The sequence below is a fragment of the Nocardioides nanhaiensis genome (assembly GCF_039542785.1).
In the GTDB taxonomy this organism is placed as follows: Bacteria; Actinomycetota; Actinomycetes; order Propionibacteriales; family Nocardioidaceae; genus Nocardioides; species Nocardioides nanhaiensis.
Genome location: NZ_BAABIM010000005.1, coordinates 330066 through 425659 on the forward strand (window position 1 = coordinate 330066; position 95594 = coordinate 425659).

The 95594-nt window shown below is 73.5% G+C and carries 93 protein-coding genes, 4 tRNA genes and 1 riboswitch (1 of these 98 only partly in view); of the genes, 72 read left to right on the plus strand and 25 right to left on the minus strand.

All coding sequences use genetic code 11. The features are described from left to right. From ABD948_RS21235 to ABD948_RS21250, 4 genes are all read right to left on the minus strand, one after another. Positions 1-480, minus strand: partial view of a phosphoadenylyl-sulfate reductase gene (locus ABD948_RS21235; protein WP_345272137.1) — the 5' portion only. Its footprint begins 267 nt before the window's first position; the window shows 480 of its 747 coding nt (coding positions 1-480); the start codon lies at positions 478-480; its stop codon lies beyond the left edge, outside the window. Continuing rightward, entirely contained in the window at positions 477-665 is a 189-nt protein-coding gene (locus ABD948_RS21240) for a hypothetical protein (protein ID WP_345272141.1), read from the minus strand. The genes ABD948_RS21235 and ABD948_RS21240 overlap by 4 nt, the downstream gene beginning before the upstream one ends. Beyond that, positions 662-2377, minus strand: coding sequence for a nitrite/sulfite reductase (locus ABD948_RS21245; RefSeq protein ID WP_345272146.1), 1716 nt, complete (start codon positions 2375-2377; stop codon positions 662-664). The genes ABD948_RS21240 and ABD948_RS21245 overlap by 4 nt, the downstream gene beginning before the upstream one ends. A 312-nt stretch (positions 2378-2689) precedes the next feature. Then, positions 2690-3346: a dihydrofolate reductase family protein gene (locus ABD948_RS21250; protein ID WP_345272152.1), complete on the minus strand. Its 657-nt coding sequence runs from the start codon at positions 3344-3346 to the stop codon at positions 2690-2692. Positions 3347-3468: 122 nt separating this feature from the next. Here ABD948_RS21250 and ABD948_RS21255 point away from each other — a divergent pair, with 122 nt between their 5' ends. Beyond that, positions 3469-4911: a glycine hydroxymethyltransferase gene (locus ABD948_RS21255; RefSeq protein WP_345272156.1), complete on the plus strand. Its 1443-nt coding sequence runs from the start codon at positions 3469-3471 to the stop codon at positions 4909-4911. 30 nt (positions 4912-4941) lie between these two features. On the opposite strand, the gene ABD948_RS21260 is transcribed toward ABD948_RS21255, so the two are convergent. After that, the gene (locus tag ABD948_RS21260) at positions 4942-5628 is read right to left on the minus strand and encodes a response regulator (protein WP_345272160.1); all 687 of its coding nucleotides are present in this window, start codon (positions 5626-5628) and stop codon (positions 4942-4944) included. After that, positions 5625-7322 carry a sensor histidine kinase gene (locus ABD948_RS21265; protein WP_345272169.1) on the minus strand — a complete coding sequence of 566 codons (1698 nt, stop codon included), beginning with the start codon at positions 7320-7322 and terminating at the stop codon, positions 5625-5627. Before ABD948_RS21265 ends, ABD948_RS21260 begins: the two co-directional genes overlap by 4 nt. 147 nt (positions 7323-7469) lie before the next feature. On the opposite strand from ABD948_RS21265, the gene ABD948_RS21270 reads away from it, so the two are divergent. Beyond that, entirely contained in the window at positions 7470-8888 is a 1419-nt protein-coding gene (locus ABD948_RS21270; protein ID WP_345272179.1) for a cation:dicarboxylate symporter family transporter, read from the plus strand. A gap of 3 nt (positions 8889-8891) precedes the next feature. Here the strand turns inward: ABD948_RS21270 and ABD948_RS21275 are convergent, their stop codons facing one another. Then, a complete protein-coding gene (locus tag ABD948_RS21275; RefSeq protein ID WP_345272183.1) occupies positions 8892-9614 on the minus strand; it encodes a VOC family protein in 723 nt (240 codons plus the stop codon). 76 nt (positions 9615-9690) lie between these two features. On the opposite strand from ABD948_RS21275, the gene ABD948_RS21280 reads away from it, so the two are divergent. The 5 genes from ABD948_RS21280 to ABD948_RS21300 all read left to right on the plus strand — a co-directional run bounded on the left by ABD948_RS21280 (position 9691) and on the right by ABD948_RS21300 (position 13253). Then, complete coding sequence (locus ABD948_RS21280) at positions 9691-10704, plus strand: YihY/virulence factor BrkB family protein (protein ID WP_345272189.1); 1014 nt, start codon at positions 9691-9693, stop codon at positions 10702-10704. Then, a complete protein-coding gene (locus ABD948_RS21285) occupies positions 10701-11783 on the plus strand; it encodes a potassium channel family protein (RefSeq protein ID WP_345272193.1) in 1083 nt (360 codons plus the stop codon). Before ABD948_RS21280 ends, ABD948_RS21285 begins: the two co-directional genes overlap by 4 nt. Positions 11784-11834: 51 nt before the next feature. Then, positions 11835-12164: a hypothetical protein gene (locus ABD948_RS21290; protein ID WP_345272196.1), complete on the plus strand. Its 330-nt coding sequence runs from the start codon at positions 11835-11837 to the stop codon at positions 12162-12164. Positions 12165-12435: 271 nt separating this feature from the next. After that, positions 12436-12831, plus strand: a complete 396-nt coding sequence (locus ABD948_RS21295) for a low affinity iron permease family protein (RefSeq protein ID WP_345272200.1) — start codon at positions 12436-12438, stop codon at positions 12829-12831. Between the two features lie 173 nt (positions 12832-13004). Further along, positions 13005-13253, plus strand: coding sequence for a hypothetical protein (locus ABD948_RS21300; RefSeq protein ID WP_345272207.1), 249 nt, complete (start codon positions 13005-13007; stop codon positions 13251-13253). Positions 13254-13292: 39 nt separating this feature from the next. Here ABD948_RS21300 and ABD948_RS21305 read toward each other — a convergent pair whose 3' ends face one another. The 5 genes from ABD948_RS21305 to ABD948_RS21325 form a co-directional block, all read right to left on the minus strand. After that, complete coding sequence (locus tag ABD948_RS21305; protein ID WP_345272209.1) at positions 13293-13571, minus strand: hypothetical protein; 279 nt, start codon at positions 13569-13571, stop codon at positions 13293-13295. 192 nt (positions 13572-13763) lie between these two features. Further along, positions 13764-14588, minus strand: coding sequence for a PASTA domain-containing protein (locus ABD948_RS21310; RefSeq protein WP_345272214.1), 825 nt, complete (start codon positions 14586-14588; stop codon positions 13764-13766). 128 nt (positions 14589-14716) lie between these two features. Then, a tRNA-Val gene (locus tag ABD948_RS21315) sits at positions 14717-14791 on the minus strand. A 19-nt stretch (positions 14792-14810) separates the two neighbouring features. Further along, a tRNA-Cys gene (locus ABD948_RS21320) sits at positions 14811-14881 on the minus strand. Positions 14882-14914: 33 nt separating this feature from the next. Next, positions 14915-14987, minus strand: a tRNA-Gly gene (locus ABD948_RS21325). A gap of 148 nt (positions 14988-15135) precedes the next feature. Between ABD948_RS21325 and ABD948_RS21330 the strand changes: the two genes are divergently transcribed. Next, positions 15136-15960 (plus strand): aminotransferase class IV, encoded by an 825-nt coding sequence (locus tag ABD948_RS21330; RefSeq protein ID WP_345272218.1) that lies wholly within the window; start codon positions 15136-15138, stop codon positions 15958-15960. A gap of 12 nt (positions 15961-15972) precedes the next feature. Here the strand turns inward: ABD948_RS21330 and ABD948_RS21335 are convergent, their stop codons facing one another. After that, complete coding sequence (locus ABD948_RS21335; RefSeq protein ID WP_345272221.1) at positions 15973-16395, minus strand: SsgA family sporulation/cell division regulator; 423 nt, start codon at positions 16393-16395, stop codon at positions 15973-15975. 216 nt (positions 16396-16611) lie between these two features. Between ABD948_RS21335 and ABD948_RS21340 the strand changes: the two genes are divergently transcribed. From ABD948_RS21340 to ABD948_RS21360, 5 genes are all read left to right on the plus strand, one after another. Next, positions 16612-16683 (plus strand) — tRNA-Val (locus ABD948_RS21340). Between the two features lie 95 nt (positions 16684-16778). Beyond that, positions 16779-17018 carry a hypothetical protein gene (locus ABD948_RS21345; protein WP_345272224.1) on the plus strand — a complete coding sequence of 80 codons (240 nt, stop codon included), beginning with the start codon at positions 16779-16781 and terminating at the stop codon, positions 17016-17018. Positions 17019-17151: 133 nt separating this feature from the next. Then, positions 17152-18666 carry a LamG domain-containing protein gene (locus tag ABD948_RS21350; protein ID WP_345272227.1) on the plus strand — a complete coding sequence of 505 codons (1515 nt, stop codon included), beginning with the start codon at positions 17152-17154 and terminating at the stop codon, positions 18664-18666. A gap of 113 nt (positions 18667-18779) precedes the next feature. Next, complete coding sequence (gene thrS, locus ABD948_RS21355; protein WP_425576664.1) at positions 18780-20780, plus strand: threonine--tRNA ligase; 2001 nt, start codon at positions 18780-18782, stop codon at positions 20778-20780. A 53-nt stretch (positions 20781-20833) separates the two neighbouring features. Beyond that, entirely contained in the window at positions 20834-21298 is a 465-nt protein-coding gene (locus ABD948_RS21360) for a PPOX class F420-dependent oxidoreductase (protein WP_345272231.1), read from the plus strand. Between the two features lie 134 nt (positions 21299-21432). Here the strand turns inward: ABD948_RS21360 and ABD948_RS21365 are convergent, their stop codons facing one another. Next, positions 21433-21837, minus strand: a complete 405-nt coding sequence (locus ABD948_RS21365) for an MmcQ/YjbR family DNA-binding protein (RefSeq protein WP_345272235.1) — start codon at positions 21835-21837, stop codon at positions 21433-21435. 177 nt (positions 21838-22014) lie between these two features. Between ABD948_RS21365 and ABD948_RS21370 the strand changes: the two genes are divergently transcribed. From ABD948_RS21370 to ABD948_RS21500, 27 genes are all read left to right on the plus strand, one after another. Beyond that, positions 22015-23046, plus strand: coding sequence for an AurF N-oxygenase family protein (locus ABD948_RS21370; RefSeq protein WP_345272239.1), 1032 nt, complete (start codon positions 22015-22017; stop codon positions 23044-23046). A 29-nt stretch (positions 23047-23075) separates the two neighbouring features. Continuing rightward, positions 23076-24776 carry an FAD-dependent oxidoreductase gene (locus ABD948_RS21375; RefSeq protein ID WP_345272243.1) on the plus strand — a complete coding sequence of 567 codons (1701 nt, stop codon included), beginning with the start codon at positions 23076-23078 and terminating at the stop codon, positions 24774-24776. A gap of 60 nt (positions 24777-24836) precedes the next feature. Further along, entirely contained in the window at positions 24837-25553 is a 717-nt protein-coding gene (locus ABD948_RS21380) for a TetR/AcrR family transcriptional regulator (RefSeq protein ID WP_345272248.1), read from the plus strand. Then, positions 25550-26104: an HIT family protein gene (locus ABD948_RS21385; RefSeq protein ID WP_345272252.1), complete on the plus strand. Its 555-nt coding sequence runs from the start codon at positions 25550-25552 to the stop codon at positions 26102-26104. The genes ABD948_RS21380 and ABD948_RS21385 overlap by 4 nt, the downstream gene beginning before the upstream one ends. Positions 26105-26178: 74 nt before the next feature. After that, positions 26179-26823 (plus strand): phosphatidylinositol phosphate synthase, encoded by a 645-nt coding sequence (pgsA, locus tag ABD948_RS21390; RefSeq protein ID WP_345272260.1) that lies wholly within the window; start codon positions 26179-26181, stop codon positions 26821-26823. A gap of 31 nt (positions 26824-26854) precedes the next feature. Further along, complete coding sequence (gene pdxS / locus ABD948_RS21395; protein WP_345272273.1) at positions 26855-27757, plus strand: pyridoxal 5'-phosphate synthase lyase subunit PdxS; 903 nt, start codon at positions 26855-26857, stop codon at positions 27755-27757. Between the two features lie 8 nt (positions 27758-27765). Next, complete coding sequence (locus tag ABD948_RS21400; protein ID WP_345272277.1) at positions 27766-29370, plus strand: carboxylesterase/lipase family protein; 1605 nt, start codon at positions 27766-27768, stop codon at positions 29368-29370. Positions 29371-29413: 43 nt separating this feature from the next. After that, positions 29414-30427 carry an NADPH:quinone reductase gene (locus ABD948_RS21405; protein ID WP_345272280.1) on the plus strand — a complete coding sequence of 338 codons (1014 nt, stop codon included), beginning with the start codon at positions 29414-29416 and terminating at the stop codon, positions 30425-30427. A gap of 92 nt (positions 30428-30519) precedes the next feature. Further along, the gene (gene pyrR / locus ABD948_RS21410) at positions 30520-31131 is read left to right on the plus strand and encodes a bifunctional pyr operon transcriptional regulator/uracil phosphoribosyltransferase PyrR (protein WP_345272285.1); all 612 of its coding nucleotides are present in this window, start codon (positions 30520-30522) and stop codon (positions 31129-31131) included. Continuing rightward, positions 31128-32111, plus strand: coding sequence for an aspartate carbamoyltransferase catalytic subunit (locus tag ABD948_RS21415; protein ID WP_345272290.1), 984 nt, complete (start codon positions 31128-31130; stop codon positions 32109-32111). The genes pyrR and ABD948_RS21415 overlap by 4 nt, the downstream gene beginning before the upstream one ends. After that, positions 32108-33394, plus strand: coding sequence for a dihydroorotase (locus tag ABD948_RS21420; protein ID WP_345272295.1), 1287 nt, complete (start codon positions 32108-32110; stop codon positions 33392-33394). The genes ABD948_RS21415 and ABD948_RS21420 overlap by 4 nt, the downstream gene beginning before the upstream one ends. Positions 33395-33415: 21 nt before the next feature. Beyond that, positions 33416-35953: an ATP-dependent helicase HrpB gene (hrpB, locus tag ABD948_RS21425; RefSeq protein ID WP_345272298.1), complete on the plus strand. Its 2538-nt coding sequence runs from the start codon at positions 33416-33418 to the stop codon at positions 35951-35953. 434 nt (positions 35954-36387) lie between these two features. Next, positions 36388-37554 (plus strand): glutamine-hydrolyzing carbamoyl-phosphate synthase small subunit, encoded by a 1167-nt coding sequence (gene carA / locus ABD948_RS21430; protein ID WP_345272308.1) that lies wholly within the window; start codon positions 36388-36390, stop codon positions 37552-37554. Next, a complete protein-coding gene (gene carB, locus ABD948_RS21435) occupies positions 37554-40901 on the plus strand; it encodes a carbamoyl-phosphate synthase large subunit (protein ID WP_345272322.1) in 3348 nt (1115 codons plus the stop codon). The genes carA and carB overlap by 1 nt, the downstream gene beginning before the upstream one ends. Then, entirely contained in the window at positions 40901-41944 is a 1044-nt protein-coding gene (locus ABD948_RS21440; protein WP_345272330.1) for a quinone-dependent dihydroorotate dehydrogenase, read from the plus strand. Before carB ends, ABD948_RS21440 begins: the two co-directional genes overlap by 1 nt. Next, the gene (pyrF, locus tag ABD948_RS21445) at positions 41941-42762 is read left to right on the plus strand and encodes an orotidine-5'-phosphate decarboxylase (protein ID WP_345272333.1); all 822 of its coding nucleotides are present in this window, start codon (positions 41941-41943) and stop codon (positions 42760-42762) included. Before ABD948_RS21440 ends, pyrF begins: the two co-directional genes overlap by 4 nt. 61 nt (positions 42763-42823) lie before the next feature. Continuing rightward, complete coding sequence (locus ABD948_RS21450) at positions 42824-43255, plus strand: hypothetical protein (RefSeq protein WP_345272336.1); 432 nt, start codon at positions 42824-42826, stop codon at positions 43253-43255. Positions 43256-43395: 140 nt separating this feature from the next. Then, positions 43396-43719, plus strand: coding sequence for an integration host factor, actinobacterial type (gene mihF / locus ABD948_RS21455; RefSeq protein ID WP_345272342.1), 324 nt, complete (start codon positions 43396-43398; stop codon positions 43717-43719). Positions 43720-43771: 52 nt separating this feature from the next. Further along, positions 43772-44323 carry a guanylate kinase gene (gene gmk, locus ABD948_RS21460; RefSeq protein WP_425576671.1) on the plus strand — a complete coding sequence of 184 codons (552 nt, stop codon included), beginning with the start codon at positions 43772-43774 and terminating at the stop codon, positions 44321-44323. 102 nt (positions 44324-44425) lie between these two features. Further along, on the plus strand, positions 44426-44758 hold the full coding sequence (gene rpoZ, locus ABD948_RS21465; protein WP_345272353.1) for a DNA-directed RNA polymerase subunit omega: 333 nt from the start codon (positions 44426-44428) through the stop codon (positions 44756-44758). Positions 44759-44765: 7 nt separating this feature from the next. Further along, the gene (gene coaBC / locus ABD948_RS21470) at positions 44766-46040 is read left to right on the plus strand and encodes a bifunctional phosphopantothenoylcysteine decarboxylase/phosphopantothenate--cysteine ligase CoaBC (RefSeq protein ID WP_345272610.1); all 1275 of its coding nucleotides are present in this window, start codon (positions 44766-44768) and stop codon (positions 46038-46040) included. Between the two features lie 106 nt (positions 46041-46146). Beyond that, entirely contained in the window at positions 46147-47349 is a 1203-nt protein-coding gene (metK, locus tag ABD948_RS21475) for a methionine adenosyltransferase (protein WP_345272358.1), read from the plus strand. 120 nt (positions 47350-47469) lie between these two features. Continuing rightward, positions 47470-49524: a primosomal protein N' gene (locus ABD948_RS21480; RefSeq protein WP_345272361.1), complete on the plus strand. Its 2055-nt coding sequence runs from the start codon at positions 47470-47472 to the stop codon at positions 49522-49524. 126 nt (positions 49525-49650) lie between these two features. Then, on the plus strand, positions 49651-50220 hold the full coding sequence (gene def, locus ABD948_RS21485) for a peptide deformylase (RefSeq protein WP_345272366.1): 570 nt from the start codon (positions 49651-49653) through the stop codon (positions 50218-50220). After that, entirely contained in the window at positions 50217-51176 is a 960-nt protein-coding gene (gene fmt / locus ABD948_RS21490; RefSeq protein ID WP_345272370.1) for a methionyl-tRNA formyltransferase, read from the plus strand. The genes def and fmt overlap by 4 nt, the downstream gene beginning before the upstream one ends. A 49-nt stretch (positions 51177-51225) precedes the next feature. Further along, positions 51226-52578 carry an RsmB/NOP family class I SAM-dependent RNA methyltransferase gene (locus ABD948_RS21495; RefSeq protein WP_345272377.1) on the plus strand — a complete coding sequence of 451 codons (1353 nt, stop codon included), beginning with the start codon at positions 51226-51228 and terminating at the stop codon, positions 52576-52578. A 75-nt stretch (positions 52579-52653) separates the two neighbouring features. Further along, positions 52654-54093 (plus strand): hypothetical protein, encoded by a 1440-nt coding sequence (locus ABD948_RS21500; RefSeq protein ID WP_345272380.1) that lies wholly within the window; start codon positions 52654-52656, stop codon positions 54091-54093. A gap of 13 nt (positions 54094-54106) precedes the next feature. On the opposite strand, the gene ABD948_RS21505 is transcribed toward ABD948_RS21500, so the two are convergent. Then, entirely contained in the window at positions 54107-54811 is a 705-nt protein-coding gene (locus tag ABD948_RS21505) for an AAA family ATPase (RefSeq protein ID WP_345272384.1), read from the minus strand. A gap of 47 nt (positions 54812-54858) precedes the next feature. On the opposite strand from ABD948_RS21505, the gene ligD reads away from it, so the two are divergent. The 5 genes from ligD to ABD948_RS21530 are packed head-to-tail and all read left to right on the plus strand — an operon-like array spanning position 54859 to position 60304. Then, complete coding sequence (gene ligD / locus ABD948_RS21510) at positions 54859-55830, plus strand: non-homologous end-joining DNA ligase (protein WP_345272388.1); 972 nt, start codon at positions 54859-54861, stop codon at positions 55828-55830. Next, positions 55827-56249: a TY-Chap domain-containing protein gene (locus tag ABD948_RS21515; RefSeq protein WP_345272393.1), complete on the plus strand. Its 423-nt coding sequence runs from the start codon at positions 55827-55829 to the stop codon at positions 56247-56249. Before ligD ends, ABD948_RS21515 begins: the two co-directional genes overlap by 4 nt. Then, positions 56246-56764 (plus strand): AAA family ATPase, encoded by a 519-nt coding sequence (locus ABD948_RS21520; protein WP_345272396.1) that lies wholly within the window; start codon positions 56246-56248, stop codon positions 56762-56764. The genes ABD948_RS21515 and ABD948_RS21520 overlap by 4 nt, the downstream gene beginning before the upstream one ends. 44 nt (positions 56765-56808) lie before the next feature. Further along, positions 56809-57489: a ribulose-phosphate 3-epimerase gene (gene rpe / locus ABD948_RS21525; RefSeq protein WP_345272401.1), complete on the plus strand. Its 681-nt coding sequence runs from the start codon at positions 56809-56811 to the stop codon at positions 57487-57489. A 28-nt stretch (positions 57490-57517) separates the two neighbouring features. Then, positions 57518-60304, plus strand: coding sequence for a DEAD/DEAH box helicase family protein (locus ABD948_RS21530; protein ID WP_345272405.1), 2787 nt, complete (start codon positions 57518-57520; stop codon positions 60302-60304). 15 nt (positions 60305-60319) lie between these two features. On the opposite strand, the gene ABD948_RS21535 is transcribed toward ABD948_RS21530, so the two are convergent. Then, the gene (locus tag ABD948_RS21535; protein ID WP_345272411.1) at positions 60320-60592 is read right to left on the minus strand and encodes a DUF2470 domain-containing protein; all 273 of its coding nucleotides are present in this window, start codon (positions 60590-60592) and stop codon (positions 60320-60322) included. Between the two features lie 138 nt (positions 60593-60730). Then, positions 60731-60860: riboswitch (FMN riboswitch) on the plus strand. 125 nt (positions 60861-60985) lie between these two features. On the opposite strand from ABD948_RS21535, the gene ribD reads away from it, so the two are divergent. From ribD to ABD948_RS21570, 7 genes are read left to right on the plus strand one after another with little or no spacing between them, the layout of a single operon-like run. After that, positions 60986-62017, plus strand: a complete 1032-nt coding sequence (gene ribD / locus ABD948_RS21540; RefSeq protein WP_425576672.1) for a bifunctional diaminohydroxyphosphoribosylaminopyrimidine deaminase/5-amino-6-(5-phosphoribosylamino)uracil reductase RibD — start codon at positions 60986-60988, stop codon at positions 62015-62017. Then, positions 62017-62631 (plus strand): riboflavin synthase, encoded by a 615-nt coding sequence (locus ABD948_RS21545; RefSeq protein WP_345272419.1) that lies wholly within the window; start codon positions 62017-62019, stop codon positions 62629-62631. Before ribD ends, ABD948_RS21545 begins: the two co-directional genes overlap by 1 nt. Further along, on the plus strand, positions 62628-63938 hold the full coding sequence (locus tag ABD948_RS21550; RefSeq protein ID WP_345272422.1) for a bifunctional 3,4-dihydroxy-2-butanone-4-phosphate synthase/GTP cyclohydrolase II: 1311 nt from the start codon (positions 62628-62630) through the stop codon (positions 63936-63938). The genes ABD948_RS21545 and ABD948_RS21550 overlap by 4 nt, the downstream gene beginning before the upstream one ends. Next, complete coding sequence (ribH, locus tag ABD948_RS21555) at positions 63935-64408, plus strand: 6,7-dimethyl-8-ribityllumazine synthase (RefSeq protein ID WP_345272427.1); 474 nt, start codon at positions 63935-63937, stop codon at positions 64406-64408. Before ABD948_RS21550 ends, ribH begins: the two co-directional genes overlap by 4 nt. 6 nt (positions 64409-64414) lie before the next feature. Then, positions 64415-64678 carry a phosphoribosyl-ATP diphosphatase gene (locus tag ABD948_RS21560; RefSeq protein ID WP_345272430.1) on the plus strand — a complete coding sequence of 88 codons (264 nt, stop codon included), beginning with the start codon at positions 64415-64417 and terminating at the stop codon, positions 64676-64678. A gap of 53 nt (positions 64679-64731) precedes the next feature. Continuing rightward, entirely contained in the window at positions 64732-65598 is an 867-nt protein-coding gene (hisG, locus tag ABD948_RS21565) for an ATP phosphoribosyltransferase (RefSeq protein WP_345272435.1), read from the plus strand. Continuing rightward, positions 65582-66046, plus strand: coding sequence for a PH domain-containing protein (locus tag ABD948_RS21570; protein WP_345272440.1), 465 nt, complete (start codon positions 65582-65584; stop codon positions 66044-66046). Before hisG ends, ABD948_RS21570 begins: the two co-directional genes overlap by 17 nt. A 240-nt stretch (positions 66047-66286) precedes the next feature. On the opposite strand, the gene ABD948_RS21575 is transcribed toward ABD948_RS21570, so the two are convergent. From ABD948_RS21575 to ABD948_RS21605, 7 genes are read right to left on the minus strand one after another with little or no spacing between them, the layout of a single operon-like run. Continuing rightward, on the minus strand, positions 66287-66892 hold the full coding sequence (locus tag ABD948_RS21575; RefSeq protein WP_345272444.1) for a uridine kinase family protein: 606 nt from the start codon (positions 66890-66892) through the stop codon (positions 66287-66289). Further along, on the minus strand, positions 66876-68132 hold the full coding sequence (locus tag ABD948_RS21580) for an amino acid deaminase/aldolase (protein ID WP_345272447.1): 1257 nt from the start codon (positions 68130-68132) through the stop codon (positions 66876-66878). Before ABD948_RS21580 ends, ABD948_RS21575 begins: the two co-directional genes overlap by 17 nt. Continuing rightward, the gene (locus ABD948_RS21585; protein ID WP_345272450.1) at positions 68132-68551 is read right to left on the minus strand and encodes a hypothetical protein; all 420 of its coding nucleotides are present in this window, start codon (positions 68549-68551) and stop codon (positions 68132-68134) included. Before ABD948_RS21585 ends, ABD948_RS21580 begins: the two co-directional genes overlap by 1 nt. Further along, positions 68494-69780 carry an LLM class flavin-dependent oxidoreductase gene (locus tag ABD948_RS21590; RefSeq protein ID WP_345272452.1) on the minus strand — a complete coding sequence of 429 codons (1287 nt, stop codon included), beginning with the start codon at positions 69778-69780 and terminating at the stop codon, positions 68494-68496. Before ABD948_RS21590 ends, ABD948_RS21585 begins: the two co-directional genes overlap by 58 nt. Then, positions 69777-70829 (minus strand): ABC transporter substrate-binding protein, encoded by a 1053-nt coding sequence (locus ABD948_RS21595; protein ID WP_345272454.1) that lies wholly within the window; start codon positions 70827-70829, stop codon positions 69777-69779. Before ABD948_RS21595 ends, ABD948_RS21590 begins: the two co-directional genes overlap by 4 nt. Continuing rightward, the gene (locus ABD948_RS21600; protein ID WP_345272457.1) at positions 70829-71632 is read right to left on the minus strand and encodes an ABC transporter ATP-binding protein; all 804 of its coding nucleotides are present in this window, start codon (positions 71630-71632) and stop codon (positions 70829-70831) included. Before ABD948_RS21600 ends, ABD948_RS21595 begins: the two co-directional genes overlap by 1 nt. After that, positions 71620-72456 carry an ABC transporter permease gene (locus ABD948_RS21605; protein WP_345272462.1) on the minus strand — a complete coding sequence of 279 codons (837 nt, stop codon included), beginning with the start codon at positions 72454-72456 and terminating at the stop codon, positions 71620-71622. The genes ABD948_RS21600 and ABD948_RS21605 overlap by 13 nt, the downstream gene beginning before the upstream one ends. 135 nt (positions 72457-72591) lie before the next feature. Here ABD948_RS21605 and ABD948_RS21610 point away from each other — a divergent pair, with 135 nt between their 5' ends. The 7 genes from ABD948_RS21610 (at position 72592) to ABD948_RS21640 (ending at position 77935) form a co-directional block, all read left to right on the plus strand. Then, on the plus strand, positions 72592-73164 hold the full coding sequence (locus ABD948_RS21610) for an SseB family protein (RefSeq protein ID WP_345272465.1): 573 nt from the start codon (positions 72592-72594) through the stop codon (positions 73162-73164). 299 nt (positions 73165-73463) lie between these two features. Next, positions 73464-74096, plus strand: a complete 633-nt coding sequence (gene infC, locus ABD948_RS21615) for a translation initiation factor IF-3 (RefSeq protein WP_425576668.1) — start codon at positions 73464-73466, stop codon at positions 74094-74096. 85 nt (positions 74097-74181) lie between these two features. Beyond that, on the plus strand, positions 74182-74376 hold the full coding sequence (rpmI, locus tag ABD948_RS21620; RefSeq protein ID WP_345272469.1) for a 50S ribosomal protein L35: 195 nt from the start codon (positions 74182-74184) through the stop codon (positions 74374-74376). An 80-nt stretch (positions 74377-74456) separates the two neighbouring features. Further along, complete coding sequence (gene rplT / locus ABD948_RS21625; RefSeq protein ID WP_345272474.1) at positions 74457-74849, plus strand: 50S ribosomal protein L20; 393 nt, start codon at positions 74457-74459, stop codon at positions 74847-74849. Continuing rightward, positions 74846-75619, plus strand: coding sequence for a TrmH family RNA methyltransferase (locus ABD948_RS21630; protein ID WP_425576673.1), 774 nt, complete (start codon positions 74846-74848; stop codon positions 75617-75619). The genes rplT and ABD948_RS21630 overlap by 4 nt, the downstream gene beginning before the upstream one ends. Before the next feature lie 49 nt (positions 75620-75668). Next, positions 75669-76892, plus strand: coding sequence for a hypothetical protein (locus ABD948_RS21635; protein WP_345272484.1), 1224 nt, complete (start codon positions 75669-75671; stop codon positions 76890-76892). Further along, complete coding sequence (locus ABD948_RS21640; protein WP_345272488.1) at positions 76889-77935, plus strand: hypothetical protein; 1047 nt, start codon at positions 76889-76891, stop codon at positions 77933-77935. Before ABD948_RS21635 ends, ABD948_RS21640 begins: the two co-directional genes overlap by 4 nt. On the opposite strand, the gene ABD948_RS21645 is transcribed toward ABD948_RS21640, so the two are convergent. Further along, entirely contained in the window at positions 77905-79566 is a 1662-nt protein-coding gene (locus ABD948_RS21645; protein ID WP_345272492.1) for a hypothetical protein, read from the minus strand. The genes ABD948_RS21640 and ABD948_RS21645 overlap by 31 nt on opposite strands. Before the next feature lie 97 nt (positions 79567-79663). Here ABD948_RS21645 and ABD948_RS21650 point away from each other — a divergent pair, with 97 nt between their 5' ends. The 3 genes from ABD948_RS21650 to pheT are packed head-to-tail and all read left to right on the plus strand — an operon-like array spanning position 79664 to position 84393. Beyond that, positions 79664-80725 (plus strand): sensor histidine kinase, encoded by a 1062-nt coding sequence (locus tag ABD948_RS21650; RefSeq protein WP_345272495.1) that lies wholly within the window; start codon positions 79664-79666, stop codon positions 80723-80725. Between the two features lie 50 nt (positions 80726-80775). Next, positions 80776-81879: a phenylalanine--tRNA ligase subunit alpha gene (gene pheS, locus ABD948_RS21655; RefSeq protein WP_345272499.1), complete on the plus strand. Its 1104-nt coding sequence runs from the start codon at positions 80776-80778 to the stop codon at positions 81877-81879. 6 nt (positions 81880-81885) lie between these two features. Next, the gene (pheT, locus tag ABD948_RS21660) at positions 81886-84393 is read left to right on the plus strand and encodes a phenylalanine--tRNA ligase subunit beta (protein WP_345272505.1); all 2508 of its coding nucleotides are present in this window, start codon (positions 81886-81888) and stop codon (positions 84391-84393) included. 63 nt (positions 84394-84456) lie between these two features. On the opposite strand, the gene ABD948_RS21665 is transcribed toward pheT, so the two are convergent. Next, positions 84457-85266 carry a maleylpyruvate isomerase N-terminal domain-containing protein gene (locus ABD948_RS21665; RefSeq protein ID WP_345272509.1) on the minus strand — a complete coding sequence of 270 codons (810 nt, stop codon included), beginning with the start codon at positions 85264-85266 and terminating at the stop codon, positions 84457-84459. Positions 85267-85363: 97 nt separating this feature from the next. Between ABD948_RS21665 and argC the strand changes: the two genes are divergently transcribed. The 10 genes from argC (at position 85364) to ABD948_RS21715 (ending at position 95275) form a co-directional block, all read left to right on the plus strand. Further along, positions 85364-86395 carry an N-acetyl-gamma-glutamyl-phosphate reductase gene (gene argC / locus ABD948_RS21670; RefSeq protein ID WP_345272512.1) on the plus strand — a complete coding sequence of 344 codons (1032 nt, stop codon included), beginning with the start codon at positions 85364-85366 and terminating at the stop codon, positions 86393-86395. Then, on the plus strand, positions 86395-87546 hold the full coding sequence (argJ, locus tag ABD948_RS21675; RefSeq protein WP_345272515.1) for a bifunctional glutamate N-acetyltransferase/amino-acid acetyltransferase ArgJ: 1152 nt from the start codon (positions 86395-86397) through the stop codon (positions 87544-87546). The genes argC and argJ overlap by 1 nt, the downstream gene beginning before the upstream one ends. Positions 87547-87608: 62 nt before the next feature. Continuing rightward, complete coding sequence (gene argB / locus ABD948_RS21680; RefSeq protein WP_345272520.1) at positions 87609-88550, plus strand: acetylglutamate kinase; 942 nt, start codon at positions 87609-87611, stop codon at positions 88548-88550. Beyond that, positions 88547-89755, plus strand: a complete 1209-nt coding sequence (locus ABD948_RS21685) for an acetylornithine transaminase (RefSeq protein WP_345272525.1) — start codon at positions 88547-88549, stop codon at positions 89753-89755. Before argB ends, ABD948_RS21685 begins: the two co-directional genes overlap by 4 nt. Further along, entirely contained in the window at positions 89752-90717 is a 966-nt protein-coding gene (gene argF / locus ABD948_RS21690) for an ornithine carbamoyltransferase (RefSeq protein ID WP_345272530.1), read from the plus strand. The genes ABD948_RS21685 and argF overlap by 4 nt, the downstream gene beginning before the upstream one ends. Continuing rightward, on the plus strand, positions 90714-91274 hold the full coding sequence (locus tag ABD948_RS21695) for an arginine repressor (protein ID WP_345272536.1): 561 nt from the start codon (positions 90714-90716) through the stop codon (positions 91272-91274). Before argF ends, ABD948_RS21695 begins: the two co-directional genes overlap by 4 nt. Beyond that, on the plus strand, positions 91271-92704 hold the full coding sequence (gene argG / locus ABD948_RS21700; RefSeq protein ID WP_345272541.1) for an argininosuccinate synthase: 1434 nt from the start codon (positions 91271-91273) through the stop codon (positions 92702-92704). Before ABD948_RS21695 ends, argG begins: the two co-directional genes overlap by 4 nt. Then, positions 92704-93216, plus strand: a complete 513-nt coding sequence (locus ABD948_RS21705; RefSeq protein WP_345272546.1) for an NUDIX hydrolase — start codon at positions 92704-92706, stop codon at positions 93214-93216. The genes argG and ABD948_RS21705 overlap by 1 nt, the downstream gene beginning before the upstream one ends. Then, positions 93213-94649, plus strand: a complete 1437-nt coding sequence (argH, locus tag ABD948_RS21710; protein ID WP_345272550.1) for an argininosuccinate lyase — start codon at positions 93213-93215, stop codon at positions 94647-94649. The genes ABD948_RS21705 and argH overlap by 4 nt, the downstream gene beginning before the upstream one ends. 26 nt (positions 94650-94675) lie before the next feature. Continuing rightward, complete coding sequence (locus tag ABD948_RS21715; RefSeq protein ID WP_345272553.1) at positions 94676-95275, plus strand: DNA-3-methyladenine glycosylase; 600 nt, start codon at positions 94676-94678, stop codon at positions 95273-95275. Positions 95276-95594 lie beyond the last annotated feature (319 nt).

The window sequence follows — 95594 nt, forward strand, 5'->3', positions numbered from 1 at the left end:
GCGGCGCAGGCCGGTGGCCCAGGCGTCGTAGTCGGCCAGCGCGTCGCGCAGCGGCGCGACCTTGCGCAGCGCGCAGCACTTGTCGGGGTCGGTCTTGTAGAGGTCCTTGCCGTGCTCGGCGTCCTGCTCGGCCACCGACTGGACCGGGGTGATGGTCAGCAGGTTGACGTCGAGGGTGGCCTCGACGGCGTCACGGGTGCCGAGCGTCTCGACGAAGTGGTAGCCGGTGTCGAGGAAGACGACGTCGATGCCCGGCACGACCTTCGAGGCCAGGTGTGCGAGGACGGCGTCACCCATCGACGAGGTGACGCAGAACCGCTCCCCGAAGGTGGCGGCTGCCCACTCGATGATGTCCTCGGCAGGCGCGAGCTCCAGCTCGGCGCCCCAGTGCGAGACCAGCTCGCGCAGCTCCTCGGGGGAGCGGCCCTCGGTCAGCGTGCCGCGGTTGGCCCGCGCGGAGGCGGTGATGGCGGTCGTCATCGGGCCACCTCCTCGTGCTGGGTGCCGGCATGGGCGCCGGTGGGGCGCACCAGGCCGAGCATCTTCACGGTGAAGGCGCGCAGGCACGCGCGGCACTCCCACGACCCGTGGGCGCCCTCGTGGGGCCACAGATCCTCGTCACCGCAGTAGGGGCAGTGGAAGGGAACGGCGCGCTCGGTGCTCATGAGGTCGTCAACGCCTTGTCGCCCCGCAGTAGTCCCTCGTCGGCGCGGGCGACCCAGGTGGCGAAGCGCTCCTCGGGCTCGCGGTCGGCCAGGAAGTTGCCGACGACGGTGGTGATGTAGTCGTCGAGCCCGGCGCTGGTGACCTTGTGGGCGCGCAGCTTGCGGCCGAAGTTCGCGCCCAGGCCGGTGGCGCCGCCCAGGTGCACCTGGAAGCCCTCGACCTGCTCGCCGTCGGCCATCACCAGCTGGCCCTTGAGTCCGATGTCGGCGACCTGGGTGCGGGCGCAGGCGTTGGGGCAGCCGTTGACGTTGACGGTGATGGGGGTGTCGAGGTCGGGGAAGCGCTTCTCGAGCTCGCCGACCAGCGCGCGGGCGCGCTCCTTGGTGTCGACGATCGCGAGCTTGCAGAACTCGATGCCGGTGCACGCCATGGTGTTGCGGCGCCACTGCGAGGGGCGACCGGAGAGCCCGATGGCGTCGAGGCGGTCGAGCACCTGGTCGACGACGTCGGTCTCGACGCCGATCAGCACGATCTTCTGGTAGGGCGTCAGACGAGCGCCGGCGATGCCGAACTCCTCGATCAGGTCGGCCAGCTGCACCAGCAGCGTGCCGGAGACGCGCCCGGCCGTGGGGGCGACGCCGATGTAGCGCTTGCCGTCCTTCTGCTCGTGGACGCCGATGTGGTCGCGGTGACCCACGGGCGAGGCAGGGGAGGGGCAGGAGACCAGCTCGCGGCCCAGGTACTCCTTCTCCAGGACCTCGCGGAACTTCTCGATGCCCCAGTCGGCCACCAGGAACTTCAGCCGTGCGCGCGAGCGGAGCCGGCGGTAGCCGTAGTCGCGGAAGATCGAGGCGACGCCGGCCCAGGTGTCGGCGACCTCGTCGAGCGGGATCCACACGCCCATCCGCTGCGCGAGCATGGGGTTGGTGGAGAGGCCGCCGCCCACCCAGAGGTCGAAGCCGGGACCGTGCTCGGGGTGCACCGTCCCCACGAAGGAGATGTCGTTGGTCTCGGGGCAGACGTCGTGGCTGGGGTGGCCGGTCAGCGCGGTCTTGAACTTGCGCGGCAGGTTCGAGAAGGCCGGGTCGCCGATGTAGCGGTCGAAGATCTCCTCGAGCGCGCGGGTGCCGTCGATGATCTCGTCCTTGGCGACGCCGGCGACCGGTGAGCCGAGGAACGGGCGGGGCGAGTCGCCGCACGCCTCGAGGCTGGAGAGACCGGCGTCGTCGAGGCGCTGCCAGATGTCGGGCACGTCCTCGATCCGGATCCAGTGGTACTGGATGTTCTCGCGGTCGGTGACGTCGGCGGTGTCGCGCGCGAAGTCGACGCCGATCTGCCCGAGGGCGCGCACGGCGCGGTGGTCGAGCAGGCGACCGTCGGAGCGCACCCGCAGCATGAAGTACTCGTCGTCGAGCTCCTCCTCCTCGAGCATCGCGGTCTTGCCGCCGTCGAAGCCGGGCGCCCGCTGCGTGTAGAGGCCCATCCAGCGGAAGCGGCCGCGCAGGTCGGCCGGGTCGATCGAGGCGAAGCCGCGCTTGGAGTAGGTGTAGAGGATCCGGTCGCGAACGTTGAGCGGGTCGTCGTCCTTCTTGGACTGCTCGTTCTTGTTGAGCGGCTCGGTGTAGCCCAGCGACCACTGGCCCTCGGCGCGCTTGGCGCGGGGGATCTCGGTGTGCTGCGGCGGCGAGGAGGAGAAGCGCAGGTCAGGCATGGGGGACGACGTCCTTCGTGGAGGCCGCGCGCGACGGTGGGCGCGGGGTCGGGCGGCTGGGACTCGGGCTGCTGGGACTGAGAGGCTCGGGACTGGCAGCTACGGCCGACACATCATGCTGCCGATGCGCATGAGGTCCACGTGGCGGCGAACCACCAGGTGGGCATGCGTCGCGGCACTGATCATGTCAAGGAGTCTCACGTGGCGGACGGGTCCGCCACAACAGCGAATCCCGTGATGTGAGACGGATGTCCATCATGCGAGACGACGACTGCGTGGACACGGGGGATTCGCGCCGGCGTGCGAGCCAGGTCACACGCCGTGGACGGCCCCCACGTCGTGGCGCACGTCGTAGCGCACGTGGGTCGCGTGGGGTGAGTGCCCGACCTCGACCACGGTGAGTGAGGGGGTGGCGCTCCCGTCGAAGATCCGCTCACCGGCACCGAGCAGCACCGGAGCGATGTCGAGCGCGAGGGAGTCGACGACGCCTGCCGCGAGCGCCTGGCGCACGGTCGCCGCACCACCGGCCACGTGCACGTCGCCGTCGCCGAGCTCGCGGGCCAGCGCGAGGCCGGCGTCGAACCCGCCGGTCGCGAAGTGGAAGGTGGTACCGCCCGCCATCTCGAGCGGAGCGCGCTCGTGGTGGGTCAGCACGACGACGGGCGCGTGGTACGGCGGCTCCTCGCCCCACCAGCCGCGCCACGGGCCGTGCTCGGCCTCCCACTCGGCCCAGCTGCCGCGCACGGGGCCGAACATGTGGCGCCCCATCAGGTAGGCGCCGCGCGGTCGCTGCAGCGACTCGCTCCAGGCGCGGTCGACGGTGCGGCCGCCCTGGCCGGCGTCGAGGTGCCAGCGGTGCAGCGCCGGCCCACCGGTGCCGAGCGGGGCGGCGAGGCTCTGGTCGGGCCCGGCGACGAAGCCGTCGAGGGAGATGCTCACGTGCACGGTGGTGAAGGTCGAGGAGCTCATGGGTGCACGGACCGGGCGAGGACCGCCGACTCATCGGTGCCGGGACCAGGCGGGCGCTACCAGGCCGTCCCGCGCCGGTCGGCGATGCGCCGCCGCGCGGCGGACCTCGATATCCTGGCTGCATGGCCGACACGAACGCCCTCACCAGCTCCGCGTACTCGCAGGCCCTCGAGGTGATCGCCTCGGTCGAGCCCCGCATCGCGGAGGCCACGCGCCAGGAGCTCGCCGACCAGCGCGGCTCGCTCAAGCTGATCGCCAGCGAGAACTACGCCTCGCCCGCGGTGCTGCTCACGATGGGCACCTGGTTCTCCGACAAGTACGCCGAGGGCACGGTCGGCCACCGCTTCTACGCCGGCTGCCAGAACGTCGACACCGTCGAGTCGCTGGCCGCCGAGCACGCTCGCGAGCTCTTCGGCGCCGAGTACGCCTACGTGCAGCCGCACTCCGGCATCGACGCCAACCTGGTGGCGTTCTGGTCGATCCTCGCCCACCGGGTCGAGGGCCCCTGGCTGGAGAAGGCCGAGAAGAAGAACGTCAACGAGCTCACCGACGCCGACTGGGAGTCCCTGCGCCGCGAGCTCGGCAACCAGCGGCTGCTAGGCATGAGCCTGGACGCCGGCGGCCACCTCACCCACGGCTTCCGCCCCAACATCAGCGGCAAGATGTTCCACCAGCAGCAGTACGGCACCGACCCCGAGACCGGGCTGCTCGACTACGACGCGCTGCGCGCCAAGGCCCGGGAGTTCAAGCCGCTCGTGCTGGTGGCCGGCTACTCCGCCTACCCGCGACGGGTGAACTTCGCGACGATGCGCGAGATCGCCGACGAGGTGGGCGCCACCCTGATGGTCGACATGGCGCACTTCGCGGGCCTGGTGGCCGGCAAGGTGTTCACCGGCGACGAGGACCCCGTGCCGCACGCCCACATCGTCACCAGCACCACGCACAAGTCGCTGCGCGGCCCGCGCGGGGGCATCGTGCTGGCCACCGAGGAGTACGCACCCAGCGTCGACCGGGGCTGCCCGATGGTGCTCGGCGGCCCGCTCTCGCACGTGATGGCCGCCAAGGCCGTGGCCTTCGCCGAGGCCCGCCAGCCCAGCTTCCAGACCTACGCCCAGCAGGTGGCCGACAACGCCCAGTCGCTGGCCGAGGGCTTCACCAAGCGCGGCGCCACCCTGGTCACGGGCGGCACCGACAACCACCTCGTGCTCGTCGACGTCAGCAGCTACGGCCTCACCGGGCGCCAGGCCGAGACGGCACTCCTCGAGGCCGGCGTCGTCACCAACCGCAACTCCGTGCCGGCCGACCCCAACGGCGCCTGGTACACCTCCGGCATCCGGCTCGGCACCCCGGCGCTGACCACCCGCGGGTTCGGCCACGACGAGTTCGACGCCGTCGCCGAGCTGATCGTGCAGGTGCTCAGCAACACCGAGCCCGGCACCACCAAGGCCGGTGGCCCCTCCAAGGCCTCCTACGTGCTGGCCGAGGGCGTGGCCCAGAAGGTCAAGGACGCGTCTGCCGAGATGCTCGACCGCCACCCGCTCTACCCGGGTCTCGACCTGGCCTGACCGACCCGCCGCATCGCCCGGCAGGCGGGGTCAACCCCGCCAGCGGTACTCCACCTCGGGCCGCCCGCTGCCGCCGTAGCGCGGGCGGCGCTCGAGGTTGCCGGCGTCGGCGAGGTGCTCGAGGTAGCGCCGCACCGTCACCCGCGAGGCGCCGACCACCTCGGCCGCCTCGCTGGCCGAGAGCCCGGCTCCGCGCGCACCGGCGTCCCGGACGGCGTCGGTGACCTGGCGCAGCGTCTCGCCGCTCATGCCCTTGGGCAGCGCCGCCGCGGAGGTGCGCAGCGACCCGAAGGCCCGGTCCAGCTCGTCCTGGGCCACCTCGCCCTCACGGTCGGCCAGCTCGGCGCGGTAGGCCGCGTACTGCTCCAGCTTGGCGCGGAAGGTCGCGAACGTGAACGGCTTGAGCAGGTAGAGCACCACGCCCTGCGCCACCGCGTGGCGCACCACGTCGGCGTCGCGCGCGGCAGTGACGGCGACGACGTCGACCAGGTGCCCGGCGGCGCGCAACTTCTGCACGAGGCCGAGCCCGTGGCCGTCGGGCAGGTTGAAGTCCAGCAGCACCAGGTCGACCGGATTCGCGGTGAGGAAGCGGGCGGCCTCGCCGGCGGAGCGGGCCACCCCGGCGAGCTCGAAGCCCGGCATCCGCGCCACGTAGGCGGCGTGTGCCTCGGCGGCGAGCTGCTCGTCCTCCACGACGAGCACGCGGATCGCGCTCACGGTGCCTCCACCGGTGCCGGGGTGCCCACCGTCGCCCGGCGGAGGGTGACGGCGAACCGCGCACCGCCCAGCGGTGAGCGGTCGATCTCGACGGCACCGTCGTGGCGCCGCGCCACCTGCGCCACCAGGGCCAGCCCGACGCCGCGACCGCCGCCGGGCACGGTGGCGTTGGAGGCCTTGGTGCTCCAGCCCCGGTCGAGCGCGTGCGTGGCGTCGGCGTCCGAGAGACCCGGCCCGCTGTCGCCGACCACGACGCGGGTGGTGCCCTCGCGCACCGACGCCTGCAGGCGCACCCGCTTCTCGGACCGACCCGTGACGGCGTCGAAGGCGTTGTCGAGCAGGTTGCCGAGCACGGTCACCAGCTCGCGCGAGGCGACGCCGGAGCCGGTCAGGTCGCCGGTCACCTCCAGCTCGATGCCGCGCTCGGTGGCCTCGGTCGTCTTGCCGAGGAGGAGCGCCGCCACGACCGGGTCGCCGACGGCCTCGACCACCGAGTCGGCCAGGCGCTGGGCCACCTCCAGCTCCTCGGTCGCGAAGGCGACCGCTTCCTCGGCGCGGCCCATCTCTATCAGGGACACCACGGTGTGCAGGCGGTTGGAGGCCTCGTGGGTCTGGGCGCGGAGCGACTCGGTGAGCCCGCGCACGACGTCGAGCTCGCCGGTGACCGAGCGCAGCTCGGTGTGGTCGCGCAGCGTGACGACGGCGCCCACCTCCCGGCCCGCCCATCGTGCGGGCGCAGCGCTCACGACCAGCGCGCGCTCGCCCGCCAGGTACACGTCGTCGTCGGAGGCCTGGCCGTCGCGCGCCGCGGCCACCAGGGCGGGAGCGAGCCCGAGCTGCTCCAGCGGCCGCCCGACGACGTCGTCGGGCAGGTCGAGCAGCCGGCGGGCCTCGTCGTTGACCAGCTGCACCCGGCCCTCGCCGTCGACCAGCAGCAGGCCCTCGCGCACCGCGTGCAGCACCGCGGAGTAGTACTCGTACATCCGGGTGATCTCCTGCTCGCCCAGGCCGTGGGTCTGGCGGCGCAGGCGTCTGCTGACCAGCCAGGCGCCGGCCAGTCCGACGCCGAGCACCACCGCGGCGGCCAGCCCGATCAGGCCGAGGTCGTCACGCAGCTGCCGGTCGATGGCCTGCACCGTGATCCCGACGGCGACCATCGCCACGACGGGCCGCTCGGTGCCGGCGCCCGCCCGCACCGGCACCACCGCGCGCATGGAGGGGCCCAGGGTGCCGGTGAACTCCTGGGTGAAGACCCGGCCCTGCGGGGCCTGGCCGACGTCGCCGACGAAGCGGCGTCCGATGTTGGCGGGGTCGGGGTGGGAGAAGCGGATCCGCTCCAGGTCCATCACGACCACGAAGTCGACCCCGGTGTCGACGCGCACCTGCTCGGCGTAGGGCTGGATGCGCGCGGCGGGGTCGCCGAGCGAGACCGCGTCGACGACGGCGGGGGAGTCGGCCACGGCACGTGCGACCGCGACGGCCCGCTCGGTGGCGGCGGCCCGCGCGTCGCGGCGCGCGTCGAGGCCGGCCAGGGCGACGGCGCCCACGACGAGCACGACGACGACGGCGACCTGCAGCAGCAGGATCTGGCGGGCCACCGGGCTGTCGCGCAGCGGCGCGCGCAACCGCTGCAGGACCCCGGGTGCTCGGCGGCGTGGCGCGTCGTCGCTCGCCGTCCCGTCCTGGTGCTGCATGGCGGCGATTGTGCCGCAGGGTCCCCGACCGTCCAGCCCGCGACGCGTGACCGCGACCACAACGACCAGAACGGTGACCGCGCTCACAGCCGCGCCGAGAGTGTGCGTGTGCCGGGCGTCACCCCGGCCCCGAACCAGGAGGCATCCATGAGCAGCACCCGATCCGCGGAGGCGACCGGCCCGCGGGCCCCGCAGGCGCACCGCAACAGGTCGCACTACCTCTACCTCGCGGTGATCGTCGCCGTCGCGCTCGGCATCGCCGTCGGCCTGATCTGGCCCAGCTTCGCCGTCGAGCTCAAGCCGCTCGGCCAGGCCTTCGTCGGGCTGATCAAGATGATGATCCAGCCGGTCATCTTCTGCACGATCGTGCTGGGCGTGGGCTCGGTGGCCAGCGCCGCCCGCGTCGGCAAGGTCGGCGGCCTCGCGCTGCTGTACTTCATCACGATGTCGACCTTCGCCCTGGCCATCGGCCTGGTCGTCGGGAACGTCCTGCACCCCGGTGAGGGGCTGCGGATCACCGAGGGCATGGCCAGCGCGGGCCAGGAGCAGGCCTCCGGCGCGCACAGCAGCACCACCGAGTTCCTGCTCGGCCTGATCCCGACCTCCCTGGTCAGCTCGCTCACCTCGGGCGAGGTGCTCGAGACCCTGCTCGCCGCCCTGCTGGTCGGCTTCGCGCTGCAGCAGATGGGGCGCGCCGGCAAGCCGGTGCTCACCGGCCTCGGCCACGTGCAGAAGGTCGTCTTCCGGGTGCTCGCGATGATCATGTGGGCCGCCCCGATCGGCGCCTTCGGCGCCATCGCCGGCGTCGTGGGCGAAACCGGCGTGGACGCGCTGAAGAGCCTCGCGGTGCTGATGGTCGGCTTCTACATCACCTGCGCGCTGTTCGTCTTCCTCGTGCTCGGGGTGCTGCTCAAGGTCACCACCGGCGTCAACGTCTTCTCGCTGCTGCGCTACCTGGGCCGCGAGTTCCTGCTGATCGTCGGCACCTCCTCCTCCGAGTCGGCGCTGCCGCGCTTGATCGCCAAGATGGAGCACGCCGGCATCGACAAGCCGACCGTCGGCGTGGTCGTGCCCACGGGGTACTCGTTCAACCTCGACGGCACCGCGATCTACCTGACGATGGCCTCGCTGTTCATCGCCGAGGCGCTGGGCACCCCGCTGTCGATCGGCGAGCAGATCTCGCTGCTGGTCTTCATGATGATCGCCTCCAAGGGCGCGGCCGGCGTGACCGGCGCCGGCATGGCCACCCTGGCCGGCGGGCTCTCCTCGCACCGCCCCGAGCTGGTCGACGGCGTCGGCCTGATCGTCGGCATCGACCGGTTCATGTCCGAGGCCCGCGCGGTCACCAACTTCGCCGGCAACGCCATCGCCACCGTGATCATCGGCCACTGGACCGGCGGCCTGGACCGGGCGCAGCTGGACCGGACGCTGGCCGGTGAGGACCCCTTCGACGAGACCACGATGCTCGACGACCACGGCCTGGACGACGCGGACGACCAGCCGAGGCTCGCTGCAGGTGAGCTCGACGACCCGGTGCGCCAGCCGGAGGTGCTCAGCCGCAGGTAGGTCTCACGCGAGGGCCAGGCCCTCGCGCTCGAAGACGCAGAACTCGTTGCCCTCGGGGTCCGCGAGCGTCGTCCACCGTGGGTGTTCCCACAGCCGGACGGCGCCGTGGGCCTCGAGGGCCTTCGTCGTCCCGGGAGCGCCCTCGACGTCCCAGTGCAGCCGGTTCTTCGTGGTCTTGGGCTCCGGCACGTCCTGGAAGTCAAGGGTCAGCACGGGGTCGGGCGTGGTGTGCTCGAGGGTGAACCAGCCGTCCTCGGGCACGACCCGACGCCCGTACACCTCGCCCCACCACGCGGCCAGGGTCGCGGCGTCCGCGCAGTCGACGGCGATGCCGTGCAGCAGGCGCGGTGGCAGCCGGTCGCGCAGCATCACGCAGAACTCACCGCCCTCGGGGTCGGCCATGACCGTCCACCCGAGGCCGGTCTCCTCGGCCGGGGCCAGCACGCGCGCGCCGAGGGCCTCGACGTCGGCGACCGAGCGCGCGTAGACGTCGAGGTGCACGCGGTGCTTGACCGTCTTGGGCTCCGGCACGGGGCACAGGGCGATCCGCTGCCAGGGCTCCTCGCCGACGACGTCGGCCAGACCGCCCTCCGCCAGGGGCTCCAAGCGCAGCCCCAGGAGCGCGGCCCAGAACTCGCCGAGGGCGTTGCCCTCGGCGAGCCGCTCCGGCCGGTCGGGGTTCGAGGTGGTGTCGAGGCAGAGCTCGTAGAAGCGGGCCAGGGTCATGCGGGCGACGCTACGCGCGTGCGCCGACAGCCCGGCCTCCCCGGAGCGGAGCCCGCGCGCGACTACCGTGGGCGCCATGACGGCGGAGACCCAGGCACCGCCGCCGCTCCACCACCGAGCAGCCCACCTGCTGTGGCGCCTGGTGGTCTCGACCGTGGGCTCGTGCCTGCGCTACCGGGTGGCCGGGCTGGCCGCGGAGGCCGCGTTCTTCGCCGTGCTCTCGGTACCGCCGCTGGTCTTCGCCCTCGCCGGCGCGGTCGGCTACGTCTCGGAGCGGTTCTCGGCCGCCCAGGTGGAGGAGGTGCGGCTGGCGGTGCTCGACATCTCCGGTCAGTTCCTCACCCAGAGCGCCGTCGAGAGCGTGATCGAGCCGACCATCCAGGAGGTGTTGCGCGGTGGCCGCTTCGACGTCATCTCGCTGGGCTTCGTGCTCGCGCTCTGGTCCGGCTCGCGCGCCCTGAACGTGTTCGTCGACACCATCACGATCATGCACGGGCTGGGCGGGCACCGCGGGATCCTCAAGACCCGCGCGCTCTCGTTCGGCCTCTACATCCTGGCGATGATCACCGGTGCGATCAGCCTGCCCCTGGTGGTGGCCGGACCCCGCCTGGTGAGCGCGGCACTCCCCGAGCGCCTCGACTTCCTGATGGGCTTCTACTGGCCGACCGTGGTCGCCGTCTGCATCTGCTTCCTCGCCACGCTCTACCACGTCTCGGTCCCGGTGCGCACCAACTGGAGCTACAACCTCCCGGGCGCCACCTTCTCGCTGGTCGCCTGGATCCTGGGCTCCTTCCTGCTGCGCTGGATCCTGACCGTGACCGCCGCCGACTCCCGCTCCATCTACGGCCCGCTCGCCGCACCCATCGCGGTGCTGCTGTGGCTCTACCTGCTGGCGATCGCGGTGCTGATCGGGGCCGCCGTCAACGCCGCCTTCGACACCGTCTTCCCGCAGGAGGTCACCACCCGTGCCCGCTCGGAGCTGATGACGCGCCTGCGCCAGCGCGTCGAGACGGTGGGTACGCGGCTGCCGGGCCGCGCGTCGTCACCGACCCCCGACGCACTAGATTCGCCCCGTGAACAGGCGGGGTGACTGACGTGGCCCGCGTCGAGCAGCGGGGGCAGGTCAGCCTCCCCGAGCGGGCCCGCTCGCCCTGGTGGGAGCTCGGGCGCCGGCTGCTGCTGGCGCTGGCCATCCTCTCCGGCACCGTGCTGCTGGTCTGGTTCGACCGGCACGGCTACGCCGACAACAGCGACGGCAGCGTCGACTTCCTCGACGCGATCTACTACACGACCGTCACGCTGAGCACGACCGGCTACGGCGACATCGCCCCGGTCAGCGACCAGGCGCGGATGGTCAACGCCTTCGTCATCACCCCCGCCCGCATCGCGTTCCTGGTCCTGCTGATCGGCACCACGCTCGAGGTGCTCGCCTCGCAGGGGCGCGAGATGCTGCGCATCGCCCAATGGAGGAAGCACATGCAGAACCACGTGGTGGTCGTCGGCTACGGCACCAAGGGGCGCAGCGCCGTCGAGACGCTGGTCAGCAACGGCACCGCCCGGGAGTCCGTGGTCGTCGTCGACCCGAGCCCCGAGGCGCTGGCCGACGCGCACGCCGACGGGCTCGCCGTCGTCACCGGTGATGCGACGCGTCGCGGTGTGCTGCGCCGCGCGGGCGTGGCGGAGGCCGAGCAGGTCATCATCACCACCGACCGTGACGACTCCAACGTGCTCGCGACCCTGACCGTGCGCCAGCTCAACCCCGACGCCTGGATCGTCGCGGCCGTGCGGGAGCAGGAGAACGCGCCACTGATGAAGCAGTCCGGCGCGGACTCCGTGATCACCTCCTCCGAGGCGGTGGGGCGCCTGCTCGGGCTCTCCTCGCTCTCGCCCACGCTGGGCTCGGTGATGGAGGACCTGCTGACCTACGGCGACGGGCTGGAGGTGGCCGAGCGCGACCTGCTGGTCACCGAGGTGGGCAAGCAGCCGCAGTCGCTGCCCGACCAGGTGATCAGCGTCGTGCGCGACGAGAAGGTCTACCGCTACTTCGACCCGGTCGTCTCGCTGCTGGCACGTGGTGACCGGCTGATCGTCGTCCGGCCCGCGCGGGAGCTGCCGTGGGCGCCGCGTCCGGGCACCCACAACGAGGAGCTGGCGGTCGACGAGGACTGACCGGTCCGGTCATCGTCGAACATGTGTTCGAGAATGTGCGATCCTGGGGCGATGGGCGGTGGCTGGGGCAAGCAGGGGAGCGGGGTGCCGCTCGCCCAGCGCCCGCGCGGGGGGCACGAGGCGGTCGACCGGCTGGGCGACCTCCCACCGCAGGGGGAGGACGAGCCGCCGGCGCTGCCCGCCGCCGAGCAGTGCCCGGCCCGGCACTGCTGGGTGGCGGACGCCGACCGGCACGGCGTCAAGCGCCCCGGCCTGCTGGTGGAGTGGCGTGCCGGGGCGGGCGGCTGGGAGGGCCGCGTGGTCTACGCAGCGAGCCTGCGGCCCGGCGCGTGGTGCCTGGTGGAGGAGTGGTTGCCGTCCTCGCGGCTCACGCCGTTGTGAGAGCGGGGGAGTCGCGAGGCGCGGCCCCGTCGGTGGACCGAAGGTCTGGCCCGGAAGGACTAGCCGGACTGGTCCGCCCGGGTGATTTCGACGGTGTTTCGTCGTTTCGCCTTGGGTGGCGACCGGGAGACCGCTAACGTTCCACTTGTTGAACCGCTGGTGACCCGAGACGCCAGCGGTTCAACTCATTTCAGGGCAGGTCGAGATCGCTCTCGGCGGCGCCCGGCGGGTCGCGACCCCGGCGTGGTTCAGACCGCCCTACTCTCCGCTCATGAGCAGTGACTCCGAGGGTGCGCAGGCCCGCGAGGGCGACGACCGCACCGCCTTCGAGCGCTTCGTCGAGGCCGCCTACCTGCGGGTCAGCCAGGCGCCGTTCTTCTTCCTCTGCCTGGCCGTGGTGGTGGCGTGGTTGGTGAGCCTGCCGCTCTGGGTCGACCTCAAGGCCTGGCAGGTCGCCATCCACACCGTCTCCAGCGTGTTCTCGCTGCTCCTGCTGGTGCTCCTCGAGAACGCCAGCCGCCGCGCGGAGGAGGCCGCGCAGGAGAAGCTCAACGTGATCGCCGAGGCGCTCGCGGAGCTGATGGACTCCCAGGCGCGGCACGACCCCGAGCTGGGCGAGGCCGTCGACAAGCTGCGCGGCGCCGTCGGCCTCGAGGACCGGCACTGAGCTGAGTCCCTCCCTCCCGCCCCAGGAGTGAACTCTGCTCACTCCTTCGGCGGAAGCCCGACGACGAGGCGAGCGCGGGCGGTATACCTACGCCCAGGAGCCCTCGCCGCGGTGTCCCCATGGCGGCGGGGGCTCCGCCCGCTCCCGCTGGTGCCAGATGGGATGCTGGAGGGGTGAGTGAGCCCCTGAGCCCGTCGCTGCACAAGGCCCTGCGCGTCAGCCGCAACCTCCAGATGGTCATGGTGGTCGTCTGGCCGGTCCTGCTGGTCGCGGTGGTGGCAGGGCTCGTGGCCGGGCGCTTCGAGGACGCGCCGATCACCGGCGTCGTCATGGCGGCCGCCATCGCCGGCCTGGCCTGGTTCTCGGTGCTGCGCCTGCGCAACCTCAACCGGCGGCTCGCCGAGAGTCCGGTCGAGGAGTAGCCGGTCGGGGCGTGCGACCCCAGGGGCCCGGGGAGCGGCTCAGGCCGAGCGGCCCGTGCCGCTGACGTCGATCGCCGAGAGCGAGACGCTCAACCACGAGGGCGGCCCGCCGGCGTCGAAGTTGGCGGTCACGACGTGGGCCGACGAGACCCACAGCAGGCTGCGGCCGCCGCCCTCGTCGTCGACGGTCAGCCAGGCTCCGGCGTCGCCACGGGAGAACCGGATCGCGAGCTCGCGCACGAGCAGGCCGAGCGCCTCGTCACCGGCGGTCGGCACCAGTCGGTCGACGCCGTCGCCGACGACCCTGAGCACTGCCATCTGATCCTCCCCCCTGTAATTCCAGGAGGTAGGTTAGCGGGGAATTGTTTCCGGCAGCCATTCGCCACGGGCGGAGTGTTCCGTGGCGTGCGTGTGGCCCTGGGCGGAGCAGGACACCGTGCTGAGATGAGCTGGCTGAGGCTAGCGCAGATAGGTGGCGTGCCACCTATCTGGACCGGGTGAGAGTCGCGATCAGCTCTCGCAGGCGACGCCGTCGCCTTCGCTGTCGAGCTCGTAGGGATCTGAACCGGAGACGTAGATCGGTCCCTGGGCGTACTCGGGTCCGTCGCCCGATCCCCCCGCGCAGTCGTAGTCCGAGGCGGGACTGAGGCAGGGGCGGTAGCCGGGAGTGCAGTTCTCGGCCGGCGGGGGTGCGACGGGCCGTACCACCTGCGCGACGACGACGGTGATGCTCGTCCCGGCCTTCGTCCGCGTCAGGGGGGCGGGCACCTGCCGCAGGACCATCCCGTCCTTGCCGGAGGGCACCGTCCGGGTGACGAGGTCGACGCGGTAGCCGGCCCGCTGCAGTGCGGTGGTCGCTGTCCGGGCCGACGTCTGCAGCACGCGCGGGACCCGAGGGTGAGGGACGGCGGTCACCAGCGCCACCGCGGAGCCGGCCGTGACCGACGTGCCGGAGGCGACGCTCTGACGCAGCACGGTGCCGCGCGGCTCGAACGAGGGGACTTTCCTCGTCGCGCGTAGACGCAGACCAGCCGCACGCAGCGCCTGCGCCGCCTCGGATCTGGGCAGGCCCGCCACGGCAGGAACGGTCACCGGAGGAGGCGGCGTCGGCGTCGCCGGCTCGCCGACGGGGCTGGCCGGCGTCGAGCTCCCGGGGGACGGCTCTGTGTCAGGTGGCTGGGATGCCTCCGCACTCTCGCCGCGCGAGGCCACCGAGGCGTCGTCGATGCTGCATCCTGCGATCAGCAGTGCCAGCACCACGGCCACCAGTGCGCCACGTGCCTGACCCGCTCGGCGCCACCCTGCGGGCCACCGTCGCCCTGTCTCGTCGTCCATCCTTGCCTCCGACGACCAGAGGTATCAGGACGATGCCTCCGACGTACGCGGAACGGCGATACTCGCAAACCAGTCCACCCGTGGACGACAACAGGCCGGCCCCATCGGGACCGGCCTGTGCATCACGCTGGTGGGCGATACTGGGTTTGAACCAGTGACCTCTTCCGTGTCAAGGAAGCGCGCTACCGCTGCGCCAATCGCCCTCGTGTGGAGTTGTAACAGAGGTGGGTACGGGATTTGAACCCGTGTACACGGATTTGCAGTCCGTTGCCTCGCCTCTCGGCCAACCCACCGCGGAGGCCCGACCGTGGACACTGACCTCTCCGAGCGGACAACGAGACTCGAACTCGCGACCTCAACCTTGGCAAGGTTGCGCTCTACCAACTGAGCTATGTCCGCCTGCATCCCGTCGGCCCGAGGGCTTCCGTGGAGTGCGTGAGAACAGTAGCCGATGCGCTGGGGCGTGCCAAAACCGGGTGTCGCGGGGGTGTCGTGCGCGTGTCGGCGGCGTGCGGACAGGCGCCGACACGCTCCTAGAGTGAGCGCCATGGTGCACGCGTGGATGGCCGGACGGCTGCTGGAAGACCCCGCCGGACCGGCGATCGCGGTGGCCGACCACGGCTTCACGGTCGGCGACGGTGTCTTCGAGGCCCTCAAGGTCGTCGACGGCGCCCCGTTCGCGCTGCAACGCCACCTCGACCGGCTGGCCCGCTCGGCGCGCGGCCTCGGGCTGCCCGACGTCGACCTCGAGGCGGTGCGCGCCGGCGTCGAGGCGGTGCTGGGTGCCGAGCACCTGCCGCTGGGCCGGATCCGGATCACCGTCACCGGCGGACCGGCGCCGCTGGGCTCGGGGCGAGGCGACCACCCGCCGACGGTCGTCGTCGTCGCGGCACCACTGCAGCCTGGCCCGGCGACCACGAGCGTCGTCACCGTGCCGTGGCCGCGCAACGAGCGGGGCGCGCTCGCCGGGCTGAAGACCACCTCCTACGCCGAGAACGTCGTGGCCCTGGCGCATGCCCAGGAGCGCGGCGCCACCGAGGCCATCTTCGCCAACCTGGCGGGTCACCTGTGCGAGGGCACCGGCTCCAACGTCTTCTACGTGCTCGACGGCGAGCTGCGCACGCCCACGCTGGCCAGCGGCTGCCTGGCCGGCGTCACCCGCGACCTGGTGGTGGAGTGGTGCGGGGCGCGCGAGGTCGACGAGCCGATCGAGGTCGTGCACGAGGCGTCGGAGGTCTTCCTGACCTCCACGACCCGCGACGTGCAGGGCGTGCACCGGTTGGACGACCGCGTGCTCGACGCGCCGGGGCCGGTGACGCGTGACGCGCTCGCGACCTGGCGTGCGCGCGAGCCCGAGCTTCTGGGCGAGTAGCGAGGAACGGCGTCAGCCGCGCAACCGCTCGACCAGATCGTCGACGTCGACCCGCGAGGCCTCGCTGCCCGGTGGCACGGCTCGCCACGTGCTGCTGAGGAACGCGAACAGGTCGGCGGTGCGTGCCTCGGTGACCAGACGACCCTCGGGGGAGTGGAAGTCCATCCGGACGACGGCATGCCCGTCCTCGTCGACAGCCGGAGCCAGGCGGATGTCGCCCTCGCCTGCAGGCTGGGTGAGTCCGCGCAGCAGCAGCGTGCGTGCCATCGCCCACTCGATCTCGCCGGCGGGCACGTGGAAGGTCAGCCACACGGCATACGGGTCGCCGGCGTCGTACCCGAAGGAGGCGATGAAGCTCATCGGGCGGCCGAGCTCGTCGAGGCAGTGCAGGGCGATGTCCTGCGAGACCGTGGGGGAGACGGGCTGAGCGGTCATAGGTGGTGTCCCTTGTCGTCCAGAGGGCAGGGTCGGGCCGATCGAGCAGTCCCGACACCTCCTCTGACGCGGCAGGTACCCAATTGGTTGCCTGTCATACGTCATCAATTGGAGAACGTTTGCCGCGGCGCGACGTCACGGTCGACCGGCGGCCGGGGAGGGTGCCCCCGCGTTGCGGTGGGAGGCGGGGCATGCACTACAGTCTCCGAACGCAGCGGGCGATTGGCGCAGTGGTAGCGCGCTTCGTTCACACCGAAGAGGTCACTGGTTCGAACCCAGTATCGCCCACCGTCGAGACCGCAGGTCATCCATGATCTGCGGTCTCGTTGCATCTCGGCCCCTCTGTGCAGGAGCGATCCGTGTACGCGACCCCGACCCGTGCTATGACCCAGACGGAGCTCGACCTGGTCTGCCGGGTCTGGGCGGACGCCGGCAGCGACGACCCGACCGATCGCTGGCTGCTGCTCTGGGACGGCGGCGACGCCGACGACCATCCCCAGGAGCGGGACGCGATCATCGCGGTCGCGACCGCGTGCGGGCTGCAGACGCAGATGGTCACCGGGGTGCTCCACGTGCAGAAGACCCAGCAGCTTCACGACGAGATCGGTGCCAGCTGGATCTGAGTCGACCGGTCTCCCGGCCGGGGGAGCCGATCGGGTCGCCGGGGACCACTCGGCCGGGTGGTCCGCACCGCCGAACGGCCACGGTTGCCTCGAAGCCGCTCGCGCGCCATCGAGTCCTGCCTACGGTCCGCGTATGCGTCGTCGCCCCACCCACCCTGTCCGCGCGCTGGCCCCGCTCGTCACCACCGCACTCCTGGCGGCGGCCGTGCCCGCCCTGGCGGCGCATCCCGGGAGTGGAGGTGACGACGCCGCACGCGGCTCGCATGCCTCGGCGGCACCCGCCGCCCAGGCCACCCGCGGCCGGATCACGCTCACCCCGCGCGCCTACATCGCGGGGGAGACACTCACCATCCGGGGCACGGTGGGCGCGCGCGGCTCGCGGCCGATCATGCTGCAGCGCTACATGCGCGACCGCTACCTCGACGCCGAGCGGGGCCGCACCACGCAGGCCGGCCGCTTCGGGTTCCGGATCCCCGGACCCGGTATGGCCACGCCCTACAGCGTGCAGCTGCCCGGCACCGGACTGCGCACACCGAACGCGCCGGTGACGCCGGTCGAGCAGACGTTCTCCTTCGCGACGACGCCGAGCGCCCCCCGGGCCGGGCAGGCGGTGACGCTGCGGGTGACCTCGGCCCCCGCGCGCCCGGGCCGACCGCTCACGCTGCTGCGCCGCACCAGTCCGTCGTCCTGGGCGAAGGTCGCGACCGCATCCGCCGACGCCCAGGGAGCGGCGACCTTCGGCGTCACCGCCGCGGCAGGCGACGCCGTCTACCGGGTGATGGCGGGCGCCATGCCCGGGCGCGGCATCTCGGAGTACCCCAGCTACCCCTTCTACCTGCGCTCGCGCGGGAGCGAGCGAGCCGGCGTCGCGAACGCGGGTGCGGTGCCCGTCACCCCGGGTGCGGCGCGAGCGCCCTACACCCAGCCGGGCCCCGTCAACGCCGGCAACACCTTCGACTGGGGCCGCGCCACCGAGTCGCACGAGTGGGAGTACGGCGAGCCGCTGGGGGCCTGGCGCGAGTACGGCACCGGGTCCGGACGCGTGGCCCCGGCGTACGCGATGCTCACCGTCGAGAGCGGCCCGGGCTTCTACGGCGCCGACGACCTGGGCACCACCCGCGCGACGCTGAGCGGCCGCGGCAGCGCCTACGGGCGCTGGGAGATCCGCATGCGCGCCCCGCACTGGCAGGACGGGCCGGACTACCGGGTCAAGGCCGAGCTGGTGCCCGCCGGCACCGCGCCCGGCGCGTGCAGCCCGCACACCGTCACGTTCGCCGACTTCACCGGCTACGGGAACAGCGTCGACCTGGGCGTCAGCAACGGCAGCCGCGCGTGGGCGCACAGCGAGCGCGGCGTCGTCACGAATCGCGACAACTGGCACACCTACGCCGTGGAGGTCACGCGCAACCGCATCACCTGGTTCGTGGACGCGAAGGTCACGGCCACGCTCCCGGGTCGCGCCGCCGTCAGCGGCAAGGCGCTGGTGCCGCGGATCTCGCTCATCGCCCCCGACGACACCACCCAGATGCGGCACACGCGCATCGGCATGGACTGGCTGCGCTCCTGGGGGCTCGAGCGCCCGGGCAGCGCCGCCGCCGGTCAGCGCCGGGCGCCGCAGCCGAAGGCCGGGCGCGACCTCTCCTGCTGACCCCACCGACCCGCGTGCCCGCCCGACCGATATCGGTGCGCGCGACGTCGGCGGGCGCCGATAGCCTGGGTGCGGCCCGTCCGGGCCACCCGTCCACGCGAAGGAGCGCCCCCGTGTCCGAGATCAAGGTCGTCCGCCTGCACGCCGGTGAGCGTGAGGAGCGGACGGTCACCACGGGCACCAAGGCGTGGGAGCTCTTCGCCGAGGACGCCGCCGTCATCGCGGCGCGCGTGGGGGAGGGCGAGGAGGCCGCGCTGCGCGACCTGAGCCACGAGCTCGCCGACGGCGACGTCGTCGAGGGAGTGGCCATCGAGAGCCCCGAGGGCCACGACGTGCTGCGCCACTCGTGCGCCCACGTGATGGCCCAGGCGGTGCAGGAGCTGTTCCCGGACGCCAAGCTCGGCATCGGCCCGCCGATCGAGAACGGCTTCTACTACGACTTCGACGTCGAGACCCCCTTCGTCCCCGAGGACCTCGAGAAGATCGAGTCGCGGATGCGCAAGATCATCAAGGAGGGTCAGCGCTTCAGCCGCCGGGTCACCACCGACGCCGAGGCGATCGACGAGCTGCAGGCCGAGCCCTACAAGCTCGAGCTGATCGGCCTCAAGGGCTCCGGCAACGCCGAGGGTGCGGCCGAGGGTGCCTCGGTCGAGGTCGGCGCCGGCGAGCTGACCATCTACGACAACATCCGCCGCAACGGCGACGTGGCCTGGAGCGACCTGTGCCGCGGGCCGCACCTGCCCACCACCAAGCGGATCCCCGCGTTCAAGCTGATGCGCTCCGCGGCCGCCTACTGGCGCGGCGACGAGAAGAACAAGCAGCTGCAGCGCATCTACGGCACCGCGTGGGAGAGCAAGGAGGCGCTCGAGGCGCACCTGCACCGCATCGAGGAGGCCGAGAAGCGCGACCACCGCAAGCTCGGCCGCGACCTGGACCTGTTCTCCTTCCCCGACGAGATCGGCTCCGGCCTGCCGGTCTTCCACCCCAAGGGCGGGGTGATCAAGCGGGTGATGGAGGACTACGTCCGCCAGCGCCACATCGAGGAGGGCTTCGAGTACGTGGGCACGCCCCACATCTCCAAGGAGCACACCTTCCACCTCTCGGGTCACCTGCCCTACTACGCCGACGGCATGTTCCCGCCCATGGAGTTCGAGGGCGTGAACTACTACCTCAAGGCCATGAACTGCCCGATGCACAACCTGATCTACCGCTCGCGCGGACGCTCCTACCGCGAGCTGCCGCTGCGGCTGTTCGAGTTCGGGCACGTGTACCGCTACGAGAAGTCCGGCGTCATCCACGGCCTGACCCGCGTGCGCGGCTTCGCCCAGGACGACTCGCACTCCTACGTGACGCCGGAGCAGGCGCCCGCCGAGATCACCCACCTGCTCGACTTCGTGCTCGGGCTGCTGCGCGACTTCGGTCTCGACGACTTCTACCTCGAGCTCTCCACCCGCGACGACTCCAAGCCCGACAAGTTCGTCGGCTCGGCCGAGCAGTGGGAGAACGCCACCGAGGTGCTGCGCACCGCCTGCGAGGCGTCCGGTCTCGAGCTCGTGCCCGACCCGGGCGGCGCCGCGTTCTACGGCCCCAAGGTCTCCGTGCAGGCCCGCGACGCCATCGGCCGCACCTGGCAGATGTCGACCATCCAGTACGACTTCAACCAGCCGCAGGGCTTCGACCTCACCTACCAGGCCGCCGACGGCACCCGCCAGCAGCCGGTGATGATCCACTCCGCCAAGTTCGGCTCGATCGAGCGGTTCGTCGGCGTCCTGGTGGAGCACTACGCCGGCGCCTTCCCTCCGTGGCTGGCCCCCGTGCAGGTGCAGGGCATCCCGATCGCGGAGCGGCACGCCGACTACCTGCACGACATCGCGCGCCGGATGAAGACCGCCGGGGTGCGCGTCGAGGTCGACGACTCCGACGACCGGATGCAGAAGAAGATCCGCAACGCGCAGCTGCAGAAGGTGCCGTTCATGGTCATCGCCGGCGACCAGGACATGGAGGCCGGTGCGGTGTCGTTCCGCTACCGCGACGGCCGCCAGGACAACGGCGTCCCGATCGAGGAGGCCATCGCCCGGGTCACGGCTGCCGTCGCCGCGCGCGAGCAGGTCTAGCGAGACGCCGTTCCGGCCCCCTGCCCGGACCGGGGACGGGGTACCGGACGGGCATGGCCAAGAACATCGCGACCGCGGACCGTGTCGACCTCGAGCAGCTGCTGGAGTTCGTGCGGCCGCGCCACCACCTCGTGCTGGTCACGAGCCGTCGCGACGGCAGCCCGCAGGTCTCGCCGGTCACCGGCGGGGTCGACGAGCAGGGCCGCATCGTCATCGCCACCTACCCCGAGCGCGCCAAGACCAACAACGCCCGGCGCCACCCCGACGTCAGCGTGCTGGTGCTCAGTGACGAGTTCGACGACGCCTGGGTGCAGGTCGACGGCACCTGCGAGGTGATCGACCCGCCGGACTCCGTGGAGCCGCTGGTGGACTACTTCCGCGCGGTGGCGGGGGAGCACTCCGACTGGGACGAGTACCGCCAGGCCATGCGCGACCAGGGCAAGTCCCTGCTGCGGATCACCCCCACCCGCTGGGGCCCGATCGCCACCGGCGGCTTCCCGCCCCGCTTCGCCGACTGACCCCTCGCCGACCCGGCTCTCGTGCGGCCGGCTGGGTGGTCGACCTGCGCGTTCTCGGGACGGGTCGGCGCGTGAGCCGTGCGCATTCGGGACGGGTCGGTGGTCGAGCCGTGCGCTCTCGCGCCGGGTCGGTGTCAGGGGAGGCGGGCGGCGAGGTAGCGCGGAGCCAGCACCCGAAAGCTGTCGACGACGACCTCGGCGACCTCCCCCCAGTCGGGCTCGGGCGGCAGCCGCAGCAGCATCGAGCTGGGGCCCCAGAGCGTCTTGAACCATGGGGGGCCCACGTGCCGGAGGGTCAGCACGTCTTCGGGGGCGGCGTGGAAGTGCAGCACCACCGGCCGCTCACCGGGGGCGGGGGAGAGGGGCGTGCCCAGACCCGGGGGCCGGCCGTCGACGACCTCGAGCACCTGCGCGAAGGTGCGCCCGCGCACCCGCCAGCGCACGCCCACCCAGGCGTCCTCCTCGACGACCTCGGGGAGCGCGAGCGCGACCGCGCCGACGCGGCGCAGGGCCTCGGCGACGTCGATCTCGGTGCCCACGGGGCGAAGCGTAGGGGCCGTCCCCGACGTCGCGTCGACCTGCGTGTGACCCAGCCCTCCCCATGTTACTGGGACGTAATGTCGCGCTAACTCTTTACACGTGACACGGCGTCGCACTAACCTCGGCAGACCGAACCATCCGAAGACTCCCGATGCCCCCGACGGAAGGTGCTCGACATGACCGCGGTGCTCCCCGACCACGACCGCCAGCTCGCCGAGGCCACCGGCCCCGTCGGACCCACCGAGCGCGAGCTCGCACGCCTGAGCTACGAGGACCGACTGCGCACGCTCTCCGAGGCCTCGGTCGAGCAGCACTTCGACGCCTTCCTCGACATCGACTGGGACAACCCCGACTTCGCGATCGACCCGACCGACGAGCGCTGGATCCTGCCCGAGGCCGACGTGCTGGGCCGCCACGCCTGGTACAAGTCGCTGCCCACGAGCGAGAAGATCCGCATCGGCCTCTACCGCCAGGCCAACGTCACCAAGGTCGGGCTGCAGTTCGAGCAGGTGCTGATCGCCGGCATCATGAACTACGCCCTGAAGCTCCCCAACGGCTCGCCGGAGTTCCGCTACTCCACGCACGAGGCCACCGAGGAGTGCCACCACACCCAGATGTTCCAGGAGTTCGTCAACCGCTCCGGCCAGGACGTCGGCGGCGGCTCCGCGCTGTTCCGGGCGCTCGCACCGCTGCTGCCGCTGGCCGCCTCCCTGGCGCCCGTGGGCTTCTTCTGGGGCGTCCTCGCCGGCGAGGAGCCGATCGACCACGTGCAGAAGTCGGTGCTGCGCGCGGGTGACGACATGCACCCGCTGCTGCAGCGGATCATGCAGATCCACGTGGCCGAGGAGGCTCGCCACATCGGGTTCGCCCACCAGTTCATCGAGCACTCCTCGCCCAAGCTGCGCCGCCACGAGCGCGCCGTCCTGAGCGTCGCCGTGCCCGTGGTCCTGCGCTGGCTCTGCGACGAGATCCTGGTGCCCAGCAAGAAGGCCCAGCGCGACATGGGCATCCCCAAGCACGTCGTCAAGGACCTCTACTGGGACCGCGAGGAGTCGCGCAAGATGCTGCGCGACCTGTTCGGCGACGTGCGGATGCTCGCCGAGGAGACCGGCATGATGAACCGGGTCTCGCGGCGCGTGTGGAAGGCCATGAAGATCGACGGCCGCTCCTCGCGCTACCGCAGCGAGGTGGCCTCGGCCGCGGCCTGAGCCGCCCCGAGAGCACCCGAGAGCATCCGATGGCCTACGTCGTCACCCAGTCGTGCTGCGCCGACGCCGCGTGCGTGGTGGCCTGCCCGGTCAACTGCATCCACCCCGCACCGGGCGAGCCCGGGTTCGCCGAGGCCGAGATGCTCTACGTCGACGCGAACTCGTGCGTCGGCTGCGGGGCGTGCGCCACCGCGTGCCCCGCGGGCGCGATCGTCCCGGCCGGGTCACTGCCTCCCGGGCAGCAGCCGTTCGTGGCGCTGAACGCCGAGTACTACGAGGTGTTCCCGCACCGCGACCGCACGCCGCTCGCCGTCGTCGCGCCCCAGCGGCGCCTGCGTCGCCCCGGACCGTTCCGGGTCGCCGTCATCGGTGCCGGGCCCGCGGGCATGTACACCGCCGACGAGCTGCTCAAGCACCCCGAGGTGAGCGTCGACGTCTACGACCGGCTGCCCACCCCCGGCGGTCTCGTGCGGGCCGGCGTGGCACCCGACCACCCGAGCACCAAGCTGGTCGAGCGGCTCTTCCGGCAGATCGAGCGCGAGCGGGGGTTCCGCTACTTCCTCAACGTGGAGGTGGGCCGCGACCTCACCCACGACGAGCTGGCCGCGCAGTACCACGCGGTGGTCTACACCGTGGGTGCCTCGGCCGACCGTCCGCTCGGCATCGAGGGCGAGCACCTGCCCGGCTCGCTCTCGGCCACCGACCTCGTCGGCTGGTACAACGGCCACCCCGACCGGCAGGACCTCCCGGTGCCGCTGCACCACGAGCGCGCGGTGGTCGTGGGCAACGGCAACGTCGCACTCGACGTCGCCCGGATCCTCACCAGCGACCCCGACACCCTCGAGCGCACCGACATCGCCACCCTGCCGCTGACCGCACTGCGGCGCAGTGGTGTGCGCGAGGTGGTGGTGCTCGGACGCCGAGGCCCCGCCCAGGCCGCGTTCACCGTGCCCGAGCTGATCGGGCTGGCCGCGATCGAGGGCCTCGACGTCGTCGTCGAGCCGGGCGGCTGCGAGCTCGACCCGACGACGACCGCCGGCCGGGTCCTCGCCGAGCTCCAGCAGCGAGCTCCGCGCCCCGACTGCCCGCGCATCGTGCTGCGCTTCGCCACCTCCCCGGTGCGCGTGCTCGGCACCGAGGAGTCCGGTGTCACCGGCGTCGAGCTGGTGCGCAACCGCCTCGAGACCGCCCCCGACGGTGCGGTCCGCCCGGTGCCCACCGACGAGGTCGAGACCCTGGCGTGCGGGCTGGTGCTGCGTGCCGTCGGCTACCACGGCACGCCCGTGCCCGACCTGCCCTACGACGCCGCTCGCGGCACGGTCCCCTCCGACCGCGGGCGGGTGCGTCCGGGCGTCTACGTGGCCGGGTGGGTCAAGCGCGGTCCCTCGGGCTTCATCGGCACCAACAAGTCCTGCGCCCAGGAGACCGTCGAGCAGCTGCTCGACGACCTCGACCGGACCGGGGCGGAGGCGCTGCCCGAGCCGGTCGGCACGCCGGAGTCGATCCGTGCGGTGGTGCTGGGTCGGCGTCCCGCGGCCGTCGAGCTCGCCGGGTGGGACGCCATCGACGCCGAGGAGCGGCGTCGAGGTGCGGCGCGTGGCCGACCCCGGGTCAAGCTGGTCGACCTCGCCGAGATGGAGCGGGTCGCCGCGGCCGCGGCGCGGCCCGGCGACGACACCCCGACGCCGCGAGCAGCCCGGCTGGCCCGGCGACTGCGTCCCTCCCGCTGACCCCCGGCTAGGCTGCCTCCCCAGGGCGGGCGCGACGTCACGCCGAGACGGGGGAGGGCGATGGCAAGCGGCGGCAAGGCCCCCGACGGTCGCCAGGCGCGCTGGCAGAAGCACAACGAGGAGCGCCGGCAGGTCATCATCGACGCCGCCCTCGCCGTCGTCGAGGCGGGCGAGCCCGGCGCGGAGTTCCACGTGCAGCAGATAGCGGAGCAGGCCGGCCTGAGCCGCTCCGTGGTCTACCGGCACTTCGCCGACCGTGCCGACCTCGACCACGCCATCCAGGTGCAGGTGCTCGAGGACCTCACCGCGCACCTGCTGCCCGCCGTCAACCTCGAGGGCACGATCAACGAGGTCATCCGCCGCATCGTCACCACCTACGTGCGCTGGGCCGTCGAGCACCCGGCGCTGCACCGGCTGGTCGAGCATGCGCAGGCCGGTGCCGGGTCGGCCGACCAGGGCATCAACCGGGTCGCCACCGTGCTGGTCGAGGTGCTCGAGACCGCCGTCGAGCTGCTCGGCCTCGAGCTCGACGACGACGACGCCGCCGCGCTCGATCCCCTGGCCTACGGGCTGGTCGGGGCGGTCTTCGGCGCCGTGCGCCGCTGGGTCGGCCGCCGGGCGCGACGCCCCGACGCCGACCAGGTGGCCGGGCTGCTCAGCCAGTCCGTGTGGCACATCCTCGACGGGCACGCCGACCGGCTCGGCCTGAGCCTGGACCCCGACGTGCCGCTCGAGGAGCTGCTCGCGGTCCCCGACCCCGAGGCGGCCGGCGCGTGAGCGAGCAGGACCCGACCGAGCTGCACCAGGACGGCATCGGCCAGGGCGACGAGCTCGACCGGCTCTGGACGCCGCACCGGATGGCCTACATCCGGGGCGAGAACAAGCCCACCGACGCCAGCAGCGGGGAGTGCCCGTTCTGCCGGATCCCGAGCCTCGGTGACCAGGAGGGGCTGGTGGTGCACCGCGGGTCACTGGCCTTCGTGGTGCTGAACCTCTACCCCTACGCGCCCGGGCACCTCATGGTCTGCCCCTACCGCCACATCGCCGACTACACCGAGACCACCGACGAGGAGTCGGCCGAGATCGCCGACCTCACCCGGACCGCCATGCGGGTGGTGCGGGCGACCTCCGGAGCCGGCGGCTTCAACATCGGCATGAACCAGGGCGCCATCGCGGGCGCCGGGATCGCCGCGCACCTGCACCAGCACGTGGTGCCGCGCTGGCCCGGCGACCAGAACTTCATGCCGATCATCGGACGCACCAAGACCCTGCCCGAGCTGCTCACCGACACCCGGTCGTTGCTGGCGGAGGCCTGGCCTCCGGGCTGAGCCCCCCGACGACGGGCCGACGACGGGCCGCCGACGTGCTGAGGACGGGGGCCAGCCGCTAGCCTGCTGCCGCCATGCTCGAGAGATTCCGCGACTTCTGGACCAACGTCTGGAAGCCCGTCGCCCACCTGCTGATCCGACTCGGCGTGACCCCCAACATGGTCACCTTCGTGGGCACCGCGGGGGTGTGTGCCGGCGCCCTGGGGTTCTTCCCCCGCGGCGAGCTGCTCGTGGGCGTCCTGGTGGTCACCGCCTTCGTCTTCAGCGACCTGATGGACGGCTACATGGCGCGGCTGACCGGTCGCACCGGCAAGTTCGGCTCCTACTGGGACTCCACCCTGGACCGGATCGGCGACGGCGCCGTGTTCGGCGGGCTGGCGCTCTACTTCGCCGGCCCCGGCGACAGCTACCTGCACCTGTGCGTCTCGCTGTACTGCCTGGTCATGGGCGCGGTCACCTCCTATGCCCGGGCCAAGGCCGAGTCCCTGGGCTTCGACGCCAAGGGCGGCCTCGCGGAGCGCGCCGACCGGCTCGTGGCGATCCTCGTGATGACCGGCTTCGCGGGGATCTTCGACCTCGACCTGCTCATCTACGTCACCCTGTGGGCGCTGGCCGCGGCCAACACCCAGACGGTGGTCGTGCGCTCGCTGATGGTGGCGCGCCAGGCCCGTGCCGAGGAGGCCGCAGCCGGCGCCGGCCCCGGCGGTCCCACCGCCTGAGCGGTCGGCGGGCCCCACTACGATCGGGGGCATGAGCGAGCAGCAGCACGAGCAGGCCACCGGCACCACCCGCGTCAAGCGCGGCATGGCCGAGATGCTCAAGGGTGGCGTGATCATGGACGTCGTCACGGCCGAGCAGGCCAAGGTCGCCGAGGAGGCCGGTGCGGTCGCCGTCATGGCGCTCGAGCGGGTGCCGGCCGACATCCGCGCCGAGGGCGGCGTCTCGCGGATGAGCGACCCCGACATGATCGAGAGCATCGTCGCGGCCGTCTCGATCCCGGTGATGGCCAAGGCCCGGATCGGGCACTTCGCCGAGGCGCAGGTGCTGCAGAGCCTGGGCGTCGACTACGTCGACGAGTCCGAGGTGCTGACCCCGGCCGACTACGCCCACCACATCGACAAGTGGGCCTTCACCGTGCCGTTCGTGTGCGGTGCCACCAACCTCGGGGAGGCGCTGCGCCGCATCACCGAGGGCGCGGCGATGATCCGCTCCAAGGGCGAGGCGGGCACGGGCGACGTGTCGAACGCCGTCATGCACATGCGCACCATCGGCGGTGAGATCCGCCGCCTCTCCTCGCTCTCCCACGAGGAGCTCTACGTGGCCGCCAAGGAGCTCCAGGCCCCCTACGACCTCGTGCGCGAGGTCGCCGAGGCCGGCAAGCTGCCCGTGGTGCTCTTCACCGCCGGCGGCATCGCCACGCCGGCCGACGCGGCGATGATGATGCAGCTCGGAGCCGAGGGGGTCTTCGTGGGCTCGGGCATCTTCAAGTCCGGGAACCCCGCCCAGCGTGCCGAGGCCATCGTCAAGGCCACCACCTTCTACGACGACCCCGACGTCGTCGCCAATGTCTCGCGCGGGCTGGGCGAGGCCATGGTCGGTCTCAACGTGGAGCAGATCCCGCAGCCCCACCGCCTCGCCGAACGCGGCTGGTAGTCCGCCCCGTGCAGGCGCCCCGCGCGGCCGGACCGCGCCCGCGCGCCCGGCGCGCCCCCGCGGCCCTGGTCGCCCTGGTCGCTGGGCTGCTGGTGTGCCTGGTGGCGGTCGGCTGCACCGGTGGCGGAGCCGGCGACCCCCGCACGGGAGGCCGGTCCGAGGTCGACGGCGGGTCCGGCGGCGGAGCCGCGGGTGGCCTCACCTCCGACCGGCTGGTGGTGGAGACCGACTCCGGGCCGGTGCAGGGACTCCTCGAGGAGGGTGAGGTCCTGACCTGGCGGGGCATCCCGTACGCGGCGCCGCCCGTGGGTGACCTGCGGTGGCGGGCCCCGGCCCCGGTGGAGGGGTGGGAGGAGACCCGCGACGCCACGGCCTTCGGGGACTCCTGCCTGCAGGGCACGGGGTCGCGGATCGCGGCCGACACCTCCGAGGACTGCCTGTTCCTCAACGTCTTCGCCCCGGCCGCCGCGAGCGAGGAGGGCCGGCTGCCGGTCATGGTGTGGATCCACGGCGGCGGGTTCACCTCGGGTAGCGGCGACCTGATGCCCGACGTCGTGGCCGGGCTCGTGGAGCAGGGCGTGGTCGTGGTCTCGCTCAACTACCGCCTGGGCCGCCTGGGCTACCTCGCCCACCCCGCACTCGCGGCCGAGCAGCAGGGTGCACCGGTCGCCAACTTCGGCCTGACCGACCAGATCGCCGCGCTCGAGTGGGTGCAGCGCAACGTGAGCTCCTTCGGCGGTGACCCCGACACGGTCACGGTGTTCGGCATCTCCGCCGGCGGCATGTCGGTCAACGACCTGATGAGCGCCCCGCAGGCGCGGGGGCTCTTCGACCGCGCCGTCTCCGGGTCCGGCCTGGGGCGCGAGGACCCGCCGAGCTACCGCGTGGCTGCCGGCCAGGGAGAGGCGCTGCTGGCCTCGCTCGACCCCCGCGGCGACGACGCCGCCGCGCTGCGCGCGCTGCCGGCCCGACAGGTGGCACGCCTGGACACCTTCGTGCTGCGCAACGAGGTGCCGATCCTCGACGGCGTGCTGCCCCGCTCACCCGCCGACACGTTCGCCGCGGGCGAGGAGGCGCCGGTGCCGTACCTGGTCGGCTCCACCGACCTGGAGTTCGTGCCGGCCGTGTTCCAGGCTCTCGGGATCGACCCCGTGCCGACCTCCCAGCGGCTGCTCACCGGCCGCGGCCGCGCCGCGCTCGACGCCTACGGCGACGGCCAGGAGGTGGAGCGCCACTTCCTCAACGACGTCGTGTTCACCGAGCCGGCACGGTTGCTGGCCGCCGAGCACGCCGAGCGCGCACCCACCTACCGGTACCGGTTCGCGATCGCCAGCCCCGCCACGCGCCGCACCTACGGAGGGGTCGTGCACGGCCAGGACTTCGTCTGGGTCTTCGGTCGCGGCGACGACGCGGTGCCGGGCGCCGCGGACCTCGCGGAGGGGGTCGCCACGTGCTGGGCCACCTTCGCGCGCGACGGCGTGCCCGACTGCGGCCCGGACTGGCCGACGGCGGAGACCGGCCGCTTCGTCGAGCTCACCACCCGTGGCCCCCAGGTGGTCCGCCGCGACCCCTGGCAGGCACGGCTGGACCTGGTGGGCTCGCTGTACGACTGAGGCCCTGCGCGATGACCACCGGGGCGGGGCTAGCGTCGGGCCCATGCGCGTCGTCGTCTACAGCGAGTCCGGTCCCTCCTCCGTCCTGAGCCTGGTCGAGCGCCCCGAGCCGCAGCCGGGGCCCGGCGAGGTGCGGGTCCGCCTGCACCGCGCCGGCGTCAACCCGACGGACTGGAAGATGCGCACCGGCGCCACCAGCCCCGGTGACTTCCCCGAGGTCGCGCCCGGGCAGGACGGCGCCGGCGTCGTCGAGGCAGTGGGCGAGGAGGTCGACGCGCTCAGCGTGGGGCAGCGGGTGTGGGTGTTCTGCGCCCAGCACGGCCGCCCGTACGGCACGGCGGCCGAGCAGCTGGTGCTCCCGGCCTCGCGTGCGGTGCCGCTGCCCGACGACGCCTCCTTCGACCTCGGAGCCAGCCTCGGCGTGCCCGCGATGACCGCGCACCGGGCGCTCACCAGCGGCGAGACGCCCTCGCGCCTGGGCCCCGGCAGCCTGGCCGGCCAGGTGGTGCTGGTGGCCGGGGGCGCCGGTGCGGTGGGCAACGCCGCCATCCAGCTGGCCGTCTGGTCGGGCGCGATCGTCGTCACCACGGTGAGCAGCCCCGAGAAGGCCGCGCTCGCCACCGCCGCGGGCGCGCAGCACGTGGTCGACTACCGCACGGAGGACGTCGCCGCGCGCGTGCGCGAGGTGGCAGCCGACGGCGTCGACCTGGTGGTCGAGGTGGCGCCGGCCGACAACCTGGCGCTCGACCTCGACCTGGTGCGCAACCGCGCCACCATCGCCTTCTACGCCAACAACGGCGGAGCCGAGGCCACGCTCCCGCTGCGACCCACCTTCGGCAAGAACGTGCGCCTGCAGGGTGTGCTGCTCTACCTGCTGAGCGAGGAGATGCTGCAGGCCGGCGCGCTCGACGTGACCGCCGCGGTCGAGGCGGGCGCTCTGCGGGTGGGGGAGGAGGCCGGCGTGCCGCTGCACCACTTCCCGCTGGCCGAGACCGCCGCCGCGCACGACGCCGTCGAGGCGGGCGCCGTCGGCAAGGTGCTCCTCGACCTCGCGTGAGGCGTACCCGGTGCGCGGCATGCCCTAGGCTGAGCGCGATCGACATCCTTTAACGAGCCGTCCCGTGAGGCGGAGAAGGAGGTCACGCGCACGTGAGTGCCGAGCCTGCCGCGCAGACACCCGCCGAGGCCCCACCGGGCCGCGTCGTCCTCGACGCCCGTGACATCACCCGGGCACTGACCCGCATCTCCCACGAGGTGCTCGAGCGCAACAAGGGTGGCGACGACGTCGTGCTGCTGGGCATCCCGCGCCGCGGCGTGCCCCTGGCGCGGCGCATCGCCGATCGGATCTCCTCGGTCGAGGGGCACGAGGTCCCGGTGGGCTCGCTGGACGTCACGATGTACCGCGACGACCTGCGTCGCGGCCCGGCCCGTGCCCTGATGCACACCGAGATCCCGCCCGGCGGCATCGAGGACCGCACCGTCGTGCTGGTCGACGACGTGCTGTTCTCGGGCCGCACCATCCGCGCCGCCCTCGACGCGCTCGGCGACGTCGGACGCCCGCGGGTGGTGCAGCTGGCGGTGCTGGTGGACCGCGGCCACCGCGAGCTGCCGATCCGTGCCGACTTCGTGGGCAAGAACCTCCCCACCTCGCTGGTGGAGCGGGTGTTCGTGCGGCTGGAGGAGACCGACGGCCTCGACACCGTCACCATCGACACCCGGCCCGAGCAGCCGGCCGGCTCCGAGGAGGCGGGGCAGTCGTGAAGCGCCACCTGCTCAGCGCGGCCGACCTGACCCGCGACGACGCCGAGCACGTGCTCGCGACCGCCGCCGAGCTGCGCTCGCTGGCCGACCGGCCGATCAAGAAGCTGCCCGCGCTGCGCGGCCGCACGGTCGTCAACCTGTTCTTCGAGGACTCCACCCGCACCCGGATCTCCTTCGAGGCCGCCGCCAAGCGGCTCTCCGCGGACGTCATCAACTTCTCGGCCAAGGGCTCGAGCCTCAGCAAGGGCGAGAGCCTCAAGGACACCGCGCTGACCCTGGAGGCGATGGGGGCCGACGCCGTCGTCGTCCGCCACGGCGCCAGCGGCGCGCCCCACCGGTTGGCCCACTCGGGATGGGTCCGCTCCAGCGTCGTCAACGCCGGCGACGGCACGCACGAGCACCCGACCCAGGCACTGCTGGACGCGTTCACCCTGTGGCGCCACCTCGGCGGCTCGCGCCCGAACGGCCTCGAGGGCCGCCGGGTCGCCGTCGTCGGCGACGTGCTGCACAGCCGGGTCGCGCGCTCCAACGCACTGCTGCTGCACACCCTCGGCGTCGAGGTGACCCTGGTGGCGCCGCCGACCCTGCTGCCCGTGGGCGTGGAGACCTGGCCGGTGGAGACCAGCTACGACCTCGACGCCGTGCTGCCCAAGACCGACGCCGTGATGATGCTGCGCGTGCAGCGCGAGCGCATGGACGGCGGGTTCTTCCCGACCGCGCGCGAGTACAGCCGCCGCTACGGCCTCGACGGCCGGCGGATGGCCACCCTGCAGGACCACACGATCGTCATGCACCCCGGTCCGATGGTGCGCGGCATGGAGATCAGCGCCGACGTCGCCGACTCCGAGCGCTCGGTGATCGTCGAGCAGGTCACCAACGGCGTCGCCGTGCGGATGGCCGTGCTGTACCTGCTGCTCAGCGGCGCCCACGAATCCAGCGAGTCCAGCCAGTCCAGCCCGACCCAGGAGAACCCCGCGTGAGCACCCACCTGATCAAGGACGCCGCCGTGCTGGGCGGCGAGCCCACCGACCTGCTGCTGCGCGACGGCGTCGTGGCCGAGATGGGCCGCGGCCTCTCCGCCGAGGGTGCGACCGTCGTCGACGCAGCCGGGCTGATCGCCCTGCCGGGCCTGGTGGACCTGCACACCCACCTGCGCGAGCCGGGCCGCGAGGACGCCGAGACGGTCGAGACCGGCACCCGCGCGGCGGCGATGGGTGGTTTCACCGCCGTGCACGCGATGGCCAACACCGACCCGGTGGCCGACACCGCGGGCGTCGTCGAGCAGGTGTGGCGGCTGGGCCGCGAGGCCGGCTACTGCGACGTCTACCCGGTCGGCGCCGTCACCGTGGGCCTGGCCGGGGAGCGGCTGGCCGAGCTGGGCGCCATGGCCGACTCGGCCGCCCGGGTGCGCGTCTTCTCCGACGACGGCCACTGCGTCAGCGACGCCGTCCTGATGCGCCGGGCGCTGGAGTACGTGAAGGCCTTCGACGGCGTCGTGGCGCAGCACGCGCAGGAGCCGCGGCTGACCCAGGGCGCGCAGATGAACGAGGGCGAGCTCTCCGGCCGGCTCGGCCTGACGGGCTGGCCGGCGGTGGCGGAGGAGGCGATCATCGCGCGCGACTGCCTGCTCACCGCCCACGTGGGCTCGCGCCTGCACGTGTGCCACGTGAGCACCGCGGGCTCGGTCGAGATCGTCCGCGACGCCAAGCGCAAGGGGTGGAACGTGACGGCGGAGGCGTGCCCGCACCACCTGCTGCTCACCGACCAGCTCGCCGCCACCTACGACCCCATCTACAAGGTCAACCCGCCGCTGCGCACCGCCGCCGACACCGAGGCGCTGCGTGCCGGCCTGGCCGACGGCACCATCGACATCGTCGCCACCGACCACGCCCCGCACCCGCACGAGGACAAGGACTGCGAGTGGGCGGCCGCCGCCTTCGGCATGCTCGGTCTGGAGACGGCGCTCTCGATCGTGCAGCACACGATGGTCGACGCCGGGCTGCTCGACTGGGCGGGCGTGGCGGAGCGGATGAGCCACGCTCCGGCGCGGATCGGCCGCGTGGCCGAGCACGGTCAGCCGATCGCCGTCGGCAACGCGGCGAACGTCGTGCTCTACGACCCCGCCGCCACCCGCACCATCGACGCCGCCGCCTCGGCGTCGCTCTCGCGCAACACGCCCTACCGGGGCATGGAGCTGCCCGGACGCGTCGTGGCCACGTTCCTGCGCGGCACGCCCACCGTGCTCGACGGCGTCCTGGTCTGAGACCCGACGCCACCCGGCGCCGTGACCACCGACCCGATCGCACGCCTGCTGGCGACGCCACCGGACCTGCCGGTGGTCGCCGGGCTGGCGCGGGTCGCGGAGGCACTGAGCGGACCCGGTGCGGCCGTCGTCCAGGCGCCGCCCGGGTCGGGCAAGACGACCCTCGTGCCGCCGTGCGTGACCGGTCTGCTCACCGCCCGTGGTGGCGCCGCACGGGTCGTCGTCACGCAGCCGAGGCGGATCGCGGTGCGCGCCGCCGCCCGGCGGCTGGCCCACCTGCTGGGCGAGCCGGTGGGGGAGACGGTCGGCTACAGCGTGCGCGGCGAGCGACGCGCGGGCCCGCGCACGCGGGTGGAGTTCGTGACCACCGGGGTGCTGCTGCGCCGGTTGCAGCGCGACCCGGGGCTGCCCGGCGTCGGCGCGGTGGTGCTCGACGAGGTGCACGAGCGTCAGCTCGAGGCCGACCTGGCGCTGGCGCTCGCCGTCGACGTGCGCGCCCACCTGCGCGAGGACCTGCTGCTGGTGGCGATGTCGGCCACGGTCGAGGCCGAGCGCACGGCGGCGGTGCTGGGGCCCGGGGCAGGGGTCCCCGTCGTCGACGTGCCGGGTGCGCTGCACCCGGTCGCGGTCGACTGGTGCCCGCCGCGCGGCGGTGCGCACTGGGCCGACGACCGCGGCGTCACCCCGGCCTTCCTCGACCACGTGGCCGCGACGACGCGCCGGGCGCTGACCCAGCACGCGGGCAGCGTGCTGGTGTTCCTCCCCGGCGCCGCCGAGGTCGACGGCGTCGCGCGCCGGCTGGCGGACGTGGCCAACGCAGGCGTGCCGGTGCACCCGCTGCACGGCCGGCTCCCGGCCGCCGAGCAGGACCGGGCACTGACCGAGGGCAGCGGACGCCGCGTGGTGGTCTCGACGGCGGTCGCCGAGTCGTCGCTGACCGTGCCGGGGGTGCGGGTGGTGGTCGATGCCGGGCTCTCGCGCGAGCCGCGCACCGACCAGCGGCGCGGGCTCGCGGGGCTCGTCACGGTCCGGGTGAGCCGCGCGAGCGCCGAGCAGCGGGCCGGCCGGGCCGGGCGTGAGGGGACCGGTGCGGTGCTGCGCTGCTGGAGCGAGTCCGAGCACCCGCACCTCGCGGCGCACCCGCAGCCGGAGATCGCCGTCGCCGACCTCACCGGGCTGGCCCTCGAGCTGGCGGCGTGGGGCAGCCCGGGTGGGGAGGGGCTGGCCCTCCTGGACGCGCCGCCCGAGGTGGCGCTGGCCCGCGCGCAGGCGGTGCTCGAGGGTCTGGGCGCGGTCGGGGCCGACGGTGCGATCACCGAGCGGGGCCGCGCGATGGCGGAGCTGCCCCTGGACCCCCGACTCGCACGCGCCCTGCTGGACGGTGCCGGCCTGGCGGGCGCCCGTCGGTCCGCGGAGGTGGTCGCGCTGCTCGCGGAGGGCGTCCGGGCGCCCGGTGGCGACCTGGTGGCGGCGCTGCGGCAGGTGCGCCGGGACGGCCCGGGGTCCGGCGAGTGGCGGCGCGCCGTCCGCCGGCTGGAGCAGGCACTGCCCACCGGGCCGTCGGCGACCGCGCTGCCCGACGACGTCGCGGTCGGCGCCGTCGTCGCGCTGGCGCACCCCGAGCGCGTCGCGCGCCTGCGGCCCGGCTCGACGTCGACCTACGCCAGCGTGGGCGGCACCGGGATGGTGCTGGAGCGGGGCCGTGGCGACGGCGCGGCCCTCGCCGGCCTGCCCTGGTTGGCGGTCGCCGAAGCAGACCGCCGGCCCGGCCAGCGCGACGCCCTGGTGCGCGCCGCGGCGCCGCTCACCGAGGACCTGGCACTCGAGGCGGCCGCCAGCAGGTGGGACGAGCGGGACGAGGTGGTCTGGCAGCAGGGGGGCTTGCGAGCCCGGCGGGTCACCCGGCTGGGCAGCATCGAGCTCGCCTCGGTTCCGCTGACCCGGCCCCCGACCGAGCTGGTGACCGCCGCGGTGCGTGAGGGGCTGCGTCGCGAGGGGCTCGAGGCGCTGCCGTGGAGCGCGGGTGCCCGCTCGCTGCGCCGGCGGCTCGCGTTCCTGCGCACGGCGCTGGGGGAGCCCTGGCCCGACGTCGACGACGAGGCGCTGCTGACCGGCATCGACGCCTGGCTCGGGCCCGAGCTCGCCCGCGTGCGCACCGCCCGCGACCTGGGTCGGGTCGACGTGCTCGGTGCGCTGCGGCGGCTGCTGCCGTGGCCCGAGGCCGGGCGGCTCGACGAGCTGGCCCCCGAGCGGCTCCCGGTGCCCAGCGGCGCCACGGCCGCCGTCGACTACGACGGCGAGCAGCCGGTGCTCGCCGTCCGGGTGCAGGAGGCGTTCGGCTGGCAGGAGACGCCGCGCCTGGCCGGTGGACGCGTCCCGGTGCTCGTGCACCTGCTCTCACCCGCGCGTCGACCCGTCGCCGTCACCGCCGACCTCGCCTCGTTCTGGGCCACCGGCTACCCCGCCGTCCGCGCCGAGCTGCGCGGTCGCTACCCCAAGCACGCCTGGCCCGAGGACCCCCTCACCGCCGAGCCGACCCGCGGCCCCCGCCGTCGCTGATCCGCGAGTCGGCTCTTCCGCGCGCTCGAGAGGGCTCGAGTCGGCTCCTCCGCGCGCTGGAGAAGGGTCGAGTCGGCTCTTCCACGCGCTGAAGAGGGGTCGAGTCGGCTCTTCCGCGCGGTTGATGGCGGTCGAGTCGGCTGTTCCGCGCGTGCCGGGTGGCGCGGGATGCCGCCCACGTTCGCGCACGCGCCGGCTCGGCTGTCCGGGGGTGTGCGGAAGCGCCGGCTCGACAGCCCTGGGGTGCGCGGAAGCGCCGGCTCGGCTGTCCTGGGGTGCGCGGAAGAGCCGACTCGCCCTCCCTGGGGTGCGCGGAAGAGCCGACTCGGCCCTGCGTGGGCGGGTGGCGGGAGGAGGGGCGCGGCGCTGCTAGGCTCAGCGCTGCTCGGCATCCTTTAACGATCCGTCCTGTGAGGCGGAGAAGGAGGTACGGCGTGCCTGTGCATGCCCCCGCGATCCTGGTCCTCGAGGACGGTCGCACCTTCCACGGCGAGGCGTTCGGCGCCCCCGGGGAGACGTTCGGCGAAGCGGTCTTCAACACCGGCATGACCGGCTACCAGGAGACGCTCACCGATCCCAGCTACCACCGCCAGGTCGTCGTCATGACGGCGCCGCACGTGGGCAACACGGGCGTCAACGACGAGGACCCCGAGAGCCGCCGCATCTGGGTGGCCGGCTACGTGGTGCGCGACCCCGCGCGGGTCGCCAGCAACTGGCGCTCGCGGCGCTCGCTCGACGACGAGCTGCGCGAGCAGGGCGTGGTGGGCATCAGCGGCGTCGACACCCGCGCGCTCACCCGGCACCTGCGCGAGCGCGGGGCCATGCGGGTGGGCATCAGCACCACCGAGACCGACCCCGCCGCGCTCCTGGCACGGGTGCGCGAGGCCGACCAGATGGCTGGCACCGAGCTGGCCGGCGAGGTCAGCACCGCCGAGGCCTACGTGGTGCCGGCCCACGGCGAGAAGCGGTTCACCGTCGCCGCGCTCGACCTGGGCATCAAGACCATGACGCCGCACCGGATGGCCGAGCGCGGCATCGAGGTGCACGTGCTCCCCGCCACCGCGACGCTCGACGACGTCCTGGCCGTGGGGGAGTCCGGCCCCGACGGGCTGTTCTACTCCAACGGCCCCGGCGACCCCGCCGCCACCACGGCGCAGGTCGAGCTGCTGCAGGCCGCCCTCGGGCGCGGGCTGCCCTACTTCGGCATCTGCTTCGGCAACCAGCTCTTCGGCCGCGCCCTCGGGTTCGGCACCTACAAGCTCACCTACGGACACCGCGGCATCAACCAGCCGGTGATGGACCGCACCACCGGCAAGGTCGAGGTCACCGCGCACAACCACGGCTTCGCCGTCGACGCCCCGCTCGAGGGCACCACCACGACGCCCTACGGCGAGGCGGCCGTCAGCCACGTGTGCCTCAACGACGACGTCGTCGAGGGCCTGGAGCTGCGCGACCCGGCCGGCGAGGGCGGTCGGCTGAGGGCCTTCTCGGTGCAGTACCACCCCGAGGCCGCCGCCGGCCCGCACGACGCCGGCTACCTCTTCGACCGCTTCTGCGACCTGCTCGCCGACCACGCAGCCGACCAGAAGGGTGGTGCCTGATGCCCAAGCGCACCGACATCTCCAGCGTGATGGTGATCGGCTCCGGCCCGATCATCATCGGCCAGGCCTGCGAGTTCGACTACTCGGGCACCCAGGCCTGCCGCGTGCTCAAGCAGGAGGGCCTGCGCGTGGTGCTGGTGAACTCCAACCCCGCCACGATCATGACCGACCCCGAGTTCGCCGACGCCACCTACGTCGAGCCGATCACGCCCGAGTACGTGGAGAAGGTGATCGCCGCCGAGCGCCCCGACGCGCTGCTCGCCACCCTGGGTGGGCAGACGGCGCTCAACGCCGCGATGGCGCTCGACAAGGCCGGCGTGCTCGAGAAGTACGGCGTCGAGCTGATCGGTGCCTCGATCGAGGCGATCGAGCGCGGCGAGAACCGGCAGTCGTTCAAGCAGATCGTGGAGAAGCTGGGCGGCGAGGTGGCCGGCAGCGCCATCTGCCACTCGCTGGAGGACTGCTTCACCGCGGTCGAGCGGTTCGGCTACCCGATCGTGGTGCGCCCGAGCTTCACCATGGGCGGCACCGGCTCGGGCATCGCCTACGACGAGGCCGAGCTGCGCCAGATCGCCGGCGCCGGCCTGGACGCGAGCCCCACCACCGAGGTGCTGATCGAGGAGTCGATCATCGGGTGGAAGGAGTACGAGCTCGAGGTCATGCGCGACACCGCCGACAACGTGGTGATCGTCTGCTCGATCGAGAACCTCGACCCGATGGGCGTGCACACCGGTGACTCGATCACCGTCGCGCCGGCGATGACCCTCACCGACCGCGAGTACCAGCACCTGCGCGACCTCGCGATCGGCATCATCCGCGAGGTCGGCGTCGACACGGGTGGCTGCAACATCCAGTACGCCGTCAACCCCGCCGACGGGCGGGTCGTCGTGATCGAGATGAACCCGCGCGTGAGCCGCTCCAGCGCGCTGGCCTCCAAGGCCACCGGGTTCCCGATCGCGAAGATCGCCGCCAAGGTCGCGATCGGCTACACGCTCGACGAGATCGAGAACGACATCACCACCCGCCCCGGCGGTCAGAGCACGCCGGCCAGCTTCGAGCCGACGCTCGACTACGTGGTCGTCAAGGTCCCGCGGTTCGCCTTCGAGAAGTTCCCCGGCGCCGACCCCACGCTCACCACCCACATGAAGTCGGTGGGCGAGGCCATGGCCATCGGCCGCAACTTCACCGAGGCGCTGCAGAAGGCGCTGCGCAGCCTGGAGAGCAAGGACGCTCCCTTCGACTGGCACCAGGAGTGGGTCGACCTCGACAAGGCCGCGCTGCTGGAGGAGATCAGCACGCCGCACGACGGCCGCCTGAAGAAGGTGATGGACGCCCTGCGCGCGGGAGCCACCGCCGAGGAGATCTTCCAGGCCACCGGCATCGACCCGTGGTTCGTGGACCAGCTGGAGCTGATCAACGAGGTCGCCGCCGAGGTGACGGCGGCGCCCGAGCTGACCCCGGGCCTGCTGCGTCGCGCCAAGCGGCACGGGTTCTCCGACGCCCAGCTCGGCAAGATCCGCGGCATGAGCGCCGACGTCGTCCGCGGGGTCCGGCACGCGCTCGGCGTCCGGCCGGTCTACAAGACCGTCGACACCTGCGCGGCCGAGTTCGCCGCCGCGACGCCGTACCACTACTCCTCCTACGACGAGGAGACCGAGGTCCAGCCGCGCGAGAAGCCGGCCGTCATCATCCTCGGCAGCGGGCCCAACCGCATCGGCCAGGGCATCGAGTTCGACTACTCGTGCGTGCACGCCTCCCTGGCGCTCGGACAGGGCGAGGGCGGCGCCGGCTACGAGACCGTGATGGTCAACTGCAACCCCGAGACCGTCAGCACCGACTACGACACCTCCGACCGCCTCTACTTCGAGCCGCTCACCCTCGAGGACGTGCTCGAGGTGGTGCACGCCGAGGAGCAGGCGGGTCCGGTGGCCGGCGTCGTGTGCCAGCTCGGCGGCCAGACGCCGCTGGGCCTGGCCCAGGCGCTCAAGGACAACGGCGTCACGATCGTGGGCACCCCGCCCGAGGCGATCCACCTGGCCGAGGAGCGCGGCGCCTTCGGCCGCGTGCTGGCCGAGGCCGGCCTCCCGGCGCCCAAGCACGGCATGGCCACCAGCTACGACTCCGCGCAGCGGATCGCCGGCGAGGTGGGCTACCCGGTGCTCGTGCGGCCCTCCTACGTGCTCGGTGGGCGCGGCATGGAGATCGTCTACGACGACGACGCGCTGCGCGGCTACATCGAGCGCGCCACCGCGATCAGCCCCGAGCACCCGGTGCTGGTGGACCGGTTCATCGACGACGCCGTCGAGATCGACGTGGACGCCATCTACGACGGCGAGGAGCTGTTCCTCGGCGGCGTCATGGAGCACATCGAGGAGGCCGGCATCCACTCCGGCGACTCCTCCTGCGCGCTTCCGCCGATCACGCTCGGCGCTGCCGAGATCCTGCGCATCCGCGAGGCCACCGAGGCGATCGCCCGCGGTGTGGGGGTGCGGGGGCTGATCAACATCCAGTTCGCGCTCGGCTCGGACGTGCTCTACGTCCTCGAGGCCAACCCGCGCGCCAGCCGGACGGTCCCGTTCGTCTCCAAGGCCACCGCCACGCCGCTGGCCAAGGCCGCGGCGCGGGTGATGCTGGGCGAGACCATCGCCGCGCTGCGCGCCTCCGGGCTGCTGCCCGCCGAGGGCGACGGCGGAACGCTGCCGGCCGACCAGCCCATCGCGGTCAAGGAGGCGGTGATGCCGTTCAACCGGTTCCGCACCCGCGACGGACGCCAGGTCGACACCGTGCTCGGCCCGGAGATGAAGTCCACCGGCGAGGTGATGGGGCTCGACGCCGACTTCGGCCGCGCGTTCGCCAAGAGCCAGGCGGCCGCCTACGGCTCGCTGCCGCTGCCGCAGCGCCCCGACGGCACCCGCAGCAGGGTGTTCGTCTCGATGGCCAACCGCGACAAGCGGCACATGGTCTTCCCGATCAAGGTGCTGGCCGACCACGGCTTCGAGATCCTCGCGACGCAGGGCACCGCCGAGGTGCTGCGCCGCAACGGCGTCGAGGCCACCGTGGTGCGCAAGCACTTCGAGGGCACCGGACCCGGCGGTGAGCCCACCACGGTCGAGCTGATCCTGGGCGGCGAGGTGCAGCTGGTGGTCAACACCCCGCACGGCTCCGCCTCCGGCGGGTCGCCACGCATCGACGGCTACGAGATCCGCACCGCCGCCGTGCGCGGCAACATCCCGTGCATCACCACGGTCCAGGGTCTGGGTGCCGCGGTGCAGGGCATCGAGGCGATGATCCGCGGCGACGTCGGCGTGCGCAGCCTGCAGGACTGGGCCCGCCGGGCGCGCACCTGATGCCGGGGAAGGCCTACCGGGCGCTCTTCGACCACGGGGCGCGCCGCGTCGACGCCGAGCGCGCCCACCACCTGGGGTTCGCCGCCGTCCGCGCCGGTGCGCCGCTGCTGCGCCGCCTGCCCACCGGGCACGCGCGCCCGGTGGAGGCCATGGGACTGCGGTTCCCGCACCCGCTCGGGCTCGCGGCCGGTTTCGACAAGAACGCCCGCGGCGTCGACGCCCTGGGGGCACTGGGCTTCGGGCACGTCGAGGTCGGCACCGTCACGGGCCAGGCGCAGCCCGGCAACCCGCAGCCGCGGCTGTTCCGGCTGCCCGAGGACGGCGCCGTCGTCAACAGGATGGGGTTCAACAACGAGGGCGCCGAGGCGGTGGCGGCGCGGCTGGCGCTGCGCGGTCGTCCCGAGGGCGGCCCCGTGCTCGGCGTCAACATCGGCAAGACCAAGGTCGTGCCCGAGGAGGACCAGGCCGCCGTCGAGGCCGACCACGCGCACAGCACACGGCTGCTGGCCCGCTACGCCGACTACCTGGTGGTCAACGTCAGCTCGCCCAACACACCGGGACTGCGCAGCCTGCAGGCCGTGGACCGGCTGGGCCCGCTGCTCGAGCGCGTGCAGCGCGAGGCCCGTGCCGCCGCCGGGCGCGAGGTGCCGCTGCTGGTCAAGATCGCGCCCGACCTGGCCGACGACGACGCGCTCGCCGTCGCCGACCTGGCCCTCGAGCTGGGCCTGGCCGGGATGATCGCCACCAACACCACGATCTCGCGCGAGGGACTGCGCGCCGGCGCGGCCGAGGTGGAGCGCGTGGGTGCCGGTGGGCTCTCCGGCCGGCCGCTCACCCGCCGGGCGCTCGAGGTGACGGCGCTGTTGCGCGGGCGCGTGGGGGAGCGGCTCACCCTGGTCGGGGTCGGCGGCATCACCACGCCCGACGACGCCCGGGCCCGGCTCGAGGCCGGCGCCACGCTGCTGCAGGGCTACACCGCCTTCGTGTACGAGGGCCCGCTGTGGCCCCGCCGCGTGGTGCGCGGCCTAGGAGGGACGCGATGACCTTCGGACGACGGTTCACCGAGAAGCTCGCCGAGCGCGGTTCGTTCTGCGCCGGCATCGACCCGCACGGCCCGCTGCTCGAGGCCTGGGGCCTCGACGACGACGTCGCCGGGCTCGAGCGCTTCGCCCTGGCCGCCACCGAGGCGGTCGCGCCGGTGTGCTCGATGATCAAGCCCCAGTCGGCGTTCTACGAGCGCTTCGGCAGCCGTGGCGTCGCGGTCCTCGAGCGCGTCGTCGAGATCGGGCGGCAGGCTGGCGCGCTGGTGCTGCTCGACGTCAAGCGCGGCGACATCGGCTCCACCTCGCAGGCCTACGCCGACGCCTACCTCGACCCCGCCTCGCCGCTGGCGTGCGACGCCGTCACCGTGAGCCCCTACCTCGGCTTCGGGTCGCTGACGCCGTTCGTGGAGACCGCACGCCGCCACGACGCCGGGCTCTTCGTGCTCGTCGAGACCTCCAACAAGGAGGGACCGGAGGTGCAGCACGCCCGCACCGACGACGGCGCCGGACCGACCGTGGCGCAGCGGATGACCGACCACCTGCGCGAGCTCAACGCAGGAGCCGAGCCGCTGGGCTCCTTCGGGGCCGTCGTGGGTGCCACGCTGGCCTCCCCGGCAGCCGACCTCGCCTTCAACGGCCCCCTGCTCGCGCCCGGCTTCGGGGCCCAGGGCGGCACGCCCGCCGACATCCGCCGCATCTTCGGTGCCCAGGCCGCCCACGTGGCCCCCAGCAGCTCGCGCGAGCTGCTGCGCCGCGGGCCCGACCCGGCCGCCCTGCGCGAGGCAGCGCTGCGCGCCAACGACGAGCTGCGTGCGTGACGCCGTGACCGGTCCTCGACGGGGCGCACGGGCTGCACTGGCTGCACGGGGCGCTCTGGGCGTGCTGGCGCTGGTGCTGGGCACGTCGTGGCTGGTCGGGTGCGGGGCCGAGGAAGAGCCCTTCGCCGACTACTGCGCCGAGGTCCAGGAGCAGCAGGAGCCGCTCAGCGAGGCGCTCGCCGGCGACGGCGCCACCGCGCTGCTCGCAGCGCTGCCCTCCTTCGAGGCGCTGGCCGCCGCCTCACCGCCCGACATCGCCGACGAGTGGCGCACGCTCCTCGACGCCGTGGGCGCGCTGCGGACGGCGCTCGAGGAGGCCGGCGTGGACCCCGCCTCCTACGACCGTGCCGACCCGCCACCCGGCCTGGCGCAGGCCGACCGGGACCGGATCGACGCCGCCGCGCGCGGCCTGACGCGCCCGGCCACCATCGCCGCGCTCGCCGGGGTGCAGCAGCAGGCTCGCGACGTCTGCAAGACCCCGCTCTCGCTGTGACGGGGATCCCCGCCCCGATCGTCGGTTCCGGGGCGCCCAGGCTCCGGGGCGATTGCCGCGCGCTCTCGATCGTGACTAGATTGACCTCCACGCGGCGCGCTCCCTGCCGTGGTCGGGCGATGCGAAGGAACTTCTGAGACGTGGCACTGCCTCCCCTCACCCCCGAGCAGCGCCGCGCGGCGCTCGAGAAGGCCGCCGCCTCGCGCCGCGAGCGCGCCGAGGTCAAGAACCGCCTGAAGAACTCCGGAGCCTCGATCGCCGAGGTGCTGAAGCAGGGCGAGACCAACGAGGTCATCGGCAAGATGCGCGTCGTCGACCTGCTGCAGTCCATGCCCGGTCTGGGCAAGGTGCGAGCGCGACAGCTGATGGAGCGCCTCGGTATCGCCGAGTCGCGTCGCGTGCGCGGCCTGGGCGCCAAGCAGGTGGCCGCGCTGCAGCGCGAGTTCGCCGCGCCCGACCAGTGAGCCCCGGCCTGTGACGTCGGGGGAGTCCCGGCCCGCTCGCACTCCCAGCCGCCTGGTCGTGCTCGCCGGCCCGACCGCGGTCGGCAAGGGCACCGTGGCCACGGCCGTGCGCGAGCGGCACCCCGAGGTGTGGCTCTCGGTCTCGGCGACCACCCGCGCGCCGCGGCCCGGTGAGGTCGACGGCGTGCACTACCTGTTCGTCTCCGACGCCGAGTTCGACCACATGGTCGAGCACGACGAGCTGCTGGAGTGGGCGGTGGTGCACCGGCGTGCGCGCTACGGCACGCCGCGGCGTCCGGTGGAGGAGGCGCTGGCGGCCGGCCGCCCCGCGATGCTCGAGATCGATCTCCAGGGCGCGCGGCTGGTGCGCGACTCCATGCCGGAGGCGTTGTTCGTCTTCCTCAAGCCCCCCTCGTGGGAGGAGCTCGTGCGCCGCCTGGTCGGTCGCGGCACCGAGACCGAGGAGGAGCGCGAGCGGCGCCTGGCGACGGCCCGCGAGGAGCTGGCGGCCGAGAACGAGTTCGACGTCACCATCGTCAACCACGAAGTTCACGCCGCGGCGGAGGAGTTGGTATCGTTGATGACGGTGGATCAGGGTTCCTAGCCACGCACTCGCACCGCGAGCGTGCCACCCACCGGGCGTCGTCGCTCTCCGACGACCTCGTCACCACCGCCACACCGACATCGACTAGCGAGGCTCATCCGCGTGTCTGGCCCCAACATCGCCGCCGAGGGCGTCACCAACCCCTCCATCGACGACCTGCTCACCAAGACCGACAGCAAGTACAAGCTGGTGCTCTACAGCGCCAAGCGCGCCCGGCAGATCAATGCCTACTACTCCCAGCTGGGCGAGGGCCTGCTGGAGTACGTCGGCCCGCTCGTGGACACCCACGTGCAGGAGAAGCCCCTCTCGATCGCGCTGCGCGAGATCAACGAGGACCTGCTCACCTGCGAGGACATCGATCCCGCCGAGCTGGCCGCCGAGGAGGCCGCCGCCGCGGCCGCCGCGGCGGAGGCTCCCTCCACCGCGTCCGAGTGACGTCGCGCTGAGCGCGCACGAGACGACCACCGAGGCCGCTCCCCCCACGGGGGAGCGGCCCCGTGTCGTCCTGGGGGTCGCCGGCGGCATCGCCGCCTACAAGGCGTGCGCGGTGCTGCGCGGCCTCACCGAGACCGGGCACGACGTCACCGTCGTGCCCACGGCCGCGGCGCTGGAGTTCGTCGGCACCGCCACCTGGGCGGCGCTCTCGGGCAAGCCCGTGGCCAGTGACGTGTGGACCGACGTGCACCGGGTGCCGCACGTGCGGATCGGCCAGGAGGCCGACCTGGTGGTGGTGGCCCCGGCCACCGCCGACCTGGTGGCGCGTGCCGCCCACGGCCTGGCGCACGACCTGCTCACCAACACCCTGCTCACCGCGCGCTGCCCGGTGGTGCTGGCGCCGGCCATGCACACCGAGATGTGGGAGCACCCGGCCACGCAGGCCAACGTGGCCACGTTGCGCGCCCGGGGCGTGCTGGTGCTCGACCCCGCCGAGGGTCGGCTCACCGGCGCCGACACCGGCAAGGGCCGCCTCCCCGACCCCGCCGAGATCGTGGAGGCCGCCCGGCAGGTGCTGGCGCGCAGCCAGCAGGCCGGGGTGCAGGACCCCGCCGACCTCGCCGGGCGCCACGTCGTCGTCTCGGCCGGTGGCACCCGCGAGTACCTCGACCCCGTCCGCTTCCTGGGCAACCGCTCCTCGGGCCTGCAGGGCTACGCCCTGGCGCGCGCCGCCGTCGCGCGCGGGGCGCGGGTGACGCTGGTGGCCGCCAACACCGCGCTGGCCGACCCCGCGGGCGTCACGGTCCGCCGCGTCGAGACCACCGCGCAGCTGCGGGAGGCCGTGCTGGCCGCGGCCGCCGGGGCCGACGCCGTCGTGATGGCGGCGGCGCCGGCCGACTTCCGCCCCGCCAGCGCCAGCAACACCAAGATCAAGAAGTCCGAGGACGGCTCGGCGCCCGCCCTCGAGCTGGTGCAGAACCCCGACATCCTGCGCGAGCTCGCCGCGGAGCGGCTGCGTGCCGGTCAGGTCGTGGTCGGTTTCGCGGCCGAGACCGGGGACGCGCAGCACGACGTCCTGGACCTCGCGCGCGCCAAGCTGGCGCGCAAGGGGTGCGACCTGCTGGTGCTCAACGACGTCAGCGGAGGTGCGGTCTTCGGCAGCCCCGACAACGAGGCCGTCATCCTGGCGGCCGACGGCGACACCACCTCGGTGCCCCGGGGCAGCAAGTCCGTGCTGGCCCACCGGATCTGGGACCAGGTCGCGTCACGTCTCCCGCGGTGAGTCGTTCCTCCACCGGCGTGTGGATTCGCGGGGTGAGACGCTCATCCCGCATGCTGGGCGCCGCCTATCCTGAGCCGATCCCATCCCCCTGAGCGGAGCAACGACTGTGGCAGGACGCCTTTTCACCTCGGAGTCGGTGACCGAGGGTCACCCCGACAAGATCGCCGACCGCATCAGCGACTCGGTGCTCGACTACCTGATGGAGAACGACAGCGACCGCGAGAACCTCCGCGTGGCCGTCGAGACGCTGCTGACCACCGGGCTGGTGGTCGTCGCCGGCGAGGTGCGCACCAACATCTACGCGCCCATCGCCGACATCGTGCGCGGCGCGGTCGCCGACATCGGCTACGACTCCTCCGAGAAGGGCTTCGACTACGCCACGTGTGGCGTCACCGTGGCGATCGGCGCGCAGTCGCCCGACATCGCCCAGGGCGTCGACCAGGGCATCGAGGCGCGCGTGGGCGACTCCACCGACGAGCTCGACCTGCGCGGGGCCGGTGACCAGGGCCTGATGTTCGGCTACGCCTGCGACGACACCGACGTGCTGATGCCGCTGCCGATCGTGGTCGCCCAGCGTCTGGCCGAGCGGCTCACCGAGGTGCGCAAGAACGGCACCATGCCGAACCTGCGCCCCGACGGCAAGACCCAGGTCACCATCGAGTACGACGCCGAGGACCGCCCGGTGCGCATCGACACGGTGGTGCTCTCGACCCAGCACTCCGAGGACACCGACCTGGAGAAGCTCGAGGGCGAGATCAAGCAGCACGTGATCGACCCGGTGCTGGCGACCTTCAACATCCCCTCCGAGGGCTACCGCCTGCTGGTCAACCCCACCGGCAAGTTCGTGGTCGGCGGCCCCATGGGCGACGCCGGCCTGACCGGTCGCAAGATCATCGTCGACACCTACGGCGGCATGGCCCGCCACGGTGGTGGCGCGTTCTCGGGCAAGGACCCCTCCAAGGTCGACCGCTCCGCGGCCTACGCCATGCGGTGGGTGGCCAAGAACGTCGTGGCCGCCGGCCTCGCCAAGCGCTGTGAGGCGCAGGTCGCCTACGCGATCGGCAAGGCGCAGCCCGTGGGCGTCTTCGTGCAGACCTTCGGCACCGGTGTGGTGCCGGACGAGAAGATCCAGGAGGCGGTGCTGGAGGTCTTCGACCTGCGCCCCGCCGCCATCCTGCGCGACCTGGACCTGCTGCGCCCGATCTACGCCAAGACCTCGGCGTACGGCCACTTCGGCCGCGAGCTGCCCGAGTTCACCTGGGAGCGCACCGACCGCGCCGACGCGCTGAAGGCAGCCGCCGGCGTCTGAGGCGCCTCGGCCCACCGCGCCCGCAGCACCACACGACGGCCGCACCCGCCCCTCGGGGCAGGTGCGGCCGTCGGCGTCTGCGCGTTCGGGCTGGGGGTGAGGGCTGGTAGGAATGCCGCCGTGACTCCCGAGGCCGACCCGACCCTGCCCGGGCTCGCCCGCTCGCAGGTGCGCGCGGCGCGGGCCCGCTCCGGTCGCGCGCGGCCGGCGCCGCGGGTCGTCGAGCTCGCCGAGGTCGCCCCGGTCGCCCGCGTCCTCGTCGACGTCGCCCTCGCCCACCTCGACCGGCCCTTCGACTACGCGGTGCCGGCCACGATGGCCGAGCAGGCGCAGCCCGGCGCACGGGTCAAGGTGCGCTTCGCCGGCCACGACGCCGACGGCTACGTGCTCGGCCGGGTGGCGGCCAGCGAGCACACCGGCACCCTGACGCCGCTGCGTCGCGTGGTGAGTCCCGAGCCGGTGCTGAGTCCCGCGGTGGCCGCCCTGGCGGGCGCCGTCGCGGCACGCTACGCCGGGGTGCGCTCCGACGTGCTGCGCCTGGCCGTGCCGCCCCGCCACGCCACCGCCGAGAAGGCCCCGCCCCGCGAGGCCGTCCCGCCTGCGCCGCACGATGCCGCGGCGGGGGAGCGCGCCTGGGAGGCCAGCACCGCGGGCCCGGCGTTCCTGCGCCACCTGCGCGAGGGTGGCTCGCCGCGCGCGGTGGCTCAGGTGGCGCCGGGCGAGGACTGGCCGACCCTGCTGGCGCACGCGGCGGCCGCCACCCTCGCCGGCGGCCGGGGGGCGCTGCTGTGCGTGCCCGACGGCAAGGACCTCGCCCGGCTCGACGCGGCACTCACCGCGGTGCTCGGCCCCGAGCAGCACGTCGCGCTCACCGCCGAGGCGGGGCCCGCCTCGCGCTACCGCGACTTCCTCGCCGTCAGCCGCGGGCATCGCCGCATCGTCGCGGGCACGCGGGCAGCCGCCTTCGCCCCGGTCCACGACCTGGGTCTGGTGGTGGTCTGGGACGACGGGGACGACCTGCACGCCGAGCCCCGGGCGCCCTACCCGCACACCCGCGAGGTGCTCCTGCTGCGCGCGGAGCTGGAGGACACCGCGGCCCTGGTGGCGGGATTCGCTCGCACCGTGGAGGCCGACCAGCTGGTGCGCAGCGGGTGGGCGCGCGCGGTCGAGCCGCGTCGCGAGGTGCTGCGCGCGCGGGCGCAGGTGGCGGTCACCGGCGCCAGCGAGCATGCGCTGCGCCGCGACCCGCACGCCGCCGTCAGCCGGCTCCCCGGCGAGGTGCACGCCCTCGTGCGCGAGGCGCTCCACCACGGCCCGGTGCTGGTGCAGACGCCGCGCTCGGGCTACGCGCTGGCGCTGGCCTGCGAGCGCTGCCGCACGCCCGTCGCCTGCGCGCACTGCGCCGGGCCGCTGGCCCTCACCTCGCCCACCACGCCGCCGGCCTGCCGCTGGTGCGGGCAGGCTGCCTCGCCGTGGTCCTGCGCCGAGTGCGGCGCGCACGGTCTGCGCGCGCCCGTGCTGGGGGACCTGCGCACGGCCGAGGAGCTGGGCCGCGTGTTCGCCCCCGCGCGGGTGCGCACCTCCTCCGGCGACCGGGTGCTGGCCCGGGTGGAGGCCGAGCCGGCGATCGTCGTCGCCACGCCGGGCGCCGAGCCCGTGGCCGACGGCGGCTACCCGGCCGTGGTGCTGCTCGACACCTGGCTGCTGCTGGGGCGCGCGGACCTGCGCGCGGCCGAGGAGGCGCTGCGCCGGTGGGCCAACGCGGCCGGGCTCGTGCGCCCCGGCGGGCGGGTGCTCGCCGTCGGCGACCCCGGTGAGCCGGCGCTCCAGGCGCTGGTGCGCTGGGACCCGGGCGGCTTCGCGGCCCGCGAGAGCGACCAGCGGCGGTCCGCGCACCTCCCGCCGGCGTCCCGCGTCGCCACGCTCACCGGGCACCCCGGTGCGCTCGACGACGCCCTGACCCTGCTGCAGGCGCCGCCCGGAGCGGAGGTGCTGGGCCCGGTGCCGGTGCCCCCGGACCGCCCGAACGCGGAGGAGCCCCTGGAGCGGATCGTCGTGCGCGTGCCGCGCGCCGCCGGCGAGCAGCTCTCGGCAGCGCTGGGTGAGCTGCAGCGGCTGCGGTCGGGCCGCAAGCTCGACCCCGTGCGGGTGCAGGTCGACCCGCTCACGTTCTGAGGCGTCCACCCACGCCCGGCCGTGCCCGGCCCCGCCCACCGGTGCCCTGGGGGGCACCAGTGGTCACCACCGGAGGCTCGTCGGGTGTCCCGACGAGCCTCCGGCGGCAACCACTAGGCTCAGAGCGTGCCCGTGCGACCCATCCGCCTGTTCGGCGACCCGGTGCTGCGCACCCGTGCCGTCGAGGTGACCGACTTCGACAAGGAGCTGCGGCTGCTGGTCGACGACCTCACCGACACCATGCTCGCCGCCCCCGGCGCGGGACTCGCCGCGCCCCAGATCGGCGTCGGCCTGCGGGTCTTCACCTGGAACGTCGACGGCGAGGTGGGTCACCTGGTCAACCCGCGCCTCGAGCTCTCCGACGAGACCCAGGACGGGTTGGAGGGCTGCCTCTCGCTGCCCGAGCTGACCTACGAGTGCCTGCGGGCGCTGAGCGTCGTGGCGCGCGGTGTCGACGTGCACGGGGAGCCGGTCACCGTGCAGGGCTCGGACCGGCTGGCGCGCTGCATCCAGCACGAGACCGACCACCTCGACGGCGTCCTGTTCATCGACCGTCTGGACCCTGAGGCCCGCAAGGCGGCGATGCGCGCGATCCGCGAGTCGGAGTGGTTCGGCGAGGCGGCCGCACGCGGCCAGGCGCCGCAGGTGCGCGTCAGCCCGCACGCCACCGGTCGGTTCGGGGGGTTCGGCCTGTGAGGGTCGTCTTCGCAGGCACGCCGCAGGTTGCCCTCCCGGCGCTCGAGGCCGTCGCCGGCTCGCGGCACGAGCTGGTCGGCGTCGTCACCCGCCCCGACGCGCCGGCCGGCCGCGGCCGCCGCCTCGTGGCCAGCCCGGTGGCCGAGCGCGCCGAGCAGCTCGGGGTGCCCGTGCTGAAGCCCGAGCACCCCCGAGACCCCGGGTTCCAGGAGCAGCTGCGCGCCCTGCGGCCCGACGCCTGCCCCGTGGTGGCCTACGGCGCGCTGCTGCCCCAGAGCGTGCTCGACCTGGTGCCGCACGGCTGGGTCAACCTGCACTTCTCGTGCCTGCCGGCCTGGCGCGGCGCGGCGCCCGTGCAGCACGCGATCTGGGCCGGCGACGAGGTCACCGGCGCCACCACGTTCCGCATCGTCAAGGCGCTCGACGCCGGCCCGACCTTCGGCGTCATGACCGAGCGCGTGCGCCCCACCGACACCGCGGGCGACCTGCTGGCCCGGCTCGCCGAGGGCGGCGCGGGGCTGCTGGTGGCCACGCTCGACGGGATCGAGGACGGTGCGCTCGAGGCGCGCGAGCAACCCGAGGACGGCGTCAGCCTCGCCCCCAAGATCGAGGTCGCCGACGCGCAGGTCGACTGGCACGAGCCGGCCGCGGCCCTCGACCGCCGGGTGCGGGCCTGCACGCCGGCGCCCGGTGCGTGGACGCTGCACGACGGCGAGCGGCTCAAGCTCGGTCCCGTCAGCGTGACCGACCGGCCCGACCTGGCACCCGGCGAGCTGGAGGTGGGCAAGCGCGAGGTGCTCGTGGGCACCTCCAGCACCGCGGTGCTGCTGGGCGAGGTCCAGGCCCACGGCAAGAAGCGGATGCCCGCGGCCGACTGGGCCCGGGGCCTGCGTCCGGAGGCCTCGCGCGTGCTCGGCGAGCAGGAGTCCGCCCCGGAGCACGCCGACCGTGGCTGAGCCCCCGCGTCGCGGTCCCACCCGCCGCCCCTCCGCCGCAGGCGGCCCTGTGCGTCACCCGCAGCCCCGCATCGACGTCGACGTGCCGCGACTGGCGGCGCTCGAGGTGCTCAAGGCCGTGCGCGTCGACGACGCCTACGCCAACCTGGTGCTGCCCGCCGTGATCCAGCACTACCGGCTCGAGCCGCGCGACGCGGCCTTCACCACCGAGCTCGCCTCGGGCACGCTCCGGCTGCGCGGCACCTACGACGCCGTGCTGGCCGCCTGCATCGACCGCCCCCTGCGCAAGGTGGAGGCCAAGGTGCTCGACGCGCTGCGGCTCGGCAGCCACCAGCTGCTCTCGATGCGGGTGCCCGCGCACGCAGCGATCAGCACCACCGTCAACCTCGTGCACGCGCGCAGCAGCACCGGTGCGGCCGGGTTCGCCAACGCCGTCCTGCGCCGGGTCGCGGTCAAGCCGCTGGACGCCTGGCTCGAGGAGCTGACGGCGGACGCCGCCCCGGGCCGCTACGCCGAGATCGCCTTCAGCCACCCACGGTGGGTGATCGACGAGCTGCGTCGCGCCCTGGGGAGCGAGGAGCTGCCGGCGTTGCTGGCCGCCGACAACGTGGCGCCGCGCGTCACGCTGGTGGCACGGCCCGGCCTGGCCGAGCGCGACGAGCTGCCCGGCACCCCGACACCGTTCTCGCGCCACGGGGTGGTGCTCGACGGCGGCAGCCCCGCCGAGGTGCCCGCCGTCGCCGAGGGGCGGGCCGGGGTGCAGGACGAGGGGTCGCAGCTGGTGGCCCAGCTGCTCGCCGACGTACCGCTCGAGGGAGACGGCCCGGACGCGACCTGGGTCGACCTGTGCGCCGGTCCCGGTGGCAAGGCCGCGCTGCTCGCCGGGCTGGCTGCGCAGCGTGGAGCGCGCCTGGTCGCCGTCGAGCGGCAGCACCACCGGGCACGGCTCGTGGCACGCAACCTGGCCCGCACCGGGGGAGCAGTGCTCACGGCCGACGGCACCCGGCCCCCGTTGCCCCCGGGCAGCGTCGACCGGGTGCTCGTCGACGCACCGTGCACGGGGCTGGGCGCCCTCCGTCGTCGCCCCGAGGCTCGCTGGCGTCGTCGGCCCGACGACCTGCTGACCCTGGTGCTGCTGCAACGGGCTCTCGTGGGCGCCGCGCTGGACCTGCTGCGGCCGGGAGGCGTGGCCCTCTACGCCACCTGCAGCCCCGTGCGCGCCGAGACCGAGGAGGTCGTCTCCTCGGTGCTGGGTCAGCGCGACGACGTCGAGCTGGTCGACGTGGGAGCACTGCTCTCGCACGTGCCTGACGCCGCAGGCCCCCTCGCGGGCACCGTGCAGCTGTGGCCGCACCGGCACGGCACCGACGCGATGTTCATGGCGGTGCTGCGCAAGCGCTGAGCCCCAGCAGGTTTCAGGGACGGCACGGCGGAGACGATGGTCGGGGAGATCCCGACCTCGGACCAAGGAGTGCCCATGCCCCCGCCAGGAGGGCCGCTGATCGGCAGCGGCATGAAGTTGATGATCGCGGAAGCCGCCATCGAGGCGGACATGGAGCACCGAGGCTTCCGGCACTTCGGGGACGGACTGTTCAAGGAGTCCGGCAGCAACGGCAACGACTCCGCTCCCGTCGTCTGGCAGGTACTGATCCGGGACGGCAGCGTCGAGATCGACATGCTCTACGGCAGCGACAGCAACTCCTCCGTGCCGTCGCCCGCGGACTACGCGTACCTGCAGGCCGACGTCTTCGACCGGTGGCCACAGGAGATCGACGACGCGTTCGCGCACTGGGAGGACTTCCCGGAGGCGTCGGGCCTGGAGGCCGAGCTGAGCGGGGTCATCCGCGGAGCCAGCGAGATCCGCGTCGACGAGGACAGCTCGGGTCTGACGGCCGAGGGGTCCACCCGCAACACGCGGCTGGTCTCGGACATCGACAACCTCAAGGGCCGCGGGCGATTCCTCAACGGGCTGTACGCCGAGGCGTTCATCGACAACTACGTGAGCAAGCTGGAGCCGACGCTCGCGAACCTGCACGGCCTGACGATGGTCGCCGGCATCGCCTGCAAGGGCGAGGCGGAGCTGTTCTCCCGCACCCGGACGCAGCTCGGGCAGCTGTGCAACGACGCCCACATGGCGATGAAGTCCTCGGGGCCGCGTGGCGGCGACAGCACGGGGCTTCGGTTCGCACTGATCATCGTGGGCGCCATCGCCGCGGGGGTCGGCATCGTGTCCACCGCCGGTCTTGCCACCGTGCCCACAGCGGCGCTGGTCGGAGGCGCGCTCACCAGCACGGGTGCCGGGGCGGCAGGAGGGGTGCTGGGTCTGCTCGACCAACCCGAGACCCCCGAGGACCTGCCCCTGGGGGCGGGGCACCCCGATGACGTGCTGGCGAACCTGCTGGCGGCCCTCGAGCAGCTGAACAGCAGCTTCAAGAACGAGGAGCGCAACCTGGAGAGGTTTCTCGAGGCAGCGGCCGGGGACGCCGCACCAGACCCCGACGGCAACGCGTTCGACATCGAGACCCCTGACGTCGTCGGAGGTACCGGGCAGGACGTCTTGGAGACACAGCAGGACGAGCTCCACGTCGACGACGCGACCATCGCGAGGATCACCGAGCTGTGGATCCCCAGCATCAACGGCGACATCCGTGCCGCCTGCGCCGCGCTCGACGCCCCCACGTACGCGTGGCAGCGCCCTGCCACCATCGGGATCGGGAGCGGGGTGGGCCCGCACGGGGCCTACCGCGACTTCCTCGAGGCGCTGAAGGACCGCATGCTCGACGTGGAGCGCGAGCTGCAGGGCGCTGCGGACAGCCTGCAGGCAGCAGCGGCGCTGATCGGCCTGAGCGACGAGCAGACCAACCAGCAGTTCGCCGCCGAGGCCGCCGAGATCGAGCGGGTCAACGACAACGCGTGACCTGCTGTCCCCCTCAGTCGATCACGTGCCTCAGGTAGCGCTGCGGGTCGGCCAGGTAGGCGCGCCAGTGCTGCACCAGGTCGAGCTCCTCCCAGGTCGCCTCCCGGTAGCCCCACTCGCCGACCTCGAGCAGCGTGGCGCCGGGCAGGGCGGCGAGCACCGGGGAGTGGGTGGCGCACAGCACCTGCCCGCCCATCCGGGCGAGGTCGTGCAGGGTGCCGACGAGCGCGAGCGTCGCGGAGAACGACAGTGCGGCCTCCGGCTCGTCGAGACAGTAGAAGCCGGGGGAGTCGAAGCGGTGCTGCAGGACCGCGAGGAACGACTCCCCGTGACTCATCTCGTGGAAGCGCGGTTCGAAGGGGTTGCTGCCCGGGTTCTCCTCCAGGTGCGTGTACCAGCCGTGCATCGTCTCGGCGCGCAGGAAGAACCCCCAGCGCCCCGCCCCCAGCCCGCGGGTGAGCCGGAGCGCGGAGGCGAGCGGCGACTCCGAGGGCCGGGTGCGGTGCACCGAGTGGGTGGTGCCGCCCTCGGGCGAGAGTCCGTAGGCCATCGCGATCGCCTCGACGAGCGTCGACTTGCCCGAGCCGTTCTCGCCTACCAGCAGCGTGACGCCGGGCGCGAGGTCGAGGCCGTCCCTCAGCAGCTGGGCGACGGCGGGGATGGTCGCCGGCCAGCTGCCGTGATCCAGCTCGGAGTCCTCCCGCTCGGCGACACGCACCACCGGAGGCTGGTCGAACTTCCCGGTGGGAACGCTAGCGTGGCGTGGTGGCCGCCACCTCTCCCGCGATCGAGATCGAGGTGGACGGCCGCACGGTGCGGGTCAGCAACCCCGACCGGGTGTACTTCCCCGAGACGGGCGCGACGAAGAAGGACCTCGTCGACTACTACCTGGCGGTGGGGCCCGGCATCGTCAACGCGCTGCTCGAGCGCCCCTGCATGCTGCACCGCTTCCCGAAGGGCCTGGCCGAGAAGAAGATCCACCAGAAGCGGTTGCCTGCGGGCGCACCGCCCTGGGTCCAGACCGTGGAGCTGCACTTCCCGCGCTGGAACCGCACCGCCGACGAGCTGTGCGTCACGGAGCTGGGCTCGGTGATCTGGGCGGTGCAGATGTCGACGGTCGAGTTCCACCCGTGGAACAGCCGGCGCGAGGACCCCGAGAAGCCCGACGAGTGGCGCATCGACCTCGACCCGGGGCCGCTGTCCGACTTCGCCCAGGTGCGGCGGGTCGCCGGCGTCGTCGAGGAGGTGCTCGACGAGCTCGGCGCCGTCGGCTACCCCAAGACCAGCGGTGGGTCCGGCCTGCACGTCTACGTGCGGGTGCGCCCCGACCACGGACACCAGGTGGTGCGCCGCGCGGCGCTGGCGTTCGCCCGCGAGGTCGAGCGGCGCGCGCCGGACGACGTCACGACCACCTGGTGGCGCAAGGACCGCGACCCCCACCATCTCTTCGTCGACTACAACCAGAACGCCCGGGACCACACGATCGCCGCGGCCTACTCGGTGCGCGGCGTGCCCGACGGGCGCGTGTCCGCTCCGGTGCGCTGGAGCGAGGTGCCCGACTGCGACCCTCGTGACTTCACGATGGCCACCATGCCCGCGCGATTCGCCGAGATCGGCGACCTGCACGCCGACATCGACGACCACGTCTTCGACCTCGCCCCCCTGGTGGAGTGGGCCGACCGCGACGAGGCCGCCGGTGCCGAGACCCCCGACCTGCCCGAGGAGGGCCCCGCGTGAGAGGCACCTGGGAGGACCTCAACCGCCGCTTGACCGGGGCGATGCTCGCGCTGGACCTCGACGACGCCCTGGTGGTCGGCGAGCGGGTAGAGCCGCCTCGTCGTCGTCTGATCGGTGCCCGCCCACCCGCGCCGCCGCGCCGGTTCGTGCAGGTGACGGCGGCCCGCTCGGTGCTGATCGGCGAGTGCGTCGGCTCCACCTCCTTCGGCGGTGACTGGCCCATGGACGCCGAGCAGGAGGCCACGCTCGAGAAGCAGGGGTGGGAGCGGCCGTGGTCGGAGGAGTACCGCACCTACCAGCGTGAGGCCGCGCTGGCCCAGGCCCCGCGGCTCGCACTCGCCTGCGTGCGCGCCCTGCAGGTGCTGGGTTGCGAGATGGAGCAGCTCGAGGTCGAGCTGCGCCGCGAGGAGCAGGAGTGACCGGTGCCCCGCGCCTGCTCCTGCTCAACGGTCTGCCGGGCGTCGGCAAGTCGTTGCTGGCCCGGCACCACGTGCGGGGCAGCCCCGGCACGCTCTGCCTGGACCCCGCGCTGCTGCACGGGTGGATCGGCGGTGACCCGGACGACCACGACGACCACGGCGACCACGGCGACCTGGCGCACGCGGAGTCCGTGCGCACCCTCTGGCTCGCGATGGCCACCGCGCACCTGGCGGGCGGGCACGACGTCGTGGTGCCGCAGCTGGTGAGCGAGGCCGAGCTGGTGCTGCGCGTCGCGGAGGCGGCACGCGCGGGTGGTGGGCGCCTGGTGCACGTGGTGCTCGCGGGCACGGCCGTGGAGGCGCGGGTGCCCGACGAGGCGCTGGCGCGGCTGGTGGCCGACGCCGAGGGGCTGGCCGTGGTGTGCCGGATGCCCGGCGTCCACCTGCTGCACGTGCCGGGCGACGACGTGACCGAGGTCCACCCGCGGCTGCTGCAGCTGCTCGACGCCGGCTGAATCCGGGGTGAGCACCGCCCACCCCGCACCCCTAGGGTGAGACCGTGGGAATCCAGATCACGCCCAGCATCCTCAACGCCGACTTCGCCCGCCTGGGCGAGGAGGTGGCGCGCATCCCGGGCGCCGACTGGGTGCACGTGGACGTGATGGACAACCACTTCGTGCCCAACCTGACTTTCGGGCCCACGATGGTCGAGGCGCTGGCCCGCAGCACCGACGTGCCCCTCGACGCGCACCTGATGATCGAGAACCCCGACGACGAGGCGCCGGCCTACGTGGAGGCCGGTTGTGGCTCGGTGACCTTCCACGTGGAGGCGGCGCGCGCGCCGGTGCGGCTGGCGCGCGAGATCCGCGCCGCCGGGGCACGCGCCAGCATGGCCCTGCGCCCGGCCACGCCGGTGGAGCCCTACGAGGACCTGCTCCCCGAGCTCGACATGCTGCTGCTGATGACCGTCGAGCCCGGGTTCGGCGGCCAGAAGTTCCTCGACCTGGTGGTGCCCAAGATCCGCCGCGCCCGGGCGCTGATGGACAAGCACGGGGTCGAGACCTGGCTGCAGGTCGACGGCGGCGTCTCGCTGGAGACCATCGAGCGCTGCGCCGAGGCCGGGGCCGACGTGTTCGTCGCCGGCAGCGCCGTCTACTCCGCCGAGGACCCCGACGCCATGGTGGCCAGCCTGCGCGCCGCTGCCCAGGGGGCGGCTCAGCAGGCAGCGGCAGCAGGCTGAGAGCCCGGGCCGAGGGTCAGGACAGCGCATGCGCCAGGGACCCGAGGCCTTCCGGGCCCTGCGCTACCCGCACCCGCTGCGCAGGCACCAGGCCGAGGCGCTCGACGCGCTCGACGCGGCCTGGGCCGCAGACCGTCGTCGGGCCTGGGTGGTGCTGCCGCCCGGGGCCGGCAAGACGCTCGTCGGCTGCGAGACGATCCGTCGCGTGGGCACCCGCGCCGTGGTGCTCAGCCCCAACTCGGCGATCCAGGGGCAGTGGGTGCGCACCTGGCTCGACCTCGCCGACGCCACCGGTGCCAACCCGGTCACCGTCGGCACCGATCGCGAGCTGCGCGCCGACGTCGTCTCGCTGACCTACCAGTCGCTGGCCGTCTTCCACGGTGCCGCCGACCGCGAGCGTGAGGGCGTGGACGAGGAGGAGGGTCCGGACGGGGAGCTGGGCCGGCTGCACCCGAACGGCCGCGCGCTGGTCGAGTCGCTGCGCGACGCGGGGCCGCTGACGCTCGTGCTCGACGAGTGCCACCACCTGCTGGAGGTCTGGGGTCGCCTGCTGGCCGAGGTCCTGGCCCTGCTGCCGCAGGCGCGGGTGCTGGGCCTGACCGCGACGCCGGCCGCCACGCTGACACGCAGCCAGCAGGCGCTCGTGGACGAGCTGTTCGGCGACGTCGTCCACAGCTCCTCGATCCCGGCCGGGGTGCGGGAGGGATACCTGGCGCCCTTCGCCGAGCTGGCGTGGCTGACGCCACCCGCGCCGGCCGAGACGGCCTGGCTCGACGAGCAGGCGACCGCCTTCGAGACCTTCCCGGCCACGCTGCTGGACCCCGACCTGGGATCCACCTCGTTCCGGGCCTGGGTGCAGCGGCACCTGGCGACCCCCGGCAGGTTCGAGCTCCGCACCGGCAGGCAGCCCGACCTGGCGGCGGCGCTGCTGCGGCTGGGGCACGCGGGGCACGTCGACCTGCCGGAGGACCTCCGCCCTCCCGCGGGGGCCGAGCAGCTGCGACGCCCGCCGACCGCCGACGACTGGGCGCGCCTGGTGGACGGCTGGTTCGACGACGTGCTGGCCGGCTCCGAGCACCCTGCGGACCAGGCCGCCCGGGATGTCGTGCGAGGGCTGCTGCCCGTCGTCGGCCACCAGCTGACGACGCACGGCGCGCGCCGCGTGCGGACCGGTGTCGACCGGGTGCTCGCGCGCAGCGAGGCCAAGTCGCGGGCAGCCGTGGAGATCGTGCGCGCCGAGCACCGGGCACTCGGTGCGCGGATGGCGATGCTGGTGATCTGCGACCAGGAGGACGGCGGCGCCGTGCGGGCCGACCTGCGTGGTGTGCTGCACCCGGGTGCCGGGTCGGCGCGCTTCGTGCTCGGCCTGCTGCTGGCCGACCCGGTCGTCGGCGAGCTCGGTGCGCTGATGGTGACCGGTCGGACCGTCGCCGGCGCCCCCGCGACGCTCGACGCCCTGCGCCGCCGCGTCGACGTCGACCTCGAGCTCGGTGAGCCCGACGAGCACGGCGTCGCGGAGCTGACCGCCGCGCCGGGCGTCACCGGCTGGAACCCGCGGGTGTGGGTGCGCGCCGCCACCGACCACTTCCTGGCCGGCGAGTGCCGGGTGCTCGTGGGCACGCGCGCGCTGCTCGGCGAGGGGTGGGACGCCCCGAAGGCCAGCGGGCTGGTGGACCTCAGCAGCATCACCTCCGCCAGCGCCGTCACCCAGACCCGTGGCCGCACGCTGCGGGTGGACCCCCTCGACCCGTCCAAGGTCGCCGTCAACTGGACCGTGGTGTGCCTGCACGACCGACACCCCCAGGGCGACCTGGACTGGCAGCGACTCGTGGCCAAGCACCAGGGGTACGTGGGCGTCGACGCCACCGGCGACGTCGTCGACGGCGTGGCGCGCATCCACCCCTCGTTCTCGCCGCACCGGACGCCCTCGACCGACGTGTGCCGCTACATCGACGACACGATGCTGGCCCGGGTGGAGCAGCGCTCCGCGATCGCCGTGACGTGGCGGGTGGGGGAGCCCTACCGGGACCAGCTGCTGGTCAGCGTCTGGCTGACGCCGACGACGGGCGCCGACCGCCTGCCCGAGACGGCCGAGACCGCCCGGCCCACCCCGCCGGTGGTGCGCCTGACCGAGGACGGGCTCGAGGGGCCGGGGAGCACGGGGTGGACGCCGCTGCAGGTGCTCGGCACTGCGGTGAGCGTGCCGGGCGCCGGGGTCGGCGCGCTGAGCGCGCTCGGGCTCGGCCTCGGGGCCTCCGGACCGGTCGGGATCGGCCTCGCCGCCGTCGTCCTGGGCGGCTGGTCATCGGGTCTCGCCGCGGCGCACCGGGTCCGGCGGGACCGCGTGCGCGCCCTGCGGCTGGCCGCCTCGCGACCGCCCTCGCTGCCGCGCCTGGCGTGGGTCGTGGCCGACGCCCTGCACGCGCTCGGCCGCGTGGGCGAGGGTGCCACCGCGGTGGAGTGGCACCGGGCCGAGGACGGCAGCACCCGGATCCGGCTCGAGCCGAGCAGCGCGGACCCCCTCGTGGCCCGCCGCGAGAGCGAGCTGTTCGCCACCGTGCTGGCCGAGGCGGTGGCGCCGGTGCACCACGAGAGCTCGCTCCTGAGCCGGCCCGTCTCCGTCGACGGCCGCGAGGTCGACGGCACCGCGGAGCACCCGGTACCGCCGTCGTTGGGCGGAACGCGGGCCGCCGCGGTCGCCTTCGAGGAGGCGTGGCGGCACTGGGTCTCCGGCGCTCGCCTCACCGCGAGCGCCGTGGTTCCGGGCACCAATCCGTGCGCCGCGCTCAGCGTGCAACGACTGACCTGGCGCTGACGTCGTCGTCCGGTGTCAGCCGCGCGCGGACCTGGCGAGCCCCACCACCTCGCGACGCACGCCGGCGGTGTCCGCCACCGGCCCGCCGGGCCAGCTCACCCGCAGCATGGCCTCGGCGCCGCCCGCGTCGACGACTTGCCAGGTGGCGCCGTGCTCGTCCACCCCGGTCATCTCCGCGGACAGCGCGGCCGGGTAGCCGTGGGCCCGGGCGATGCTCAGGCTCGCCTCGAGGTGGTCGGCGTTCATGTGCTCCAGGACGCCGTCGACGTCCACCTCGGTCACGGCCACCGCATCACGCTACCCCCGGGACGGTGGGGTGGAAGGTTCTCCCGAGTCCCTGCTCGGCGACGCGCTGATGACCCGGTGAGCAGCGTCATACGCGCCACGGTGGCGGGTGTGGCAGGCTTGCGCCCGACGAGTGAGAGCTCGCGTGCTCTGGGGTCGGTGAAATTCCGAGCCGGCGGTGACAGTCCGCGACCCGGTCACAACCAGTGACCGGTGGACCAGGTGGAACTCCTGGACCGACGGTGAGAGTCCGGATGGGAAGTGCACGCAGGTGACGTCGACGCCGCCCGGGCGCAGCGCGGGCAGTGCCGGCTGAGCCGTCGCCCCGGAGTCCGTGAGCCCCAGTGCCGGACCCGGAGGAACGACGTGAGCACCAGCCCCGCCGAGCGCGACGCGATGCGTCGTGCGCTCGCGCTGGCGGCGACCCCCGGCGTCCCGCTCGGCCCCAACCCCCGGGTCGGGTGCGTCCTGCTCGACGACGAGGGGCGGACGGTCGCGGAGGGTCACCACCGCGGGGCCGGCACCGCGCACGCCGAGGCCGACGCGCTGCGCCTGGCCGGTGAGCACGCCCGCGGCACCACCGCCGTCGTTACGCTCGAGCCGTGCAACCACACCGGGCGTACCGGTCCGTGCGCCGGGGCGCTGCTGGCCGCCGGGGTGCGGCGCGTGGTGTTCGCGCAGGCCGACCCGAACCCGGTCGCGGCGGGCGGCGCCACGACGCTGCGCGAGGCGGGTGTCGAGGTCGAGCAGGGCCTGCTGGCCGACGACGCCGCCGCGCTGAACCGCGCCTGGACCTTCGCCGTCACCCACGGGCGGCCACTGGTCACCTGGAAGCTCGCCACCACGATCGACGGTCGCAGCGCGGCCGCCGACGGCACCAGCCGCTGGGTCTCCAGCGCCGCCGCCCGCCTCGACACGCACCGGCTGCGGGCGATGGCCGACACGATGCTGGTGGGCACCGGGACGGTCGCGGTCGACGACCCGCTGCTGACCGTGCGCGACGCCGACGGCGTGCCCGCGCCCCGCGCGCAGCAGCCGCTGCGCGTCGTCATGGGGGAGCGCGAGCTCCCCGCGCAGGCCCGGGTGCTGAACGACGACGCCGAGACGCTGCACCTGCGCACCCGCGACCCGCGGGCCGCGCTGACCGAGCTGCAGCAGCGCGAGCGCCGGCACGTGTTCCTCGAGGGGGGTCCCACGCTCGCGGCCGCGTTCCTGCGCGCAGGTCTCGTCGACGAGATCGTGGCCTACGTGGCTCCTGTGCTCCTGGGGTCCGGGCTGGCCGGCGTCGGCGACCTCGGAATCGGCACGATCGCCGCGGCGTTGCGCCCCCGGGTCACCGATGTGACCGTGCTGGCGCCGCTGGACCCCACCGACCCCCACGACCAGCCCAACGTGCGCCTGACCCTGGCGCCGGGAGGAGACCACTGATGTTCACCGGGATCGTCGAGGAGCTCGGCACGATCGAGGCCGTCGAGGAGCAGGGTGACGCCATCCGGCTCACCGTCCGCGCCGCCACGGTGCTGGAGGACGCCGGTCTCGGTGACTCCATCGCCGTCAACGGGTGCTGCCTGACCGTGGCCACCCGCACCGAGACCACCTTCACCGCCGACGTCATGCAGGAGACGCTGGACAAGACCAGCCTGCTCGGCGTGGGCCCCGGCGACGTCGTCAACCTCGAGCGCGCCGTGACCGCCGACAAGCGGCTCGGCGGGCACATCGTCCAGGGCCACGTCGACGGCGTGGGGGAGGTCGTCGCCCGGACCCCCAGCGAGCACTGGGAGGTCGTCGAGATCGCCCTGCCCGACACGCCCGCCGGCCTGACCCGCTACCTGGTCGACAAGGGCTCGATCACCGTCGACGGTGTCAGCCTCACCGTCGTCGAGGCGGGCGAGGACCGCTTCACCGTCAGCCTCATCCCCGAGACCCTCACCCGCACCACCCTGGGCCGCCGTGCCCCGGGGGAGCGGGTCAACCTGGAGGTGGACGTGCTCGCCAAGCACGTCGAGCGGCTGCTCGACTGGAAGGAAAGGAACCCCGCATGAGCGACCCCCTGGCGCCCGTCCCCGGGCTGGAGGTCCCCGTCCAGCACGGCGGCGTCCGGCTCGACAGCATCGAGCGCGCCGTCGCCGACATCGCCGCCGGCAAGGCCGTCGTGGTCGTCGACGACGAGGACCGCGAGAACGAGGGCGACATCATCTTCGCCGCGAGCAAGGCGACCCCGGAGCTGATGGCGTTCACCATCCGGCACAGCAGCGGGGTGATCTGCGTGCCGATGCCGGCGGCCATGCTGGACCGCCTGGAGATCCCGCTGATGACGCCGCACAACAAGGACAAGCTGCGCACGGCCTACACGATCTCGGTCGACGCCCGCGACGGCGTCAGCACCGGCATCAGCGCCGCCGACCGCGCCCACACCGCACGGGTGCTGGCCGACTCGGCGACCGAGCCGTGGGAGATCACCCGCCCCGGGCACGTCTTCCCGCTGCGCTACCGCGAGGGCGGTGTGCTGGTGCGCAGAGGCCACACCGAGGCCGCCGTCGACCTGGCGCGGATGGCGGGTCTGACCCCGGCCGGCGTGCTGGTGGAGGTGGTCAACGACGACGGCACCATGAAGCGCGGGCCCGAGCTGCGCGAGTTCGCCGACGAGCACGGCCTGGCGATGATCAGCATCGCCGACCTGGTGCGCTACCGCCGGCGCACGGAGAACCTCGTGGAGCGGGTCGCCGAGACCCGGCTGCCCACCCGCCACGGCGACTTCACCGCGATGGGCTACCGGATCACCGTCGACGGCTCCGAGCACATCGCGCTCGTGCACGGCGACGCGCTCAGCGAGGGCTGGGGGAGCGAGCCGGTGCTGACCCGCGTGCACTCGGAGTGCCTCACCGGCGACGTCTTCGGCAGCGCCCGCTGCGACTGCGGCCCCCAGCTCGACGAGGCGCTGGAGCGGATCGTGGGCGAGGGGCGCGGGGTGCTGGTGTACCTGCGTGGCCACGAGGGCCGAGGCATCGGCCTGGTCGCCAAGCTGCAGGCCTACCAGCTGCAGGACGGCGGTCGCGACACCGTCGACGCCAACCTCGACCTCGGTCTGCCGGCCGACGCACGCCACTACGGGACGGCCACCCAGATCCTGCGCGACCTGAAGGTCGAGAGCGTGCGGCTGATGACCAACAACCCCGACAAGGTGCGCAACCTCGAGGACTTCGGGGTCCCCGTGGCCGAGCGCGTGCCGCTCACCCCGCGCCCCAACGACCACAACCTGGCCTACCTGCTGACCAAGCGCGACCGGATGGGCCACGACCTGCCGGACCTCGGCGACACCCCGACCAGCCCCTTCCAGGAGGACCAGTGAGCGGCCACGGAGCCCCCGCCACCCAGCCTGTCGACTGCAGCGACCTGCGCGTCGCCGTCGTGGCCGCGAGCTGGCACACCCAGGTGATGGACGGGCTGCTCGCCGGCGCGCACCGCGCGCTGGAGCAGTTCTCGGTCACCCGCGCCGACGTCGTCCGGGTGCCCGGCACGTTCGAGCTGCCCGTGGTGGCCGACGCGTGCGCCGCCCAGGGCTACGACGCCGTGGTCGCGCTCGGCGTCGTGATCCGCGGCGGCACCCCGCACTTCGAGTACGTCTGCTCGGCGGCCACCGACGGCCTGCTGCGCGTCTCGCTCGACCACCGGGTGCCGGTGGGCTTCGGCGTGCTCACCTGTGACACCGAGCAGCAGGCGCTCGACCGGGCCGGGCTCGAGGGCTCGGCGGAGGACAAGGGGCACGAGGCCACCTCGGCCGCCCTGCTGACCGCCCGCACGCTGCGGACCGTAGGCTGAGGGCCCGTGAAGACGTTCGAGGAGCTGTGGGCCGAGCTGAGCGAGAAGGCCACCACCCGCCCCGAGGGATCGGGCACCGTCAAGGCGCTCGACGCCGGGGTGCACGCGATCGGCAAGAAGCTCCTCGAGGAGGCCGCCGAGTCGTGGATGGCCGCCGAGCACGAGGGGCGTGAGCGCACCGCCGAGGAGATCAGCCAGCTGCTCTACCACGCGCAGGTGCTGATGCTGGCCTCCGGCCTCGAGCTCGACGACGTGTACGCGCACCTCTGAGCGGCTCCTCGCCGCTCCCTGCCCCTTCCCCCGAGACCACCAGGACCGACACCGTGACCACCGACGCCAGCGCCGCGCTCCTGCGGGTGGCCGTGCCCAACAAGGGCTCGCTCTCCGTGGCCGCCACCGAGATCCTGCGCGAGGCCGGCTACCGCCAGCGCGAGGACTCCAAGCAGCTCACCCTGCTCGACCGCGAGAACGGGGTCGAGTTCTTCTACCTCCGCCCGCGTGACATCGCGCTCTACGTCGGCGAGGGCACCCTCGACGTCGGCATCACGGGCCGCGACCTGCTGCGCGACTCCGGCGCCACCGCCGAGGAGGTCATGGGGCTCGGCTTCGGCCGCAGCCGGTTCCGCTTCGCGGGGCCCGCAGGTCGCTACTCCGACCTCGCCGAGCTGGCGGGCACCCGCATCGCCACGAGCTACACCGGGGTGGTCCGCGCCTTCCTCGCCGAGCGCGGCATCGACGCCTCGGTGACCCGGCTCGACGGTGCGGTGGAGACCAGCATCCAGCTCGGCGTCGCCGACGTGATCGCCGACGTCGTCGAGACCGGCAGCACCCTGCGTCGCGCAGGCCTGGAGACGTTCGGCGAGACGATCCTGGAGTCCGAGGCCGTGCTGGTGACCCGCGGCAGCTCGGTCCCCGGCGGCTTCGAGGTGTTCCGTCGACGCGTCGAGGGCGTCCTCGTGGCTCGCAGCTACGTGATGATGGACTACGACATCGAGGAGCTGCACCTCACCGCCGCGACCGCCCTGACCCCCGGCATCGAGAGCCCCACGGTTGCGCCCCTGCGTCGCGAGGGCTGGGTGGCGGTGCGGGCCATGGTGCCGCGCGAGGGAGCACAGCGACTCATGGACGATCTCTACGACCTGGGTGCCCGCGGCATCCTGCTCACCGACATCCATGCCTGCCGGCTCTGACCCCGCGGCGGTGGCCCTGCCCCGCACCTGGCGTCCGCTCGGTCCCCGCGTGGCCGCCGCGGTCTCGGTGGGCGTGCTGCTGCTGATCATGGTGTTCCTGTGGCTCGGCTTCGACGCCGAGACCCGCGCGTCCGTGACCACCTTTCAGCGCGGCACCGTGATCGCCCTGATGCTGCTGGGGTTCGCGACGCTCTACGCCCTCATCCGCTCGCGCGTCGACGCCGAGATGGACAAGCTGATCGTCGTCAACGGCTACCGGCGCCACGAGTACAGCTGGGCCGAGATCGTCGCCGTCCGGATGCCCCCCGGTGCCCCCTGGGCCACCCTCGACCTCGCCGACGGCACCACCGTCTCCGCGCTGGCCATCCAGTCCTCCGACGGCGCCCGCGCCCGGCGGGCCGTGCGTCAGCTGAAGTGGCTGGTGGACCGGCCGCACGGCGACGGCTGATCCGCGCTGCTGTTGGCGGGTCAGCGCTCGTGGTGGGTGTGGGCCCGCGCCGCGTAGCCGTCCGACTCTCGCCGTCAAGGAGCTCCGCTGCGCTCCGCCCCGCTTCGCGGTCGGCTCCGCCGACCGCGAAGCGGCCGAACGAAGTGAGGTCCTTGACGGTGAGACCGGCCGTGCTACCGGCGCGGGCACACCGACCACGAGACACCGACCCGTTGACAGCGACGAGGCGGGCGAGATCGATCACCGGAGGTCGCGCAGCACCGGAGCCGCAGCCCCGGTGCCGTCGACGAGAACGTCAGCCCGTTCGCGGGTCCGGTGCTCGGCGAACATCAGCGCCTCGTCGCGCATGAACCCCAGCCAGTGCTCGCGCATCGCGACGCCGTCGCGCTCCAGGCCGCGGGTCAGGCGCAGGTCGTCGTCGGCCTCCACCCAGACCAGCACGGTCACCAGCGGCGCGACCTCCGGGTTGCCCGAGCCGACACCCTCGACCACGAGCCAGGGGGCGGCGGGCACGCTGACCTCGCGCGACACGCGGTCCTGGTGCCAGTCCCACTCCTCGTAGCGTCCGGGTCGGCTGTCGGCCATCGGCTGCAGGAGGCCACGCAGCTGGGCCGTCGTGTCGGTGGCGTGCTCCCAGCCGTGCATCAGGTCGTCCATGTGCACCACCTGGGCACCGGTGATCGCGGCCACGGCGGCCGCCAGGGTGGTCTTGCCCGAGCCCGCCGGGCCGTCGACGCACACCAGGCGCCCCACCCCGAGGGTGGCCGGTCGGGAGCGGGCCAGGTCGACGACGGTCGCGGCCACCACGCCCGGACGGCCCGCCGGGGTCTCAGAACGCGAGGCCATGACCTCGGTAGCTGGCCACCGCCGAGGTGAAGCGGTCGCCCTCGAGGAGGTGCACGGTGGGCAGGTGCTCGAAGGGCTCGCCGGACTTGGCGTGCCGGAACCACACGAGGTCACCGATCACCAGGGTGGAGGCGGGGTGACCGGTGAGCGGGGTCTGCACCTCGCCGGCGCCCTCGAGGCCCGTCAGGTGCAGCCCGGCAGGTGCCCAGGGGGTGGGTAGCCGGTCGTCGCCGGCGGGGCCGGAGGCGAGGAGCCCGCCGCCGTGCACGGTCGCCACCTGCGGCGAGGGTCGCCGCGTCACGGGCAGGCCGTAGAACGCGGCGGGGCGGCCGGTGAAGGACTGGTAGTGGTCGAAGAGGGTGGGCACCAGCAGCCCGGAGCCGGCGGCCACCTCGGTGACGACGGGGTCGGCCACGGTGGTCTCCACCGAACCGCTGCCCCCCGCATTCCAGAACTCCAGCTCCACCAGGTCGCGCAGCGCGTCGGCGACGGCGCGACGCCGCTCCTCGAGCTGCACCAGCGAGAGCTGCTTGAGGCGGCGCACGACCAGGGACCTGGCGCGCTGGCGCGGCACGTCGTCGGGCACCCCGGCGACCTGCCCCTCGTAGGTCATCACGCCCACGAGCCGGAAGCCCGGTCGCTCGGTCACCGTGCGAGCCAGGGCGACGACGCTGGCTGCGTCGTAGAGCGGTGAGCGCTTCGGGCCCACGTGCTGGCCGCCCATCCGCAGGCCGGCGTCGACGTCGAGCGCGACCCGCACGGGCACCGCGGTGGAGGAGCGCACGCTGTCGACCACCTCGAGGTGCGCGACGTCGTCGATCATCAGCGTGATCCGGGCGGCCGCGCGGGGTGAGGCGACCAGCCGGCCGAGGGCCTCGCGGTCGACGGTCGGGTAGGCGACGACGACGTCGTCGCTGACCTCGTGATCGACCAGCCACAGCGCCTCGGCCAGCGTGTAGCCGAGCACGCCGTCGAACCCCTCGCGCGCCAGCACGCGGCGCAGCAGCTCGGGCACGCGCACGGACTTGGAGGCCACCCGCACGGGCTTGCCGGCGGCGCGGCGCACGAGGTCGGTGGCGTTGGCGTCGAAGGCGTCGAGGTCCACCACGCCGACCGGGGTCGGCAGTGGCCCGGGCGCGGTGCGCACCGCGGACTCCAGACGAGCCCACAGCCGGTTGCGCTCCACCAGCGTGCTGGCGGCCGGTGCCGCCGAGCCGGACGCGCCGGCCGAGCCGACCATCAGGTGATGCCGCGCTTCTTGAGCAGGGCCTCGATGTCGGCGAGGTCGTCGTCACCGACCGCCGGCTCGGCGCGACCGGCCTTGCCGCGGCCACGGGGCAGGGGCTCGCGCTGGTCGGGTGCGGCGGCGGCCGGTGCTGCGGCGCGAGGCCGCGGCGTCGTGCCCCTGCCGCGCGCCTGCATGCCGCGGCCGATCACGAACAGGACGACGCCCAGACCCGCGACCACGACACCGGCCCACACCGAGGGGCTGAACACCAGCGCGGTGGCCCAGTCGACGACGGCGTCGCCGATGCGCGTGGCCATCCGCAGGGTGTCGGTCAGGTAGGCCGCCAGCGGCAGCAGGCTGAGCCCGGCGCCCTTCAGGCCGGCCGCGAGACCCCAGCGGCGGTAGGCGACCCAGGTGAGGAGGCCGCCCACGACGGTGAGGCTGATGGTGAGCGCTGCCCAGCTGACGTCGTCCACCCGTCCAGCCTGTCATACGACGCAGGCGGCGCCACGAGCCCGCGCCGCTGCAGCACCGGGCGCACGCCCTCGGCGAACCAGTAGGCCTCCTCGACGTGCGGGTAGCCCGAGAGGATCACCTCGTCGATGCCGGCCTCCTGGTACTCCGCGAGCCGGTCGGCGACCTCCTCGTGGCTGCCCACCAGGGCGGTGCCGGCACCGCCGCGCACCAGGCCGACCCCCGACCACAGGTTGGGGGAGACCTCGAGCGCGCGGGCGTCCTCCCAGTCGCGGGCGCCCGCCCCGGAGCGCAGCGCGCTCATCCGCTGCTGGCCGGTGGACTCGCTGCGCGACATGGCCTCCTGGGCCTTGGCGACGACGTCGCGGTCGAGGCCGTCGAGCAGGTGCTGGGCGTGCGACCACGCCGCGTCGGAGGTGTCGCGCGAGAGCGTGTGCACCCGCAGGCCGAAGCGCAGCGTGCGACCGCGCGCGGCCGCCAGCCGGCGGATCCAGGCGACCTTCTCGGCCACCTGCTCCACCGGCTCGCCCCAGGTCAGGTAGACGTCCACGTGCCGGGCCGCGACCTCGCCCGCCGCGGGCGAGGAGCCGCCGAAGTAGAGCTGTGGCCGCGGGTCGATGCCGCCGCGCACCAGCGCGCCCTCGGCGCTGTAGTGCTCGCCCTCGAAGTCGAAGGGCGCCTGCTCCCAGGTGCCGCGCAGCACCTCGAGGAACTCGTCGGTCCGGGCGTAGCGGGCGTCCTTGTCGAGCCGGTCGCCGAAGCGTCGCTGCTCGGTGGGCTCGCCGCCGGTCACGATGTTGAGCATCAACCGGCCGCGCGAGATGCGCTGGTAGGCGGCGGCCATCTGGGCGGCGAGCACCGGGTGGGTGACACCGGGCCGGAAGGCCACGAGGTACTTCAGCCGCGAGGTCTCGCGCAGCAGTGCGGCCGTGGTGAGCCACGCGTCCTCGCACCACGTGCCGGTGGGAGTGAGCACACCCTCGAAGCCGAGCTGCTCGGCGGTGCGCGCCACGTGCGCCAGGTACTCGATGTCGGGGGGCCGCTGGACTCCGTCAGTGGTCGCCTCACCCGCACGCCCCTGGTCGAGCGGCGCGCCCTGGCCGGCCCCCACCAGCCCACGGCTGTCGCCGGAGGTGGGCAGGAACCAGTGCAGGGTCAGGGGACCCGCGGGTGCCGGGCCGCTCACGGAGCGGTCTGCTCGATGAACGGCGCCAGGGCGGCGTCGAACTCGTCGCTGAAGTAGTCGGCGACCTCCACCGGCTCGGGCAGCAGGCCGTTGTCGGCGAAGGCGTCGGCGATCTCCTGCTCGGACCCGATGACCCCCTCGTCGACGGGGAGGATCTGGATGGGCCGCTTCTTCGCGGCCGCGAGGGTCACGTCGGGGGAGAGCCCGGTCTGGGCGGCCCAGATGTCGGCCCACTCCTCGCGGTTCTCCGAGGCCCAGACCTGCGCCTCGGTGATCCGGGCCAGGTAGTCCTCGAGGGCGGCCTTGGTGGCCTCGTCGTCGAGGGCGACGTCGGAGGCCACCTGGAAGTTCATGCCGTTGACCAGGTCCTGCCCGTCGGCGAGCACGCGGGCGTCGGCCTCGAGCTCGGCCTGGGAGGTGAAGGGCTCCCAGATCACCCACGCGTCGATACGCCCGCTGCTGAAGGCGGCCAGCGCGTCGGCGGGCTGCAGGTCCTCGATCTGGACGTCGGCGTAGTCGACGCCGGCGGCCTCGAGCTGGGCGACGAGGTTGTAGTTGGCCGAGCTGCCCTTGGCGACGGCGATGCTCTTCCCCTCCAGGTCGGCGACGGATTGCAGCGGCGAGTCCTGCGGCACCACGATCGCGTCGCCCAGGCCGCCGTAGGTGGAGGCCTGCACGATCTTGAACTCGCTGCCCGAGGCCGCGGCGAAGATGGGCGGGGTGTTGCCCACGTAGGCCACGTGCAGCGCGCCCGAGTCCAGGGCCTGCAGCATCGGCGGGCCGGAGGTGAACTCCTTGTACTCGATGTCGTACTCGGTGTCCTCCAGCCCGGCGGCGTCGAGCAGGGCCTGCTGGGCCGAGGACTTCTGGTCGCCGACGATCAGGGTGACCTGCTCGAGGTCCACGGAGCCGTCGTCGTTGACGGCGGCCTCGTTGCCGGTGGCGTCGCCGCCGCAGCCGGCGAGCAGGCCGGCGGCGAGCAGCGCGCCCCCGAGGCTGGCCGCGAGACGGCGGGACGGGGTGAGGGATCGGCTCGTCGTGCTGGTCATCAGGCTGCTCCTCGGCCGCTGTGCGCGGCGCGGTTCGGGTTGGGCGGGGTCGGCTTGACCCCCAGGGCGGTGAGGATCTCGGCGCGGGGGCCGGCGATCTCGGGTCGGGAGGGGGCGCGGTCCGAGCGGGGGATCGTGATCTCCCACGCGTGCGACATGCGCCCCTGGTCGAGCACGAGCAGGCGGTCGGCCAGCGCCAGCGCCTCGTCGACGTCGTGGGTCACCAGCAGGATCGCCATGGAGTGGCGTCGCCACAGCTCGATCACCAGCTGGTGCATCTCGATGCGGGTCAGGGCGTCGAGGGCGCTGAACGGCTCGTCGAGCAGCAGCAGCTCGGGGTTGCTCACCAGCGCTCTCGCCAGCGAGACCCGCTGGGCCTGCCCGCCGGAGAGCTGCAGCGGCCAGGCGTCGTGCTTCTCGGTGAGGCCCACCTCGGCCAGCGTCTCGTCGGCGAGACCGTGACGCCGGTCGCGCTGCTCGGTGTTGAGCAGCGCCAGGGCGACGTTCTCGCGCACCGACTTCCAGGGCAGGAGCCGGGGCTCCTGGAAGGCGACGCCGGTGCGGCCGTGCACCTCCACCTCGCCGGCGGGCACCGGGTCGAGACCGGTGAGGCTGCGCAGCAGGGTGGACTTGCCGCAGCCGCTGCGGCCCAGCAGGGCCACGAACTCGCCGGGGCGGATGTCGAGGTCGACCTCGCGCAGCACGTGGGTGCTGCCGAAGGAGCGGTTGTGACGGCGGACGCGGGCCACCAGGTCGGTGGGGCGGCGGTCGGTGGTCGTGGGATCCGTGGTCAGGCGCGCCATGCCAGGGCCTTCCTCTCGAGGTAGCGGACGATGGCGTCGGTCCCGAGCCCGAGCAGGCTGTAGACGGCGAGGCCGAGGACGATCACGTCGATCTGGAGGAACTCCTTGGCCTGGTTGATCATGTGGCCGAGGCCGGTCTGGGGGGCGATGGTCTCCGCGACGATCAGGGAGAGCCAGGCGATGCCGAGGCTCTGGCGCAGTCCCACCAAGGCCTGCGGCAGCGCGCCGGGCAGCACGACGTGGCGGATGCGCTGGGCGCGGGTGAGGTGCATCGAGCGGGCCGCCTCGAGGATCTTGCGGTCGATGCCGCGGATGCCGGCGAAGGTGTTGAGGTAGAGCGGGAACACCACGCCGAGCGCGATCAGGGCCACCTTGGGCGCCTCGCCGATGCCCATCCAGATGATGAACAGCGTGATCAGGCCGAAGTGCGGCAACGTGCGCAGCATCTGCATGGGCGGGTCGATGGCGTCCTCGCCGATCCGGCTGAGGCCGGCCACGACGGCGAGCACCAGGGCGATGACCGCACCGATCACGAAGCCCAGCAGGACCCGCTGCAGGGAGGCGAGGATGGCCTCGGGCAGCACGCCGCTGGCGGTGTACTCCACGCCGGTGGCCAGGATCTGCGTGGGGGCGGCCAGCGTGCGCTCGTCCAGGACGCCGGTGCTGCTGAGCAGCTGCCAGACCAGGACGATGGCGACGGGGGAGACCCAGCGCCGTAGCCAGCCGAACCCCGGTCGGCGGCGCCTCGCGCGGGCGCCGGGCCCTGTGGGGACCGGCTCCTGCACGGCCGCGGCCGGCGTGCTGGGAGAGAGGTAGGTCGTCATGGGCGCCATTCGTACCGACATAAACGCACTAACGCAACTCGAACACTCGACTTAGGCGAGATTGTGCACCAGATCACTAGCCCGGACGCCGTGCCCGTCGCCCGCCGCCGCGCGACGAGGCGTCAGACTGGGGGCATGAGCGAGCAGCCCGGCCCACCCGACCAGTCGCCCGCCGACCGCGAGCGACTGCTCCAGGGATCGCCCTACACCGACGACGACGGCTCGCCCGACGTCGGGCTGGCGCGTGCTCTGGCCGCGCTGGCGGCCGATCCCGACGCCCTCGAGCTGAAGGCCGCGGCCCTGGGGGCGCTGGCGACGGCACGCCTGCTGGTGCCGGTCGTGGCCGTGCTCGGCGAGGTCGAGGTGGGCCCGGACGGGCTGGCCCGCGACAAGAGCAGCGACATGGCCACCGTCCTGCTCACCGGGGCGGACGGGCGGACGGCGCTGCTGGCCTTCTCGGGCACCGCGACGCTCCAGCAGTGGCGCGCCGACGCCCGGCCCGTGCCGGTGGCGGCGCAGCTCGCCGCGCAGACGGCGCTGCAGGAGGGGGCGGCCGCGATCGTGCTCGACGTCGCCGGGCCGACCCGCCTGGTGCTCGAAGGGGCAGATCTGCAGGCCGTCGCCGCGGGCGCCCGACTGGTGCGGGTCGGCGAGGAGCTGGCCTGGATTGGATCCGCGGGGGAATCTCCGGATAGCATGCAGCGTTGACCGATCAGTGAGGCGTGCTCCCGAGCCCGCTCCACCGATCCACAAGCGGGGACCAGCACCACGGTCTCCCACCCGCATCGACCGCCCTGCAGCACAGGTCGTCGGGTCCGGTCCCAGATGTCCCGACCACCGCACCCACCACCAGATCCTCGCGGATCCGGGTGCGCACCGGGGCAGCACGACTGGCCTCCGCTTGCGACACAGCGGAGGCATTTTGTGTCTCCGGCCCCGAACACACTGGAGGACACATCAGCACCGAGCTGCGCATCAACGATCGGATCCGGGTTCCCGAGGTCCGGTTGGTCGGACCCAACGGCGAGACCGTCGGCATCGTCCCGACCGACCAGGCCCTCAAGCTGGCCCAGGAGGCCGACCTCGACCTCGTCGAGATCGCGCCCCAGGGCAAGCCGCCCGTGTGCAAGCTCATGGACTACGGGAAGTTCAAGTACGAGAACGCCCAGAAGGCCCGTGAGGCGCGTCGCAACCAGACGAACGTGATCATCAAGGAGATGAAGCTCCGGCCGAAGATCGACGCGCACGACTACGAGACCAAGAAGGGTCACGTCGTGCGGTTCCTCAAGGCCGGTGACAAGGTGAAGATCACCATCATGTTCCGCGGTCGCGAGCAGCACCGCCCCGAGCTGGGCTTCCGGCTGCTGCAGCGCCTGGCCGAGGACGTCACCGAGCTGGGCTTCATCGAGTCCTCGCCCAAGCAGGACGGGCGCAACATGATCATGGTCCTGGGCCCGCACAAGAAGAAGGCCGAGGCCAAGGCCGACCACCTGGCGGCCAAGGACGCCAAGCGCGCCGAGCGCGAGGCCGAGCAGGCCGAGCACGACGCCGAGCGCGAGGCGGCCCACGCCGCCGGCCCGGTGGCGCAGAAGAAGGAGCGGGGTCGCTCGGAGAACCTCGACCCCGAGATCGACGCCTGACCCAGCCTGACCCATCCGAGGCCACGCCGTGCCTGCCCGCGAGGGCACACCGGCACGAGCAGCACGAGTAGAGAGAGAGCACGACATGCCGAAGAACAAGACGCACTCCGGTGCCAGCAAGCGCTTCAAGGTGACCGGGTCGGGCAAGATCCTGCGCGAGAAGGCCGGCAAGCGGCACAACCTGGAGAAGAAGGCCTCCAAGGTCACCCGCCGCCTGTCCGGGACCACCGAGATCGCCAAGGCCGACTACGGCCGTGCGCGCAAGATGCTCGGCCGCTGACCAGCAGCCGACCTGCGCTGATCAGTCACGGCGCACCCCACAGCACTTCCTGACCCACCCCAGTACCGAGGAGCAACCCCATGGCACGCGTCAAGCGCGCAGTGAACGCCCAGAAGAAGCGTCGGACCACCCTCGAGCGCGCCAGCGGTTACCGCGGCCAGCGCTCGCGCCTGTACCGCAAGGCCAAGGAGCAGGTCACCCACTCGCTGGTCTACAGCTACAACGACCGCCGCAAGAACAAGGGCAACTTCCGCCGCCTGTGGATCCAGCGGATCAACGCTGCCGCGCGTGCCCAGGGCCTGACCTACAACCGCTTCATCCAGGGCCTGAGCCTGGCCGGCGTCGAGGTCGACCGCAAGATCCTCGCCGAGCTGGCCGTCAACGACGTCGCCGCGTTCAACGCACTCGTCGAGACCGCCAAGGCCGCCCTGCCCGCGGACGTCAACGCGCCCAAGGCCGAGGCCTCGGCCTGACCCCCCTCGCGGCGAGCAACGCTCGCCTCAAGGACCTGCGACGGCTCAGCCGCCGCTCGGAGCGATCCGAGCGGCGGCTGTTCCTCGCCGACGGCCCGAAGGCCGTCGCCTCCGCGCTCGAGGCGGGTTGCCTGGTCGAGGTGCTGGTGCGCCCCGGCGCCGAGCACCTGGTGCCCGCGCTGCCCGACGACGTGCGGCTGACGCTGGTGGAGCCCCGGGCGCTGGAGGCGCTCTCGGACTCCGTCAGCCCCGCCGGCGTCGTCGCGGTCGGGCGCCTCGTCGACGTCGAGCTCACCGCGGCACTCACCGGCCGGCTCGTGGCGCTGTGCGCCGAGGTCCGCGACCCGGGCAACGCCGGCACGGTCATCCGGTGCGCCGACGCCGCCGGGGCCGACGGGGTCGTGCTGGCCGGCGACTCGGTGGACCTGTACAACCCCAAGACCCTGCGGGCCAGCGTCGGCAGTGCCTTCCACCTGCCCGTCGCCGTCGAGCGCGACGCGGCCGCCGCGGTGCGGGCCGCCCAGCAGGCGGGCCTCACCGTGCTCGCCACCGAGGCCGACGGAGACGTCGACCTGTTCGAGGCCGACGACCTGCTCGCCGCCCCGACCGCATGGCTGTTCGGCAACGAGGCCCACGGCCTCCCCGCCGAGCTGGCGGCCCTGGCCGACCACCGCGTGCGCATCCCGATCCACGGCCGGGCCGAGAGCCTCAACCTCTCCACCGCCGCTGCGCTGTGCCTCTACGCCAGCGCACGTGCCCAGCGCGCCTGACCGAGCGCTCCACGGTGTGAGCACGCTCGAGCGCGGGTAGGACGCCCGCATGCGTCCTCGACCGCCCCGGTGCCGTCGCGCCACCAGCGCCGCTGCGCTGCTGACCGCCCTGCTCGTGCTCACCCCCGCCTGCGCGGACGACCAGACGCGCACCGGCGGGACCAGCGGCGGGGAGGGGGAGACCGATCCCTACGCCGAGCCGGAGACGGAGCCCGACGACCGGTCGGGTGACGACGATGAGGGCGACGAGGGCGACGAGGGCGACGACGTCGGGCTCGAGGAGGAGGAGACCGAGGCGCTGCTGGCCATGCCAGGCGTCGCCGATGCCGAGGTGGTCACCTACGCCGTCGACGAGCTCACCGATCGGGTCTCCCGAGTGGAGATGGAGCTCGACGCCACCACCGAGCAGGTCATCGCGGTGCTGGAGGCGATGGGCGAGTCGGGCGGCGCCCCCACGCTGACGATCGGGCCCGGTGCCGTCAACGACCCCCCACCCGGGAGCGGAACCGCCGCCCTGGGCTCGCTGGGCGAGACCGAGGAGCAGCGCTTCCTGATGGTCTCCGCACTCGTCGAGGCGCGTGATCTCCTCCCCGAGGAGATCGGCGTGTACGTGTCGCAGCCGCTCGACGACGGCGTGGGCCTGCCGGACACCGGTGACGGACTCGAGCGTCCGGTGCTCGAGGCGGCCGTGGACGCCGACGACGCGGCTGCCGTGGTCGAGCCGGCGCGCCTGCTGCTCGACTCGGGCCTGCTGGGCCGGGTCGACTCCGCCACGGTGTCGGCGGGCAGCGTCAACGGTTCCTCCACCATCAGCCGCGGGATCCTGACCTTCGGCGGCCACCTCGCCGTCCCGGGCCTCGACGAGCAGGCCCTGGCCGCCTACGAGCGCCTCGCGCGGGTGCGCGGGCCGCTGCCCTGGGTGGAGCGGTCGCGCATCCAGGTCGACGTGTACCGCGACCAGAACATCGACATGACGCTGCCCTTCGACGTGGCCGATCCGCCCCAGCTGGACCGGCGTGCCCGGGCACGCGCCGAAGAGGCGTTGTGGCGAGCGGCGCTCCCCGGCCTGGACGCCCTCGCCACCCTGCCGCGCGGGTCGCGCCTGCACGTCTACACCTCCGGTGGGGCCGACGACGCCACCAACCCGCTGCGCGACGCCGAGGTGCTCGTGAGCGTCGGTCGCGGCGCGGAGACGCCGAACGGGGACCGGCGTCCCTCGGCCTTGAGCGAGCGCGCGGAGGCCTACCTGCGCGAGCGCGGGGCCGTGCGGTGAGCCGCAGGGTCCTCGCCGGGGTGCTGGCCGCCGTGGTGCTCGGGGCGTCCGGGGCCTGCACCTCGCCGATCAGCATCGGTGGCGCCCAGGGCGACGGCGTGCGTGAGGACGACACCGCCGACCTGCTGGAGCTGTCCGGCGTCGAGCACGCGCTGGTGAGCACCGACCCGGTCGAGGACTCGGACTACTCGATCACCCGCGCCGTCGTCGACCTGGCGCCCGACGCCGACGTCGAGCAGGTCGCGGGTGCGCTCGAGGCGGTCGCGGAGCTCGAGGCCGTCGACGGCGCCGCCTGGCTGACGGTCGGCGCGGGACGCGCTGAGCTCGACGAGTACGGCGACCTCGTCGTGCCGGAAGAGCCGGTGCCCACGGTGGACGGCCGCCTGGAGGACCCGGACGCCGCGGAGCGCGTGGCGACGGCGCTGGTGCAGGGGACCGAGCTGTCGGGCACCGCCGCGCAGGTCTACCTCGGCGAGGACGACATCGAGCTGCGGGTCACGGCTGCGGACGGGCCCGCGGCGCTCGCCGAGCTCGCGCTGCGGGCGACGGCGGCCGGCTACCTGGCCGCCGACCGGGTCACCGTGATGGGCGAGGGCACGCTGCGCCTGGCTTCCGGCGAGCAGGTGGTGGACGCCCGAGCCGTCCAGGTGCTCCTGGAGATGCAGCAGGACCAGCCCACGCTCCCGCCGTGGATGCAGGCGTGGGCGCCGGTCGTCGGCACCGAGTACGACCGCGTGGTCGTCGAGCGGATCCTGTCGGTCACCGACCGGGCCCCACGGTCCGTGGCTCGGGAGGAACGACGTGCGGTGACCCGCTGGCTAGAGCACGTGCTCGACGCCGCTGCCCGGCTGCCGACCTCCTCGGAGGTGGGGATCAGGTCGCAGCCGGAGGGGCGCCGGGACCCGCTCGACCTCGACGTGGACGTGATGGTGCCAGGGCGTGGGGCCGCGCCACGCGACCGGGAGGGTGACCCGTGGCTCGACGCCGCGCGCGCCTACCTGTACGACCGGGTTCAGAACCCACGGGTGCGCCGCACCTCGTAGCCGTCGCTCGTCCGGACGACCTGCAGCCCGCCGGCGCGGGGGCTGCTCGAGTCGAAGAAGAAGCGTCCCGCAGGCGCGTCGGCGTCGAAGGTGACGACCCGGCGGCAGGTGCCCGCCGCGGGCACCGGCACGCGCGCGATCGAGCGCCACCGGCTGCCGGTCCAGCGCTGCAGGCGCGCGGGAAAGCCGCGCGAGCCGCGGGTGGCGGCCAGGCGGAGCAGGCCGCGGGGGTCCGTGGGCAGCACCGCCTCGCACCGGCCACGGGTGGTGGCCGGGACCCGGACGACGCCGGAGGCCGAGACGATCGTGGTGACGCGGTTGCCCGGTGCCGCGACCTGCGCGCGGTCGAGCGAGGGCGTCACCGGCCGGGCGCCCACGGCGACGGTCCGCCAGGTGGCGCCGTCCGCGCTCAGCACGACGCGGCGCTGGTCGCGCGGCAACGTCTGCAGGCCGCGCCCCTGCGGCGGGTAGTCGCCGTCGGCGCGGCGCTTCGCCCAGCAGTGGAGCACCAGCGCGTGCACCGCCGAGGACCGGACCAGGGGCTGGTAGTCGGTGGTGCACCCCGGGAAGCCGTGGTCGTAGACGGTGCGGGCCGGCGACCACTCCTGCGCGGCGGCGTCGTAGGACTGCACCTGGATCCGGCGCCGGTCGGGGCTGCCGAGCGCCAGCAGCGGCTGGCCAGGCACGCTCGAGAACGCCGCGGCGATGCCGCGGCGGGGGTTCGGTGGCCAGTCAGCGAGGCTGGGCGCTGCCACGGGCGCCGTCGCGATCACGCGCCAGGGGGAGGACTCGTCGTCACGTCCGACCACCCACCTGTTCTCGGGGCGCGGGTCGGCGGCGGTGACCCGGGTGCTGGAGGCGGCGTCGGCGGAGAACTCCGAGCAGGTGCCCGGGGTGCCGGGTGCCAGGGCGACGCGCTGCTCGCTCTCGGCGCCGTCCGGCGTGACGGCCAGCAGCCCCACCCCGCAGCCGCGACCCTCCATCGAGCTGCCGGCGATGGTGACCGTGCCGTCGTCGGCGACCACCGCCACCTCGCCGCCGGAGTCGCTGTCGAAGCTGCTGCTGCGCAGCGGCGAGAAGCCGGAGTCCGCGTTCCAGGTGAGGAAGTTGCCGCCGTAGCCGGCCAGCCACACGGCGTGCTCGCCGCTGGGCGAGATGCCGGGGTCGGTGTAGGCCTCGCCGGGCAGCTGGCGGATCGCGAAGGTGGTGAGGTCGCGGGTCACGACGGCTCGGCTCTTCACCGGGGCGTCCTCGATGTAGAACGGCGAGTCGCACTCGAGGATCAGCGCGACGCCGCCCGGCGAGGCGTGGCCGCCGATGTCGCCGCACGTCACGCCCTCGCGCCGGAACAGCGTCGTCGGTGCCGACCAGGTGCTCTCGCCCTCCAGCCGGTGCTGGACCTTCACCACCCGCGGCGTCGGCATGCCGACGGCGAGCTGGCCCAGCCCCGGCGCGTTGAAGACCTGAGCGCGCAGGAAGCGGTAGTCGGCCGGCTGGGTCGACGCAACCGCGGAGCCGGCCGCCCCGGCGGCCACGGGCGTCGTCGACGGCGACAGGGTCGTCGCGAACACTGCGGTGGCGGCCAGCAGTGCGGCGGCCAGACCGCGCGGGCGGCGGGTCGGTGCGGGCACGGGTCCTCCTCGGGACGGGTCGTGAGGAGGAGACGCTACGGCTGACGCCGTGGTTGTCCCGGGAGGAGGGCCGTGACCGGATCGTTAGAGTGCGGGCGTGGCAGACCACGTGGCCGACGCGCAGTCCCTGGCCGACGCGCTCCCCGACGGAGTCGTCGTCGTCGACGCCGAGCAGCGGGTGCGGCTGGTCTCGGCCACCGCCGCCCGGATGCTGGGGGGCGGTGAGCGGCTGGTGGGCCGCGACGCGGCCGAGGTGCTGCGCCTGCAGGACCAGGAGGGCCGCGACTGGTGGGCCTGCACCCGCCCCTTCGCCGGCCTCTCGACCATCACCGGCATCCCCGAGCAGTCCTGGCTGCTGCCCGACGGCACCGAGGTCCTGGTGGCGGCACGGGTGCTGCGGGAACGGCCCGGAGGTCCGGTCACGGGGCTGACGATCGCACTGCGCTCCGGGCGTGGCCGTGCCCGGCTGGACCGGGAGCGCTCGGACCTCGTGGCCACCGTGGCGCACGAGCTGCGCTCACCGCTCACGGGTGTCAAGGGCTTCGTGCAGGCGATGCTGAACCGCTGGGACAAGCTCTCCGACGAGCAGAAGAAGCTGATGCTGACCACCGTCAGCGCCGACTCCGACCGGCTCAGCCGGCTGATCGCCGAGCTCCTCGACGTCGCCCGCATCGACACCGGCCGCCTGCAGCTCTACCCGCGGCCGTGCGACGCCGTCGTGCTGGTCCGGCGCGTGGTGGAGTCGGTCGCGGCCGGCACCGCCCGCGAGATCGACCTCGACCTGCCCGCGGGGGTCGGGGAGATCGAGGTACTGGCCGACCCCGACAAGCTCACCCAGGTGGTCACCAACCTGGTCGAGAACGCGGTGCGGCACGGCGAGGGCCAGGTGGTGGTGGCGCTCGGGGTCGCACCGGACGTCGAGCCGCCCTGCGCGACGATCACCGTCACCGACGAGGGCGAGGGCATCCCCGCCGAGCTGCGTCGTCGGGTCTTCACCAAGTTCTGGAAGGGCGGCGCCCGCGGCGGCTCGGGGCTCGGGCTCTACATCGTGGGCGGCCTGGTCAAGGCGCACGGCGGCACCGTGGAGATCGACGACGCCCCCGGCGGCGGCGCGCGGATCACCGTGGGGTGGCCGCTGATGGGGGAGGACGACCTCTGAGCGGGTAACCCGGTCGCGGGCCGTCCGGGACCCTTCCTAGACTCGCCGTCGTGTCCGGACCCAACACCGACTTCGACCCCGTGGAGGTCACCGACGTGAAGCCCGAGGCGGTCGACGCCGCCCGCGAGGCCGCGCTGGCTGCCATCGCGGGTGCCGCCGACCTCGACCAGCTCAAGCAGGTGCGCCTGGCCCACGCCGGCGACCGCTCGCCGCTGGCCCTGGCCAACCGCGAGATCGGTGCCCTCCCGCCGGCCGCCCGCAAGGAGGCCGGGCAGCGCGTCGGCCGCGCGCGCGGTGAGGTCAACCAGGCGCTCGCCGCCCGGCAGGCCGAGCTCGAGGTCGAGCACGAGGAGCGGATGCTCGTCGAGGAGACCGTCGACGTCACGCTGCCCACCGACCGGCTCCCGCAGGGGAGCCGCCACCCCATCACCCTGATGAGCGAGCACATCGCCGACCTGTTCGTCGGGCTGGGCTGGGAGGTGGCGGAGGGTCCCGTCGTCGAGGCGGAGTGGCTGAACTTCGACGCGCTCAACCTCGGGCCCGACCACCCCGCCCGCACCATGCAGGACACCTTCTGGACCGAGCCGGCCGAGAACCACGTGGTGCTGCGCACCCACACCTCGCCCGTGCAGGCGCGCACGATGCTGACCCGCGAGCCCCCGATCTACGTGATCTGCCCGGGCCGGGTGTTCCGCACCGACGAGTACGACGCCACCCACAGCCCGATGTTCCACCAGGTCGAGGGGCTCGTGGTCGACCGCGGCATCACGATGGCGCACCTCAAGGGGACGCTCGACCACGTGGCCGAGCAACTGTTCGGCGAGGGCATCAGCACCCGCTTCCGCCCCTCCTACTTCCCCTTCACCGAGCCCTCGGCCGAGGTCGACCTGCGCTGCTTCGTGTGCCGCGGCGCCGAGCCCGCCGTCGCCTCCTGCCGCACCTGCAGGGGCGAGGGCTGGATCGAGTGGGGCGGCTGCGGCGTCGTCAACCCGCGGGTGCTCACCGCCTGCGGCGTCGACAGCGACACCTACACCGGCTTCGCCTTCGGCATGGGCATCGACCGCGCCTTCATGTTCCACAGCGGCGCCGCGAGCATGCGCGACTTCTTCGAGGGCGACGTCCGCTACTCCTCGGCCTTCGGAACGGAGCTCTGACCCGCCGTGCTGGCACCCGTCTCCTGGATCCGCGACCACGCGGACCTGCCCGCCGACCTCGCCCCCGAGCAGCTCGCCGCCCGACTGACGGCGCTGGGACTCAAGCTCGAGGCGCTGCACTCGCCGGGCTCCGAGATCACCGGCCCGCTGGTGGTGGGCCGCGTGCTCACCCGCGAGCCCGAGCCGCAGAAGAACGGCAAGACCATCAACTGGTGCACCGTCGACGTCGGTGACGCCAACGGCACCGGCGAGCCCCAGGGCATCGTCTGCGGCGCGCACAACTTCGACGCCGGCGACCTCGTGGTGGTCGTGCTGCCCGGCGGCGTGCTGCCGGGCGGCTTCGCGATCTCCGCGCGCAAGACCTACGGCCACGTCTCGGCGGGCATGATCTGCTCCGCCGCCGAGCTGGGCCTCGGTGACGACCACGACGGCATCATCGTGCTGCCCGCCGGTGCCGGCACCGCCGGCGAGGACGCCCGTCCGCTGCTCGGTCTCGACGAGACGACCATCGAGATGGAGATCAACCCCGACCGCGCCTACGCGCTGAGCATCCGCGGCGTGGCGCGCGAGGCTGCGACCTCCTTCGGCGTCGCCTTCCGCGACCCGTGCGACCGGTCGGTGCCACCGGCCGACGCTGCCGGCCACCCCGTCGCGATCGACGACGCGGTCGGCTGCCCCGTGTTCGTCGCCCGCACCGTCAGCGGCTTCGACGCCGCCGCCCCGACGCCGGACTGGATGGCGCGCCGGCTCCAGCAGGCCGGCATGCGCTCGATCTCGCTGGCGGTCGACGTCACGAACTACGTGATGCTCGAGACCGGCCGGCCGATCCACGGCTACGACGCCGACAAGCTCACCGGCACGGTTGGCGTGCGGCGCGCCCACGAGGGCGAGCGGCTCACCACCCTCGACGGCACCGACCGCGCGCTCTCGACCGAGGACCTCGTCGTCACCGACGACTCCGGCGTCATCGGCCTGGGTGGCGTCATGGGTGGCGAGGCCACCGAGATGTCGGTCAGCACCACCCGCGTGCTGGTGGAGTCGGCGCACTGGGACCCGGTGGCGATGTTCCGCACCGGGCGCCGCCACCGGATCACCTCCGAGGCCGGCAAGCGCAACGAGCGCGGCGTCGACCCCACCATCTGCGAGGCGGCCGCCGACCGGGTGGTCGAGCTGCTCGTCGCGCACGGCGGCGCCACCGCCGAGCCGGGTGTCACCGTGGTGGGCAGCGCACCGGCGCAGCCCACCATCACCGTCGAGGCCGACCTCCCGGCGCGGATCACCGGCATGGAGATCGCGCCGGCGACCGCCGTCGAGCACCTGCGCGCCGTGGGCTGCGCCGTCGAGGAGGCCGGCACCACGCTGACGGTGACCCCGCCGCCGTGGCGGCCCGACGTCACCGACCCCTACGACCTGGTCGAGGAGGTCGCCCGCCTGGTCGGCTACGACAAGGTGCCCTCGGTGCTGCCCACGCCCACCGGTGGCCGTGGGCTCACCCGGGTGCAGCGGCTGCGCCGACGCGTCGGTCGCACCCTGGCGGGCCAGGGCCTGGTCGAGGTCATCAGCTTCCCCTTCGTCGGTGAGGCCGCGATGGACCGGCTGGGCCTTCCCGCCGACGACGAGCGACGCCGGCTGCTGCGGCTGGCCAACCCGCTCTCGGCCGAGGAGCCGTTCATGACGACGACCCTGCTCCCGGGGCTGCTGGGCCAGCTGGCCCGCAACGCGGGGCGCGGGGCCACGAGCGCGGCGCTCTTCGAGACGGCCACGGTCACCCTGCCCGCCCGTGCCGAGGGTGGCGGCGCCGTGCCGATCTTCGGCGTCGACACCCGGCCGACCCCCGAGCAGGTCGCCGAGCTCGACGCCGCCCTGCCGGCCCAGCCCGAGCACCTCGCGCTGGTGGCCGCCGGCGAGCGCGAGCGCGCGGGGTGGTGGGGCGCCGGTCGCGCCGTCACCTGGGCCGACGCGCTCGACGCCGTGCGCGCCGTCGCCGACGCGCTGCACGTGCCGCTGGTCGTGCAGCCCGCCGCGGTCGCGCCCTGGCACCCGGGTCGGTGTGCCGCGGTCCACGTCGCCGGAGCAGACGGCCAGGCCGGGGAGCTGCTCGGCCACGCCGGTGAGCTGCACCCCCGGGTGTGCGTGGCCCACGGCGTGCCGGCACGGTCGGTGGCCGCCGAGGTGGACCTGGGCCGGTTGATGGCCCACGCCCCCGAGCGCGTGCTGGCGCCGTCGTTCTCCGACTTCCCACTGGCCAAGGAGGACGTCGCCCTGGTGGTGGAGAGCTCGGTGCCGACCGCTGCCGTGGAGGCGGCGCTGCGCGAGGGCGCGGGCGACCTGCTGGAGTCGGTGCGGCTCTTCGACGTCTACACCGGCGTCCAGGTGGGCGAGGGCCGCACGTCGCTGGCCTTCGCGCTGCGCTTCCGCGCCCCCGACCGCACCCTCACCGACGAGGAGACCGCCGCCGCCCGCGACGCCGCCGTCGCCCTGGCCACCGAGCGGGTGGGCGCCGTCCAGCGCTGACCTGCGGCCTCCGGGACCGTCGAGCCGGCGCTCGGGCGCTGGCGACGGCGCGGCCGACATGCGCTACTCGATGGGGTGCGCGACGCAGCCCAGGAACCGCGCGTGGGCCTCGCTGTCGCCGGTCGCGGTGACGGCGGCGTCGTCGCCACGCCGCCACAGCCAGAGGTCGACGGCGGCAGCCGGTCCGGCGATGACCACGTCCGGCTCGACGTGGGGATCGGGCACCACCGCGATGTCGTCGAGGTCGTGGCGCCCGCCCTCGGGGTCGGTGCCGGTGAACCGGCCCAGCTGCACCCACACGGGCGCGGCAGCGTCGGTCAGGTCCACCCGCACGTGCTGGCCCGTGGCTGCGAAGACACCCCAGTCGGGCTTGCCCCTGAACATGACCGCGAGCGTCTCCTCGACGCCGTCGGCCGCCAGCCACGGGTCGATGGGTGCCGGGTCCACCCCCGCGGCCTGCTCGGCATCGACGCGGTGCACGAGTGCCTCGTGAGCCTGCCGCCGCAGGGTGAAGCCGACGGTCTGGTCCGGCGACCAGCTCCAGGCCTCCTCGGCGGGATCGGCCGCCTCGAGTGCGGTCACCAGGGCTGCGTGCGCCTCGTCGAAGGCGGCGAGCACGCCCGCGTGGTCCGCGGGGCGGGTCGGCTCCTCCCAGTCCGCCGGGGGAGCGGGGCGACGGCGGACGACGTACGCCCAGAACCCCTGCACCTGCGGGCCGAGGTGCCAGAGCAGGTCGTCGACGCTCCAGTCCGGGCAGCCCGGCACCCGGGCCGAGGGGTCGGCGTCGCGCAGCACCGTGCGGGCCCGGGCGGAGTCCGCGCGCAGGTGGTGCAGGTAGTCGGCGGCGGTCAGCGGGCCGCGTGGGGACGTCATGTGGCGACGGTAGGAGTCGCCCGGGCCGACGACCACCGGTTTCTCCTCGCTCACCCCGTCGAACATGAACATGCAGAGTTGTGTATAGTCATGCAGCATGACGACGACGCGGGTGGCGGTGGCGGGAGCCAGCGGGTACGCCGGGGGTGAGGTGCTCCGGCTGCTGCTGGGGCACCCCTCCGTGGAGATCGGGGCCCTCACCGGCGGCAGCAACGCCGGTCAGCGCCTCGGTACCCTCCAGCCCCACCTGCTACCCCTGGCCGACCGGGTGCTGGAACCGACCGAGCTCGACGTGCTGGCCGGTCACGACGTCGTCGTGCTCGGGCTGCCGCACGGGCAGTCCGGCGAGATCGCGGCGGCGCTGCCCGACGACGTCGTCGTGATCGACTGCGGCGCCGACTTCCGCCTCCAGGACGCGGGGGAGTGGGAGCGCTTCTACGGGGGCTCCCACGCCGGCACCTGGCCCTACGGGCTCCCCGAGCTGCCCGGCCAGCGCGAGCTGCTGCGCGGCGCCACCCGGATCGCGGTGCCCGGCTGCTACCCGACCGTCAGCACGCTGACCCTCGCGCCCGCCGTCGCGGCCGGGCTCGTGGAGCCCGACGTCGTCGTGGTGGCGGCCTCCGGCACCAGCGGCGCCGGCAAGGCCGCCAAGCCGCACCTGCTTGGCAGCGAGGTGATGGGCAACGCGAGCGCCTACGGCGTCGGCGGCGTGCACCGCCACACTCCCGAGATCACCCAGAACCTCTCCGGGCTCGTCGAGGGCGAGGTGTCGGTGAGCTTCACGCCGCTGCTCGTCCCCATGTCGCGCGGCATCCTGGCCACCTGCTCGGCCCGGCTGGCCGACGGCGTGACCGCCGAGCGCGCGCGCGAGGTCTACGAGCAGGCCTACGCCGCGGAGCCCTTCGTGCACCTGCTGCCCGACGGGCTCTGGCCGCAGACGCAGTCGGTGCTCGGCTCCAACGCCGTGCACGTGCAGGTCACCGTCGACGAGCACGCGCGACGACTCGTCGCCGTCGGTGCGGTCGACAACCTCGCCAAGGGCACCGGCGGCGCCGCCGTCCAGTGCATGAACCTCGCCCTGGGCCTCGACGAGGGCCTGGGCCTGACCTCCGTAGGGATCGCCCCGTAATGAGCATCACGCACCCCGCCGGGTTCCGCGCCTCGGGCGTCGCCGCCGGCCTGAAGTCAACCGGCGCCCGCGACGTCGCGCTCGTCGTCAACGACGGGCCGCAGCACGACAGCGCCAGCGTCTTCACCGCCAACCGCTGCCAGGCCAACCCCGTGCTGTGGAGCCGCGAGGTCGTCAAGGACGGCGTCGTGCGCGCCGTCGTCCTCAACTCCGGCGGCGCCAACTGCTACACCGGGCCCGAGGGGTTCCAGACCACCCACGCCGTGGCCGAGCGGGTCGCGCAGCACGTGGGCATCGGCGCCGGCGACGTCGTCGTCTGCTCCACGGGGTTGATCGGTCTCACCAACCCCCGCGAGACCGTGCTCGCCGGCGTCGACGACGCACACGCCGCGCTCTCCGCGGAGGGCGGCGAGCAGGCGGCCGAGGCGATCATGACCACCGACTCGGTCAGCAAGCAGGTCGTCGTCGAGGGTGCCGGCTGGTCCATCGGCGGCATGGCCAAGGGGGCCGGCATGCTCGCCCCGCAGCTGGCCACCATGCTCGTGGTGCTCACCACCGACGCCGTGGTGCCTGCAGCCGACCTGGACGGGGCGCTGCGCGCCGCCACCCGGGTGAGCTTCGACCGGCTCGACTCCGACGGCTGCATGAGCACCAACGACACCGTCACCGTGATGGCCAGCGGCGCCAGCGGCATCACGCCCTCGCTGCCCGACTTCACCGAGGCGCTCACCCGGGCCTGCACCGACCTCGCCATGCAGCTGCTCGCCGACGCCGAGGGCGCCGACCACGAGATCGCCATCACCGTGCTCAACGCGGCCTCCGAGGACGACGCCGTCGAGGTGGGGCGCAGCATCGCGCGCAGCAACCTGTTCAAGGCAGCGGTCTTCGGCAAGGACCCCAACTGGGGCCGGGTGTTGGCCAGCGTGGGCACCACGCAGGCCGCGTTCGACCCCGCCGACCTCGACGTCGCGATGAACGGGGTCTGGGTGTGTCGCAACTCCACTCCGGCGGAGGACCCCGCCGGCGTCGACCTCTCGGCGCGCGAGGTCAGCGTGACCGTCGACCTGAAGGCCGGTGCCCACCGCGCCACGGTGTGGACCAACGACCTCACGCACGCCTACGTGCACGAGAACAGCGCGTACTCCTCCTGACGCAGTGATGACCCAGTGAGCACCGCTCCGGACCAGCCCGCCGACCAGCACGGACCGAGGACATGACCGACTCCACCAGCGACTCCACCACCGACGCCAGCAAGCCCGACCAGGCGAAGGCGCGCACGCTCGCCGCCGCCCTGCCGTGGCTCAAGCGCTACCACCACAAGATCGTGGTGGTGAAGTACGGCGGCAACGCGATGACCGACGACACGCTCAAGCGCGCGTTCGCCGAGGACATCGCCTTCCTGCGCTTCGCGGGCTTCAAGCCCGTGGTCGTGCACGGCGGCGGCCCGCAGATCTCCTCCATGCTCGACCGGCTGGGGATCACCTCGGAGTTCAAGGGGGGTCTGCGTGTCACCACACCGGAGGCCATGGACGTGGTCCGGATGGTCCTGGTCGGCCAGGTGCAGCGCGAGCTGGTCGGGCTCATCAACGAGCACGGCCCGCTGGCCGTCGGTCTCTCCGGCGAGGACGCGGGTCTGTTCACCGCCGAGCAGACCGGCACCGTGGTCGACGGCGAGGAGGTCGACCTCGGCCTCGTGGGCGAGGTGACCCGGGTGCGCCCCGAGGCGGTGCTCGACATCATCGAGGCCGGTCGCGTGCCCGTGGTCTCGAGCGTCGCGCCCGACGTCGACGGCCAGGTGCACAACGTCAACGCCGACCTCGCCGCGGCGTCCCTCGCGGTCGCACTGGGAGCCGAGAAGCTGCTGGTGCTGACCGACGTCGAGGGCCTCTACCTCGACTGGCCGGACCCCGAGGAGGTGATCGGCGAGATCAACCCCGAGGAGCTGGAGCGGATCCTGCCCACCCTCGCCAGCGGCATGATCCCGAAGATGGGCGCCTGCCTGCAGGCGGTCCAGGGGGGCGTCCCGCGCGCCACGGTCGTCGACGGCCGCGAACCGCACGCGGTGATCCTCGAGCTCTTCACTCAGGAGGGCGTCGGCACCCAGGTGCTGCCCGGCGTCGAGACCAAGACCCGGAAGGCCAGGGACGCATCGTGAGCACGTCGCAGGGAGGCAACGCCGCGTGGGGCGAGCGCTACGCCGCCGCGCTGATGAACACCTTCGGCCCGCCCAAGATGGCGCTGGTCCGTGGCGCCGGCGCGCACGTGTGGGACGCCGACGGGCACGAGTACGTGGACTTCCTGGGCGGGATCGCGGTCAACACGCTCGGTCACGCGCACCCGGCGCTGCTGGCGGCGGTCTCCGAGCAGCTGCGCACCCTGGGCCACGTCTCCAACTTCTTCACCACCCCGCCCCAGGTCGAGCTGGCCGAGCGGCTCCTGCAGCTGCTGCCGGCGCCTGGCCAGGTGGCCCCCGAGGGCCGGGTGTTCTTCTGCAACTCCGGTGCCGAGGCCAACGAGGCGGCGCTGAAGCTCACCCGGCTCACCGGTCGCACCCGGGTGGTGGCCATGGAGGACGCGTTCCACGGCCGGACGATGGGCAGCCTGGCGCTCACCTCCAAGGCCGCCTACCGCGAGCCCTTCGAGCCGCTCCCCGGCGAGGTCACCTGGGTGCCGTTCGGTGACCTGGACGCCTTGGCCGCGGCGGTCGACGAGCAGACGGCGGCCGTGGTCATCGAGCCGCTCCAGGGCGAGGCGGGCGTCAACGTGGCGTCCACGGACTTCCTGCGCGGCGCGCGAGAGATCACTGCTCGCGCCGGAGCACTGCTCTGGCTCGACGAGGTGCAGAGCGGCATGGGCCGCACCGGCACCTGGTTGGCCAGCCACGCCTCGGGCGTCCAGCCCGACGTCGTCACCCTGGCCAAGGGGTTGGGCGGCGGTCTGCCGATCGGTGCTCTCGTGGGCTTCGGTCGGGCAGCGACCCTGCTCGGCCCCGGGAACCACGGCACCACGTTCGGCGGCAACCCGGTCTCCACCGCGGCAGCGCTGGCGGTCATCGACACCATCAGCGACGACGACCTGCTCGGGCGGGCGACGACGGTCGGCGAGCGGTTGCGTGCCGGGGTCGCCGCCGACCCCCGGGTCGTCGAGGTGCGCGGCGTCGGTGTGCTCGTGGGCCTGACGCTGCGCGAGGAGAAGGCGCCGGCGGTCGTGGAGGCCGCGCAGGCCGCCGGCTTCATCCTCAACGCCACGGGGCCCGACCGCGTGCGCCTCGCGCCGCCGCTGGTGGTCACCGACGCCGACGTCGACGCGCTGCTCTCCGCCTGGCCGGGGATCCTCGACGCCGCCGGGATCGAGCGGTGAGCGGCGCTCCCGCCACCACGCGACACCTGCTCCGAGACGACGACCTCAGCCCCGCCGAGCAGGCGGAGGTGCTGGAGCTGGCCGCGCGGTTCAAGCACGACCCGTTCGGCGCCACCCCGCTCGCCGGCCCGCTCAGCGTGGCCATGGTCTTCGACAAGCCGACCCTGCGCACCCAGACCAGCTTCGCGGCGGGCGTCGCCGAGCTCGGCGGTCACGCGATGCTGGTCGACGGCGCGCTGGCCGGCATCGGTGTGCGCGAGTCCGTGCACGACGTCGCGAAGGTGCTGGGTCGCCAGGCCGCCGCGGTCGTCTGGCGGACCTACCGCCAGGACTTCCTGGAGGAGATGGCAGCGCACGCCGGGGTGCCGGTCGTCAACGCCCTGACCGACGACTTCCACCCCTGCCAGCTGCTGGCCGACCTGCAGACGGTGCGCGAGCACCGTGGCGAGCTCGCCGGACAGCACGTGACCTTCCTCGGCGACGCCGCGTGCAACATGGGCAACTCCTGGCTGCTGGCCGGCGCGACGGCGGGGATGCACGTGGTGGTCAGCGGGCCCGACGGATACCTGCCCGCGGCCCGGATGTTCCAGCATGCCTCCGAGATCGCTGCTCTCACCGGAGGCTCGGTGCGTGCCGTGGGCGACCCTCGGGCCGCGGTGGAGGGCGCCGGCGTCGTCGTCACCGACACCTGGGTCTCGATGGGCAAGGAGGAGGAGGCGCAGGCGCGCCGCGCCGTGCTCGGACCGTGGTCGGTGACCGCGGACCTGCTCGCGCACGCAGCCTCGGACGCCATCGTCATGCACTGCCTCCCGGCCTACCGCGGGAACGAGATCTCCGCCGAGGTCCTCGACGGTCCGCGCAGCGTCGTCTGGGACGAGGCGGAGAACCGTCGTCACGCCCAGAAGGCGGTGCTGGCCTTCCTGCTCGAGCGCTCCGCCGGACCTGCCGGAGGTGGACGATGAGCGAGGCCGCCCGGCCCGTCACCAAGACCGCCCGGCACCAGCTGATCGTCGAGCTCGTCTCGAACCGCGAGGTGCACAGCCAGACCGAGCTCGCCGACCTGCTGGCGGCAGCCGGGCTGAAGGTCACCCAGGCGACGCTCTCGCGCGACCTCGTGGAGCTCGACGCCCTCAAGGTGCGTTCGGCCTCCGGCGGCATGGTCTACGCCGTGCCGGGCGAGGGCGGCGACCGCCGGTTCACCGCACCCGCCGGCTCCGAGGCTGCCCTGCAGCGGCTCGCGCGGCTCTGCGCGGAGCTGCTGGTGAGCGGCGACGCGAGCGCCAACCTGGCGGTGCTCCGCACGCCGCCGGGGGCCGCGCAGTACCTGGCCTCCGCCTTCGACCGCGTGGAGTACGACGACGTGCTCGGCACGATCGGCGGCGACGACACCGTGCTGGTGATCAGCCGAGACCCCGCCGGGGGCGACGCCCTGGTGCGGCGCTTCCTCGACCTCGCCCAGCGCGGGTCGACGCAGGACAAGACAGACGTGACCCCGACCCCAGAAGGAACGCACTCGTGAGCAAGGTCCTGACCTCCCTCCCCATCGGCCAGAAGGTCGGCATCGCCTTCTCCGGCGGCCTCGACACCTCGGTGGCCGTCGCGTGGATGCGCGAGAAGGGGGCGGTGCCGTGCACCTACACCGCCGACATCGGCCAGTACGACGAGCCGGACATCTCCGGGGTGCCCGGCCGTGCGCTCGAGTACGGTGCCGAGATCGCGCGCGCGGTCGACTGCCGCCAGCAGCTGGTCGAGGAGGGCCTGGCCGCGATGGCGTGCGGGGCGTTCCACATCCGCTCGGGCGGGCGGGTGTACTTCAACACCACGCCGATCGGCCGCGCGGTCACCGGGACGATGCTGGTGCGCGCGATGCACGAGGACGGCGTCGACATCTGGGGCGACGGGTCGACCTTCAAGGGCAACGACATCGAGCGCTTCTACCGCTACGGCCTGCTGGCCAACCCCGAGCTGCGGATCTACAAGCCGTGGCTGGACGCGGACTTCGTGCACGAGCTCGGCGGGCGCACCGAGATGAGCCAGTGGCTCACCGAGCGCGGGCTGCCCTACCGCGACAGCCAGGAGAAGGCCTACTCGACCGACGCCAACATCTGGGGCGCCACCCACGAGGCCAAGACGCTCGAGCACCTCGACGTCTCGCTCGAGACCGTCGAGCCGATCATGGGCGTGAAGTTCTGGGACCCGTCGGTGACCATCGAGGCCGAGGACGTGACCATCGGCTTCGAGGCCGGCCTGCCCGTCAGCATCGACGGGCGCCGCTACGACGACAAGGTCGCGCTGGTCCAGGAGGCCAACGCCATCGGGGGTCGCCACGGCCTGGGCATGTCGGACCAGATCGAGAACCGGATCATCGAGGCCAAGTCGCGCGGCATCTACGAGGCGCCCGGCATGGCCCTGCTGTGGCTGGCGTACGAGCGCCTCCTCAACGCGATCCACAACGAGGACACGATCGCCCAGTACCACTCGGAGGGGCGCAAGCTCGGTCGGCTGCTGTACGAGGGCCGCTGGCTGGACCCGCAGGCCCTGATGATCCGCGAGTCCACCCAGCGCTGGATCGCCTCGCTGGTGACGGGCGAGGTGACGGTGCGCCTGCGCCGCGGTGAGGACTACACGGTCCTGCGCACCGACGGCCCCGCGTTCAGCTACCACCCCGACAAGCTCTCGATGGAGCGCACCGACAACGCGGTGTTCGGGCCCACCGACCGGATCGGCCAGCTGACCATGCGCAACCTCGACATCGCCGACTCGCGCGCCAAGCTGGAGATGTACGCGGGCCAGCCGCTCGACCAAGGGCAGGTGCTCGTCGAGAACGGCACCCTGTTCGGCGAGCTGCCCGCCGGCGGGGCGGCGCGCATCGAGGCCAACCCGGCCGCGGCGGGCGACGAGAGCGACGTGGCGCTCGACGCGGCGGCGATGGAGTACGGCACCGACTGATGAGCAACCACTCCCAGCCCCCCGGTCCGGTGCACCGCGTGGCGGCGCGGCTCCTGCCCGTCTCGGCGGGAGGCCAGGTGCTGCTCCTGCAGGGCCAGGACCCTGCCCGTCCGGGTGAGCTGCACTGGGTGAGCATCGGCGGTGCCGTGGAGACGGGGGAGTCGGTGCCCGAGGCCGCGGTCCGGGAGATGCGCGAGGAGACCGGGCTCGTCGTCGCGACGACCGCGCTGGTGGGCCCGGTCCACCGCGCCACCCACCCGTTCTCCTGGGACGGGCGCGACTACGTCAGCGACAACCACTTCTGGGCGGTGCCCCTCGAGCTCGACCTGGCCGCGGAGGACGCCGTCAGCCTCGACGGGCTGGAGGCGGCCGAGGTGGGCAACGTGTTCGGCGCGGCCTGGTGGACGCCCGAGGCGCTGCGCGCCGACGGCACCGGCGTCACCGAGGACCTGCCCGACATCATGGAGGCCGCCGTCGCGGCCGTGCGAACCGCGCGAGAGGACGTCACGTGAGCACCGAGAGCACGACCAACACCGGCAAGCTGTGGGGTGGGCGGTTCGCCGGCGGGCCCTCGCCCGAGCTGGAGGCGCTCTCGCGCTCGACGCACTTCGACTGGCGGCTCACCCCCTACGACCTCGCCGGCTCGCGTGCTCACGCGAACGCGCTGCACCGGGCCGGCCTGCTCACCGACGCCGACCACGCGGAGCTGCTGCGCGGTCTCGCCTCCCTGGATGAGCGGTTCGCCTCTGGAGAGCTCCACCCGGATCCCTCGGACGAGGACGTCCACGGCGCCCTGGAGCGGTTGCTGCTCGAGGAGGTCGGCCCCGACGTCGGGGGTCGCCTGCGCGCCGGCCGGAGCCGCAACGACCAGATCGCGACGTTGTTCAAGGTGTTCCTGCGCGACCACGCGGCGACGGTGGCAGCGCTGCTGCTGGACCTGGTGGACGTGCTCGCCCAGCACGCACGGACCCACCTCGGTGCGGTCATGCCGGGGCGCACGCACCTGCAGCACGCCCAACCGGTGCTGCTCAGCCACCACCTGATGGCGCACGCCTGGCCCCTGCTGCGCGACGTCGGGCGCCTGGCCGACTGGGACGCGCGGGTGGCGTCGGACTCCCCGTACGGCTCCGGGGCTCTCGCGGGTCAGTCCCTCGGGCTGGACCCCACCGGTGTCGCGGCGGAGCTCGGGTTCGCCGGGTCGACCGCGAACTCCATCGACGGCACGGCGGCCCGCGACTTCGTCGCCGAGTTCGCCTTCGTGTGCGCGCAGGTCGGTGTCGACGTCAGCCGGCTCGCCGAGGAGGTCATCTTCTGGTCGACACGGGAGGTGGGGTTCGTCGAGCTCCACGACTCGTGGTCCACCGGGTCGAGCATCATGCCCCAGAAGAAGAACCCGGACGTCGCCGAGCTGGCCCGCGGCAAGGCGGGCCGACTGATCGGGAACCTGACCGGCCTGCTGGGCACCCTCAAGGCGCTGCCCCTGGCCTACAACCGCGACCTCCAGGAGGACAAGGAGCCGGTGTTCGACTCGGTGGACACCCTCGAGGTGCTGCTTCCTGCCTTCACCGGGATGGTCGAGACGTTGCGCTTCGACACCGACCGGATGGCCGCGCTGGCACCGCAGGGGTTCTCGCTGGCGACCGACATCGCGGAGTGGCTGGTGCGGGAAGGGGTGCCCTTCCGCGTGGCCCACGAGACGGCGGGGGCCTGCGTGCGGGCGTGCGAGGCGCGCGGCATCGAGCTGGCCGACCTGAGCGACACCGAGCTCTCCGACATCTCGCCGGCGTTGACGCCGGAGGTGCGTGAGGTGCTGACCGTGGAGGGATCGGTCGCCTCGCGCGACGGACGGGGCGGTACCGCGCCACGTCGCGTGGAGGAGCAGCTGGAGGAGCTGAACGCCACGGCGGCCGCGGCGCGCGAGCACTGGAGTGCGCGACGCGCGTGACGCACACGTCGGATCAGCTGCGAGCGGTGCTCTCGCGACCAGTCCTGGAGGTGGCGCCGCAGCTGCTCGGTGCCCACCTCCGGGTAGGGGAGGTGACGGTCCGGCTGACGGAGGTGGAGGCGTACGCGGGGGAGCAGGACCCCGGATCGCACGCCCACCGGGGGCGGACCCCGCGCACGGGCGTGATGTTCGGTCCCGCGGGGCGCCTGTACTGCTACCTCTCCTACGGCGTCCACACGTGCGCGAACGTGGTGACCGGTCCCGACGGCGAGGCCGCCGCGGTCCTGCTGCGCGCCGGCGAGGTCGTCGACGGGCTGGCGCTGGCACGCGGCCGTCGACCGGGGGCCCGCGATCGTGACCTCGCCCGGGGACCGGGGCGGTTGTGCCGGACCCTGGGTGTGGAGCTGGCCCACGACGGTGCCGACGTCTGCGGCGACTCCGGGGTCACGCTGACCCTGCCCGCGGAGGGCGAGGCGGAGGCACTGCGACCGCGCGTGCGGTGGGGGCCGCGCGTGGGACTCAGCCTGGCCGCGGACCGCCCGTGGCGGTGCTGGCTCGCGGGGGAGGAGACGGTCTCGGTCTACCGGCGCAGCCCTCGTGCCACCCCGATTGGCAACTCCGGATAGGCCCTGCTAGTTTTCTCCACGTCGCGCTGAGCGCGGCGCCCCCCACGGTGGCCATCGGTCACGACGCTGGGGCGCCCCAACTGGTGCGGCCGCCAGGAACGGTCTGGCTGGGAACGCCGAGTTTGACTCGGCCGGAACGGCCCGGTAAGTTTCTGCAGGTTGCCCCGAGGGGAGGTCGAGAGGCCGAACCAGGTGTGCGTCTGATTCTTGAGAACTCAACAGTGTGTCAGATAGTCGATGGAAGTTTGTGCGACTGCATCTGTGTGTCTTGTCTGGTCTGCCTTTGTGGTGGGTTGGGTGGGGTGTGTGGGTGTGGTTG

Bases quoted from the DNA above. Each gene is read 5' to 3' on its own strand.
- ABD948_RS21240 (WP_345272141.1), bottom strand. From the start codon at position 665: ATGAGCACCGAGCGCGCCGTTCCCTTCCACTGCCCCTACTGCGGTGAC.
- ABD948_RS21245 (WP_345272146.1), bottom strand. From the start codon at position 2,377: ATGCCTGACCTGCGCTTCTCCTCCTCGCCGCCGCAGCACACCGAGATC.
- ABD948_RS21250 (WP_345272152.1), bottom strand. From the start codon at position 3,346: ATGAGCTCCTCGACCTTCACCACCGTGCACGTGAGCATCTCCCTCGAC.
- ABD948_RS21255 (WP_345272156.1), top strand. From the start codon at position 3,469: ATGGCCGACACGAACGCCCTCACCAGCTCCGCGTACTCGCAGGCCCTC.
- ABD948_RS21265 (WP_345272169.1), bottom strand. From the start codon at position 7,322: ATGCAGCACCAGGACGGGACGGCGAGCGACGACGCGCCACGCCGCCGA.
- ABD948_RS21270 (WP_345272179.1), top strand. From the start codon at position 7,470: ATGAGCAGCACCCGATCCGCGGAGGCGACCGGCCCGCGGGCCCCGCAG.
- ABD948_RS21275 (WP_345272183.1), bottom strand. From the start codon at position 9,614: ATGACCCTGGCCCGCTTCTACGAGCTCTGCCTCGACACCACCTCGAAC.
- ABD948_RS21280 (WP_345272189.1), top strand. From the start codon at position 9,691: ATGACGGCGGAGACCCAGGCACCGCCGCCGCTCCACCACCGAGCAGCC.
- ABD948_RS21290 (WP_345272196.1), top strand. From the start codon at position 11,835: ATGGGCGGTGGCTGGGGCAAGCAGGGGAGCGGGGTGCCGCTCGCCCAG.
- ABD948_RS21295 (WP_345272200.1), top strand. From the start codon at position 12,436: ATGAGCAGTGACTCCGAGGGTGCGCAGGCCCGCGAGGGCGACGACCGC.
- ABD948_RS21305 (WP_345272209.1), bottom strand. From the start codon at position 13,571: ATGGCAGTGCTCAGGGTCGTCGGCGACGGCGTCGACCGACTGGTGCCG.
- ABD948_RS21310 (WP_345272214.1), bottom strand. From the start codon at position 14,588: ATGGACGACGAGACAGGGCGACGGTGGCCCGCAGGGTGGCGCCGAGCG.
- ABD948_RS21330 (WP_345272218.1), top strand. From the start codon at position 15,136: ATGGTGCACGCGTGGATGGCCGGACGGCTGCTGGAAGACCCCGCCGGA.
- ABD948_RS21335 (WP_345272221.1), bottom strand. From the start codon at position 16,395: ATGACCGCTCAGCCCGTCTCCCCCACGGTCTCGCAGGACATCGCCCTG.
- ABD948_RS21345 (WP_345272224.1), top strand. From the start codon at position 16,779: ATGACCCAGACGGAGCTCGACCTGGTCTGCCGGGTCTGGGCGGACGCC.
- ABD948_RS21350 (WP_345272227.1), top strand. From the start codon at position 17,152: ATGCGTCGTCGCCCCACCCACCCTGTCCGCGCGCTGGCCCCGCTCGTC.
- ABD948_RS21360 (WP_345272231.1), top strand. From the start codon at position 20,834: ATGGCCAAGAACATCGCGACCGCGGACCGTGTCGACCTCGAGCAGCTG.
- ABD948_RS21370 (WP_345272239.1), top strand. From the start codon at position 22,015: ATGACCGCGGTGCTCCCCGACCACGACCGCCAGCTCGCCGAGGCCACC.
- ABD948_RS21375 (WP_345272243.1), top strand. From the start codon at position 23,076: ATGGCCTACGTCGTCACCCAGTCGTGCTGCGCCGACGCCGCGTGCGTG.
- ABD948_RS21380 (WP_345272248.1), top strand. From the start codon at position 24,837: ATGGCAAGCGGCGGCAAGGCCCCCGACGGTCGCCAGGCGCGCTGGCAG.
- pgsA (WP_345272260.1), top strand. From the start codon at position 26,179: ATGCTCGAGAGATTCCGCGACTTCTGGACCAACGTCTGGAAGCCCGTC.
- pdxS (WP_345272273.1), top strand. From the start codon at position 26,855: ATGAGCGAGCAGCAGCACGAGCAGGCCACCGGCACCACCCGCGTCAAG.
- ABD948_RS21405 (WP_345272280.1), top strand. From the start codon at position 29,414: ATGCGCGTCGTCGTCTACAGCGAGTCCGGTCCCTCCTCCGTCCTGAGC.
- carB (WP_345272322.1), top strand. From the start codon at position 37,554: ATGCCCAAGCGCACCGACATCTCCAGCGTGATGGTGATCGGCTCCGGC.
- ABD948_RS21440 (WP_345272330.1), top strand. From the start codon at position 40,901: ATGCCGGGGAAGGCCTACCGGGCGCTCTTCGACCACGGGGCGCGCCGC.
- pyrF (WP_345272333.1), top strand. From the start codon at position 41,941: ATGACCTTCGGACGACGGTTCACCGAGAAGCTCGCCGAGCGCGGTTCG.
- ABD948_RS21500 (WP_345272380.1), top strand. From the start codon at position 52,654: ATGCCCCCGCCAGGAGGGCCGCTGATCGGCAGCGGCATGAAGTTGATG.
- ABD948_RS21530 (WP_345272405.1), top strand. From the start codon at position 57,518: ATGCGCCAGGGACCCGAGGCCTTCCGGGCCCTGCGCTACCCGCACCCG.
- ribD (WP_425576672.1), top strand. From the start codon at position 60,986: ATGCGTCGTGCGCTCGCGCTGGCGGCGACCCCCGGCGTCCCGCTCGGC.
- ABD948_RS21545 (WP_345272419.1), top strand. From the start codon at position 62,017: ATGTTCACCGGGATCGTCGAGGAGCTCGGCACGATCGAGGCCGTCGAG.
- ABD948_RS21550 (WP_345272422.1), top strand. From the start codon at position 62,628: ATGAGCGACCCCCTGGCGCCCGTCCCCGGGCTGGAGGTCCCCGTCCAG.
- ABD948_RS21570 (WP_345272440.1), top strand. From the start codon at position 65,582: ATGCCTGCCGGCTCTGACCCCGCGGCGGTGGCCCTGCCCCGCACCTGG.
- ABD948_RS21575 (WP_345272444.1), bottom strand. From the start codon at position 66,892: ATGGCCTCGCGTTCTGAGACCCCGGCGGGCCGTCCGGGCGTGGTGGCC.
- ABD948_RS21580 (WP_345272447.1), bottom strand. From the start codon at position 68,132: ATGGTCGGCTCGGCCGGCGCGTCCGGCTCGGCGGCACCGGCCGCCAGC.
- ABD948_RS21595 (WP_345272454.1), bottom strand. From the start codon at position 70,829: ATGACCAGCACGACGAGCCGATCCCTCACCCCGTCCCGCCGTCTCGCG.
- ABD948_RS21600 (WP_345272457.1), bottom strand. From the start codon at position 71,632: ATGGCGCGCCTGACCACGGATCCCACGACCACCGACCGCCGCCCCACC.
- ABD948_RS21605 (WP_345272462.1), bottom strand. From the start codon at position 72,456: ATGACGACCTACCTCTCTCCCAGCACGCCGGCCGCGGCCGTGCAGGAG.
- ABD948_RS21610 (WP_345272465.1), top strand. From the start codon at position 72,592: ATGAGCGAGCAGCCCGGCCCACCCGACCAGTCGCCCGCCGACCGCGAG.
- rpmI (WP_345272469.1), top strand. From the start codon at position 74,182: ATGCCGAAGAACAAGACGCACTCCGGTGCCAGCAAGCGCTTCAAGGTG.
- rplT (WP_345272474.1), top strand. From the start codon at position 74,457: ATGGCACGCGTCAAGCGCGCAGTGAACGCCCAGAAGAAGCGTCGGACC.
- ABD948_RS21635 (WP_345272484.1), top strand. From the start codon at position 75,669: ATGCGTCCTCGACCGCCCCGGTGCCGTCGCGCCACCAGCGCCGCTGCG.
- ABD948_RS21665 (WP_345272509.1), bottom strand. From the start codon at position 85,266: ATGACGTCCCCACGCGGCCCGCTGACCGCCGCCGACTACCTGCACCAC.
- argC (WP_345272512.1), top strand. From the start codon at position 85,364: ATGACGACGACGCGGGTGGCGGTGGCGGGAGCCAGCGGGTACGCCGGG.
- argJ (WP_345272515.1), top strand. From the start codon at position 86,395: ATGAGCATCACGCACCCCGCCGGGTTCCGCGCCTCGGGCGTCGCCGCC.
- argB (WP_345272520.1), top strand. From the start codon at position 87,609: ATGACCGACTCCACCAGCGACTCCACCACCGACGCCAGCAAGCCCGAC.
- ABD948_RS21695 (WP_345272536.1), top strand. From the start codon at position 90,714: ATGAGCGAGGCCGCCCGGCCCGTCACCAAGACCGCCCGGCACCAGCTG.
- ABD948_RS21705 (WP_345272546.1), top strand. From the start codon at position 92,704: ATGAGCAACCACTCCCAGCCCCCCGGTCCGGTGCACCGCGTGGCGGCG.